This is a genomic window from Streptomyces sp. NPDC001410 (assembly GCF_042895235.1).
Classification (GTDB): Bacteria; Actinomycetota; Actinomycetes; order Streptomycetales; family Streptomycetaceae; genus Streptomyces.
The window spans coordinates 57,091-172,433 of the sequence record NZ_JBIAWE010000021.1; the positions used below are offsets into that span (position 1 = coordinate 57,091).

At 72.2% G+C, this 115,343-nt stretch carries 88 protein-coding genes and 3 pseudogenes (2 of these 91 only partly in view); 48 read left to right on the plus strand and 43 right to left on the minus strand.

Annotated elements, in window-relative coordinates:
* On the minus strand, positions 1 to 1,519 hold the 5' portion of the coding sequence (locus tag ACFY3C_RS36705; protein ID WP_390773909.1) for an N-acetylmuramoyl-L-alanine amidase. 452 nt of this gene lie to the left of the window's left edge; 1,519 of the gene's 1,971 nt are visible here — the first part of the coding sequence; it begins with the start codon at positions 1,517 to 1,519; its stop codon lies off the left edge, out of view.
* 242 nt (positions 1,520 to 1,761) lie between these two features.
* Positions 1,762 to 2,907, minus strand: coding sequence for an aminoglycoside phosphotransferase family protein (locus ACFY3C_RS36710; protein ID WP_390773910.1), 1,146 nt, complete (start codon positions 2,905 to 2,907; stop codon positions 1,762 to 1,764).
* Positions 2,908 to 3,215: 308 nt separating this feature from the next.
* Between ACFY3C_RS36710 and ACFY3C_RS36715 the strand changes: the two genes are divergently transcribed.
* Positions 3,216 to 4,709: a hypothetical protein gene (locus tag ACFY3C_RS36715; protein WP_386578551.1), complete on the plus strand. Its 1,494-nt coding sequence runs from the start codon at positions 3,216 to 3,218 to the stop codon at positions 4,707 to 4,709.
* A gap of 43 nt (positions 4,710 to 4,752) precedes the next feature.
* Here ACFY3C_RS36715 and ACFY3C_RS36720 read toward each other — a convergent pair whose 3' ends face one another.
* On the minus strand, positions 4,753 to 6,189 hold the full coding sequence (locus ACFY3C_RS36720) for a PP2C family protein-serine/threonine phosphatase (protein WP_390773911.1): 1,437 nt from the start codon (positions 6,187 to 6,189) through the stop codon (positions 4,753 to 4,755).
* Positions 6,190 to 6,538: 349 nt separating this feature from the next.
* Between ACFY3C_RS36720 and ACFY3C_RS36725 the strand changes: the two genes are divergently transcribed.
* Both ACFY3C_RS36725 and ACFY3C_RS36730 read left to right on the plus strand, forming a co-directional pair.
* Positions 6,539 to 6,952 (plus strand): SsgA family sporulation/cell division regulator, encoded by a 414-nt coding sequence (locus ACFY3C_RS36725; protein WP_386578553.1) that lies wholly within the window; start codon positions 6,539 to 6,541, stop codon positions 6,950 to 6,952.
* A 139-nt stretch (positions 6,953 to 7,091) separates the two neighbouring features.
* On the plus strand, positions 7,092 to 9,116 hold the full coding sequence (locus tag ACFY3C_RS36730; protein WP_390773912.1) for a phosphocholine-specific phospholipase C: 2,025 nt from the start codon (positions 7,092 to 7,094) through the stop codon (positions 9,114 to 9,116).
* Here ACFY3C_RS36730 and ACFY3C_RS36735 read toward each other — a convergent pair.
* Both ACFY3C_RS36735 and ACFY3C_RS36740 read right to left on the minus strand, forming a co-directional pair.
* A complete protein-coding gene (locus ACFY3C_RS36735) occupies positions 9,106 to 10,131 on the minus strand; it encodes a Gfo/Idh/MocA family protein (protein ID WP_390773913.1) in 1,026 nt (341 codons plus the stop codon). The genes ACFY3C_RS36730 and ACFY3C_RS36735 overlap by 11 nt on opposite strands.
* 146 nt (positions 10,132 to 10,277) lie before the next feature.
* A complete protein-coding gene (locus ACFY3C_RS36740) occupies positions 10,278 to 11,372 on the minus strand; it encodes a chemotaxis protein (protein ID WP_390773914.1) in 1,095 nt (364 codons plus the stop codon).
* A 422-nt stretch (positions 11,373 to 11,794) separates the two neighbouring features.
* On the opposite strand from ACFY3C_RS36740, the gene ACFY3C_RS36745 reads away from it, so the two are divergent.
* From ACFY3C_RS36745 to asnB, 6 genes are all read left to right on the plus strand, one after another.
* A complete protein-coding gene (locus ACFY3C_RS36745; protein WP_390773915.1) occupies positions 11,795 to 13,519 on the plus strand; it encodes a fatty acyl-AMP ligase in 1,725 nt (574 codons plus the stop codon).
* A 133-nt stretch (positions 13,520 to 13,652) separates the two neighbouring features.
* Entirely contained in the window at positions 13,653 to 27,398 is a 13,746-nt protein-coding gene (locus ACFY3C_RS36750; RefSeq protein ID WP_390773916.1) for an SDR family NAD(P)-dependent oxidoreductase, read from the plus strand.
* A 33-nt stretch (positions 27,399 to 27,431) separates the two neighbouring features.
* The gene (locus ACFY3C_RS36755) at positions 27,432 to 30,008 is read left to right on the plus strand and encodes a thioester reductase domain-containing protein (protein ID WP_390773917.1); all 2,577 of its coding nucleotides are present in this window, start codon (positions 27,432 to 27,434) and stop codon (positions 30,006 to 30,008) included.
* Positions 30,005 to 31,144, plus strand: coding sequence for an alpha/beta hydrolase (locus tag ACFY3C_RS36760; RefSeq protein WP_390773918.1), 1,140 nt, complete (start codon positions 30,005 to 30,007; stop codon positions 31,142 to 31,144). Before ACFY3C_RS36755 ends, ACFY3C_RS36760 begins: the two co-directional genes overlap by 4 nt.
* Positions 31,145 to 31,206: 62 nt before the next feature.
* Positions 31,207 to 31,986 carry an alpha/beta fold hydrolase gene (locus ACFY3C_RS36765; RefSeq protein WP_390773919.1) on the plus strand — a complete coding sequence of 260 codons (780 nt, stop codon included), beginning with the start codon at positions 31,207 to 31,209 and terminating at the stop codon, positions 31,984 to 31,986.
* Between the two features lie 276 nt (positions 31,987 to 32,262).
* Complete coding sequence (gene asnB / locus ACFY3C_RS36770; protein WP_390773920.1) at positions 32,263 to 34,104, plus strand: asparagine synthase (glutamine-hydrolyzing); 1,842 nt, start codon at positions 32,263 to 32,265, stop codon at positions 34,102 to 34,104.
* Between the two features lie 623 nt (positions 34,105 to 34,727).
* On the opposite strand, the gene ACFY3C_RS36775 is transcribed toward asnB, so the two are convergent.
* Positions 34,728 to 35,252, minus strand: a complete 525-nt coding sequence (locus ACFY3C_RS36775; RefSeq protein WP_390773921.1) for a DUF4232 domain-containing protein — start codon at positions 35,250 to 35,252, stop codon at positions 34,728 to 34,730.
* A 134-nt stretch (positions 35,253 to 35,386) separates the two neighbouring features.
* Positions 35,387 to 37,024, minus strand: coding sequence for an alpha/beta hydrolase (locus ACFY3C_RS36780; protein ID WP_390773922.1), 1,638 nt, complete (start codon positions 37,022 to 37,024; stop codon positions 35,387 to 35,389).
* A gap of 308 nt (positions 37,025 to 37,332) precedes the next feature.
* Between ACFY3C_RS36780 and ACFY3C_RS36785 the strand changes: the two genes are divergently transcribed.
* On the plus strand, positions 37,333 to 37,950 hold the full coding sequence (locus tag ACFY3C_RS36785; RefSeq protein WP_390773923.1) for a chaplin: 618 nt from the start codon (positions 37,333 to 37,335) through the stop codon (positions 37,948 to 37,950).
* Between the two features lie 256 nt (positions 37,951 to 38,206).
* The gene (locus ACFY3C_RS36790; RefSeq protein WP_386578566.1) at positions 38,207 to 39,061 is read left to right on the plus strand and encodes a GNAT family N-acetyltransferase; all 855 of its coding nucleotides are present in this window, start codon (positions 38,207 to 38,209) and stop codon (positions 39,059 to 39,061) included.
* Between the two features lie 42 nt (positions 39,062 to 39,103).
* Here the strand turns inward: ACFY3C_RS36790 and ACFY3C_RS36795 are convergent, their stop codons facing one another.
* Positions 39,104 to 39,586 carry a nucleoside deaminase gene (locus tag ACFY3C_RS36795; protein WP_390773924.1) on the minus strand — a complete coding sequence of 161 codons (483 nt, stop codon included), beginning with the start codon at positions 39,584 to 39,586 and terminating at the stop codon, positions 39,104 to 39,106.
* Entirely contained in the window at positions 39,580 to 39,873 is a 294-nt protein-coding gene (locus tag ACFY3C_RS36800) for a hypothetical protein (protein ID WP_390773925.1), read from the minus strand. The genes ACFY3C_RS36795 and ACFY3C_RS36800 overlap by 7 nt, the downstream gene beginning before the upstream one ends.
* A gap of 101 nt (positions 39,874 to 39,974) precedes the next feature.
* Between ACFY3C_RS36800 and ACFY3C_RS36805 the strand changes: the two genes are divergently transcribed.
* Positions 39,975 to 40,751, plus strand: coding sequence for a GNAT family N-acetyltransferase (locus ACFY3C_RS36805; RefSeq protein WP_390773926.1), 777 nt, complete (start codon positions 39,975 to 39,977; stop codon positions 40,749 to 40,751).
* 7 nt (positions 40,752 to 40,758) lie between these two features.
* On the opposite strand, the gene ACFY3C_RS36810 is transcribed toward ACFY3C_RS36805, so the two are convergent.
* The gene (locus tag ACFY3C_RS36810) at positions 40,759 to 41,022 is read right to left on the minus strand and encodes a GlsB/YeaQ/YmgE family stress response membrane protein (RefSeq protein ID WP_390773927.1); all 264 of its coding nucleotides are present in this window, start codon (positions 41,020 to 41,022) and stop codon (positions 40,759 to 40,761) included.
* Positions 41,023 to 41,238: 216 nt separating this feature from the next.
* Here ACFY3C_RS36810 and ACFY3C_RS36815 point away from each other — a divergent pair, with 216 nt between their 5' ends.
* The gene (locus ACFY3C_RS36815; protein ID WP_386578570.1) at positions 41,239 to 42,693 is read left to right on the plus strand and encodes a hydrolase; all 1,455 of its coding nucleotides are present in this window, start codon (positions 41,239 to 41,241) and stop codon (positions 42,691 to 42,693) included.
* A gap of 39 nt (positions 42,694 to 42,732) precedes the next feature.
* Here the strand turns inward: ACFY3C_RS36815 and ACFY3C_RS36820 are convergent, their stop codons facing one another.
* Positions 42,733 to 45,456, minus strand: coding sequence for an exo-beta-D-glucosaminidase (locus tag ACFY3C_RS36820; RefSeq protein ID WP_390773928.1), 2,724 nt, complete (start codon positions 45,454 to 45,456; stop codon positions 42,733 to 42,735).
* Positions 45,457 to 45,567: 111 nt separating this feature from the next.
* On the minus strand, positions 45,568 to 46,752 hold the full coding sequence (locus tag ACFY3C_RS36825; RefSeq protein WP_386578572.1) for an ROK family protein: 1,185 nt from the start codon (positions 46,750 to 46,752) through the stop codon (positions 45,568 to 45,570).
* 119 nt (positions 46,753 to 46,871) lie between these two features.
* On the opposite strand from ACFY3C_RS36825, the gene ACFY3C_RS36830 reads away from it, so the two are divergent.
* Positions 46,872 to 48,329, plus strand: a complete 1,458-nt coding sequence (locus ACFY3C_RS36830) for an APC family permease (protein ID WP_390773929.1) — start codon at positions 46,872 to 46,874, stop codon at positions 48,327 to 48,329.
* 143 nt (positions 48,330 to 48,472) lie between these two features.
* On the opposite strand, the gene ACFY3C_RS36835 is transcribed toward ACFY3C_RS36830, so the two are convergent.
* Together ACFY3C_RS36835 and ACFY3C_RS36840 are read right to left on the minus strand one after the other, a co-directional pair.
* On the minus strand, positions 48,473 to 48,910 hold the full coding sequence (locus ACFY3C_RS36835) for an SPW repeat protein (protein ID WP_390773930.1): 438 nt from the start codon (positions 48,908 to 48,910) through the stop codon (positions 48,473 to 48,475).
* Positions 48,911 to 49,135: 225 nt separating this feature from the next.
* The gene (locus tag ACFY3C_RS36840; protein ID WP_390773931.1) at positions 49,136 to 49,726 is read right to left on the minus strand and encodes a sigma-70 family RNA polymerase sigma factor; all 591 of its coding nucleotides are present in this window, start codon (positions 49,724 to 49,726) and stop codon (positions 49,136 to 49,138) included.
* Positions 49,727 to 49,820: 94 nt separating this feature from the next.
* Between ACFY3C_RS36840 and ACFY3C_RS36845 the strand changes: the two genes are divergently transcribed.
* Complete coding sequence (locus ACFY3C_RS36845) at positions 49,821 to 50,855, plus strand: MerR family transcriptional regulator (protein WP_390773932.1); 1,035 nt, start codon at positions 49,821 to 49,823, stop codon at positions 50,853 to 50,855.
* Between the two features lie 49 nt (positions 50,856 to 50,904).
* Here ACFY3C_RS36845 and ACFY3C_RS36850 read toward each other — a convergent pair whose 3' ends face one another.
* The gene (locus ACFY3C_RS36850) at positions 50,905 to 52,281 is read right to left on the minus strand and encodes a cryptochrome/photolyase family protein (protein WP_390773933.1); all 1,377 of its coding nucleotides are present in this window, start codon (positions 52,279 to 52,281) and stop codon (positions 50,905 to 50,907) included.
* 158 nt (positions 52,282 to 52,439) lie between these two features.
* Between ACFY3C_RS36850 and ACFY3C_RS36855 the strand changes: the two genes are divergently transcribed.
* The 4 genes and pseudogenes from ACFY3C_RS36855 (at position 52,440) to ACFY3C_RS36870 (ending at position 54,404) form a co-directional block, all read left to right on the plus strand.
* Positions 52,440 to 52,517, plus strand: coding sequence for a putative leader peptide (locus ACFY3C_RS36855; protein WP_386578665.1), 78 nt, complete (start codon positions 52,440 to 52,442; stop codon positions 52,515 to 52,517).
* Positions 52,518 to 52,746: 229 nt separating this feature from the next.
* Positions 52,747 to 53,304 carry an NADPH-dependent FMN reductase gene (gene ssuE, locus ACFY3C_RS36860; RefSeq protein WP_390773934.1) on the plus strand — a complete coding sequence of 186 codons (558 nt, stop codon included), beginning with the start codon at positions 52,747 to 52,749 and terminating at the stop codon, positions 53,302 to 53,304.
* Between the two features lie 156 nt (positions 53,305 to 53,460).
* A pseudogene (locus tag ACFY3C_RS36865) lies at positions 53,461 to 53,811 on the plus strand (alkanesulfonate monooxygenase); the annotation flags it as partial.
* 56 nt (positions 53,812 to 53,867) lie between these two features.
* Positions 53,868 to 54,404 carry an HXXEE domain-containing protein gene (locus ACFY3C_RS36870; protein WP_390773935.1) on the plus strand — a complete coding sequence of 179 codons (537 nt, stop codon included), beginning with the start codon at positions 53,868 to 53,870 and terminating at the stop codon, positions 54,402 to 54,404.
* A 504-nt stretch (positions 54,405 to 54,908) separates the two neighbouring features.
* Here the strand turns inward: ACFY3C_RS36870 and ACFY3C_RS36875 are convergent.
* Positions 54,909 to 55,973: an acyl-CoA dehydrogenase family protein gene (locus ACFY3C_RS36875; RefSeq protein WP_390773936.1), complete on the minus strand. Its 1,065-nt coding sequence runs from the start codon at positions 55,971 to 55,973 to the stop codon at positions 54,909 to 54,911.
* A 147-nt stretch (positions 55,974 to 56,120) separates the two neighbouring features.
* On the opposite strand from ACFY3C_RS36875, the gene ACFY3C_RS36880 reads away from it, so the two are divergent.
* From ACFY3C_RS36880 to ACFY3C_RS36915, 8 genes are all read left to right on the plus strand, one after another.
* Positions 56,121 to 56,471 carry a YciI family protein gene (locus ACFY3C_RS36880; protein WP_390773937.1) on the plus strand — a complete coding sequence of 117 codons (351 nt, stop codon included), beginning with the start codon at positions 56,121 to 56,123 and terminating at the stop codon, positions 56,469 to 56,471.
* On the plus strand, positions 56,471 to 57,673 hold the full coding sequence (locus ACFY3C_RS36885) for an RNA polymerase sigma factor (protein ID WP_390773938.1): 1,203 nt from the start codon (positions 56,471 to 56,473) through the stop codon (positions 57,671 to 57,673). Before ACFY3C_RS36880 ends, ACFY3C_RS36885 begins: the two co-directional genes overlap by 1 nt.
* 122 nt (positions 57,674 to 57,795) lie before the next feature.
* Positions 57,796 to 59,118, plus strand: a complete 1,323-nt coding sequence (locus ACFY3C_RS36890; RefSeq protein ID WP_390773939.1) for an aldehyde dehydrogenase family protein — start codon at positions 57,796 to 57,798, stop codon at positions 59,116 to 59,118.
* 37 nt (positions 59,119 to 59,155) lie between these two features.
* Positions 59,156 to 60,064: an aldo/keto reductase gene (locus ACFY3C_RS36895; RefSeq protein ID WP_386578583.1), complete on the plus strand. Its 909-nt coding sequence runs from the start codon at positions 59,156 to 59,158 to the stop codon at positions 60,062 to 60,064.
* A gap of 258 nt (positions 60,065 to 60,322) precedes the next feature.
* Positions 60,323 to 60,691, plus strand: a complete 369-nt coding sequence (locus ACFY3C_RS36900; protein ID WP_386578584.1) for a BlaI/MecI/CopY family transcriptional regulator — start codon at positions 60,323 to 60,325, stop codon at positions 60,689 to 60,691.
* Entirely contained in the window at positions 60,691 to 61,620 is a 930-nt protein-coding gene (locus ACFY3C_RS36905; RefSeq protein ID WP_390773940.1) for a M48 family metalloprotease, read from the plus strand. The genes ACFY3C_RS36900 and ACFY3C_RS36905 overlap by 1 nt, the downstream gene beginning before the upstream one ends.
* Before the next feature lie 108 nt (positions 61,621 to 61,728).
* The gene (locus tag ACFY3C_RS36910) at positions 61,729 to 62,121 is read left to right on the plus strand and encodes a VOC family protein (protein WP_390773941.1); all 393 of its coding nucleotides are present in this window, start codon (positions 61,729 to 61,731) and stop codon (positions 62,119 to 62,121) included.
* A gap of 46 nt (positions 62,122 to 62,167) precedes the next feature.
* Entirely contained in the window at positions 62,168 to 63,238 is a 1,071-nt protein-coding gene (locus ACFY3C_RS36915) for an adenosine deaminase (protein ID WP_386578587.1), read from the plus strand.
* Here ACFY3C_RS36915 and ACFY3C_RS36920 read toward each other — a convergent pair.
* Together ACFY3C_RS36920 and ACFY3C_RS36925 are read right to left on the minus strand one after the other, a co-directional pair.
* Positions 63,220 to 63,735 carry a DUF664 domain-containing protein gene (locus tag ACFY3C_RS36920; RefSeq protein ID WP_390773942.1) on the minus strand — a complete coding sequence of 172 codons (516 nt, stop codon included), beginning with the start codon at positions 63,733 to 63,735 and terminating at the stop codon, positions 63,220 to 63,222. The two genes, ACFY3C_RS36915 and ACFY3C_RS36920, sit on opposite strands and share 19 nt — an antisense overlap.
* 133 nt (positions 63,736 to 63,868) lie before the next feature.
* Positions 63,869 to 64,750 (minus strand): LysR substrate-binding domain-containing protein, encoded by an 882-nt coding sequence (locus tag ACFY3C_RS36925; RefSeq protein WP_390773943.1) that lies wholly within the window; start codon positions 64,748 to 64,750, stop codon positions 63,869 to 63,871.
* A gap of 126 nt (positions 64,751 to 64,876) precedes the next feature.
* On the opposite strand from ACFY3C_RS36925, the gene mgrA reads away from it, so the two are divergent.
* Together mgrA and ACFY3C_RS36935 are read left to right on the plus strand one after the other, a co-directional pair.
* Positions 64,877 to 65,869, plus strand: coding sequence for an L-glyceraldehyde 3-phosphate reductase (gene mgrA / locus ACFY3C_RS36930; RefSeq protein WP_386578590.1), 993 nt, complete (start codon positions 64,877 to 64,879; stop codon positions 65,867 to 65,869).
* Between the two features lie 259 nt (positions 65,870 to 66,128).
* Positions 66,129 to 66,335 (plus strand): annotated as a pseudogene (locus ACFY3C_RS36935) (helix-turn-helix transcriptional regulator); the annotation flags it as partial.
* A 21-nt stretch (positions 66,336 to 66,356) separates the two neighbouring features.
* Here the strand turns inward: ACFY3C_RS36935 and ACFY3C_RS36940 are convergent.
* Both ACFY3C_RS36940 and ACFY3C_RS36945 read right to left on the minus strand, forming a co-directional pair.
* Positions 66,357 to 66,659, minus strand: coding sequence for a DUF1905 domain-containing protein (locus tag ACFY3C_RS36940; protein WP_386578592.1), 303 nt, complete (start codon positions 66,657 to 66,659; stop codon positions 66,357 to 66,359).
* 77 nt (positions 66,660 to 66,736) lie between these two features.
* Positions 66,737 to 67,117, minus strand: a complete 381-nt coding sequence (locus tag ACFY3C_RS36945) for a nuclear transport factor 2 family protein (protein ID WP_386578593.1) — start codon at positions 67,115 to 67,117, stop codon at positions 66,737 to 66,739.
* Positions 67,118 to 67,444: 327 nt separating this feature from the next.
* Between ACFY3C_RS36945 and ACFY3C_RS36950 the strand changes: the two genes are divergently transcribed.
* From ACFY3C_RS36950 to ACFY3C_RS36965, 4 genes are all read left to right on the plus strand, one after another.
* The gene (locus ACFY3C_RS36950; protein WP_390773944.1) at positions 67,445 to 67,855 is read left to right on the plus strand and encodes a hypothetical protein; all 411 of its coding nucleotides are present in this window, start codon (positions 67,445 to 67,447) and stop codon (positions 67,853 to 67,855) included.
* A gap of 82 nt (positions 67,856 to 67,937) precedes the next feature.
* Positions 67,938 to 70,277: an FHA domain-containing protein gene (locus ACFY3C_RS36955; RefSeq protein WP_390773945.1), complete on the plus strand. Its 2,340-nt coding sequence runs from the start codon at positions 67,938 to 67,940 to the stop codon at positions 70,275 to 70,277.
* Between the two features lie 8 nt (positions 70,278 to 70,285).
* Positions 70,286 to 70,846 (plus strand): hypothetical protein, encoded by a 561-nt coding sequence (locus tag ACFY3C_RS36960; protein ID WP_390773946.1) that lies wholly within the window; start codon positions 70,286 to 70,288, stop codon positions 70,844 to 70,846.
* Positions 70,846 to 71,847, plus strand: a complete 1,002-nt coding sequence (locus ACFY3C_RS36965; protein WP_386578597.1) for a serine/threonine-protein kinase — start codon at positions 70,846 to 70,848, stop codon at positions 71,845 to 71,847. Before ACFY3C_RS36960 ends, ACFY3C_RS36965 begins: the two co-directional genes overlap by 1 nt.
* Before the next feature lie 19 nt (positions 71,848 to 71,866).
* Here ACFY3C_RS36965 and ACFY3C_RS36970 read toward each other — a convergent pair whose 3' ends face one another.
* Complete coding sequence (locus ACFY3C_RS36970) at positions 71,867 to 73,135, minus strand: streptophobe family protein (RefSeq protein ID WP_390773947.1); 1,269 nt, start codon at positions 73,133 to 73,135, stop codon at positions 71,867 to 71,869.
* A 183-nt stretch (positions 73,136 to 73,318) separates the two neighbouring features.
* Here ACFY3C_RS36970 and ACFY3C_RS36975 point away from each other — a divergent pair.
* The 3 genes and pseudogenes from ACFY3C_RS36975 to ACFY3C_RS36985 form a co-directional block, all read left to right on the plus strand.
* Positions 73,319 to 74,599, plus strand: a pseudogene (locus tag ACFY3C_RS36975) (DUF6777 domain-containing protein); the annotation flags it as partial.
* A gap of 387 nt (positions 74,600 to 74,986) precedes the next feature.
* On the plus strand, positions 74,987 to 75,439 hold the full coding sequence (locus ACFY3C_RS36980) for an ATP-binding protein (protein WP_386578599.1): 453 nt from the start codon (positions 74,987 to 74,989) through the stop codon (positions 75,437 to 75,439).
* Positions 75,440 to 75,448: 9 nt separating this feature from the next.
* Positions 75,449 to 75,850 (plus strand): helix-turn-helix domain-containing protein, encoded by a 402-nt coding sequence (locus tag ACFY3C_RS36985; RefSeq protein WP_390773948.1) that lies wholly within the window; start codon positions 75,449 to 75,451, stop codon positions 75,848 to 75,850.
* Between the two features lie 19 nt (positions 75,851 to 75,869).
* Here the strand turns inward: ACFY3C_RS36985 and ACFY3C_RS36990 are convergent, their stop codons facing one another.
* Positions 75,870 to 77,075, minus strand: coding sequence for an epoxide hydrolase family protein (locus tag ACFY3C_RS36990; protein ID WP_390773949.1), 1,206 nt, complete (start codon positions 77,073 to 77,075; stop codon positions 75,870 to 75,872).
* A gap of 123 nt (positions 77,076 to 77,198) precedes the next feature.
* On the opposite strand from ACFY3C_RS36990, the gene ACFY3C_RS36995 reads away from it, so the two are divergent.
* Positions 77,199 to 77,681, plus strand: a complete 483-nt coding sequence (locus ACFY3C_RS36995; protein ID WP_390773950.1) for a VOC family protein — start codon at positions 77,199 to 77,201, stop codon at positions 77,679 to 77,681.
* A 45-nt stretch (positions 77,682 to 77,726) separates the two neighbouring features.
* Here the strand turns inward: ACFY3C_RS36995 and ACFY3C_RS37000 are convergent, their stop codons facing one another.
* From ACFY3C_RS37000 to ACFY3C_RS37020, 5 genes are all read right to left on the minus strand, one after another.
* Positions 77,727 to 78,623 carry an aminoglycoside phosphotransferase family protein gene (locus ACFY3C_RS37000; protein ID WP_386578603.1) on the minus strand — a complete coding sequence of 299 codons (897 nt, stop codon included), beginning with the start codon at positions 78,621 to 78,623 and terminating at the stop codon, positions 77,727 to 77,729.
* Between the two features lie 97 nt (positions 78,624 to 78,720).
* The gene (locus tag ACFY3C_RS37005; RefSeq protein ID WP_386578604.1) at positions 78,721 to 79,605 is read right to left on the minus strand and encodes a geranyl diphosphate 2-C-methyltransferase; all 885 of its coding nucleotides are present in this window, start codon (positions 79,603 to 79,605) and stop codon (positions 78,721 to 78,723) included.
* 49 nt (positions 79,606 to 79,654) lie between these two features.
* On the minus strand, positions 79,655 to 80,707 hold the full coding sequence (locus ACFY3C_RS37010; RefSeq protein WP_386578605.1) for a family 2 encapsulin nanocompartment cargo protein terpene cyclase: 1,053 nt from the start codon (positions 80,705 to 80,707) through the stop codon (positions 79,655 to 79,657).
* A gap of 16 nt (positions 80,708 to 80,723) precedes the next feature.
* Entirely contained in the window at positions 80,724 to 82,166 is a 1,443-nt protein-coding gene (locus ACFY3C_RS37015; protein ID WP_389177007.1) for a family 2B encapsulin nanocompartment shell protein, read from the minus strand.
* A 231-nt stretch (positions 82,167 to 82,397) separates the two neighbouring features.
* Positions 82,398 to 83,435 carry a zinc-binding alcohol dehydrogenase family protein gene (locus ACFY3C_RS37020; RefSeq protein ID WP_390773951.1) on the minus strand — a complete coding sequence of 346 codons (1,038 nt, stop codon included), beginning with the start codon at positions 83,433 to 83,435 and terminating at the stop codon, positions 82,398 to 82,400.
* A 147-nt stretch (positions 83,436 to 83,582) separates the two neighbouring features.
* On the opposite strand from ACFY3C_RS37020, the gene ACFY3C_RS37025 reads away from it, so the two are divergent.
* Together ACFY3C_RS37025 and ACFY3C_RS37030 are read left to right on the plus strand one after the other, a co-directional pair.
* Positions 83,583 to 84,377 carry a VOC family protein gene (locus ACFY3C_RS37025; protein ID WP_390773952.1) on the plus strand — a complete coding sequence of 265 codons (795 nt, stop codon included), beginning with the start codon at positions 83,583 to 83,585 and terminating at the stop codon, positions 84,375 to 84,377.
* A 34-nt stretch (positions 84,378 to 84,411) separates the two neighbouring features.
* Complete coding sequence (locus tag ACFY3C_RS37030; RefSeq protein WP_390773953.1) at positions 84,412 to 85,104, plus strand: ribonuclease H; 693 nt, start codon at positions 84,412 to 84,414, stop codon at positions 85,102 to 85,104.
* On the opposite strand, the gene ACFY3C_RS37035 is transcribed toward ACFY3C_RS37030, so the two are convergent.
* Positions 85,105 to 85,926, minus strand: coding sequence for a tyrosinase family protein (locus ACFY3C_RS37035; protein ID WP_390773954.1), 822 nt, complete (start codon positions 85,924 to 85,926; stop codon positions 85,105 to 85,107).
* A gap of 34 nt (positions 85,927 to 85,960) precedes the next feature.
* Entirely contained in the window at positions 85,961 to 86,335 is a 375-nt protein-coding gene (locus ACFY3C_RS37040; protein WP_386578612.1) for a tyrosinase cofactor, read from the minus strand.
* Between the two features lie 431 nt (positions 86,336 to 86,766).
* Here ACFY3C_RS37040 and ACFY3C_RS37045 point away from each other — a divergent pair, with 431 nt between their 5' ends.
* Both ACFY3C_RS37045 and ACFY3C_RS37050 read left to right on the plus strand, forming a co-directional pair.
* Positions 86,767 to 88,260, plus strand: a complete 1,494-nt coding sequence (locus tag ACFY3C_RS37045) for an MDR family MFS transporter (protein ID WP_390773955.1) — start codon at positions 86,767 to 86,769, stop codon at positions 88,258 to 88,260.
* Positions 88,257 to 88,862, plus strand: a complete 606-nt coding sequence (locus ACFY3C_RS37050; RefSeq protein WP_386578614.1) for a TetR family transcriptional regulator — start codon at positions 88,257 to 88,259, stop codon at positions 88,860 to 88,862. The genes ACFY3C_RS37045 and ACFY3C_RS37050 overlap by 4 nt, the downstream gene beginning before the upstream one ends.
* Before the next feature lies 1 nt (position 88,863).
* Here the strand turns inward: ACFY3C_RS37050 and ACFY3C_RS37055 are convergent, their stop codons facing one another.
* Positions 88,864 to 89,763, minus strand: a complete 900-nt coding sequence (locus ACFY3C_RS37055) for a LysR substrate-binding domain-containing protein (RefSeq protein ID WP_390773956.1) — start codon at positions 89,761 to 89,763, stop codon at positions 88,864 to 88,866.
* A gap of 167 nt (positions 89,764 to 89,930) precedes the next feature.
* Here ACFY3C_RS37055 and ACFY3C_RS37060 point away from each other — a divergent pair, with 167 nt between their 5' ends.
* Positions 89,931 to 90,824 carry an SDR family oxidoreductase gene (locus tag ACFY3C_RS37060; RefSeq protein WP_390773957.1) on the plus strand — a complete coding sequence of 298 codons (894 nt, stop codon included), beginning with the start codon at positions 89,931 to 89,933 and terminating at the stop codon, positions 90,822 to 90,824.
* Between the two features lie 20 nt (positions 90,825 to 90,844).
* On the opposite strand, the gene ACFY3C_RS37065 is transcribed toward ACFY3C_RS37060, so the two are convergent.
* Positions 90,845 to 92,578, minus strand: coding sequence for a cholesterol oxidase substrate-binding domain-containing protein (locus tag ACFY3C_RS37065; RefSeq protein ID WP_390773958.1), 1,734 nt, complete (start codon positions 92,576 to 92,578; stop codon positions 90,845 to 90,847).
* Between the two features lie 137 nt (positions 92,579 to 92,715).
* On the opposite strand from ACFY3C_RS37065, the gene ACFY3C_RS37070 reads away from it, so the two are divergent.
* Positions 92,716 to 93,699 (plus strand): aldo/keto reductase, encoded by a 984-nt coding sequence (locus tag ACFY3C_RS37070; protein ID WP_390773959.1) that lies wholly within the window; start codon positions 92,716 to 92,718, stop codon positions 93,697 to 93,699.
* A gap of 15 nt (positions 93,700 to 93,714) precedes the next feature.
* Here the strand turns inward: ACFY3C_RS37070 and ACFY3C_RS37075 are convergent, their stop codons facing one another.
* The 9 genes from ACFY3C_RS37075 to ACFY3C_RS37115 all read right to left on the minus strand — a co-directional run bounded on the left by ACFY3C_RS37075 (position 93,715) and on the right by ACFY3C_RS37115 (position 103,058).
* The gene (locus ACFY3C_RS37075; protein ID WP_390773960.1) at positions 93,715 to 94,368 is read right to left on the minus strand and encodes a DUF2238 domain-containing protein; all 654 of its coding nucleotides are present in this window, start codon (positions 94,366 to 94,368) and stop codon (positions 93,715 to 93,717) included.
* A 109-nt stretch (positions 94,369 to 94,477) separates the two neighbouring features.
* A complete protein-coding gene (locus ACFY3C_RS37080) occupies positions 94,478 to 95,512 on the minus strand; it encodes a hypothetical protein (protein WP_390773961.1) in 1,035 nt (344 codons plus the stop codon).
* A 123-nt stretch (positions 95,513 to 95,635) separates the two neighbouring features.
* On the minus strand, positions 95,636 to 97,237 hold the full coding sequence (locus tag ACFY3C_RS37085; protein ID WP_390773962.1) for a serine/threonine protein kinase: 1,602 nt from the start codon (positions 97,235 to 97,237) through the stop codon (positions 95,636 to 95,638).
* Positions 97,238 to 97,463: 226 nt separating this feature from the next.
* A complete protein-coding gene (locus ACFY3C_RS37090; protein ID WP_390773963.1) occupies positions 97,464 to 98,489 on the minus strand; it encodes a polyprenyl synthetase family protein in 1,026 nt (341 codons plus the stop codon).
* On the minus strand, positions 98,486 to 98,608 hold the full coding sequence (locus ACFY3C_RS37095) for a hypothetical protein (RefSeq protein ID WP_390773964.1): 123 nt from the start codon (positions 98,606 to 98,608) through the stop codon (positions 98,486 to 98,488). Before ACFY3C_RS37095 ends, ACFY3C_RS37090 begins: the two co-directional genes overlap by 4 nt.
* The gene (locus tag ACFY3C_RS37100) at positions 98,605 to 99,645 is read right to left on the minus strand and encodes a tetratricopeptide repeat protein (protein WP_390773965.1); all 1,041 of its coding nucleotides are present in this window, start codon (positions 99,643 to 99,645) and stop codon (positions 98,605 to 98,607) included. The genes ACFY3C_RS37095 and ACFY3C_RS37100 overlap by 4 nt, the downstream gene beginning before the upstream one ends.
* Before the next feature lie 153 nt (positions 99,646 to 99,798).
* Positions 99,799 to 100,476, minus strand: coding sequence for an AIM24 family protein (locus ACFY3C_RS37105; protein ID WP_386578624.1), 678 nt, complete (start codon positions 100,474 to 100,476; stop codon positions 99,799 to 99,801).
* A gap of 56 nt (positions 100,477 to 100,532) precedes the next feature.
* Entirely contained in the window at positions 100,533 to 101,807 is a 1,275-nt protein-coding gene (locus tag ACFY3C_RS37110; protein WP_390773966.1) for a CAP domain-containing protein, read from the minus strand.
* 51 nt (positions 101,808 to 101,858) lie between these two features.
* Positions 101,859 to 103,058 (minus strand): serine hydrolase domain-containing protein, encoded by a 1,200-nt coding sequence (locus tag ACFY3C_RS37115; protein ID WP_390773967.1) that lies wholly within the window; start codon positions 103,056 to 103,058, stop codon positions 101,859 to 101,861.
* A 334-nt stretch (positions 103,059 to 103,392) separates the two neighbouring features.
* Between ACFY3C_RS37115 and ACFY3C_RS37120 the strand changes: the two genes are divergently transcribed.
* The 5 genes from ACFY3C_RS37120 (at position 103,393) to ACFY3C_RS37140 (ending at position 111,913) form a co-directional block, all read left to right on the plus strand.
* Positions 103,393 to 105,150, plus strand: coding sequence for a M4 family metallopeptidase (locus ACFY3C_RS37120; protein WP_390773968.1), 1,758 nt, complete (start codon positions 103,393 to 103,395; stop codon positions 105,148 to 105,150).
* Positions 105,151 to 105,305: 155 nt separating this feature from the next.
* Positions 105,306 to 106,493 (plus strand): ROK family protein, encoded by a 1,188-nt coding sequence (locus ACFY3C_RS37125; RefSeq protein WP_390773969.1) that lies wholly within the window; start codon positions 105,306 to 105,308, stop codon positions 106,491 to 106,493.
* A gap of 36 nt (positions 106,494 to 106,529) precedes the next feature.
* Positions 106,530 to 108,332 (plus strand): alpha-galactosidase D, encoded by a 1,803-nt coding sequence (locus tag ACFY3C_RS37130; protein WP_390773970.1) that lies wholly within the window; start codon positions 106,530 to 106,532, stop codon positions 108,330 to 108,332.
* Positions 108,333 to 108,344: 12 nt separating this feature from the next.
* Entirely contained in the window at positions 108,345 to 110,696 is a 2,352-nt protein-coding gene (locus tag ACFY3C_RS37135; protein WP_390773971.1) for a glycoside hydrolase N-terminal domain-containing protein, read from the plus strand.
* Entirely contained in the window at positions 110,693 to 111,913 is a 1,221-nt protein-coding gene (locus ACFY3C_RS37140) for an SGNH/GDSL hydrolase family protein (RefSeq protein WP_390773972.1), read from the plus strand. Before ACFY3C_RS37135 ends, ACFY3C_RS37140 begins: the two co-directional genes overlap by 4 nt.
* A gap of 44 nt (positions 111,914 to 111,957) precedes the next feature.
* Here the strand turns inward: ACFY3C_RS37140 and ACFY3C_RS37145 are convergent, their stop codons facing one another.
* The 3 genes in view from ACFY3C_RS37145 to ACFY3C_RS37155 are tightly spaced (each overlapping or abutting the next) and all read right to left on the minus strand, a layout consistent with a single transcriptional unit that may run on beyond the window.
* Positions 111,958 to 112,308, minus strand: a complete 351-nt coding sequence (locus ACFY3C_RS37145) for a UBP-type zinc finger domain-containing protein (RefSeq protein WP_389176961.1) — start codon at positions 112,306 to 112,308, stop codon at positions 111,958 to 111,960.
* Complete coding sequence (locus ACFY3C_RS37150; protein ID WP_386578633.1) at positions 112,305 to 113,786, minus strand: ATP-binding protein; 1,482 nt, start codon at positions 113,784 to 113,786, stop codon at positions 112,305 to 112,307. Before ACFY3C_RS37150 ends, ACFY3C_RS37145 begins: the two co-directional genes overlap by 4 nt.
* On the minus strand, positions 113,783 to 115,343 hold the 3' portion of the coding sequence (locus tag ACFY3C_RS37155; RefSeq protein ID WP_390773973.1) for an FAD-dependent oxidoreductase. 116 nt of this gene lie beyond the right edge of the window; only the last 1,561 of its 1,677 coding nucleotides appear in the window; its start codon lies beyond the right edge, outside the window; the stop codon is at positions 113,783 to 113,785. Before ACFY3C_RS37155 ends, ACFY3C_RS37150 begins: the two co-directional genes overlap by 4 nt.

The window sequence follows — 115,343 nt, forward strand, 5'->3', positions numbered from 1 at the left end:
CCCCGTTGGTCGGATCCGTCTTCAGGCCGATGTCCTTGATCAGCGGGGCGTTCTCGTCGTGGTCGGAGTACAGCCGCACCTCGCTGGAGCCGTGCGCGGTGCAGGGCTCGCCCTTGGTGGTGCAGCCCGTGTACACCGGCTCGTTGTCGGCGTAGTCCGGGCGGATCGTCACCATGTCGGAGTACTTGCCGCCGGTGGCCCTGAAGGGGTGGCCCAGCAGCTGGAAGTAGTGCCGCCAGTCCCAGTACGGGCCCGGGTCCGTGTGCATCCCGGGGATGGTGGAGGTGGTCGGGCCCGGCACGGTGTCGTGGCCCAGGATGTGCTGCCGGTCCAGCGGGATGCCGTACTTCCGGGCCAGGTACTTCACCAGGCGCGCCGAGGACCGGTACATCGCCTCCGTGTACCAGGCGTCCGGCGCCGCGAGGAAGCCCTCGTGCTCGATGCCGACCGACTTCGCGTTGATGTACCAGTTGCCCGCGTGCCAGGCCACGTCCTTCGCCTTGACGTGCTGGGCGATCAGACCGTCGGTGGAGCGGATGGTGTAGTTCCAGGACACATAGGTGGGGTCCTGGACCAGGTTCAGCACCCCGTCCCAGGTGCCCTCCGTGTCATGGATGACGATGTACTTGATGCTCTGCGAGTCCGGACGGTCGCCGAGGTCGTGGTTGCCGTAGTCGTTGTCCCCGAACTCGGAGTACGGCGCCGGGATCCACTCGCAGGACACCGAGTTCGGGCACTCGACGTCGTCCGCCGCGACCGTGCGCAGCCCCGCCCGCTTCAGCTGACCGGTGTCGGCGGAGAGGTGCGGCCGGGCGGCGAGGGCCACCTGCTGGCCGTCGTCCGTGGTGCGCTGCTCACCCGTTCGCAGTACGTCGTACACGTCGTTCGCGTACGCGCGCGCGGTCGCCGTGTCGTCCGCGCCGGAGAAGCGGGCCACCGCGCCGTACCAGTGGGCCGGGTCGGCGCTCGCCGGCTCGCCCAGCTCCTTCTGGGCGGCGGCGAGCAGGGCGGCGCCGCCCGCGATGTTGGCGGCCGGGTCGGTGCGCAGCTCGGCCGCGGGCAGCCCCGTCAGTTCGGCCGCCTTGGGCAGCGTCCTGAGGCGGGCCGGGAGTGCCGAGTTCTCGGGCACCTTGATGTCGGGGTGCAGGGCGGGGCGGGCGCTGTCGCCGCGGGCGTCCTCGGTGCCCTCGGCGAGGTGCTCGGTGGTGGCGAGCGCGGTGCGTGCGTCGGTGAGGTGCATTGGGCCGTAGCCGCCGGTCACACTGGGCGCCCCGGCGTGCGAGTCCCAGCGGGACTGGAGATAGGAGACGGCCAGCAGGACGCTCTGCGGCACGTGGTACTCGGCGGCAGCGTCGGCGAAGGCGCGTTGGAGCCGACCGGCCGAGGAGTCCGTCGCGCTCTGGGCGGGGGCCGCGCCGAGCAGGGGTAGTAGTAAGGCGGCGGAGGCGAGCGTGCCGGCGCTTCGCCTCAGGTGTCTGTGGCCGGGTGTGGGCGTGGGGTCGGTGGCGGATCCTCGCAAGTGCGGCCTCCTGTGACGGGCGGGCGGCGGGCGTGCGGCTCCGAGCTGGATCAGTGGTACCGGCTTGCCGACGATCCGTCAATGATGCCTTCAGGTCCCTGATTTCCCACGTCACGAAGGGTTTCGGCGAGTTTCGCTGCGGTGGCGCACGGGCCTGCGGGGCGTCAGTGGCGTACACCAGTCACACACGAAGGTCCGCGGTGCGCCGCCGCTCTGGGCGCACCGCGGAGCCGTCGTCCCCGTCAGCGAGTGCCGACCGCCGCGCGCACGGCCCGGCGGGCCAGCTGGCAGTCGTCGTGCAGCCGCCTGAGCAGCAGCCGCTGTTCCTCGCCGGACGGCGCAGCACCCGGGTGGGCCGTACCCGGTGCCGCCGGGGCCGTATCGTGCATCGAACGCTGCACGGCCGTCTCGTACGTACGGATCTCCCTCGTCAGCAGGAGCATCAGGTTCACCAGGAAGGCGTCCCGGGAGGCCGGGCCCCCCGACTGGGCGATCTGGCTGATCTGACGCCGCGCCACCGGCGCGTCCCCGAGGACCAGCCACAGCGTCGCCAGGTCGTACCCCGGCAGATACCAGCCCGCGTGCTCCCAGTCCACCAGCACTGGACCGGCCGGTGAGAGCAGGATGTTCGAGAGCAGGGCGTCGCCGTGGCAGAACTGGCCCATCCCCTGGCGGCCCGCCGCGTGCGCGATGCCGTGCAGCAGCTTCTGCAGGTCCCCCAGGTCCCGGTCGGTCAGCAGGCCCAGTTCGTGGTACCGGGCGATGCGGGCCGCGTAGTCCAGGGGGGCGTCGAAGGTGCCCGCCGGGGGGCGCCAGGCGTTCAGCCGGCAGATCGCGCCGAGCGCCGCCCGGATGTCCGGCCGGGGCGGAGCCTCCAACGGATGCCGCTGGAGCGCCGCCACCCGGCCCGGCATGCGCTCGATCACCAGCGTGCAGTTGTCCGGATCCGCTGCGATCAGTCTCGGCACCCGCACCGGCGGGCGGTGCCGGACGAACGAGCGGTATGCGGCTATTTCGTGGCGGATCCGCTCCGACCACGCGGGCGATTGGTCGAGGAGACACTTGGCCACGGCCGTGCTGCGTCCGGTCGTCCCGACCAGGAGGACGGAGCGTCCGCTGCGGCGCAGCACCTGCACCGGAGCGAACTCCGGACAGATCCGGTGCACCGAGGCGATCGCGGTGCGCAACTGCGCGCCCTGGGGACCGGACAGGTCGAGCCGCCCGCTGAGGGGCTGGGATCCGGGTTGCCCCGGAACGCGCCGCGGTCGGCCGGCGCCCAGCACGGGTGCTGCCGGCCGCGCCGCCGGGTCGAGGTACGGCCCGCCGCCCGCCGGGCGGGGACGCAGCGGCCGGGGCGGAGCGGACACGGAGGACGATGCTGCGTACATGGGAGATACAGATCCCTTCGTGTGCCTGCGGTGCCTGCCTGTACATCCATGCTCAAAACCCCTGTGCGAAGTGGATACGCAATGCGGGTGCTTTGAGTTCATACGCCCACCCGACCCGGTCGCCCGGGTGCACCCTGGGGAATGCACCCGTCACTGGGAGGGCGACCGGGTCGGGGTGGCGCGTTCCTACCTGACACCCGATGCCCAGTGGCACACCATCTGGCGCACCCTGGCGAACCGTGGCGAATAGTCGCCCGGCAACGTCCACGGGTCTACTGTCAACTCAGCCGAGAACCTGGGGGCTTGACGTGAGCGGACAACCCAACACCCGCCTATCGGACCTGTTCGGCCTGGCCGGCTGGTCCAAGGGCGAACTCGCGAGGCTGGTCAACAAGCAGGCGGCGGCCATGGGCCACCCCCAGCTGTCGACCGACACCTCCCGGGTGCGGCGGTGGATCGACATGGGAGAGATCCCGCGCGATCCCGTACCGCGGGTGCTGGCGGCCCTGTTCACCGAGCGTCTCGGCCGTGTCGTGACCATCGAGGACCTCGGTCTGGTGCGGCACGGGCGTACGGGGAAACGGCAGGGCGACGGGAATGCGGAACATCCCGACGGAGTGCCGTGGGCGCCCGAACGGACCGCCGCGGTCCTCACCGAATTCACGGGAATGGACCTCATGCTCAACCGACGCGGCTTGGTGGGCGCGGGTGCCGCGCTCGCCGCGGGATCCACACTCAGCAGCGCCATGTACGACTGGCTGCACGCCGACCCCACACTGAAGGCCGACGCCCCTGTCCTCGACGATCCCCTGCACGCCGACCCCGCTGGGTTCGACCGCTATGAGGCCGCCCCCATTGGGTCGCAGGAGATCGAGGAACTGGAGCGTTCGGTCGAGGTGTTCCGCGCCTGGGACGCCGCCCGAGGCGGCGGGCTCCAGCGCAAGGCGGTCGTGGGCCAGCTCAACGAGGTGGGCGGCATGCTCGCCTACCACCATCCACCCCATCTCCAGCGACGCCTGTGGGGCGTCGCCGCCAACCTCGCCGTCCTCGCGGGCTGGATGTCGCACGACGTCGGCCTGGAGCCCACGGCCCAGAAGTACTTCGTCATCGCCGCCCACGCCGCCCGCGAGGGCGGTGACCGGCCGCGCGCCGGGGAGGCCCTGTCCCGGGCGGCCCGGCAGATGGTGCACCTCGGCCGGCCCGACGACGCGCTGGACCTGATGAAGCTCGCCCAGTCCGGTTCGGGGGAGCGTCTGCAGCCACGTACGAAGGCGATGTTCCACACCATCGAGGCCTGGGCGCAGGCGTCCATGGGCAAGGGCCAGGCGATGCGCCGCACGCTCGGACAGGCGGAGGACCTCTTCGTCTCCGACCGCCGGGACCTGGAACCGCCGGACTGGATGCAGACCTTCAAGGACGAGGATCTGTACGGCATGCAGGCCCTCGCCTACCGCACCCTCGCGGAGTTCGACCCCGGTGCGGCCGCGCACGCCCAGTACTACGCGGAGAAGGCCCTGGCCCTGCGTGTCGACGGGCGGGAGCGGTCGAAGATCTTCGACCATCTCTCCATGGCCTCGGCCTGCTTCATCGCCGACGACCCGGAACAGGCCGACCGCTACGCACGGCTGGCCCTGATGTCGATGGGCTCGAACTCCTCCCGCCGCACCTGGGACCGACTGCGGCAGATGTACCGGCTCACCGCCGAGTACTCCGGCTACCCGAGGATCCACGAACTGCGGGAAGAGATCAGGCTCGCCCTGCCGACGCCGAAGGGCGGGCGTGACAACAGCGCACAGGTGTAAGGGGCCTGTGCGCTGCGTTCTTCAACAGGTGTAGTAGGTCAGCTCATGAGGTGACCTTGGCGACGAGCACACAGGCATCGTCCTCGCGCTCGGCTCCGCCGAACTCCTCCACGACCGTCCGCACACACTCCTGCGCGGTGCGCGCCGCGCCGAAGCGTGGGGCGAGGTCGAGCAGGTGGTCCACAGCGGTGTTTCCGCCGTGCCCGGACACCAGTCCGTCCGTGTGCAGCAGGAGGAGGTCGCCGGGCTCCAGGGCCACTTCGGCCTGCCCGTAGGTGGCGCCCGTGGTGGCGCCGAGCAGGACGCCGTCCGGTGCGTTCAGCACGCGCCCCGTCCCGCCGCGGTACAGCAGCGGGGCGGGGTGTCCTGCCTGCGCCCACACCAGGGTGCGGGTCTCGGGCCGGTAGTGGCAGCACACGGCGCTGCCGAGGGCGGGCTGCACGGTGGCGTCGAGTAACTGGTTGAGCATGGCCAGGAGGGGGCCGGGCTGCGTGCCGGCCATGGCCATGCCGCGCACGGCACCCAGCAGCATCGCCATGCCCGAGGTGACGGCGACGCCGTGCCCGGTGAGATCGCCGACGCTGAGCAGGGTCGCGCCGTCGGAGAGCTGCAGCGCGTCGTACCAGTCGCCGCCGATCAGGGCGCTCGTCGCGGCCGGCAGATAGTGGGCGGCGAGGTCGAGGGTCTGCGGCCCCCGGTGCGGGAGCCGCAGGGAGCCGCGCCATGGCGGCAGCACGGCCTCCTGCAGCTCGACCGCGAGCCGCTGCTCGGTCTGCGCCTGCCGCTGGTGGTGCTGGAACGAGTCACGGGTCTCGCGCACCGTCCGCTGGCTGCGGCGCAGTTCACTCACGTCGCGCAGCACGGCCCACATCGAGGTGGTGCTGCCGTCGCCGCCGAGCACGGGCTCGCCCATCATGTGCACGGTCCGCACCGAGGTGTCGGGCCGTACGACACGGAACTCGCCGTCGATCGGCCTGGCGTCGACCAGGCAGTCCGTCACCATCCGGGTCAGCTTCGCCCGGTCCTCCTCCAGGACCAGCGAAGGCAGCTCGTCCAGGGTGCGGGCGGGGCCGGCCGGGTCGAGGCCGAGGATCTGGTAGAGCTCTCCGGACCAACTCGCCTCGTCCGTGAGGAGGTTCCACTCCGCGCTGCCGACACGGCTGAGCAGCGAGGCGCGCGGTGCGCCGGCGGCCGCCGCGGGCCGGACGGCCGGGGTCTCGGCGGGCCCGTCCGCAGGAGCGGGCTCCGGGCCGTCCCGCAGCTGTGCCAAGTGGGTGTCCAGGTCCTCGAGTTGGTGCAGTGCGAGGTCGTACAGCGCCCGCTGCCAGCGTTCCTCCGGGTCCGATCCCTCGCTCTGCGCGTCGCGCCGTACGGCGTCCACATCGCCTTTGAGTCGCCGCGCCTGCGTGATCAACGACTCGACCGAGCCGCGCCCGGGCGGCTGGGCGGCTGGGTGGTCCGCGGAGACTGGGGACGGCATGACGCACTCCGAAGGGGGGATGGAACGACCAAGGGGGGTGGAGGGACCGTTACGACTGTTGCACAGCCCGCGACTCCCTGTAAGGGATTTGGCAACACACGATACGGTGGTGCTTCCGGCATATGCCAGAGTCTTCCCGGGCTGCTCCGAGGGTACGGATGGCGTACGCGCGAGTAGGTTCAAGCCGTAGGGTTTCTACGGGACTTGACGCATACCGTAGAGCTTCACAGCCGTACTCAGCTGCCTGTTCGACGCTCAGGTGTTCCATGGTGACGCCGACTGCTCGATCCGTACCAACTCTGTCTGGATTTGACGTCCTGTGAAGAGCCTTCGCGGACTCCTTAATGGCATGGACATCTTCGTCGAGCAACCCGCCCACGCCCGTCTCATCACCGCCGAGGACCGGGAGGTCCCGGTGTACGCTCTCCTGCGCTACACGGCGGACGATCCGCTGGCCGTCTTCGTGGACTTCCCGCCCGAGGCCACCCTGGCGGGCGACGAAGTCACCTGGACCTTCGCGCGCTCCCTGCTGGACCAGGGTCTGCGCGCCCCGGCCGGACGCGGGGACGTACAGATCTGGCCGTACGGACGCACCCGGACGGTCCTCGAACTCCATTCGCCGTGCGGCCTCGCCCTGCTCCAGTTTCCCACCTCGGCGCTGCGCCGCTTCCTGCTGCACACCTACACCGTGGTTCCGGCCGGGCACGAGGACGTCGCGGCGGTCGTGGAACGCGGTCTGAGCAGCCTGTTCGGCGGGGTGTGAGCCCCTGTCAGGGCCGGTGCCCCGACTTTGACTTCTATTCACGCATGCCTCACCGCACGGCTGTGGACCTCGACGATCACCGCGTGCACCCTGGCGCGCGGTGTGCCGCACGGGCACTCCGCTGACGAGGACGGGGCGAATGACACCGATCAGCCGAAGAGGCTTCGTGGGATTCGGCGCATCCGTGGCGGCAGGCGTGGCGCTGGGCGCCGGCTCCCGCACCGCGGCCGCGGCAGCGACTGCCGCGACCGGCACGATCAAGGACGTGCAGCATGTGGTCATCCTCATGCAGGAGAACCGCAGCTTCGACCACTACTTCGGGCGCCTGAAGGGTGTCCGCGGCTTCGACGACCGCAGCGGCATCACACTGAGCGGCGGCCACTCGGTCTTCGACCAGCCGAACGGAACGGGCCGCCAGTACCCCTGGAAGCTCAGCGCGACCCCGGCCGCGGGCGGCAAGGACGGCGAGACCCTCGCCCAGTGCAACGGCGACCTGCCGCACTCCTGGTCCTCGCAGCACTCCGCGTGGAACAAGGGCCGCCTCGACAACTGGGTCTCGGGCGTCGGCAACGTCCGCTCGCTGGGCTACCTGGACCGCTCCGACATCCCGTTCCACTACGCGCTCGCCGACAACTACACGATCTGCGACGCCTACTTCTGCTCCACCCTCAGCGCGACCGGCCCCAACCGCACCTACCTGTGGAGCGGCAAGGTCGACTCCGCCAGCTACGACGGCGGCGACGAGTCGGGCCTGACCTGGCAGAACTACGCCGAGGCGCTGCAGGCCGCCGGGGTGACCTGGAAGGTCTACCAGAACGCCGCGGACAACTACGGCGACAACGGCTGCGCCTACTTCAAGAACTTCACCGACGCCAAGGCGGGCGACCCGCTCCACGACCGCGGCATGTCCTCCGTCCCGAAGGTCACCGGCTCGACCCCGGACGACATCGCCGCCGCCGTCAAGGCCGACGTCCTCGCGGGCACCCTCCCGCAGGTCTCCTGGGTGGTCCCCAACCAGGCCTTCTCCGAGCACCCGTACGCCCCGCCCGGCGACGGCGCCCACTTCGTCAGCCTCGTCTACCAGGCCCTCGCCGCCGACCAGGACGTGTTCGACTCCACCGTCCTGTTCCTCAACTACGACGAGAACGACGGCTACTTCGACCACGTCCCGCCCCCGGCCCCGCCGGCCGGTACCGCGGGTGAGTTCCTCAACGGGGTGCCGTACGGCTTCGGCTTCCGCGTCCCGATGCTCGTCATCTCGCCCTGGACCCGGGGCGGCTGGGTCTCCTCCGAGGTCTTCGAGCACACCTCGGTGCTGCGGTTCCTGGAGACGTGGACGGCGGCGATCGGCAAACCCGCCAAGTGCCCCAACATCAGCGACTGGCGGCGCAAGGTGAGCGGCGACCTGACCGGTGTCTTCGACTTCGCCAACCCGGTCCACGGCACCGTCTCGCTGCCCGCGACGAGCGTCATCGGCATGGCCACCTGCGGCCCGCTGCCCAACCCGGTGCCGACGAACAACGCCCTGCCCGCCCAGGAGTCCGGCACCCGCCCGGCCCGCGCGCTGCCGTACCAGCCGGGCGGACACCTGGACCACCTGGAGTTCGGGGCGGCCGGCAAGGTCCTCGCCTGGTTCACCATGACCAACCAGGGCGGTCCGGCGGCCAGGGCGGCGCACTTCTCCATCCACCCCAACGCCTACCGCGACACCACGCCCTACCAGTACACGGTCGACGCGGGCGGCACCGCCTCCGACTCCTTCAACATCGGCACGGGTTTCGGCGGCGGCAGGTACGACCTGACCATGACCGGCCCCAACCGCTTCCTGCGCCGCTTCAAGGGCGACGCCACCAAGGCGGGGAAGTCGGCCGAGGTGAGCACCCGTTACGCCGTGGAGCCCGGCACGGGCAAGCTGGCCGTCTACTTCAAGATGGCCAACTCGGGTCCGTCCTCGGTGAAGTTCACCATCACCTCCAACCACTACCGCACCGACGGTCCCTGGACCTACACCGTCGCCGCGGGAGCCTCGGCGGAGGACTACTTCAACGCCGTCGCGTACCAGAACGGCTGGTACGACTTCACGGTGACCGTCGACTCCGACGCGACCTGGTCGCGCCGGTTCACCGGGCACCTGGAGACCGGCGCCGCGAGCGTCAGCGGCTGACCTCGGCGTACAGGTCCGGGCGCGGGGCGAGCCCGACGGCCACCCGGCCGCCGGTCTCCAGCGCCCGGACCCCCGCCTCCGCGACGACGGAGGCCGCGTAGCCGTCCCAGACGCTCGGGCCGGTGACCTCGCCGCGCCGCGTGGCGTCGACCCAGGCCTGCACCTCGCGGTCGTAGGCGTCGGCGAAGCGGACGAGGTAGTCCTGCGCCACCTCCTCGGCGGCGCTGCCCCGGCGGGTGACCAGCATGGTGTGCTCGTCGCCGATCCGGGCGCTGCCCGCCTCGCACACGGCCTCGCAGCGCACCTGGTAGCCGAAGCCGCAATTGACGAAGACCTCCACGTCGACCAGGGCGCCGTGCTCGGTCTCGAACAGCACGAACTGCGGATCGACCAGGCCCTCGGGCGCACCCGCCGAGGACGCCGGGCGCAGCACGGTGACCGCGGTCAGCTCCTGCCCGAGCAGCCAGCGGGCCGCGTCGATCTCGTGCGCGACGGAGCTGTTGATCAGCATGGCGCTGGTGAAGTCGGGCGGGGAGGAGACGTTGCGGTGGGTGCAGTGCAGCATCAGCGGCCGGCCCAGGCCGCCCCCGTCCAGCAGCGCCTTCAGCCGCCGGTACTCGGCGTCGTAGCGCCGCATGAAGCCGATCTGGGCCAGCCGGCGGCCGAGCCGCGCCTCGGCCTCCACCACTCGCAGTGCACCTGTGGAGTCGGGCACCATGGGCTTCTCGCACAGCACGGGCAGGCCGCGCTCGAAGGCCGCGAGGAGCGCCTTCTCGTGCGCGGGGCCGGGGGAGGCGATCAGCACGGCCGCCACGCCGGGCGCCCCCAGCGCGGCCACCGGGTCCGTGTGCACGGTGACGCCGTCCAGGCCGGCCACCGCCTCCTTCGCCCGCTCGAGATCGGGATCGCCCACGGCGGCCACCCTGGCGCCGCTCACCACCTCGTCGAGGCGTCGAATGTGGTCGGCTCCCATGTGTCCGGCACCCAGTACGGCCACACCCAGCAGGTCACCCATGTGTGCGCTCCCTCTTGCCGACGATCACGCCGTAGCGTACGCCGCGAGGGGTTCGCTGCCCGGGGAGTGGCTCGGCGCAGCGGCCCCGAGGGGGCCTCGGTGCCGCTGCCCGGGGAGTGCCTCAGTGCCGCTGGCGGGGGAGTGCCTCAGTACCGCAGCACCCCCGCGATGCCGTTCGCGTCGCCCAGCGTGCCGTCGGGGACGAAGCGCACGTCGGCGCCGGTCTCCAGACACTGCTCCACGATCTCGTCCACGATGTCGTCGCGGGAGTCCAGATCTCCGGGCTCGGCCGGCACGAGGTGGTCGCCCTGGTCGCGGACGGTCACGCGGTAGTTCTCCTCGACCGCGAGGAGCCGGACGCGGCCGTCCCGGGCGTTCTGCCACAGCTCGTCCACCCCGGCCGCGAAGATCTTGCGCCCGCGTGCCGAGGTCAGCTCCCTGAGGACGGACGAGGCGTCCTTGCGGGCCTCCGACTCCAGGACCGGCCTCAGGGCCTGCCACACAGCCTCCGGGCCGGCGTGGGCGAGGCCGCCGTGCGGGACCTGTACGGCGGATTTGGCGGCGCTGCCGACCTCGTCCAGCAGGGACAGGGCCGCCTGCTCGCCGGTGACGTACACCGGGCGGGGCTGGTCGCGCAGCAGCGTGCCCAGGGCGGTGTCGACCTCGCGCAGGAACTGGCGCGTGCCCTCGTCGGCGTAGATGCTCGGCACGTCACCGATCTGCTCCTGGCGCTCGGCGTCGAAGTTCTCCCGGATGTGGATCAGCGGGAAGCCGCCGGAATGCTCCTCGACCACCCGCTCGGGGCCGCCGCTCCACAGGGTCACGCGGTCGGCGGAGAGTGACAGTACCCAGAAAGGCCGCTCGGCGGCCTGCGCGGAGACCAGATTGCGGGTGAGGAAGGTGTCCGAGAACACCACCCGCTCGGGGACGGTACGGGCCAGCGACCAGACCTGGTGCTCACCCGGGGCAGCGAAGATCACCAGGCCGTCCTCGGCGTGCGCCAGGTCCACCTCCGCCAGTGCGCGGTCGAGCTGTGCCACGACGTCGGCGCGCCGCTCCCGGGTGACCGAGGGGTCGGATTCCAGCCGTTTCCTGGCCTCGGCCACCACATTGCGCAGCCGGACCGGGTCCTGGCCGCTCTCGGGTTCGCGGCGGTGTGTCGGCGTCAGTACGGACACCGCGGGGTAGGGACGCGGGCGCCGCAGTTCGGCGAGGGTTGCGGGACTCAGTGCGTGCTCCATGACAGAACGATAGGGCGGAATCACCTGTCCGGCATGCGGGGTAATAGCGTGATTTTTACTAACGTTGAGTGGCGGGTCGAACGCGGAGCGTGACGAGGGTCACGGGGTGTACGCCCGGCCGGATTTCCGCCCCCTGTTCACGCGTTCGTCACGGACCGTCAGCTTTGCCAACTAGCTTGGACACGAAGCGTTTACATGTGTTCGACATGTCGGTCATTCGGGCTGCTATGGTGCTACTCGCCGGTAGCAATCTGCTGCGGGGGGATCACGCGGCGCTGTCCGACCCACAGCGCCCAGTGCGAGGGGTCGCGTCCAACGATCCGGCAACGAGGCCGGGTTGAATCCGGCCCCGTGCGTCCGCGTGGCGCGACGCCCGAACTTCTGTTTCTACACCACCTATTCAGACAGGTGAGACTCGTCCCATGGCACGTTCCCTGGTCGATCTAGTGACCGCGCACGCCTCGAACCATCCGGAGCGCACCGCCTACCGCCACCTCGTCACCGGTGACTGCGACGGAGAGATCCAGGAACTCACCTACGGCCGGCTGGCCACCCGCTCCCGGGCCATCGCCGCCCGGCTGCAGGAGCGCGGACTGGCCGGTTCGCGCGCCATGCTGCTCTACCCGCCCGGCCTGGAGTTCATCTGCGCCTACCTGGGCTGCCTGTCGGCCGGTGTGGTCGCCGTCCCGGGCGTGCCCCCGCAGGGCCGCTCACAGAACCACCGTGCGCTGACCCGGATGAAGCGCCTGATGGCCGACGCGGACGCCAAGGTCATCCTGGGCGGCCGGGACGTGATCACCGCACTCGACGGCATGGCCGCACACCTGCCCGAACTCGACGCGATAGCCCGGCTGGCCACCGAGGACATACCCGACGACGCGGCCGCCGCCTGGCGCGAACCCGAACTCACCGCGGATTCCGTCGCGTTCCTCCAGTACACCTCGGGTTCCACCTCCGCCCCGCGCGGCGTCGTCGTCACCCACGGCAACCTGCTGGACAACGAGCGGGTCATCACCGAGCGCATGGGCCACACGCCCGAGGTGCTCGCCGCACACGACCACGAACTGTTCGTCAGCTGGCTGCCGGTCTACCACGACATGGGGCTCATCGGTCCCGTCCTGAACACGGTGTACCTCGGCGCCACCGCCACCCTGTTCTCGCCCCTGCACTTCCTCCAGCAGCCGTCCCGCTGGCTCACCGCCGTCAGCCGCTACCGCCCGCACACCAGCGGCGGACCCAACTTCGGCTACGAGCTGTGCCTGAAGCACGTCGGCCCGGACCTGCTCGACGGCCTCGACCTCAGCTCGTGGAAGGTCGCCTTCAACGGGGCCGAACCGGTGCGCGCGGCCACCTTGCGCCGCTTCGCCGACACCTTCGGCCCCTCCGGATTCCGCAGCGAGGCCCTCTACCCCTGCTACGGCCTGGCCGAGGCCACCCTGATGGTCACCGGCACCGCCGTGGACACCCCGCCGACGCTGCTCGCCGCCGCCGACGGAGCCCCGAACGCCGGCGAGGCCGACGCGGCCGCCGTCGGCTGCGGCCGGCCCGGCCCCGGCATGAGCGTGGCGATCGTCCACCCCGAGCGGCAGGAGGAGCTGCCCGAGGGTGAGATCGGCGAGATCTGGGTGGGCGGAGCGAGTGTCGCCAAGGGCTACTGGCGCAACGCCCTCGCCACCCGCGAGACGTTCCGCGCCCAACTCCCGGGCCACGACGGCCGGTTCCTGCGCACCGGCGACCTCGGCTTCCAGCGGGACGGCGAACTCTTCGTCACCGGCCGCCTGAAGGACCTCATCGTCATCGACGGCCGCAACCACTACCCGCAGGACCTGGAACTGACTGCCGAACTGTCCCACCCGGCCCTGCGCCCCGGCTGCACCGCCGCGTTCTCCGTGGACACCGCCGCCGTTGGGGAACAGCCCGTCCTCGTCGCCGAGATCGCCCCGGACGACGCCGGCGAGTCCGAGAAGATCACCGACCTGATCCGCAGCACGGTCGGCGAGGCCCACGGCCTGTCCCTGCGCGACATCGTCCTGGTCCAGCCCGGCACCATCCCCAAGACCTCCAGCGGGAAGATCCAGCGCCGCGCCACGCGCACGGCGTACCTCGACGGCACCCTCTCCGTGGTGACCGCGCCCGCCGCGGAGTGACACCGCCGCCTCCCGCGCCCCCGTCGGCGCGGGAGGCCCTTGCGGCCGTACGCCGCCCGTTCCGCCGTACCGCACACCCGTCGCCCGGTACGGAATCCAGCATGAACCCGAGTTCACGAGGACAGCTGCCCAGATGCCTGCGAACGAGTCCCCGAAGCACACCCCCGAGCCGTCCCTGACGACCTCCGGGGGCGTCCGGGCCTGGCTGGCATCGGCCGTCGCCGAGGCGGCCGGGACCGACCCGGCGGACGTCGATCCGCACCGACCGCTGGCCGAATTCGGCCTCGGATCACGCCAGTTGGTCACCCTGGCCGCCGAACTCGGTACGCTGACGGGCCGCCTCCTGGAGCCGTCCCTCGTCTTCAACCACCCCACCATCGCAGCCGTCGCGCAGGCCGTCTTCGAACCGCAGCGGGCGGAAACGCCGTTGCCGAGTGCGGCCGTGGAGCGGACCGGCCCCGGCGACGACGTGGCGATCATCTCCATGGCCTGCCGCTTCCCCGGCGGCGCCGAGGATCCCGAGGCCCTGTGGCGGCTGCTGACCACGGGCGAGGACGCCATCTCCGAGGTTCCGGCGGGCCGTTGGGACACGAGCGGCCTGTACGACCCCGACCCCGAGGCCGTCGGCAAGGCCTACACCCTGCGCGGCGGCTACCTCGACGGCGGCATCGACCGCTTCGACGCGGCCTTCTTCGGCATCTCCCCGCGCGAGGCCGCCGCCATGGACCCCCAGCAGCGGCTGCTCCTCCAGACCACCTGGGAGGCGATCGAACGCGCCGGAATCCTCCCGGAGTCCCTGAACGGCAGCTCCACCGGCGTCTATCTCGGCCTGTACGACAGCGGCTACCTCGCAGCCGCCTCGCTCACCCAGCTCGACGGACACGTCGGCACCGGCTCGGCGGCCAGCGTGGCCTCCGGACGCATCGCCTACACCCTCGGCCTGCAGGGGCCGGCGGTGACCGTCGACACCGCCTGCTCGTCCTCACTGGTCGCCCTGCACCTGGCGGCGCGCGCCCTGGCGAGCGGCGAGTGCGATCTCGCCCTGGCCGGCGGGGCCACCCTGCTGGTCACCCCGCGCGGCCACGTCGAGTTCAGCAGGCTGCGCGGGCTGTCCCCGTCCGGGCGGTGCAGCCCGTTCTCCGCCGACGCGGACGGCGTCGTATGGGGCGAGGGCTGCGGTCTCGTCGTGCTCAAGCGGCTCGCCGACGCGCGCCGGGACGGCGACCGGATCCTGGCCGTCGTCAAGGGCTCGGCGATCAACCAGGACGGCCGCAGCCAGGGCCTCAGCGCCCCCAACGGCCCGGCACAGGAACGGGTGGTGCGCGCCGCGCTGGACGCGGCCGGGCTCACCCCGCACGACCTCGACCACGTCGAGGCCCACGGCACCGGCACCCGGCTCGGCGACCCCATCGAACTCCGCGCCCTGGCCAACGTGTTCGGCCCCGACCGCCCGGCCGGCCACCCCCTCGGTGTCGGCTCCCTGAAGTCCAACATCGGCCACACCCAGGCGGCCGCGGGCATCGGCGGCGTCATCAAGACCGTCCTCGCGCTCGGCCGTGAACACATACCGGCCTCCCTGCACGCCGAGCGCCTCACCGACCAGATCGACTGGACCGGCAGCGGACTGCACGTACAGAGCGCCGGACAGGACTGGCCGCGCACCGCGGACCGGGTGCGCCGGGCGGGGGTCAGCGCCTTCGGAATCAGCGGCACCAACGCCCACGTGGTCCTGGAGGAGGCACCGGAACCCGCCACCGCCGACGCCCTCGAAGAGGAAGCACCGGAACCCGCCACCGCCGACGTCCTCGCGCACGAAGCACCGGAACCTGCCACCGCGGACACCTCCGCACAGCAACCCGCCCCCACCCTCTTCCCGCTCTCCGCCCGCAGCCTCCCCGCCCTGCACGGTCAGGCCGCCCGGCTGCTCGACGCCCTGGAGACATGCCCGGAGCTGCCGCTCCCCGCGGTCGCCGCGACCCTCGTCCACCACCGCACCCACTTCGACCACCGGGCCGTCGTCCGGGCCTGCGACCGCACCCGGCTCGTCGACGCCCTGCGCGCCCTCGCCGACGGGCACCCCGACCCCGACCACACCACCGGGCCGCAGCGGACCGCCCCTGCCGGCAAGCTGGCCTTCGTCTTCCCCGGCCAGGGCAGCCAGTGGGCCGGCATGGCCCGCGACCTGCTGGACCGGGACCCGGTGTTCGCCGACGAGCTGGACCGCTGCGACGCGGCGCTGCGCCCGTTCACCGAGTGGTCCGTGGCCGCCGTGCTGCGCGGCGACGCCGGCGCCCCGTCCCTGGACCGCGTGGACGTCGTCCAGCCCGCCCTGTTCGCCGTGATGGTGTCGCTCGCCGCTGTGTGGCGCGCCCGGGGCATCCGCCCGGACGCCGTCATCGGACACAGCCAGGGCGAGGTCGCCGCGGCCTGCGTCGCCGGCGCACTCAGCCTCAACGACGCGGCCGCCGTCGTCGCTCTGCGCAGCCAGGCCCTGACCGACCTGTCCGGCAACGGCACCATGGCCGTGATCGCGCTGCCCCACGACGAGGTCCGGGCCGAACTCGACGGACCCGTCTCGGTCGCCGCCGTCAACAGCGGCCGGGCGACCGTGGTCGCGGGCGCCGTCGAAGCGGTCGAAGCGCTGCTCGCCCGCCTCGAAGCGCGCCAGGTGTTCGTCCGCCGTCTCGACGTCGACTACGCCTCCCACAGCGCCCAGGTAGAACCGGTCCGCGAACGGATCCTCGACGAACTCGACGGCGTGACCACGTACCCGACGGACATCGCCTGGTACTCCACGGTCACCGCCGAACCGGTCACCGAGGAACTGGAGGCCGGCTACTGGTACACCAACCTCCGCGAGACCGTCCGCTTCGCGCCCACCGTCGAGCGCATGCTCGCCGACGGCTACCGCCACTTCGTGGAACTGAGCCCCCACCCGGCCCTGCTCACCGCGCTGCGCACGCTCGGCGAGGACACCGGCCACGACCTGACCGCCGTCGGCTCGCTGGGCCGCGAAGAGGACGGCCCCGCCTGCCTGGACCGGGCCGCCGCCGAACTCCACGTCCACGGACGGCGGATCGACTGGCGCCGCCTGGTCCCCGACGGCGACACCGCCGACCTGCCCACCTACGCCTGGGACGCGCAGCGCCACTGGATCGAACCGGAGACCGTCACCGGTGGCCCGGCCCTGTTCGACCAGGCCGCGCATCCGCTCCTCGGCATCCAGCTCCAGTCCGCCGACGAGACCCGCTGGACCTTCCGCAACGAGTGGTCCCCGGCCACCGCCGACTGGCTCCCCGACCACACCGTGTTCGGCCGCACCGTGGTCTCCGGCACCACCCTGATGGAGCTGTGCCGTGCCGCGCTCGCCGTGGCCCGCCCGGACGACGCGGCCGACGTCACCGACCTCCTCCTGCTCAGCCCCCTCGTCCTGCCCGGCACCGGCACGGTCGAGGTCTCCGTCGAGGTCGTCACCGCAGGTCCCGTACCCGAGATCACCGTGCACAGCCGCCCGCGCGGCCAGGACGCCCCCGGCTGGACCCTGCACGCCACCGCGTCCGCGGCCGAGTCCACCCCGCTCACCGCGGGCCGCCCGCCTCAGTGGCCCGAGACCGCCGAAGAGGCCTGGACGGAGGAGACGTACGACCGTCTGGCCGGCCACGGTCTCGGCTACGGGCCTGCCTTCCAGGGCGTACGGTCGGCGGTCACGACCGGCGACGGAGAACTCCTCGCCCGGCTCTCCCTGCCCGCCGGCGCCCGCGACGCGGCCGACCCGTACCCGGTGCACCCGGCCCTGCTGGACGCCGCTCTGCACGTCACCGCCGCCTTCGGAGCGGCCGACGGACGCGCCCTGCTCCCCGTCGCCGTGGGCCGCTGCGTCCTGCCCCACGGCGGCGCGGGCGACCTGACCGCACGGGTGCGGCGCACCGGCGACGCCGACTCGGACCTCACCCTCGACGTCACGCTGTGGGACGCCGACGGCCTGCCCGCCGGACGCCTGGAGGCCGTACGCCTGCGCGCCGCCGCCCCGGCCGACCTCGACGCAGGTTCGGAGAACGCCCGGCACCTGTACGAGGTGGCCTGGACGGCCCTCACCGAGGAGCCGCCCGCCGCCGCGCAGGACCTCACCTGGACCCTGGCAGGCGACCCGGCCGGCCCGAAGGCGGAGGCCGCTCTCCAGGGCCTCGCGCTGCGCGAGACGGGCGCCGACGTCGCCGTACGATTCTGGCCGCGCCCCGACGAACCGATGTCCGGAGCCCACGAGTTGGCGGCCACCGCGCTCGCCGAGCTGCAGCGGCTCATCGCGCTCCCCGAGGACCGGACGCCCGCCCGGACCGTGTGGGTGACCCACGGCGCGATCGCCGCCGCCGACGGCGACCCGGTCGCCGGATACGCCCAGTCGGTGCTGTGGGGGCTGGCCCGCAGCGCCCGTGCCGAGCACCCGGACCTCGGGCTGACGTTGCTGGACCTCGACGGCGGCGACCCCGCGTCCGCGCTCGGGGCGGCGGCAGGCCTGGCCGAGGAACCCGAACTCGCCCTTCGCGAAGGGGCTTTGTTCGTCCCGCGGCTGGTGCGTGCACGCCCCGACCGACACGAGCAGGGCCGGGCCGGTCGGCTCCCCACGGACGGGACCGTCCTGATCACCGGCGGTCTGGGCGCCGTCGGCCGGCACATCGCCCGTCTCTTCGCCAGGCGAGGCGTTCCCCGGCTCCTGTTGACGGCACGCAGGGGTGCCGAGGATCCCCGCGCGGCCGAGACGGTCGCCGAACTGGCCGCGCTCGGCGCCACGGCCGAGGTCGTCGCCTGCGAGGTCACCGACCCGGCCGCCGTCGCCGACGTACTCGCCCGGGCCGGCGAGGAGTTGCCGCTGCGCGGTGTCGTGCACTGCGCCGGGATCCTCGACGACGGGGTCGTCGCGGAGCTGACGCCCGAGCGGCTGGCGCGGGTACTGCGACCCAAGGTCGACGGCGCCCTCCACCTGCACCGGCTCACCGCCGACACTCCGCTGGACCTGTTCCTGCTGGTGTCCTCGGCCGCCGGCGTCGTGGGCAACGCGGGCCAGGGCAACTACGCGGCCGCCAACGCCTTCCTCGACCAACTTGCCCACCACCGGCGGGCCCTGGGCCTGGCCGGCAGCTCGATCTCCTTCGGCGCCTGGGCCGGTGAGGGCCTCGCCGCGGCCCACGCCGACCTGGAGCGCATGGCCCGGCTCGGCCACCGGGCGCTCACCCCGGAGCAGGGCCGTGATCTCGTCGCGCTGGCTCTGCCGCGCACCGCCCCGCACCTGGTGGCCTGGGCCCTCGACCTGCCCCGTCTGCGCCAGTCGGACGCGGCCGGCACCGCCCTGTGGCGCTCGCTGCTGCCCGCGCCGCGCGGCACCGGGTCAGACGCCCTCGCCGACCGCCTGGCCAGGCTGCCCGAGCCCGAGCGGGCCGAGCGCGTCCTCGCCCTGGTCCGTGACGAGGCCTCCCGCGCCCTCGGCCTGCGCTCCGCGGAGTCCGTACGCCCCGACCAGCCGCTGCGCGACCTCGGCATGGACTCCGTCACCGCGGTCGAACTGCGCAACCGCATCGGGGCCCGCCTCGGCACCCGCCTGCCCGCCACCCTCCTCTTCGACCACCCCACCGCCGACCGGCTCGCCGAGTACCTGCTCGCCACCGTGCTGGGGCGCACCTCGGGCAAGGCCCAGGTCCAGCAGGCCCGGGCGACCGCGCCCGCCGGCGACGAACCGATCGCCATCGTGGCCATGGCCTGCCGGCTGCCCGGCTCGGTGAGCGACCCGGACGGCCTGTGGCGGCTGGTCGCCGAAGGCCGGGACGCGGTCGGCCCGTTCCCGGCCGGACGCTGGGACGTGGAGGCGCTCTACGACCCCGACCCGGACGCCCTCGGCAAGTCCTACGCCCGCGAGGGCGGCTTCCTGGACGACATCGAGTCCTTCGACGCGGGCTTCTTCGGGATCACCCCGAAGGAGGCCGCTGCCATGGACCCGCAGCAGCGGCTGCTGCTGGAGACGGCCTGGGAGGCGCTGGAGCGCGCCGGAATCGTGCCCGCCCGGCTCGCCGGCAGCACCACCGGCGTGTACGTCGGCATGTTCGGCAGCGACTACCTGGCGGGCTCCCGCCTCGACCAGCTCGACGGCTACGTCGGCACCGGCTCGGCGCTCAGCGTCGCCTCCGGCCGGCTGGCGTACGCGCTCGGCCTGCACGGCCCGGCCCTGACCGTGGACACGGCCTGCTCGTCCTCCCTGGTCGCGACGCATCTGGCCGCCCAGGCCCTGCGCGCCGGGGAGTGCGACCTGGCCCTGGCCGGCGGGGTGACGCTCATGGTGACCCCGCAGACCTATGTGGAGTTCAGCCGCCTGCGCGGCTTGTCCCCGTCCGGCCGCTGCCGGTCCTTCTCCGACGACGCCGACGGCGCGATCTGGGCCGAGGGCGCGGGCATGCTCGTCCTGAAGCGGCTGAGCGACGCCGAGCGGGACGGCGACGAGGTGCTCGCCGTACTGCGCGGCACGGCCGTCAACCAGGACGGCCGCAGCCAGGGTCTGTCCGCGCCCAACGGCCCGGCCCAGGAACAGGTGCTCCGCCGCGCGCTGGAGCTGTCCGGGCTGGCACCCGCCGACCTCGACTACATCGAGGCCCACGGAACCGGGACCACCCTCGGCGACCCGATCGAGGCCAACGCCCTGGCCGAGGTCTTCGCCGGCTCCCGCCCCCAGGACCGTCCGCTGTACCTGGGGTCGCTGAAGTCCAACATCGGCCACGCGCAGGCCGCTTCGGGCGTCGCCGGGCTGATCAAGGTCGTGCAGTCGCTGCGCCACCAGACCCTGCCCCGCACCCTGCACGCCGGCACGCCGAGCCGGCACGTCGAGTGGGACGGCAGCGGGCTCCACCTGCTGCAGGAACCGGTCGCCTGGCCGGCGACGGAGGAGCGGGTGCGACGGGCCGGGGTCAGCGCCTTCGGTATCAGCGGCACCAACGCCCACGTCATCGTGGAAGAAGCTCCCGCCAGGTCGCGGCAGGAACCGGAACTCCCCGACGGGAAGCGGCTGTTCCTGCTCTCCGGACGCAGTGAGGCCGGTCTGCGCGGGCAGGCGGCCCGGCTCGCCCGCCACGTCACCCCCCACACCGCCCTGCCGGACGTCGCCCACACCCTGGCCCGGCACCGCAGCCACTTCGACTGGCGCACCGCTCTCGTCGCGCGTGACCGCGACGAACTGCTCTCCTCCCTCAAGGCGTTGGGCGGCGGACGCAAGCCCGTGCCCGCACCCCGCGAGGACCGGACCGGCAAGGTCGCCTTCGTCTTCGCCGGGCACGGGGGCCAATGGACCGGCATGGGCCTGGAGTTGCTGTCCCAGTCCGAGGCCTTCCGGACGGAGCTGACCCGCATCGACGCCGCCGTCGAACGGCAGGCCGGCTGGTCGGTGCTCAACGTGCTGCGCGCACCCGAGGAGTTCTCCCCGCTCGACCGCACCGAATACCTCCAGCCGGTCCTGTTCGCCGTCAACGCCGCACTGGCCGCCGCCTGGCGGGAACTCGGCGTCACCCCGGACGCGGTCGTCGGCCACAGCCTGGGCGAGATCGCCGCCGCGTACAGCGCGGGCGCCCTCACCCTGGACGATGCCGTCACCGCCGTCACCGGGCGGGCCGCCGCGGTCGTCCCGCTCGTCGGGCAGGGCGGCATGCTCGCCGTGGAGCTGCCGCTCGCCGACGTCGAGGAGCTGCTGGAGCCCTACGCCGGCCGGCTGTTCGTCGGAGCCGTCAACGGTCCCGGTGCCACCGCCGTATCCGGCGAGGCGGACGCGCTCACCGCACTGCGTCGCCAACTGGAGGAACGGGGCGTCTCCACGCGCGTCCTGTCGACGCCGTTCGCCTCGCACACCCCGCTCATGGAACCGCTGCGCGCGGAACTCCTCGACCGCTTCTCCGGCATCCGGGGCACCCGCACACCGACCCCGCTCTACTCGTCGGTGCTCGCCGAACCCGTCACCGGGGACGGCCTGGACGCCGCCTACTGGTTCGACAACCTGCGCCGGCCGGTCCGCTTCGCCGACACCGTCCGCCGGATGCTCGACGACGGCTACCGCTACTTCGTGGAACTCAGCCCGCACCCCTCGCTCACCGCGTCGATCGAGGCCGTCGCCGCCGAGGCCGGGATCGACGCGGTGGGCATCGGCTCACTGCGCCGCGGCCGCGACGGGCAGGACGTACTGCTCGGCAGGCTGGGGGAGTTGTACGAGGCCGGACACACGCCCGACTGGACGGCGCTCTTCCCGCACGGCCGCCGCGCCGACCTGCCCACCTACGCCTTCGCCCGCGAACGCCACTGGCTCGCCCCCGTCCAGGCCACCTCCACCGGCGGCTCACCGCTGCTCGGCACCCACGTCCAGGCCAGCGACGAACCCGGCCGGGACCTCTTCCAGAGCGAGATCGACCTGAACGACAGCCGCTTCGCCTACCTGACCGACCACCAGGTCACGGGCGAGGTGTGGCTGCCGGGCGCCGCCTTCCTGGACCTGGCGCTGGAGGCCGCGACCACGCTCGCCGACGGCGACGAGGTGCAGCTGGCCGACGTCCGGTTCGTCCAGCCGCTGCGACTGGACGCCGACCGGCCCGTGCGGCTGCAACTGGTGCTGCGACCCGCGCAGGACGGCTCCCGGGAGTTCTCCGTCGCCTCGGCTCCCGCCGGTGCGCGCCGGCCGCGGTGGGAGCGGCACGTGACCGGGCGCATCGCCCTCACTCCGGAGCCGATCGCCCTCACGGCGGAGCCGGCGGCGGACGCGGGCAAGGAACTCGCCGCGCTGCGCGAACGCTGCACCGAGCGCGTCGACCTGCCCGCCGTGTACGCCGGTCTCGCCGCCCTCGGCATCGACTACGGCCCCGCCTTCCGGGGCCTGGCCGAGGGGCACCGGGACGGCGGCACGACAGCGGTGGCCCGCCTGGCCGCCCGGCCCGCCGCCGGCCACCTCCTGCACCCGGCCACGCTCGACGCCTCCCTCCACACGGCCGCGCTGCCCGCGGCCGCCCCGCAGGGCCGGGCGTTCGTGCCCGCCGGTGCCGGACACGTACGGTTCACCGGACTGCGCACCGCACCCGCCTGGGTGAGCTGCGACCTGCGCGCGGTGGACGGCGACACCGCCCTCCTCGACCTGCGCCTGTGGGACGAGGACGGCCAACTCGTCCTCGCAGCGGACGAGTTCCGGCTCGCCGCGCTGTCCCCGCTGGACGGCGCCCTCTTCGAGGCCCGCTGGCAGCCCCGCCCCGCGGCACAGGAGCCGCCCGCCGAGGGCAACTGGCTCATCGTCGCCGACGAGACCGGAGTCGCCGACGAACTCACGGACCGGATAGGCAACTTGGCGCCGCACGTCGTCGCCCGCCGGGGCACCGCGTACGGCGTCGAAGGCCCCGGACGCTACGTCCTCGACCCGGCCGACCCGGCCCAGTGGGCCCGGCTCCTGGACGAGGCCTTCGCGGACGCGCCGCCCGAGCGGGTGGTCCAGCTGTCCGCACTCGACGCCCCACCGGTCTCCGACGACCGCGGCGCCGAAGAGGCCGCCCGGCTCTGCTGCCTGACCACCCTGCACCTGGTGCGGGCCCTCACCGAGCGCGAGCGGCCCAAGGGCCGGACACCGCGCCTGTTCGTCGTCGTACGCGCCAGCCAGGCCGCCGGTGACAGCACCGAGGTGACCCGGCCGCAGCAGGCCCTCGCCTGGGGCTTCGGACTCGCCGTGGCCCAGGAGCACCCGGAACTCGCCACCACGCTGATCGACCTGCCCGCCGAGGGCGGCGCCGAGGCGCTGTGGACCCAGCTGTGGCACGCCGACGACGAGCGTCTCGTGGCGCTGCGCGGCACCGGTCGGCTCGTCCCGCGCCTGGCCCGTACCCGCCCCGACGACGGCGACCACCCCGAGCTGCCCGACGGCGTGCACCTGATCACCGGTGGTCTGGGCGGCCTCGGCCGTGTCGTCGCCGAGCGGCTGGTGCGCCGGGGCGCCCGGCGGCTCGCCCTGCTGAGCCGCGGCACGCCCGACACGGCCGCCACCGCCTGGATACAGGGCCTCGAACAGCGGGGCGTCACCGTGCACCTCGCCCGCGCCGACGTGGCCGATCGTGCCGGACTCACCGCCGCCCTGGACGCGCTGCGCCGCGAGGCGGGCCCGGTCTCCACCGTGGTCCACGCCGCCGGTGTCCTGGACGACGCCACCCTGGCGAACCTCACCGAGGAGCGCGTCCGGCGCGTCCTCGCGCCCAAGGTGCTCGGCACCGCGCTGCTCACCGAACTGGTCCCGGAGGCCGGGAACCTGGTCCTGTTCGCCTCGGCGGCCGGTCTGCTGGGCTCGGCCGGGCAGAGCCCGTACTCGGCGGCGAACGCCTTCCTCGACGCCTGGGCGCACCACCTCTCCCGGACCGGCCGACGGGCGCTGAGCCTGGACTGGGGTGCCTGGGCGGGCGTCGGCATGGTCGCCGAGTCCGGCACCCGGGCCGCCGAGACCAGCCGCTCCGGCCTGGTCGCCTTCTCCCCGCAGGACGGCGGCGAACTCTTCGAGCGGGTGCTGACCACCACCCGCCGCCAGCTCGCCCCGATCGCCCTCGACTGGGAGCTGCTGGCCCTCGACCCGGACGCGGCACGCAGCCGCCCGCTGCTCGCCGACCTGGTGACCGCCCCGGCCGGTGGCGCGCACACCGACGACCTCGTCAACAAGGTGTTCGCGGCCGCCCCCGGGCAGGAGCGCACCGAGTGGCTCGAAACCTACGTACGGGCCCGGGTCGGGGAGGTCTCCGGCGGTGCCGTGGACGTGTTCGCCACCACGGCCCTGAAGGAGCTGGGCCTGGACTCGCTGATGCTGGTCCGGCTGCGCAACGCGTTCGCCCGCGAGCTGGGCGTCGAACTCCCGGCCGCCGACGTGTTCTCCGCCGCCGACGTCCGCGGCCTCGCCCGCACCCTCGGCGAGGCCCTGCCCGAGCGCGCCGCACCTGCCGAGCGGGCCGCCTCCGCCGAGGAGGCCAACAGCTCACCCGCGCAGGACGTGCCCGAGACCGAACTGCGGCCCGCCACCCGGGATGTCGTACGACTCCTGCGCAGCGCCCAGCCGGACATGCCCGACGCGGCCCACGGCGTCGGCCTGGCCGTACGGCTCAGGACGCCGACCACCGAGGAAGCCCTCAGCGGCATCCTGGACCGGCTCGCCGCCCGCCACGCCGCCCTGCGCACCGCCGTCGTGACCGGCGACGAGAGCGGCCGGCAGCTGCGGGTGGACCGCCGGCCGCCCACCCCGCTGCTGCGGTGGACCGAGGCCACGGAGGTGGACGCCGCCGAACGGCTGCGGCTGCTCCTGGAGCCACCGTTCGACCTGGCCGTCCCGCCGCTGTGGCGGTTCGAACTCGCCGACGGCGGCCCGCAGGGCCAGATCCTGGTGTTCGGCGCCCATCACGCGGTCAGCGATCTGCAGTCCCTGCTCCTCGTGGCCGCGGAGATCGACGCCGAACTCTCCGGCACCCCGCTGGACGGCACCGTCACCAACCGGGACATCGACCTGCTGATCGAGGCCCAGCAAGGCGGCGGCGAAGGCCCCGGCGAGGACTGGCGCGCGGCCTTCGAGGGCAGCGAACGGCTCGACCTGACCCTGGCCCGGCCGCGCCCCGAGACCCGCTCCTACCGGTCCGGCAGCGTCACCGTGACCGTCCCGGACGGTCTCATGGAGCGGGTCTCGGCCGCCGCGAGCGCTCTGGCCGTCACGCCCGCCGCGTTCTGCCTCGGCACCCTCACCGTGCTGCTGGCCAGGAAGCGGGAACGCGAGCGGTTCGCGCTCGCCGTGCCCGTGGACACCCGCATCCACGCCGACGCGTACGGCGCGGTGGGCTTCTTCGGCGTCCCCGTGCCCTTCCCCGCCGAGGCGAGGGCCGGGGAGCGGATCGCGGACGTGCTGGTCCGCACCGACCAGCGCCTGCAGCGGATCCTGGCGAAGGGCGCCATGTTCTCCGATGTCCTCGCCACGCTCGCCCGGCAGGGCCTGCACCGCGCCAACGCACCGCTCGTCGAGGTGTACTTCAACTACGTCCGCTTCTCGGGCCGGTTGACCAGTCTCGAAGTGCTGCCTGCCGGCGTCGGCCACACCGACCTCGACCTGATGATCACCATGACCCCGGACTCGGGCACCGTCCGCCTCGACCACAACCTCGACATCCTGGACGCGGACACCGTGACCGAACTCGGCGAGGAGTTCCTGGAGCTGGCCGCGCAAGCCGCCGAGGACGCGACCGTGGTCGTACGCGAGAGCGCGATGGCCGTTCAGCAGACACCGGCCGAGGGACCGCGTCTCGCCCTCGCCGCCACCTTCGCCCTCGGCAACCTGCCCCTGATGTGCGAGGCGGCGCTGGAGGACGAGCGGGCGACGGTCGCCGAGGCGCCGTACCACCAGGTGCTCGCCGCCCTCCAGGACCCCTCGGGCGTCCTAGCCGATCCGGCCACCACAGTGGGCGTCGTCCTGCTGCGGGCCGCCGACCTGGAGCGGTTCGGACCGGTGGACGACACGGTCCTCGCCGAACTGCGCGGCGCCTACCCGGCCGCGCTGAAGTCCCTCGCCGAACGCACCCGCAGGCCGCTCGTCGTCGGCGTCCTGCCGACCGCCCGAGCCGATGACCGCCTCCTCGACTGGGAGCGCGGGATCGCCGCCGACCTGGCCGAACTGCCCGGCATCGCGGTGCTCGGCCCGGACGAGTGGACCCGGCATCACACCGTCGAGGACCGCTTCGACCAGCGCACCGAGCGCCTCGCCCACCTGCCCTTCACCCCGGCCTTCCAGGCAGCCGTGGCGCTGCGTCTGGCCGAGGTGGTACGGGCCGTACGGCGCCCCGCGCCCAAGGTGATCGCCGTCGACGGCGACGAGACCCTGTGGGGCTCAGTGGCGGGCGAGGCCGGGCCCGAGGCGGTGGACCTCACCGGCCCGCGCGGTCGGCTGGCCCGCAGGCTGCTGCGGTGGCGGGAAGCGGGCGCGCTGCTGGCACTGGTCAGCAACAACGACGAGGCCACGGTCCGGGCCGTCCTGGACCGGCCCGACAGCCTGCTGAAGGCCGAGCACTTCAGCGTGGTCTCCGCCGCCTGGAACCCCAAGCCGGACCGCCTCGCCGAGGCCGCCCGCACCCTCAACCTCGGCCTGGACAGCTTCCTGTTCCTGGACGACAACCCGGTCGAGATCGCGAAGATGCGCGCGGCGCACCCGCAGGTGCTGTCCGTGACCTGCCCGCCGGCCGCCGAACTCGACACGTTCCTGGGCCGGTTGTGGCCGCTCGTCCCGGTCGCGGCGACCGCCGAGGACGCCCTGCGGGCCCGGTTCTACGCACAGGAACGCGAGCGGGACGCCGTCCGCGAGGGCGCCGGGTTCGAGGAGTTCCTCGCCCAGCTGAACCTCGAGGTCGACATCCGCGAGCTGACGGACGCGGACGTCGAGCGGGGCGAGCAACTCGTCCGCCGCACCAACCAGTTCACCCTGCGCGCCCGGTCCGCCGACGGAGGCGACCTGGCCCGGTGGCGGGAACGGGGCGAGGCGTGGACGGCGGCGGCCCGGGACCGGTTCGGCGACTACGGCCAGATCGCACTGCTCGCGGTCCATGCCGACGGGGACCAACTCGACGTGCTCGCCTGGCTGATGAGCTGTCGCGCCCTCGGCCGGGGTGTCGAGGAGCGGCTGCTCGGTTGGCTCGCCGACCGGGCCGAACAGCTGGGCTGCGCCAAGATCCGGCTCACCGCCGAGCGCACCCCGCGCAACGCCCCCGCCCGCCGGCTGCTCGCCGCGCTCGGCGGCGGCGACCCGGACGACGAACGGCTGGACGTCGTGACCACCCCCGAACACCTGCGGGCCTTCCGCTCCTGGGAGCAGCAGTGAGGAACAAGACCGAGCACAACGCGAAGGGCTCTCATGCGTGACGTGAACGAGGAGTCGGCCTACGCCGGCCGGCGGGGGATCGCCGAATCGATCGAACGGGGCGGCGGCGGACTCGGCGTGGCCGACCTGCTGGCCAAGGTGCGGGCGGCGGGCACCGAGCCCGAGCCCGCCCCGGCCCCGGCGCCCGACCTGCCGGGCCTGACGGCCATCATCACCGCCGCGGCCGGCCGCCATCTGCCCTCCGGCCGGCTGGCGCCCGACGCCGACTTCTTCGACGCGGGCGGCACGTCCGTCGGCGCGGTCGAGCTGGCCGCCGAACTGGAGGCCGAGCTGGGCATCGAGATCGACCTCGACGAGGTCTTCGCGGACGCCCGCCCGGCGAGTCTGGCCCGAAGGTGGCTCCTGCTGGTCGAAGCGGCGACGACACCGACGCCCTCCGCCGCGCCGGCACCTCTCGCCACGGCACCGGGCATCTCGGCACCGGGTGTCTCTCAGGCCGCGGGCTCCTCGGCCTCGCCGGCACCCGTCGCCGCTGCACCCGCGGCCCCCTCGACCGCGTCGGTGGCTTTCGACGCACCGGGCGTCTCCCAGGACACGGCACCCTCGGCCGCGCCAGCCGCTTTCGCCGCGCCCGGCGTCTCCCAGGACGCGCTCCCCTCAGCCACCCCCACCCCCCTCGCATCCCCGGCGCCCGCCCCCCACACCCTCCCCATCCCGTCCCCCCGCACCCCACCCGCCGTACCCACCACCCCCTACCGACCCGAGGCCCCCCACTCCCGCGCCCGCCAGGAAGACCTCGACCAGATCCTGGCCGACCTCGCCCTCGCCGACCGGCTGCCCTTCGCCGACGTACCGGAACCGCTGGCGCCGCGCCGGATCCTGCTGACCGGTGCGACCGGGTTCCTGGGCAGCCATATGCTGCTCGACCTGCTGCGGCACAGCGACGCACATGTGTACTGCCTGGTCCGCGCGGCCGACGAGGCGGCCGCGACCGAACGGCTCGGCGCTCAGCTGCGCAGCTACAAGCTGCCGTGGTCCTCGGAGATACGCCGGCGCATCACCGTGCTGCCCGGCGACATCCGCAGCCCGCGTCTCGGCCTCACCGACGAGCAGTGGCACGCCCTCGCGTACGAACTCGACAGCATCGTCGGTGTGGCGGCCGCCGTGGACTTCCTGCGCGGCTACCAGTCGTTGAGAAGCAGCAACGTCCTCGGTGCGCTCACCCTCGCCGAACTCGCCGCGACCGGCCGGCCCAAGCCGCTGCACCACATCTCGTCCATCGCCGTGTTCAACGAGGTCGGCATCACGTCCATGGGCGAGGACGACCCTCTCGCCCACGTCGACCGGCTCATCTCCGGCTACGACCAGTCCAAGTGGGCCGCCGAGGTCGCGCTGCGCCGGGCACGCGACCACGGACTCGTCGTCACCGCGCTCCGCCCGGGCGGCATCGGCGGCCACACGAAGACCGGCGCGTACAACCCGCTGGACCTGAGCAGCGGCCTGATCTCCGCCTTCGGCCGCTTCCGCACCGTACCGGCGTTCCGCTACCTCAACGCGGCCCCCGTCGACTGGGTCAGCCGGGTCGCGGTCGCCGCGATCTGCGAGCCCGACGCATGGGGCTTCGACTACAACCTCACCGGCGTGCCCAACACCCTGGACGACGTGGTACGGGACATGGCTCTGGGCGGCATGCACGTCCGCGTGAAGGACTGGGACGAGTGGCGCACCGACACGCTCGCCCGACTGCAGGCCGAACCCGTGCCCGAACTCGCCTTCCTCTCCCGGGTGTTGCAGAGCCCCACCGCGCTGAAGCTGTGCGAGGCCACGCTGCAGGGCCCCGCCGCCGACGCCGACCGTACCGACGCCCTGGTCGCCGCCCTCGGCCTCACGCCCGCCGCCCGGTACGACGCCCAGGCCCAGCTGAAGACCTTCGAGAAGCTCGCCGACGACGGCCTCGCCCGCCTCCCGCACAAGGACGACCAGCCCTACCTCTGGTTCGCCGAGACGACCGAGGGCACCGTCGGCCCGGTCGGAGCCGCCGCCGAGACCCCGTGCTCGATGGCGCTCACCCTGTCCATCGCCAGCATGTACCAGCTGGTCAAGGAGCGCCGCGTGGACGTCACGGGCGAGGTGACCTGCCCGGCGGTCCACCCGGAGCCGCTCACCGTGGAGCGCGGCGACGTCTGGGTCCGCCCCGAGGAGGGCATCCCGCTCCAGCACGGCCTCCGTCACCAACTCCTGCGCTACCGCCTGAGGTTGCGCGACGCGGACGGCGGTCTGTGGTGGCTGGAGGGCCGTAAGTACGCGCGGGCCCGCCGGGACCTGTGGCGGCAGACGCGCGCGCTCACCGTGGAGATCGGCCGCGAGGGCGAGGCCGCGAGCCTGCTGGGCGAGGTCGTCGTACCCGCCGATTCCTACGTCCGCGACCAGATCGACGGCATCAAGGTGGACCCGCGCCTGACCGGTCAGGAGAAGCGGGCCGCCAAGCTGACCTGGCTCGCCTGGTTCGGCCTGGAGATGGGCCGCGGCCTGCTCGCCCCGTTCGCCCGGGCCGCGGCGGACCTTCTCGACCTGCGCCGCACCCCCACCCTCACGGAGCACCACCGATGATCTTCAGGACCACCCCCTCCCGGACGGCCCGGCCGGCGCTCCGCAGGGTCCGCACCACCGCGGCCCTGCGCCCCCTGCGCCACCGCCTCGACCCGTCCCGCGTCGAGGAGATCCCGTTCCGCACGAGCGACGGCGTCCGCCTCGGTCTGACCCGCGTCGACACCGGGGACACCGGCCGGCCCGCCGTGCTGCTCCTGCACGGGCACACCGCCTCCGCCGACATGTTCCTGCTGCCCGAGACCCGCAACCTCGTGGACGCGCTCCTCGACGACGGCTACGAGCCCTGGCTGCTGGACTGGCGGGGCAGTTGCCGGCTGCCGTACAACGAGACCGGCCGGCGCTACACCTACGACGACGTGGCGCTGTACGACATCCCCGAGGCCGTCGCCCACATCCGCGATCGCATCGGCGAGCGCCCGCTGTTCGTGGTCGCGCACTGCATCGGCTCGCTCACCCTGTCGCTGAGCATGACGGCCGGGCTGGTGCCGGGGCTGGCCGGCGTGGTCTCGCAGGGAGTCTTCCTGACGCCCAGGCTGGCGGGGCGGACGTCGCTGCGGATGTCCGTGGCGGGGGAGTTGCTGAAGACCCGGATCGACCACATCCCGGTCGACTTCCGCAAGGTGGGCCTGTGGTCGAAGTACACCCCGCTGTTCGCCCTGGCCGCCCGCAAGGCGAGCTGCCCCGATCCGACCTGCCAGATCCTGCACCACTCGGCCTGGGGCACGGGCGCCTCGCTCTTCGTCCACGAGAACCTGGCCGAGGCCACCCACGACCGGCTCGCCGAGCTGCTCGGCCCCGCCCCGCTGTGGATCCTGCCGCACCTGCGCCGGATCGAGCTGGCCCGCAGCGTGGTCCGCTGGCACGACACCGACCACCGCTACCGGGCGCTGCCGCAGAACGCCCTCGACATGGCCGCCCGCATCGACGCCCCCGTCCTGCTGCTCTCGGGCAGCGAGAACGGGCTGTGGCTGGACTCGCAGCGGCTCTGCCACGAGGTGCTGGCCCGCCGGCAGCCGCAGCTCGACGTCTCCTACACCGAGATCCCGGGCTACGGTCACCTGGACACGTTCCTGGGCCGGGGCGCCGCCCTCGACGTCTTCGGTCACATCCTCGAATTCCTCGGGGAACGCCGGTGACGGCGGGGCGCGCGGCCGGTTACCGTACCGGGCAGTAACCGAAGCGCACCCAGGAGGCCCCCATGCCGCAGCTCGACGTCGACGGAGCCGTACTGACGTACGACGACGAGGGCCCCCGTGACGGCGCCGACGTGCCCGTGGTGTTCGTGCACGGCTGGACCGCGAACCGGCACCGCTGGGACCACCAGTTGGCGCACTTCTCGGCCGGCCGGCGGGTGATCCGGCTGGACCTGCGCGGGCACGGCGAGAGCACGGGGGCCGGGGTGCGCACGATCGCGGAGCTGGCGAAGGACGTCCTCGCCCTCCTCGACCACCTGGAGGTGGAGCGGTTCGTGCTGGTCGGCCACTCGATGGGCGGGATGATCTCCCAGACCATCGCCCTCTCCCACGCGGAGCGGGTGGAGCGGATGGTGCTGGTCAACTCGATCGGGCGGATGACCTACAACCGCGGCCGGGGCCTGCTCATGGCCGCCTCCACGCTGGTGCCGTACAAGCTGTTCGTCGCGACCAACATCCAGCGGGCCTTCGCCCCGGGGTACCCGCGCGAGGAGGTCCGGGAGTACATCCGCTCCTCCGCCGGCACCCCGCGCGAGGTCGTCATGACCCTGTACGGCGCCATGCGGGCCTTCGACCTCCTCGACCGGGCCGGTGAGATCGCCACGCCCACCCTGATGGTGCACGGCTACCACGACATCCAGCTGCCCGTGCGGCAGATGCTCCGGATGGCGAAGGCCTACCCGAACGCGGTCGTGCGCATCATCGACGCGGGTCATGAGCTGCCCGTGGAGAAGCCGGCCGAACTCACCGCGGCGCTCGACTGGTTTCTGACTGCGAAGGCCTAGCGCGGGAGCCGCTTGGCGAAGTTTTTGCCCGTGGCCGGTTCCTGCCGGGCCGGCCCGGTGCGACGGCGGTTCTTCGATTTCGCGCGGGCAAAACGCGGCCGAAACCCTGAGGGAGTGTGGGCCGTCCGTGTGACACCCGCGTTGACCGTCGCGAGCGCCTGACGGAGGCTCGTCACATAGGTGCTCGATACAACTGGTTCGGCGGTTGCCCTCTGTCCACCCGGAAAGCACAGGTGAGCGGGGGGACGGCCGCGGGCCGGAGGCAGGAGGTAGCGCATGTGCGGCATCACCGGATGGGTCTCCTTCGACCGTGACCTGACCAGCGAGTCCACCGCCTTGCATGCGATGACCGAGACGATGGCCTGCCGCGGCCCGGACGACCGGGGCACCTGGGCCGAGGGCCCCGCCGCCCTGGGCCACCGCCGCCTTGCGATCATCGACCTCCCCGGCGGCCGCCAGCCGATGTCCGTCCGCACCCCTGAGGGAGCCGTCGCCCTCGTCTACTCAGGTGAGACGTACAACTTCACCGAACTCCGCCGCGAACTCACCGACCGCGGCCACCGGTTCACCACCGACTCCGACACCGAGGTCGTCCTCCACGGCTACCTCGAATGGGGCGACGCCGTCGCCGAGCGACTGAACGGCATGTACGCCTTCGCCGTGTGGGACGCCCGCCACGATCGGCTGGTGATGATCCGTGACCGCATGGGCATCAAGCCGTTCTACTACCACCCGACCCCGGACGGCGTCCTGTTCGGCTCCGAACCCAAGGCGATCCTCGCCAACCCGCTCGCCCGGCCCCGCGTCGCCCTGGACGGCCTGCGCGAGCTGTTCACCATGGTCAAGACCCCCGGACACGCCGTGTGGGACGGCATGCACGAGGTCGAACCCGGCACCGTCGTGACCCTTGACCGCACGGGTCTGCGCACCCGCGTCTACTGGCGGCTGGAGACCCGACCGCACACCGACGACCGCGGCACCACCATCGACACCGTCCGCTCGCTCCTCGACGACATCGTGCGCCGCCAGCTGGTCGCCGACGTCCCGCGCTGCACCCTGCTCTCCGGCGGCCTCGACTCCTCGGCCATGACCGCGCTCGCCGCCCGGCAGCTCGCCGAGCACGGCGAGAAGGTCCGCAGCTTCTCCGTCGACTTCGTCGGCCAGACCGACAACTTCGTCGCCGACGAACTGCGCGGCACCCCGGACACCCCGTTCGTGCACGACGTGGCCCGGCTCGCCCGCACCGACCACCAGGACATCGTCCTGGACGCCCAGTCCCTCGCCGACCCGGGCGTGCGCGAGAAGGTGATCCGCGCCCGCGACCTGCCGGCCGGCTTCGGCGACATGGACACCTCGCTGCTGCTGCTCTTCCGTGCCATCCGCGACCAGTCCACGGTCGCCCTGTCCGGCGAGTCCGCCGACGAGGTCTTCGGCGGCTACCTGCAGTTCTTCGACGAGGAGGCCCGCCGCGCCGAGACCTTCCCGTGGCTGGTGCACTTCGGCCGCCACTTCGGCGACGACGCCGACGTGTTGCGCCCCGACCTGGCCAAGACCCTGGATCTGGAGGGATACATCGCCGACGGCTACCGCACCGCCGTCGCCGCCATCCACCGCCTGGACGGCGAGAGCGACTTCGAGTACCGGATGCGGCAGATCTGCCACCTGCACCTGACCCGCTTCGTCCGCATCCTGCTCGACCGCAAGGACCGCATGAGCATGGCCGTCGGCCTGGAGGTCCGGGTGCCGTTCTGCGACCACCGGCTCGTCGAGTACGTCTACAACACGCCCTGGTCGCTGAAGTCCTTCGACGGCCGGGAGAAGAGCCTGCTCAGGGAGGCCACCGCAGACCTCCTGCCGCGGTCGGTGTACGACAGGGTCAAGAGCCCGTACCCGTCCACCCAGGACCCGCGGTACGCCCGCGCCCTGCAGGTCCAGGTCAAGGACCTCCTCGCCCGGCCCTCCCACCCCGTCTTCGGCCTGGTCGACCGCGAGCGGGTCCGGCAGGCCGCCGAACGCGACACCCCCGTCAACACCCAGGTGGCCCGCCGCGGCCTGGAGCGCGCCCTGGACCTCGCCCAGTGGCTGGACCTCTACAACCCGGAACTGCCCCTCGGCTGAGGCCCCGACACCGGATCCTCCGCTCCCCGGACGAGGCCGGGGGCCTGGTCCGCGGCTCCCTGGAACTGGCGCTCTGGTGAGGCCGGGGTCTGGTCTGCGACTTCGTGGAGTCGGCGCTCTGGTGAGGTCGGGGTCTGGTCTGCGACTTCGTGGAATCGGCGCTCTGGTGAAGCCGAGGAGTTGGTCCGCGGCTCCCTGGAGCCGGCCCTGAGCTGAGGGCTGGGGCCCGTCCGGGGCTCCCGGAGCTGGCCCTCAGCAGAGGCCCCGTGCTCGTCCGGGTCTGCCTGGAGTTGGCTTCCGGCTGTGGGGCCGGGTGCCGGTTTGCGGCGTCTTGGAGTCGGTCCTCAGCTGTCGGGTGCGGTGCCGGTTTGCGGCTTCCTGGAGCTGGTCCTCAGTCGTGGGGTCCGGTGTCGGCCCTGGGCTCCCTGGAGCTTGGCCCTCAGGCGAGTCCAGGTGCCTGTCCGGGGCTCTCCGGAGCTGGCCTTCAGCTGTGGCTCGGCGCTGGTCTGTGGCTCCCTGAAGCCGGCCTTCAGCCGTGGCCCGGTGCCGGTCTGCGGCCGGCTCTCCGGAGCTGGTCTTCAGTCGTGGCCCGGTGCCGGTCTGCGGCTCTCCGGAGCCGGCCCTCAGCCGAGGCTCAGTGCCCGGTCCGCGGCCGTCGCCGTCGGCTGCCACCACGTGGTCACCGGCTCCCACACCCGGACCTCGCTGCCGGTGCCGAGCTGTGCGGCGGTGAAGGCGCGGCCCCACTGGGAGGCCGACGCGGCCACCGTGATCGCGTCCACCCGGCGGGCCTCGGGGTCCGCCGGGTCGGCGATGGTGCGCAGGGCCGCGTAGGCGGTCTTTCCGGCGCCGAGCCGGTACGTGCCGCTGCCGCCTTCCGGCACCGGCAGTGCGGCCCCGTCCAGGTCGCCGAAGGTGACCGTGGGCACCCGGTCGACGACACAAGCCCGGGCGGTTCGGTTGGTCACGCTGACCCGCACCACGGCGGGTTCGCCGGACGCGGCCTTCGCCCGCAGGCTCAGCGCCTTCTCGGTGCAGCGGGCGGGCTGGGCGTGCCCCGCGGCCGCCTGGCTCGGCGGCGCGGTGAGCAGCAGGGCCGCCGTGGCGGCGGAGGCGGCAGGTACGGCGATGGCGGCGCGGATGCGCATGGCGGGTTCCCCCTGTCACGGTCACGTACGGGTACGGCGGGCCGAGGCGCGCCTGCCGTACCCAGTGTGACGTCCGGGCCGGCGGGAGGTTGTGCCGGAATCGCGCCTGATACCCGTTTGCACTGCTCCTGTTGTCAATTAGTGGTGTTCGTGGTGGATCTCCAGGTGTTCCCGTCCGCGGGGCAGGAGCTGCCGCTCGGCGGCAGGGTGCCGTACAGCAGGAAGTCGTTGACCTTGCGGTGCACGCACGTGGACGACGAGTAGCCGGTGTGTCCGTCGCCCTTGTTGTCGAGCACCACGGCGGAGGAGCCGAGCCGCCCGGCCGTCTCCTCGGTCCAGCGGTACGGCGTCGCCGGGTCGCCGCGCGTGCCCACCAGCAGCATCTTGGCCGAGTCGAGGTTCTTGACCCGGTCGCGGATGAAGTTCGTGCCCTTGGGGCGGCCGTAGCACATCAGCAGCTGGGTGAGCCGGAAGCGGCCGAAGACCGGCGACGCATGGTCGTAGGCGGCCTGGAGATCCTTCAGGTCCCTGGTGATCTGCGCTTCGCTGGGCCGGTCGGGGTCGTCCGCGCAGTTGATGGCCATCAGCGCGGCCGGCAGGTTGTCCGCCGGGATGTCCTGGGTGTCCACGAGCCCGCCGTCCCGCCTCGCGCCGTCCTTGCCCTTCCCCTGGCCGCCCAGCCGGACGGGCACGGCGAAACCGCCGCCGGAGGTGAGGCTGAGCAGCCGCCGCGTGTCACCGTCCTCGACCAGCGAGACGAGCGCACGCTCCAGGGAGGGCCACATCTCCTTGCTGTACAGGGCCTGCCCGATGGCGCCCACCAGGTCCTGTCCGGAGAACGTGCCGCCGAAGTCCGTGGGCACCGGGTTCTCGTCGAGCGAGCGCACCAGCTGGACGACCTGGTCCCCGGCCATGCGCCGGTCCTGACCGAACGGGCACGCGATGTCCGTCGTGCACCAGTCCAGGAAGTCGTCGAGCGCGGTCTGCTGCCCCTCGGCGCCCGCCAGGCCCTGCTCGGACAGCGGCTCGGTCAGGGTGTCCACGCCGTCCAGGGCCATCCGGCCGAGGTTGTGCGGGAACTGCGCCGCGTACACCGCGCCGAGCCGGCTGCCGTAGGAGAAGCCCAGGTAGTTGAGCTTCTTGTCGCCGAGGGCCTGGCGGATGACGTCCATGTCCCGGGCGGAGTTCACGGTGCCTATGTGCCGCAGGACCGGGCCGGAGTTCCTGGCGCACTGGTCGGCGGCCCGCCGCAGCTTCTGCAGCAGGGCCTGGGGATGGCTGATGTCGGCGTTCTGACCCATCGCCGCCGAGGCCTCCTCGGTGCCCTGGCCGCAGCTGACGGGAGAGGAGCGGCCGACCCCGCGCGGATCGAAGGTGACCACGTCGTAGCCGTTGGTCAGCTCCATGAACTCCTTGCCGCCCCCGGAGAGTTCGGGGACGCCCGCGCCGCCGGGCCCGCCGAAGTTCAGCAGCACCGAGCCCCGCGACTTACCGGTGGCCCGGTACCGGGCCAGGGCCAGGTCGAGGGTGCCCGCGTTCGGGTGCTCGTAGTCGAGCGGGACGGTCACCTTCGCGCACTGGAGATCTTTCGGCATGTCCGGGCCCTCGCAGGCCGCCCAGGACGGCTTCTGCCGGTAGAAGCGGGACAGGTCCGGCTGCGGCTGGTCGGCGGCGGTCGCCGCGGGCAGCCCGGACCCGAGCAGCGCCAGCGTGAGGGCTCCGGCGCCCGCGCAGCGCCGCACGGCGGGCCGTGTGGACAGCTTGACCAGCATCGATCGCCTCCCGGGGCGCACCCGCCGCGGACCGGGGCCGCGCCCTCGCTCACCATAAGCGGGCCTTGTGCGGGTCGCCTCCGGGCGAGCGGGGCCATGTCCGATGATCTATTCTTCGCGGCTTCCGTAATGATCAATGATCTTTCGATTACTTTGCGTGCGGTTCGAATGATCATGTCACTCGACGGGGTGAAAGGCCGATAAGCCATAACTCGGATGGTTCGTCTGCGTTTTCTGGGGTGCGGGTGAGTGCCCGCGACGAAGTCTGGAAGGCAGGGAAAGCTATGAGACGGGCTACCCGAAACGGTGTGATCGCCGTCGTCGCCGCCTCCGGCGCGATGGCCGTGGCGATGCCGGTGTCCGCCGCCTTCGCGGCCGACGGGGCTGCCGCCGACGGTTCGGCGGTCGGCTCGCCCGGTGTGCTCTCCGGCAACACCGTCCAGCTCCCGGTGCACGTCCCGGTGAACGTGTGCGGCAACACCGTGAACGTGGTGGGGCTGCTCAACCCCGCGGCCGGCAACGCCTGCGCGAACGGTGGCGGTGGCGGCACGGGCGCGTCGACGTCCGGCGGCGCGTCGGCGCAGGGCGGCACGAAGGACTCGCCCGGTGTGCTCTCCGGCAACGGTGTCCAGCTCCCCGTCCACGTGCCGGTGAACGTCAGCGGCAACTCCGTGAACGTCGTCGGTGTGGGCAACCCGGCCACGGGCAACCATTCGGCCAACACCCACCACCCGGCACCGACCCCGAAGCCGCCGGCCCCCATCAAGTCCCACCCGCGCACTCCGCACCCCGCCGCGCAGCCGCCCGGGGCCACCCTGGCCCACACCGGAAGCGACCTCACGGCCCCCGCGGTCGCCGGCAGCGCCGCCCTCCTGCTCACCGGCGCGACCCTGTACCGCCGCTTCCGCCCCGGCCGGGACCGCTGACCCCCCACACGCACAGAGCGGCCCCGCCGGACGCCGGCCCGGTGGGGCCGTCGGCGTGGGCCGGTCCGGGATCACGTCCGTCGCGCGCTGCCAACTCGGCTCGTAGCAGCGCAGCTTGGGCTCGGTATCGGCCGAACCGTGCGTGGCGCGGCCCGCGTTGATCGGCAAGGATGCTAAGGATGCTAAGGATGCTGCGGGCGCGGTCGCCGTACCGCGCCGTCCGGCACCTCCCGACCCCACGCAATGGAGCGCACCGATGACCTCTCCGGCCCCCCAGGACCTCGTCGTCACACAGGCCACCCTCGCCGACTGGCCGGTGATCAGTGGGTGGGCGGCGGCAGAGGGGTGGAATCCCGGACTCTCGGACGGTCCGGCCTTCTTCGCCCAGGACCCCGACGGGTTCTTCCTCGGTCGGATCGACGGGGAGCCGGTGTCGGCCATTTCCGTCGTGAACTACGGCTCCGACTACGCCTTCCTCGGCTGCTACCTCGTCCGCCCGGACCTGCGCGGCCATGGCCACGGCCTCGCCACCTGGAAGACCGCCCTGGCCCATGCCGGAAACCGCACCGTCGGCCTGGACGGAGTCGTCGCCCAGCAGGACAACTATCGCCAGTCCGGCTTCGAACTCGCCTACCGCACCACCCGCTTCACCGGCACCGCCCCGCAGAGCCGGATGCCCGAGGGTGTCCGTCCCGCCGGGCCCGCCGACCTGCCCGCCGTCACCGCCTACGACAGCGCCTGCTCCCCGGCCGACCGTCCGCGCTTCCTCGCCGAGTGGCTCACCGGCCCCGGTCACCGCGCGTTCCTCCGCCACGACGGCGACCGCCTCACCGGCTACGGCGTGATCCGGCCCGGCCACGACAGCCTGCGTATCGGCCCGCTCTTCGCCGACACCGCCGACGACGCCCGGGCCCTGTTCGCCGCGCTCACCGCCGAGGCCGCAGGCCACGAGGTCGCCATCGACGTCCCCGAACCGAACACGGCCGGCGTCGCACTGGCCGAGGAGGCCGGCTTCAGCGCCTCGTTCGAGACCGCCCGGATGTACACCGGGCCGGTCCGTGAGCACGCCCGCGAGCGGATCTTCGGTGTCGCCACGCTCGAACTCGGCTGAGGCGGCCGGCGCCGGTCGACAGCTGTGGCCGTGAAGCGCCGGTCAGCGACGGTCCGCGTGGCAGCGGCGGTGCAGGTCCCGTACCTCCTCGACCAGCTCGGGCACCGGCCCCTCGACGGCCACACCGGGGGCCACCTCACGCACGGGCAGCACCCGCACCGGTGCCGCTGGCACGCCCAACTCGGCCAGCCAGGCTGCGAGTTGTTCGGACGAGGCGACGTACACGATGCGGCCCAGCCCGACCCAGGCGTGCGCGGCCGCGCACATCGGGCAGTGCTCGCCCGAGGTGTAGACGGTGGCGGCGGCGCGCTCCGCGGGCGTGAGGTGGGCGGTTGCCCAGCGGGCCAGCTCGAACTCCGGATGCCGGGTGCGGTCCCCGGCGGCCACCCGGTTGCGGTCCTCGGCGAGGACCGTGCCGTCCGCCGCCACGAGCACCGACCCGAAGGGCTCGTCGCCCGCCTCCAGCGCCTCCCGCGCCAGCTCGACGCACCGGCGCAGATGACCCAGCTCGCTGTCCTTCACCATGGGGCACGGACCTCCTCGCAGCATGATCCCCTGCGCCGCAGGCCAAGGGCACCGAGGGTGACACAGCCACCCGGCTCCCGTGCGGCGGCGCACCGCGCCGTACGGCCGGAAGGCGTGCCGGCGCACCGCTGCGACCGTCGCCCCCGCACCGCATGGCCGACGAGCATCGCCCACAGCGTGCCGCCCATGGCGTCGGCCAGCAGCCGGGCGGCGAAGGTGAGCGCGTACGACGACAGGGCTACGAGCGCGTCGCTGACCGCGAACCCCAGCAGCGCGCCGCACAGCACCGGCCGCCGCGACAGCCCGCGCAGCGCCGTCGTACCTGTCCGTGGTGCGCCCGGAGGGTAATTCCGTTGCCCCGCCGGGGCGCTGATGCTGGAGTGATCCCATGGATCACGCCGCGGTGCTAGCCCTGTACGACCGGGACATACGTGAGGGCGCACGCCCCGACGGGCCCGGAGCCCGGATCGAGCGGACCGGTCAGGTCGTCCGCCAGGTCGCGGACGCGCAGGGCTGGAACGGCGTGGTGTGGTCCGCCCTGGACGAGGGGAGCGTGGACCGGGCGATCGGCGAACAGATCGCGTACTTCACCGGCCTCGTCCGCGACTTCGAGTGGAAACTCTACGGCCACGACCGGCCGGTGGACCTCGGCCCCCGGCTCACCGCGGCCGGATTCCTCGCGGAGCCCGAGGAGACGCTCCTGATCGGCGAGGTCGCCCGGCTCGCCCTGGACGCCGAGCCGCCCGAAGGGATCCGCTTCGTCCAGGCCACCGACCCAGCCGGCATCGACCTCGTCGTGGACGTGCACGAGAAGGCCTTCGGCACCGACGGCACCAGGCTGCGGCACCGGCTGCTCGCCCGGCTGGCCGCCGAGCCCGGCACGGTCGTCGCCGTGGTCGCGCTCGCCGGGGACGAGCCGGTCAGCGCCGCCCGCATGGAGCTGGTGCCCGGCACCCGCTTCGCCGGACTGTGGGGCGGCGGGACCGTCGAGGCCTGGCGGGGCCGGGGCATCTACCGTGCCCTGGTCGGCCACCGTGCCCGCGTCGCCGCCGCCCACGGCTACCGCTACCTCCAGGTCGACGCCTCGGCCATGAGCCGCCCGATCCTGGAACGCCTCGGCTTCCACGCAGTGAGCACCACGACCCCTTATTTGTACGGGAGTTGACGCCCCATCAGTGTCGGGCCCGCGCCCGGTCCAGCGCGGCCACTCCCGCGGCCGCGAGGGCGATCTGGATGAACCACTCGATCCAGTCGGGCCCCTTGGTGTCCGCGACCCCGAACCCGGCGGCGATCGCCGAGCCCAGCAGTGCCGCCACGATGCCGACCAGAATGGTCCACAGGATGCCGATGTGCTGCCGCCCGGGCACGACCAGCCGGCCCAGCACGCCGATGACGAGCCCGATGACGATGGCGCTGATGAGGCCTGAGATCTCCATGTCCACCCCTCTTCGTCGCGTTCCCCGCTGACGTTCCATGTGCCCGCTCCGGCGGCGGGCACTCCGCCGCGCTTATTGCCGGGACTTTCTGTTCACCGAGCCGTCATGCCATGTACCTTTCAACCAATCGACGCGTGTAGAACCCTCAAGCGGGTTCTACGCGCGCAGACTTGGCGCCCCCACCGCCTCTCCCCACCCCTCATGGAGGTTCGCCGGATGCTCGGATCGAGGAGATCCCGCCGCAGATTCACCACCGCCCTGGCCGGACTCGGGCTGCTCGTCACGTCCGCAGCCCTGCAGATCGGCACGAGCGCCACCCCCGCCCACGCGGCCACCACGCACCGGATCCTGTTCGACAACGCCCACGCCGAGACGGCCGGCAACGCGGACTGGATCATCTCCACCAGCCAGCCCGACCCGCTCGGCCAGGACTCCACCCCGTCGGCCGAGACGGACTGGACCGGCGCCCTGTCCTCCTGGGGCGTCGACCTGCAGAAGACCGGCAGCTACAGCCTGAAGACGCTGCCCTCGGGCTCCAGCCTCAGCTACGGCGGCTCGTCGACCACCGACCTGTCGAACTTCGACACGCTGGTCCTGCCCGAGCCCAACACGATGTTCACGACCGCCGAGAAGACGGCGATCATGAACTTCGTGAAGAACGGCGGCGGTCTCTTCATGATCTCCGACCACACCGGAGCCGACCGCAACAACGACGGCTACGACGCGGTCGAGATCCTCAACGACCTGATGACGAACAACAGCGTCGACTCCACCGACCCGTTCGGCTTCTCCATCGACTCGCTGAGCATCAGCTCCGACTACCCGTCGGCGATCAGCGACAGCACCGATCCGGTCCTGCACGGCTCCTTCGGCACCGTCACCAAGAGCCTGATCGCCAGCGGCACCACCGCCACGCTCAAGCCCGCCGACAACTCCAGCGTCAAGGGCCTGCTCTACCGCACCGGTTACTCCGGCAACACCGGCGCCTTCTTCGCGACGTCCACCTTCGGCAGCGGCCGCGTCGCCTTCTGGGGCGACAGCTCGCCGATCGACGACGGCACCGGCCAGTCCGGCAACACCCTGTACGACGGCTGGAACGACTCCGGCGCCACCAACGCGGCCCTCGCCCTCAACGCGACCGCCTGGCTGGCCGGTGACGGCACGACCGGCGGAGGCGGTGGCGGTGGTGGGGGTACCTGCACGGCCGCCCAGCTGCTGGCCAACCCCGGCTTCGAGTCCGGCGCCACCTCCTGGACCGCTTCCAGCGGCGTCATCACCAACGACACCGGCGAGGCCGCCCGCACCGGCTCCTACAAGGCCTGGCTGAACGGTTACGGCTCCGCCCACACCGACACCCTCGCGCAGTCGGTGACCATCCCTGCCGGGTGCACGAGCGCCACCCTGAGTTTCTACCTCCACGTCGACACCGCCGAGACGACCACCTCGACGGCCTACGACACCCTGAAGGCGCAGGTCCTGGGCAGCAGCGGCACGGTGCTGTCGACTCTCGCGACCTACTCGAACCTGAACGCGGCGAGTGGCTACACCCAGCGCAGCTTCAACCTCGCGAGCTACGCGGGCCAGACGGTGACGATCAGGTTCACCGGCACCGAGGGCTCCACCCTCCAGACGTCGTTCGTCGTGGACGACACCGCGCTCAACGTCAGCTGAACCGTGCGGGGGTGGGCCACCGGGCCCACCCCCGGCACGTCAGGCGGCCGGGACCGTCTGCTCCGGCGTGTTCCAGCCGGAGACCCGCACGCCCGGCGCCGAGCCGTGCAGGTCGGCGGTCCGGTAGGTGGCCGTCAGCGTCACCGACTCGCCCGGCCACAGGCCGACCTCGTTGTCCGACCACCGCACCGGCAGCACCGGTTTGCCCTGGGCGTCGACCAGGTGGACGTCCGTGAACAGCGACGGGGTACGGCCGCTGCCCGTGTTGCGCAGGGTCACCGTCGTGGTCGACGTACCGCCGGACGACTCGGTCGAAGCCGTGGCCGACACCGGTGCCTGCGCCATCGAGGCAAGCCCCTTGAGATCGGCGTAGCCGGTCGTCGGCGTGTGGTACCAGTCGGTCTTCGCCCAGTCGAGCTTGTCGGCCTTGGTGGAGAGCCAGTACACGTTCCGGCTCACCTCCTTGCCGTCCGCGCCGGTCAGGGTCAGCCGCAGCAGGTAGGTGGACGACAGGCCGCTCACCGACGCGGGCAGGGTGAGCGCGGTGCCGTGCGCACCGTCGCCGTTCACCGTCACCCCGGTCACGGTCTTGTCGTACTTCTGTGTGCCGTCGGGGTTGAACAGCGTGGCCCGCGCGGTGAGTCCGCCGGCCGCGGCGTGCCGGTTGTTCACCACGACGACCGAGCGGTCGTCGTAGGAGTACTGGACGTGCAGCGGCTCGTTCGCCTTCTTGGCGCCGAAGTAGGCACCGCCCTGGTCCAGGTAACGGTCCATCAGCTGCCAGTGCAGCGAGGTCCAGCCGCTGTTGAACATCCAGTAGATCATTCCGGTGGAGGGCTTGCTCGCGTCCGTCGCGTTGCGTGCGTAGGCCTCGTACTGGGCGCGGACGTTCTCGTACTGGGCGAGCTGCGCCTTGCGCACATAGTCGGTGAGGCCGGTCGGGGCGCCGTAGCGGCCGGTGAGGGCGGCATCGTAGATCTTGAGCGTGCCGAACACGGGCGAGGGCGAGCGGTGGTACTGCCTGGTGCCCGGGTTCTTCCAGAGCGTGTCCAGCTCGGCGGGTGTCATCATCCGGCGCAGGGTGTCGAGCGTGGGGATGTCGGGGCCCGCGCTGGTCTCGGAGTTGAAGCCGGTGGCCCCGCCCTCGCGCTTGGCGTACCAGTAGTTCGGCGGGATCCAGTCGTAGGGCCCGGTCATCTTCATGCCCGAACTGCCCAGCTGGGGCGAGGACCTGTCGGAGGCCGAGGAGACCACCGGGTTCGGCCAGTCGGCTGCCTTCAGGGCGTCCAGGTAGTTCTTCTCGATGGTCGCGTCGGGCGCGTAGTCGCTGCCGATCAGGAACGAGATCACGCTCGGGTGGTCGCGCAGCCGGGCGGCCTCGGCGGCCATGGAGGCCTTGGCGATCGGGTAGTCGGCGGTGGTCCACTCGTCGCCGGACTCGCCGTTGCCGTTGACCTGGCCCTCCCACTTGTCGCAGCACTCCCATCCCGGCAGCGTGAGCACGCCGTACCGGTCGGCGAGGTCGAAGAACTCGTCCGGCTCGATGTGGCCTTCCAGGCGGATGGTGTTCAGCCCGAGGTCGACGGCGTACTTCAGCCGGTCCTCCACATAGGTGGAGTCCCAGCGCAGGAACTCGTCCGGCGACCAGCCGCCGCCCTTGATCAGCAGCTTGCGGCCGTTGATCCGGTACTGGCGGGCGCCGTCGGAGTTCAGGGGCGCCTGCACGTCGCGGATGCCGAAGCTCTTGTGGGCGGTGTCCGAGGCCGTGCCGGACACGGACGCGGTGAGGTCCAGGTCGTACAGCGACTGCCCGCCCATGCCGGCCGGCCACCACACCTTCGGGGAGGTGAGGTGGAGTCCGGGGACGTCGGCGGGGGAGAAGGTGACGGTCTTCGTCTCGTGCGCGGCGAGCGGCACGGACCTGGTGAAGGCCGCCCCGGCGACGGTGCCGGAGATCTCGGCCGTGACCGCCGTCGCGGAGTCGTTGCGGGCCTGCGCCTTGACGGTCAGGTCGGCGGTGGCGAGCGACGGCACGGCGAGCTTGGTCACCACGTGTGCGTCGCGCAGCGCGACCGGGCCGCCCCGGCGGACCAGGACGTCACGGACGATGCCCATGTTCCGGTCGGGCGGCGGCTGGAGCCAGTCGATCCAGCCCATGGTGAGGTTCTTGTTGGGCTCGTTGGGCCGGATGCGGAAGGCGACTGTGTTCGTGCCGGACTTCACCAGCGAGGAGATGTCCAGCTCGTGGTGGGTGTAGGCGCCGGTGACATCGGCGGCCCGGGCCACCTGACGGCCGTTCACATAGACGTCCGCCGCTGAGATCACGCCGCTGAAGTCGAGGTGGGTGCGCTCGGTGGTGTCGGCGACCGTGAAGTCGGCCCGGTACCACCACGGGACCTGGAAGTCGGCCCGGGGGATCTTGTCCTGGTTGGTGGAGTGGAACGGGTCCGCGTACCGGCCGTTCGCGAGCAGCGCCGCGAGGACCGTCGAGCGCGGGCCCGCCGGATACCAGTCGGCCGCCGGGTAGCCGGGGGAGGAGACGGCCTCCGCCGAGTCGTCGACCTTCGCCGTCGACTGGATCGCGAAGGCGGACAGCGGGGTGCTGCTTCCGGCTGCGGAGGGGACGTGGGTGACCCGGGCGTGCCGGTGTGCCGGGGCTGGATGCCGGGACCCGGCCCAGGCACTGGTGGACAGCGAGCAGAGCAGACCCAGGGCCACGGTGGCCGTGGCGAGGCGGCGTCTGGGGGCGGGGCGAGGGAACACGGCGGTCTCCAGGCTTGTAAAGTTAGGAAACTTTACTAACCTGCCTCAAGCTAGGGCGCAGGGTGTGTGGTGTCAATCACCGTCAATCACCGTGGCCGCGGCGGCAGATGCTCAGGGCGCGGCCGTCCTGTGCTCGAACACCATCTCCCGTGCCGTGCCCAGAGCCGTCGCCACCGCGCCCAACAGGACCGCGTCCTCACCCAGTCGGCTGGGTGCGAGCTTCGGCCGCAGCGGAGTCAGTGTGCGCAGATGCTCCCGTACCGGTCGCAGCAGCAGGTCCACGCTGTGGCCCACGCCGCCGCCGAGCACGACGAGGTCCGGGTCGAGCACCGCGGCCGCGGCCGCCACGGTGTGCGCTATCCGCTCGCCCTCCAGCTCCACCGCCTGCACCGCGGCCGTGTTGCCCTGCCGGGCCGCGTCGAACACGGCCTTCGCCGTGAGCTGCCCGCGCATCCCGAAGTGCCGCGCCGCCTCCACGACGGCCACCCCCGACACCGCGTCCTCCAGTCGCTCCGGCTTCTGCCGGCCGGGCCACGGCAGGAACCCGATCTCCCCGGCCAGCCCGTGCGCCCCCGTGAACAGCCGTCCCTCGCTGACGACTCCCATCCCGAGACCGGTGCCGATCAGGATGTACGCGAACAACCGGCTGCCCGCGCCGACCCCGTAGGTGTACTCGCCGAGGGCGGCCAGGTTGGCGTCGTTGTGCACCTCGAGCGGTATGCCCAGCTCCCCGCGCAGACGGTCGAGCAGCCCCGCGCGGCCCCAGCCGGGCAGATGCATCGCGTACCGCACCCGCCGCTGCTTCTCGTCGTAGACCCCGGGCGTGCCCACCACGCCGTGCACCACCTCCGCCGGGTCCACCCCGGAGTTGGCGACGACCTGGCGGGCGGTGCCCACGACCAGGTCGGCGAGGGCGTCCGCGCCGCGGGCGGGGTTGCGCACATCGGACCGGGCGACCACCGTGCCGTCCAGGTCGGCCAGCGCGACCCGCAGCCAGCTGCGGCCTATGTCGACGCCGAGCGCGTAACCGGCGGCCGGGTCGGGTGCGTACAGCACGGCGACGCGCCCGCGCTCGGGGGCATGGGTGCCGACCTCGTGCACGAGTCCTGCCGCCTCCAGCGAGGCGAGCGCGCTGGAGACCGTCGGCTTGGACAGGCCGGTCTCCCGGGCCAGCTGGGCACGCGAGGCGGCGCCGACATGGCGCAGCCGGTCGAGGAGCAGCCGCTCGTTGGCGCTGCGCAGCCGTCGACGGCTCCAGGGCTGTTCGTGCTGCTCTACGGCGTCGCTGGCGGCCATCGCACCATTCTCACGTATTACTGACGCATGCTTGACGTATCTAGTAAGGCTCCTTAACTTTATCGGCCATCCCGTCTCCTCCGGCAGACCCCTCTCCGTGCCTCGCGTCAGGAGCCCCCATGTCCGGTAGCCCGCCACCCTCGGGTGGCTTCGTCCGCCGTGTCGGCCTGTTCCAGGCCACGGCCATCAACATGAGCCAGATGTGCGGCATCGGCCCGTTCGTGACGATCCCGCTGATGGTCGCCGCGTTCGGCGGCCCCCAGGCGGTCATCGGATTCGTCGCGGGCGCCGTGCTGGCCCTCTGCGACGGGCTGGTGTGGGCCGAGCTGGGCGCCGCCATGCCCGGCTCCGGCGGCAGTTACGTCTACCTCCGTCAGGCCTTCCAGTACCGCACCGGCCGACTGATGCCGTTCCTGTTCGTGTGGACGGCGATGCTCTTCATCCCGCTGATCATGTCCACCGGCGTGGTCGGCTTCGTCCAGTACCTGGGCTACCTCGCCCCCGACCTCGGCCGGACCTCGGGCGACCTGATCGGCCTCGGCGTCATCGCCCTCGTCGTACTGCTGCTCTGGCGCGGCATCGAGCACATCGCCCGCATCACCGCCGTGATGTGGACCGTGATGATCGCCTCGGTCCTCCTGGTGATCGTCGCCGCGGCCACGGACTTCAGCCCGCACCGGGCCTTCACCTACCCGGCGCACGCCTTCGACCTCACCTCGAACCACTTCTGGCTCGGCTTCGCCGCGGGCCTGACCATCGGCATCTACGACTACCTCGGCTACAACACCACCGCCTACATGGGCGCCGAGATCAAGGACCCCGGCCGCATCCTGCCGCGCTCCATCCTCTTCTCGATCCTCGGCATCATGGCGATCTACCTGCTCCTGCAGATCGGCACGCTCGGCGTCCTCGACTGGCAGCGCATGACCGACCCGAAGGACATCGCCTCCACCTCCGTGGCCTCCGCGGTACTGGAGGAGACCTGGGGCAAGGGCGCCGCCGACACGGTGACCGTCCTCATCCTGATCACGGCCTTCGCCTCGGTCTTCACCGGCCTGCTCGGCGGCTCCCGCGTCCCCTACGACGCGGCCCGCGACCGGGTCTTCTTCCGCCCCTACGAGAAGCTGCACCCCAAGCACCGCTTCCCGATGCTGGGCCTTGCGACCATGGGCGTGATCACCGCCGTCGGCTTCCTGATCGGCCGCCACACCGACCTCGCCACGCTCATCCAACTGCTCACCACAGTGATGGTGATCGTCCAGGCACTGGCCCAGATCATCGGCCTCTCCGTCCTGCGCAAGCGGCAGCCGACCCTGCGCCGCCCGTACCGCATGTGGCTCTACCCGCTCCCCAGCGTCATCGCCTTCGCCGGCTGGTGCGTGATCTACGCCTACGCCGACAAGAACTCCCCGGGCCGTCATCCCATCGAGTGGTCGCTGGCCTGGCTGGTCCTCGGCTGCGTCGCCTTCCTGATCTGGGCACGGCTGGAGAAGGTGTGGCCGTTCGGGGAGCGGGAGATCAGCGAGGAGTACCTGGCCGCCGCACCGGTGCCGGACGGTCAGCCGGCGGGGGCCTGACTCCAACAGCCGTGCGCCGCACCGACGTCACCACCATGAGGTGCGGGCAGACGGAAGCCGGTCCGCCCGGGCGGACCGGCCCCGTCTTCCTTTTGTGGCCTTCACTTCCTTCGACGTGGTCCTCCCTTCCTCGTGTCTTGTCCTTATGGCTTGGGGACGCTCTTCGCAGCCGTACCGGCACACATCAGGCCGAGAACGAAGGCCAGGGCGCCGATGATGATGTTGTTGAGGATCACGCCGGTGTCCGGGCTGCTGCCCACGATCCACGGCGCGATGATCATCCAGACACCCAAGGCGCACATGGCCCAGCTGAGGCCGTACATCCGCTCGGGGGCCGTGGTGAACCCCAGGGCCAGCAGGCCTATGGCGATGCCCACGATCAGGTTGTGGGTGGCGAGCGCCGGCTGGCTTGTCGTGTAGTGAAGGATCCACGGAGATGCCGCGCAGTACAGACCGAGCAGGAACACCGGCCCGTCCACCAGCGCCACATCACGACCGCCGAGCATGCGGGCGTACCGGGCCCGCATTTCGGAGATATCGGGGTGGGTTGTCATGTCACCCCTGTGCGAGACGTTGGCCATGACTCGTCTCCTTCTTGACTTGCGGGCCCGACCGCCTCTGGTGCGGTGTGCGGTAAGCGCCGCGTACCTAGTTTCCTCTTATTCGCCCTTTATGTGTAGAGGTTGGTGCGCAGCTTTGGCCGTGCGGTCCGGGGCGAAGGAGAGCCCCCGAAGAGCGCCGACTCTCTCCGGGGGCCGACCGAGTGGAGTGGCGCCTCAGCGGCGATCTCCTGCACACCGCACCGTTTACGCATCGAAAACTCCGGCGTCCGCTCCGACCCGGACCGGCCCGAGCAGACGCCGTAGCCGGTCCAGGCCGCGCCGGGCGTGGCTCTTCACGGTGCCGAGGGGCCACCCCGTGCGCGCGGCGATCTGGGTCTGCGTGAGGTCCTCGTAGAAGGCCAGGCGCAGGACCTCCCGCTGTGGCGCGGGCAGTTGGGCCAGTGCATGCCGGACGAGGAGGCGGTCCAGCGCCGCCTCGGGGCCCGGCTCGGCAGTGCCGGTGAGTGCGAGGGCCGAGCCCGCGGCCGCGACCAGCGACGCCCGCCGGGTCCGCGCGGACAGGGCGTCGGCGATCCTGCGCCGGGTGATGCAGACGATCCAGCCGGCCGCCGGACCGTGCTCGGGCCGGTATCCGTGCCGCCCCCGCCACACCCCGAGGAACACCTGCTGGGCTACGTCCTCCGCCTCCCAGGCATCGCCCAGCGAACTCCGCGCCAGGCCGTACACGAGGGCGGACCAGCGTCGGTGGATCGCGGCCAGGCAGGCGTCGTCGCCCGTCGGCAGGCTCCGGGCCGGTTCCTCGTCGCTGCGGCGCTCCTCGACGTGGTGCTGCATGATCACGGCTCCTCGGGCGAGACGGTGCCGTCATCCTCGGAGCGCGGGATCCATGGCCTCAACCCGCATCGATTCTGCATCGTATAGTCGCGGTGTGGACGGAAAGTACGTCGGTGCCGGCCCGTCCGCCCCGGACGCAGCGGCGGCCGAGGCGGTGCTGACCACAGGTGCCCTCGCCCGCCGGCTCGGAGTCTCACCCACCACCCTGCGCTCCTGGGAACGCCGCTACGGCATCGGCCCCGCCGAGCGCGTGGCGGGCCGGCACCGGCGCTGGTCGCCCCGGGACGTCGCCGTGCTGGAGGCGATGTGCCGGCTGACCTCGGCCGGTGTGCCCCCTGCCGAGGCGGCCCGGGCCGCGCGGGACGAGGCCTCCGCGGGCGGGCCCCGGCCCCCCGCCGCCCAGGACGAGGAGACCACCGGCGGACCTGCGACCGCGCGCTCCCTCACGGCCGCCGCGCCGCCCTTGGGCGAGGTGCGCCAGGAGCGCCGTGGCCTGGCCCGCGCGGCGGTACGGCTGGACGCGCCGACCGTGGAGGAGCGGCTGGCCGCCGCCGTGGCCGGGTTCGGCCTCATCCACGCCTGGCAGGAGGTCATGGTGCCCACCCTGCATGCCGTGGGCCGCAAGTGGGCCACGTCCGGAGACCGCTATGTGGAGGTGGAGCACCTGCTGTCCTGGCACGTCTCCACCACCCTGCGCCGGCACACCCGGCCGCCCGTAGCGTCCGCCGGTCCCACGCCGGCGGGCCCGGTCCTGCTGGCCTGCGTGCCCGGCGAACAGCACACCCTGCCCCTGGAGGCGCTCAACGCCGGACTGAGCCAACTCGGCATCGCCACAAGGATGTTCGGCGCCGCCGTCCCCGCGGAGGCGCTCGCGGCTGCGGTACGGCGCCTGGGCCCGGCCGCCGTGGTGCTGTGGGCGCAGGCCCGCTCCACGGCAAGCCTGCCGCTGGCGCAGCACATCGCGGCCACGGAGTGGGGGGTGAAGGGGGCCAGGTCGCGGCCGCTGGTCCTGCTCGGCGGCCCCGGCTGGGCGGGCCGGCCCAGCCGCGGCATGCTCCGCCCGACGAGCCTGCCCCAAGCTCTTGACGCGCTGGCGGTGGCCTGCGGCCGACCGGGCCGGGAACGGTAGAACGCTGGCAGGGAACGGTAGAACGCTCCGCAGAGCGGACGGACCGTCCTCAGTCACGTCCGCGAGCCCGCTTGAAGCGGGCCAGCCCGTCGGCCAGTTCGATGATCGGGTCCGGATACGCACCGGCGGCCGCCCGCTCCGGGCCCCGGAGCTTCCACGGCTCGTGCACCGTGCGCCCCTCGACGCCCCTCAGCTCCTCCACCCAACGGCGGACGTACGTACCGTGCGGGTCGTACCGCTTGCCCTGCATGACCGGATTGAGGACGCGGTGGGGGCGGGTGTCCGTGCCCGTCCCGGCCACCCACTGCCAGTTCAGCTGGTTGTTGGCCACGTCGCCGTCGACCAGCAGCTCCAGGAAGTACCGGGCGCCCACCCGCCAGTCGACGTACAGCGTCTTGGTGAGGAAGCTCGCCGTCAGCAGACGGCCGCGGTTGTGCATCCAGCCCTCGTGCCGCAGCTGGCGCATCGCCGCGTCGACCACCGGATATCCGGTACGGCCCTCCCGCCAGGCCTCGACGTCCTCCCGCGCGGTCTCCAGCGTCCGCCAACGGTCGTGCCGCGTACGGTAGTCGGCGCCGGCCGCGGCGGGCCGTGCCGCCAGCACCTGGCGGTGGAAGTCGCGCCACGCGAGCTGCCGCACGAACGCCTCCGCACCCGGGCCGCCCAGCCCGCGCACCCGGTGGACCAGCTCGACGGGGGACAGGGTGCCGAAGTGCAGGTGCGGGGAGAGACGGGAGGTCGCGTCGCCGGCCAGGTCGTCGTGCCGGTCCGCGTAGCCGGCGATGTCGGTCCGCAGCCAGGAGGCGAGGCGCTTGCGGGCCTCCTGCTCCCCGCCCGCGGCCAGTCCCCGTGACACACCCGGCAGCGCGGCACGGGACGGCAGCCCCTCCGACGCGATGCCCTCCGGTACCCGGACCGAGCGGGGCGCGCCGAGGACGCCCCGCAGCCCCTGCGCCGACCACCTGCGGAAGTACGGCGTGAACACGGCGAAGTGGTCCGAGGCGGCCGGGGTCACCGTGCCGGGGGCCACCGCACAGGTCACCGTGTCGTGGACGTGCAGCCGCCGGCCGTCCGCCTCCAGAGCCCGCCGCAGCCGCTGCTCCCGGGCCTGCGCGTAGGCGCTGACGTCGGCCGCCAGGTGCACCTCGTCGGCCTCGGCCTCCGCCGCCACCCTGCACACCTGCGTGACGACGTCACCGGAGCGCACCACGAGCCGGCCGCCGCGCTCGCGCAGCCCGGCGTCCAGATCCCCCAGACAGTCCGCGAGGAACGCCAGCCGGTTGGACGCAGCGAACCCCGTCTCCGTCACGCCCCGGTCATGGACGAACAGCGGGACGACCTCACGGGCGCCGTCCAGCGCGGCGCGCAGGGGCGGATGGTCGTGCAGGCGCAGATCGGCGGTGAACAGGACGACCGAGACGTACATGGTGCGGCTCCGGAACACGGGGGTGCGGTCACTTGGAGATTCCGGCCTGGGGCGGCCGACGGATGCACCCTCGTGAAATTCAATGTTTCGCGATACGAGACCGGTCGGGATTACCTTGACGGCTTTCGCGGGCGGCTGCCACGATCGGCGGCATGACGATGCGACTGGACCTCACGCGGCGACGCCACGTCGATCTCGCGCGTGTCACCAGCGCCTCCTGTCGCAACGCGGCCTGATCGCCCGACTTTTCGATCCGCCGCCATTCGTTTCCCCCTTCTGCTTTCGCCTGAATTCCCTTGCGTTCGGCGCGCATTGAATTCGGCGTGCCCGGAGCGGAACGCGGAGCGCATCGCCGCCTGCGAGGTCGAGTACGTCGACAGGCGAGTACCGCCCTCCCACGCCTGACCTCCCCCCTTCTCGGGCCCGTCCCCGTACCGGCGCCCCGCACCCAGAATGAGGCACCTCATGGCCACCGTCCTGTCCGTCTCCGGCAGCCCCTCCGCCTCCTCGCGCACCGGTCGCCTGCTGCGCCACCTGGACCAGCGGCTGATCGCCCAGGGCCACCAGGTGATCCCGCTCGACGTCCGCACCATCCCTGCCGACGCGCTGTTCGGCGCGGACTTCCGGCACCCGGCCATCGCCGAGGTGACCGGGCTGTTCGCCCGTGCCGACGGCGTCGTGGTCGGCACCCCCGTCTACAAGGCGTCGTACTCCGGAGTCCTCAAGGCGCTCCTCGACCTGCTGCCGCAGTACGCGCTCACCGGCAAGACCGTGCTGCCGCTCGCCACCGGCGGCTCCACCGCGCACGTCCTCGCCATCGACTACGCGCTGCGCCCGGTGTTGAACTCCATGGGCGCCGCCCACATAGTCCAGGGCTGGTTCACCCTCGACAAGGACATAGCGGTACGGGAGGACGGCTCGCTCACCGTGGCCCCGGCCGCCGCCGAGGCCCTGGGACAGATCGTGGACCAGTTCTCGGCGGCCCTGGAGCGGACGACTCCCGTACTGGCGGCGGCGGGCTGAGCAGCACGACTGCGCAGGTCCGGTGGTAACTCCCTGACGCCGAACTCGAGTTGCTCTACCCAGCCGTCGATACCGGCCCTGCTGAACGATGCCGCCGAGGGACCGGCGGGTGGCTGTTGCTCAACATGGTCACCGGCGGCGAGAGCCAGGAGCAGCGGGCCGGCCGCGCGGCACGGCCGTACCCTGCGCTTCGGTATCCGGCTGCACGTCATCACGCGGGACACCTCCGAGCAGGCCTGGGCCGAGGCGGACCGGCTGCTCGACGGTTTCGACGCGGAGGCCGTACGGTCTGTCCAGGCGGGTCTGGGCCGCAGCGAGTTTGAGGGGCAGCGGCGCATGCTCGCCCTGCACGGCGGCAGCCGCGACGCTCTGGGCATCGAGGAGTTCGTGCTCTCCGCCTACCCGCTCCTGGAGGAGGCGTACTGGTTCGGCGAGGGCGTGCTGCCCCGGCTCGCCGCACAGGGGCTGTGGCGGCTCCCGACAGTGGGCCGACGGATCCCCCGGTGAAGGTGCCGTCGGGGCGCTGACCAGGTGAGCAACTCCGCCTGGCAGACTGCGGGTTCATGACACGAGAACCGCTGGATGTGGGGGCGTCCGTCACCTTCGGGCTGCTGGCGGCCTGGGCCGTGCACGACACCGAGGAACTGGTCATGGTGCCGAGGTGGGTGCGGACAGCGGTCCCGGAGCTGCGGAAGCGGTATCCCCGGGTGCCGGAGACGGTGTGGCGGCAACTGGAGTCGGTGGACGGCCGCGAGTTCACGACCGCCGTGGCCGCGATGGCGGTGGTGGTCGCGGCGGCAGCCGCCGACGGGCACCGCACCAGCGGCCGCTCCGCCGTCTACCAGACGGCGCTCAACGCTTTCGGCCTGCACGGCGTGGTGCACCTGGCTCAGGCAGCCGCGTTCCGGGGCTACACCCCGGGCTCGGTGACCACCCCGCTGATCGTCCTCCCGTTCACCCTGTGGGCCCGCGGCCGCCTGCGCCGCTCCGGGGTCCTCCGCCCCACCCGCCCGCGCGACGCACTCCAGGGCCTCGCCTTCGCCGCGGCCGCCACGGTGGGCACCCACGCCGTGGCGCGCCGGGTACTGCGCCACCGCTGACTACCCTGGCTCGCGCACGCGAGTCGGGTGGTTGTGGCGTGCGGCGTCTGTCGGTGTGCTTGGGCGTTCGGCTTGGGTGTGGCCGGGTGGCTGCTGCTGGCTCGTGCGCGTGTGGCGCGTTCAGGCGAGCCGGCTCGCTGTTGCGCACCGCCTCCGCCGCTGTGCCCGCGCGTTCACCTCGGGTGTGGCCGGGCGGCCGCCGCCGGCCCGTCCGCGTGTGGCGCGTACATGCGAGCCGACTGGCTGTGGCGTACGGCATCCGCCGGTGTGCCTGGGCGCCCACCTCGGGTGTGCCCGGGCACCGAACCCCATCTCGCACCGTCGCCGTGCAAGCCCCCGGCAGCGCCCCCGGTCGGCGCTCGGCGCCCACCCGCAAGCCGCGCCCGGTTCACGCCCTGCCCGGCTTACGCCCTGCCCGGCTTACGCGCCGCTCGCTTCACGCGCCGCTCGGCAACACGCGCGGCACGGCAACACGCCCCGCTCGGCTTCACGCCCGGCCCGGCCTCACGCCCCACCCCCGGCCCACCCCCCGCCCGACCCCCCGGCCAGCGCCCGCAAATGCGCCTGCCGAGTCTCCGCCGTCTGCCCCTGCACCAGCAGGAACAGCCCCTCGCGGGCCAGTCGTTGGGCGCGGCTGGTCAGGGACATGGTGCGGCCGCCGCCGGCCACCACTGCCGCCGTGGTCGCCGTACCCAGGACGTCGTACGCCTCGGCCCGTACGGCCAGCCGTTCCGCGGCCCGCTCAAGCGGCGCCGGGTGGTCGGCCAGGGCGTAGGCGTGGCGGCGGACGGCGGCGAGGCGGGCGCGCAGCGGGCGGGCGGACTCCTCGTCCAGCAAGGACAGGGCCGCCTCCGCGATGCCGAAGACCGCCGGATTGGCGTTCAGTGTTCTGGCCCGGTCGCCGGGCGCCCACGACTCGTACGGCGTCCGCAGGGCCACCGCCTCCTCGGGCACTCGCAGGCCGTCCAGCTCCAGCGACACCGTGCGGGCGGCGGTGAGCGCCGCGAGGCGCAGCGGCGGCGAGGCCCGCAGGCCCGGCTGGTCGCGTGCCTCGACGAAGGCGAAAAGGGCTTCGTCCGCCTCGGTCACCCCGGCGAGCAGCATGACGTCGTTCAGGCCCCATCCGGTGTACCAGGGAACGGTCCCGTCGAACCGCCAGCCGCCGCCCTCCCGCCGCGCCCGCACCGGGACGCGCGGATACGCCCGCAGATGCGCGTACGCCACCCCGGACAGCAGCTCGCCGCGAGCCAGAGGGCCCAGCAGGCGCTCGCGTACCGGCAGTTCGCTCTTCGCCAGGGTCTGCACCGGCGTGTGGTGCTGCGTCTGCACGAACCACGTCGAGCAGCACGCCCCGGCCAGGATCTCCGCGGTCTCCCGGAGCACGGACGGCGGTGCCCCCGCGCCGCCGTAGGCGACGGGTGCGACCACGCCGAGCAGCCCGGACTCCTTCACCGCCTCGATGTGGCTCGCGGGGACGCCCTCCTGGTCCACCCGTTCGGCCTCGGGGAGGAGCAGGCCGACGGCGAGCCGCCGGGCGCGGAAGACAAGCGGATGCGCGATGTCGGTCATGCGGAGGATTCTTCCGAAGACCGCTGCCGGTTTTTTCTTCCGGATCCGTGGCGCGCGGTGTCGATCCGGGCTCCGCCCGTTCGTGTAGGAGGTGACAGACACCCCCGGCAGCGGGAAGACGCCGGGGAAGAACCGCAGGAGGACATCATGAAGCACTACCTGCTCAGCGTGGTCCAGCCGGCCGGCGGACAGCCGCCCGCCCCGGAGGCGCTCGCCGAGATCATGCGCGACGTCGAGGCCTTCAACGACGAACTCCGCGCGGCCGGAGCCTGGGTCTTCGCCGGTGGCCTGCACGGCCCGGAGACCGCCACCGTGCTGCGCCCCAAGGACGGCGACGTGCTCATCACCGACGGGCCCTACACAGAGGGCAAGGAGTACCTGGGCGGGCTCTGCCTGATCCGGGCCGCCGACCTGGACGAGGCTCTGGAGTGGGGACGCAAGGCCGCCCTGGCGACCACCCTGCCCATCGAGGTACGGCCCTTCGTGGACCAGCACTGATGGCCGAGGCGCCCGGCATCGAGGCCGTCTTCCGCGCGGAGTACGGGCGCGCGGTCGCCGTCCTCGTCCGCTTCCTCGGCGACATCGACCTCGCCGAGGAAGCGGTGCAGGACGCCTTCGCCACCGCCGTGCGCAAGTGGCCGGAGACCGGTGTGCCGCCGAGCCCGGCCGGCTGGATCATCACCACCGCCCGCAACCGGGCCGTCGACCGGCTGCGCCGCGAGTCCTCCCGGGACGCCCGACACGCCGAGGCCGTCCGGCTGTACGCGCCCGACGCACCGCCCGAGGAGGGCCCCGTGCGCGACGACCGGCTCCGTCTGATCTTCACCTGCTGCCATCCCGCACTCGCCCTGCAGTCCCGGGTCGCCCTCACCCTGCGCCTGCTCGGCGGCCTGAGCGCCGCCCAGATCGCCCGCGCCTTCCTGGTCCCCGAGCCGACCCTCGCCCAGCGGCTGGTGCGGGCCAAGGCCAAGATCCGCGACGCGGGCATCCCGTACCGCGTGCCCCGCGACGCCGACCTGCCCGACCGGCTCGGCGGAGTCCTCGCCGTCGTCTACCTGATCTTCAACGAGGGCTACACCGGCGATCCCGCCCTGTGCACGGAAGCCGTACGGCTCGGCCGGCTGCTGGCCGAGCTGATGCCGGACGAACCCGAGGTCACCGGACTGCTCGCCCTGATGCTGCTGATCGAGGCGCGCCGGCCGGCCCGGCAGGACGCGGACGGCGCCCTGGTGCCGCTGCCCGAGCAGGACCGCGCCCGGTGGGACCGCGCCCTGATCGCCGAGGGCCAGGACCTGGTCCGGCGCTGCCTGCGCCGCGACCGGCCGGGGCCGTACCAGATCCAGGCCGCGATCAACGCCGTGCACAGCGACGCACCGATCGCCGCCGCCACCGACTGGGGCCAGATCCTCAGCCTGTACGACCAGTTGACGGCCGTCGCCCCGTCACCGGTCGTCGCGCTGAACCGGGCGGTCGCGGTGGCGCAGGTCGAGGGCCCGGCCGAGGCCCTGGCGCTGGTCGACTCCCTCGACCTCACCGGCTACCACGTCCTGCACGCCGTCCGCGCCGACCTGCTGCGCCGCCTGGACCGGCCCGCCGAGGCCGCGGCGGAGTACGCGAAAGCCGTCGAGCTGGCCGCGAGCGAGGCCGAGCGGGCCCATCTGGAGCGGCGCCGACGGGACCTCGACCACCGGACGACGTGACCCTCGTCACCCACGACAGCAGGTGGAATTTACTTGGGCACCTGAAAGGTTGGTATTTACATCTGACCTTCCGAGACCCTACGCTCGGGCCGACCCGCCCGTGCACCACCAGCGAGGCATCCGTGAACCACTCCACCTCCGAGCAGCCCGCCGACGTCGTGGCCCGGCTGCGCGCCACCTTCCGCACCGGCCGCACCAAGCCCGTCGAGTGGCGCACCGGCCAGCTCCGGCGCCTGCGCGCGATGCTCACGGAGAACGGCGCGGACCTCGCCGCCGCCCTCCACGCCGACCTGGGCAAGAGCAGCACCGAGGCCTATCGCACCGAGATCGACTTCACGATCCGGGAGATCGACCACACCCTCGAGCACCTGGACGAGTGGCTGCGCCCGGAGTCCGCGCCCGTCCCGGCGCACCTCGGTGGCGACGCGACGGCCTGGACGCAGTACGACCCGCTCGGCGTCGTCCTCGTCATCGCCCCCTGGAACTACCCGGCCCAGCTCCTGCTCGCCCCCATGGTCGGCGCGCTGGCCTCCGGCAACGCGGTCGTGGCCAAGCCGAGCGAACTGGCCCCGGCCACCTCGGCCGCGCTGGCCGAGCTGATCCCCGCCCATCTCGACACCGACGCCGTCGCCGTGGTCGAGGGCGGCATCCCGGAGACCACGGCCCTGCTCGCCGAGCGCTTCGACCACATCTTCTACACCGGCAACGGCGCCGTCGGCCGCATCGTGATGCGCGCCGCCGCCGAGCACCTCACCCCGGTCACCCTCGAACTGGGCGGCAAGTCCCCGGTGTTCGTCGACCGCGGCACCGACCTCGACGTGGTCGCCGACCGGCTGGCGCGCGGCAAGTTCCTGAACGCGGGCCAGACCTGCGTCGCCCCCGACTACGTCCTCACCGACCCGGAGACCGCCGCAGCCCTGGAGACCGCGCTGGTCCGCGCCGTCGATGCCCTCTTCGGCACCGACCCGCAGGCCTCGCCCGAGTACGGCCGGATCGTCAACGAGCGCCACTTCGACCGGCTTTCCGCGCTGCTCGCCTCGGGCCGGGTGGCGGTCGGCGGCGGCAGCGACCGTACGGACAAGTACATCGCGCCGACCGTGCTCGCGGACGTCGACCCGAAGTCCCCGGTGATGCAGGAGGAGATCTTCGGCCCGGTCCTGCCGATCGTCACCGTGTCCAGCCTGGACGCGGCGATCGACTTCATCAACGACCGCGACAAGCCGCTCGCGCTCTACGTCTTCACCGAGTCCGAGCAGACGCGCGGGCGCATCGCCGCCGAGACCTCCTCGGGCGGCCTCGGCCACGGCCTGCCGCTCGCCCACCTGACCGTCTCCGACCTGCCGTTCGGCGGTGTGGGCGAGAGCGGCATGGGCAGCTACCACGGGCGCTACTCGATCGAGACGTTCAGCCACCGCAAGGCGGTGCTGGCCAAGCCGCTCGGCTGAAGGGACCGTTCCGGGGCGCGTGTGCGAGACTCCGCCGATGACCGCTGAAACGATCACCGCGGACGCCTCCGGTACCTTCAAGCTCGGCGACCTGCCCGTCCACCGCATCGGCTTCGGTGCCATGCGGCTGACGGGCAGTGCCGCCTTCCATCTCGGCACCGTCAGCGACCGCGCACGCTCGATCGCCGTCCTGCGCAGGGCCGTGGAACTCGGCGTGAACCACATCGACACGGCCGCGTTCTACTTCTCCTCCCTGCGCTCCGCCAACGAACTCATCAACACCGCCCTCGCGCCGTACTCCGACGACCTGGTCATCGCGACCAAGGTCGGCCCGTTCCGCGACTATTGCGGGGAGTGGGGCACCTCGGCCCGGCCCGACCAGCTGCGCGGTCACGTCGAGGAGAACCTGCGTCAGCTCGGCCGGGACCACCTCGACCTCGTCTATCTGCGCCGGATGAACCAGGACTCCATCGCCGAACACTTCGGTGCCCTCGCCGAACTGCGCGAGGCCGGCCTGGTCCGGCACCTCGGCATCTCCGCGATCCAACCCCGGCACCTGACCGAGGCGTTGGAGATCGCCCCCGTCGTCTCCGTGCAGAACCGGTACGCGCTGGACGTCCCGGACCCGCGGGACGACGAACTCCTGCGGATGTGCGGCGAACGCGGCATCGCCTTCGTGCCCTACTTCGCCGTCGCGGGCGAGGGCGCCGAGCGCGGCGCGGCCGGGACGCGCAACGACGACGAGGTCCTCGCCGTCGCCCGCGCGCACGGCGTGAGCCCCGCGCAGATCCGCACCGCCTGGACCCTGCACCAGGGCCCGCACGTCCTCGCCATCCCCGGCACCGGCAACCCGGACCACCTGACGGAGAACGTCGCCGCGGGCGCCCTGCGGCTCAGCCACGAGGAGCTGGAGCGGCTGAACGCTCTGCACACCCAGGCCGTCTGACACCCGGCGCGACCGCCCCGGGCCATCGGTCCGGGGCGGCCGGCTCACCACCTGCCCCGCCGCCACCCGCTGCAGCAGGCCATGGGCGGCATCGGCAGCAGGATCTGAGGGCGGCCGGGCACGCAGCCGTACGGAGATCGTCGGCGCCCCCTCCCATCATGGGCGTGCGGGCGCTCGGCCCAGGAGGGCACCCGGCTGACTACAATGGCGTAGACGGTCTTCCGAACAGCAGACGAAGACGGGGTGAGGAACGTTCCCATGACCGACGCCAAGGACGAACGCCGGCCGGCCGGTGAGCTCGAAGCGAGCGTCATGGCCGCCCTCTGGGCCGCCGCCGCGCCCCAGACGCCCGGCCAGGTCCAGCTGAGCCTCGGCGCGGCCCTCGCGCGTACGACGGTGACGACCATCCTCACCCGCCTGCACGACAAGGGCATGGTGGAGCGGCGGCGCCAGGGCCGCGGTTACGCCTACTTCCCGCTCCAGGACGCCCAGGGCCTCACCGCCCGCCGGATGCACACCGAACTCGACCGGGACAGCGACCGCGAAACCGTCCTCGCCCGCTTCGTCGCCCAGCTCAGCCCCGACGACGAACGCATCCTGCGGGACCTGCTCGAGTCCGACGACTGATGACCGCACTGCTCCTGCTGCCGCTGCTGCTGCCGTTCGCCCTGCCGGCACTGGCCCGGCGGGCCCTGGACCGGCTCGTCCCGGCCGTCGCGCTGTGGGCGATCACCGCCTGTGCGGTGGTCCTCGCGGGCAGCTCGCTGGCCGCGCTCGGCGCGTTCGTCCTGACGGGCCTGCTCAAGGTGCCGCTGTTCGCCGCGCTCGGCGAGCTGGTCCACCCGCTGCGCACGGCCTCGGACCTCGTCGTCCTGCCCGCCGCCGCGACCTCCGTCGGCGCCCTCGCCGTGTGCGGCTGGACCCTCGTCCGCTCGGTGCTGCGCCAGACCCGCGCCTTCCGGGCCGCCCGCACGGAGGCCGGCCGCGGACCCGCCGCGGGCGACCTGTGCGTGGTCGACTCGCCCCGCCCGGACGCGTACGCCCTGCCCGGACGCCCGCACCGCATCGTCGTCACCACCGCCATGCTGCGCAGCCTCGACGGCCGCGAGCGCGAGGCGCTGTTCGCGCACGAGCGGGCGCACAACGACGGCGGCCACCACTACTTCCTCGCCGCCGCCGAACTCGCGGCGCACTGCCATCCCGCCCTGCGCCCGGTGCGCGAGACCATCCGGCTCGCCGCCGAGCGCGCCGCCGACGAGGCCGCCGCGGCCTCGGTGGGCGACCGGCGTCTGACCGCCCGCGCCGTCGCCCGCGCCGCCCTCGCCGGCCAGGCCGCCCGCTCGGAGCGCCCCGACTTCGCCGCGGCAGCCACGACGGGCCCCGTCCCCCGGCGCGTCCAGGCCCTGCTGGCCGCCCCCCGGTCCGCGCACCGCACCGGTCGGCGCATCGCCGCGCTCCTGCTCGTCTGCGCCTCCGTCTCCTGTGTGGCCGCGGTGACCGGAATGGCCGACTTCCACCACCGGGTCGAGGTCGCCCAGGGCGACGAAAAGCCCTGATCCACCGCTCCTCGCGAACCGCCGGACCCACCCGTGCGGCGGGTGACTGGCGTCCGCGAAGTTTTACGTATAACCTCACCCGCTAACCACCCTCACCGGAAGGCCCCGATGCGACGCGTTGCCCTGGTCACCCTCGTCGTGGACGACTACGACGAGGCCATCCGCTTCTACACCGAGGCGCTCGGATTCCGACTGGTCGAGGACACGCCGCGGCCGGACGGCTCCCGCTGGGTCGTGGTCGAGCCCGGCACGGACGACCACGGCACCGGCCTGCTGCTCGCCCGCGCCAAGGGCGAGGACCAGCGCGCCCGGATCGGGGACCAGACCGGTGGGCGGGTCGGGTTCTTCCTGTACACCGACGACTTCGCCCGCGACCACGCCCGCATGACCGCGGCCGGCGTGACCTTCCTGGAGGAGTCGCGCCACGAGCCGTACGGCTCGGTCGCCGTCTTCCAGGACCTCTACGGCAACCGCTGGGACCTGCTCCAGCCCGCCGCCTGACTCTCCTCCCGCTGCTTTGAACCCCCTGCTCAAGGAAAGACCCGCCATGACTGCTACGCGCGTAGACGCCGACGTGATCCGCCGCCTGCCCAAGGCCGTCCTGCACGACCACCTCGACGGCGGCCTGCGCCCCGCCACCGTCGTCGAGCTCGCGGCCGCGGTCGGCCACACCCTGCCGACCACCGACCCCGACGAGCTGGCCGCCTGGTACTACGAGGCCGCCAACTCCGGCGACCTGGTCCGCTACATAGCCACCTTCGAGCACACCCTCGCCGTCATGCAGAACCGTGAGGGCCTGCTGCGCGTCGCCGAGGAGTACGTCCTCGACCTCGCCGCCGACGGTGTCGTCTACGCCGAGGTGCGCTACGCGCCCGAGCTGAACACCAAGGGCGGGCTCACGCTGAACGAGGTCGTGGAGACCGTCCAGGAGGGCCTCGCCGCCGGTATGGCCAAGGCGGCCGCCGCCGGTACGCCCGTCCGTGTCGGCACCCTGCTGTGCGGCATGCGCATGTTCGACCGCGTCGGCGAGGCCGCCGAGCTGGCCGTCGCCTACCGCGATGCCGGTGTCGTCGGCTTCGACATAGCCGGCGCCGAGGACGGCTTCCCGCCCGCCGACCATCTGGCCGCCTTCGAGCACCTGCGCCGCGAGAGCGTGCCCTTCACCATCCACGCCGGCGAGGCGCACGGCCTGCCCAGCATCCACCAGGCCCTCCAGGTGTGCGGCGCCCAGCGCATCGGCCACGGCGTGCGCCTCACCGAGGACATCGTCGACGGCAAGCTCGGCCGCCTGGCCGGCTGGGTGCGCGACCGCCGCATCGCCCTGGAGATGTGCCCGACCTCCAACCTGCAGACGGGCTGCGCCACCTCCATCGCCGAGCACCCCATCACCGCGCTGAAGGACCTGGGCTTCCGGGTCACCCTCAACACCGACAACCGGCTGGTCTCCGGCACGACGATGACCCGGGAGATGTCCCTGCTGGTCGAGGAGGCCGGCTGGACCGTCGAGGACCTGCGCACGGTGACCGTGAACGCCCTCAAGAGCGCGTTCATCCCGTTCGACGAGCGAGGCGCCCTCATCGAGGACGTGGTCCTGCCGGGTTACGCCGCCGCGCTCTGAAGCAGCCCCCGCAGGTAGGCGGCCTGTCCGATGTGCTGAAGGTCGTCGGACAGGACGCTCACCAGGCGGACCCCCAGGGTGACCGGGGGATCCCAGCGCTCGTCCACGACGCGTTCGAGATCCTTGGCGGCCAGCTCGCGCAGGGCGCCGAGGGTCTGCCCGTGCACGGCGTCGTAGTACCCGGTGAGCAGGCCGGCCGACTCGACCCGCACCTTCGCGACCTTCGCGGGCGTGTGCCCGTAGCCGGTGTCGTGGCGGGGCAGGTCGAGGCCGAGGCGCTTCTGCCAGTCCTGGGTCAGCCACACCTGGTCGAGGTCGAAGGCGTCGGCGATGTGGTCGTCCTGCACCCGGGTGAGGTGCCAGACGAGCCAAGCGATGGAGTTGGCGTCGGGGGCCGGGCGGGAGTGCAGTTCGTCCGGGCCGAGGCCGTCGAGGGCGGCATGGACTTCTTCCTGGATGCGGCCGTAGCCGTCGATGAGGATGTCCTTCGCATGCATGCGTCCACCATCGCGCATTGCGCGCGGTCATGCGTGCGGAATCCGGCCCCTCGTGCCCGAACCCGGTGCGGGCGGTGAGGGGCGGGTGCTCGGCCGCCCGATCAGGAGGCCGGGGGCCCGTCCTGGGACGGTGTCAGGCGCCGGTCTCCAGGAGGGTGACCAGGGCGCGGGCCGCGGGGCTTGTCGCCCGCTCGGGCGGCAGCAGGGCCACGGTCTCGTACTCCGCCTCGCCCGTGCCCTTCACCGGGAGTGCCGTCAGCGAGGGCTGCTTGTGCCGGAAGTGCCTCGGTACGACCGCGATGCCGAGGTTCTCGTCGACCAGGTCCAGCAGGCTGTGCACGTCGTTGACCTCCAGCGCGACCGTGCGCCGGACACCGGCCGCGGCGAAGGCGGAGTCCGTGGTGCGGCGCGGCCCCCAGTCCGGGTGGAAGTCCACGAAGACCTCACCGGCCAGATCGTCCGGTGTCAGCACCGCGCCGGCTGCGGCGAGCCGGTGATCGGGATGGCACAGGACCGTCATCGGCTCGCTGGTCAGCGACACCGAGCGCAGCTGGTCGTCGTCCGCCTGGGTCCGGTAGGCGAAGGCCAGGTCCAGCCGTCCGGCCGCGACCTCCTCGGCCAGCGCGCCCGAGCCCGCCTGCCGCAGCCGGATCTCCACGTCGGGATGCCGCCGCCGGAAACCCGCCAGCAGTTGCGCCACATGCACCCCGGCGATGCACTGCTCGGTGCCCAGCGCCAGCGTGCCGCGCAGCACGCCCTGCACCGCCGCCACCGCCTCGTGCGCCGAGCGCACCTGCGCCAGGATCCGCTCGGCCTCCACCAGCAGCGCACGCCCCGCCTCGGTGAGCGTCACCCGGCGGGTGGTGCGCACGAACAGCGGTGCCCGCAGCTCCCGTTCCAGCGCCCGGATGGACGCCGACAGGCCGGACTGCGACACCATGAGGCGTTCGGCGGCCCGGGTGAAGTGCTGGTCCTCGGCGACCGCGACGAAGTGCTGGAGATGGCGCAGTTCCATGACTCAGAAGCGTATCCGCTGAATTCCATCGGATTCTCCTGTTGGACCACTGCCCGCGGGCCGCGACAGAGTGGACACCGGTTCCCCGGAACCGGACTCACCTGTGCCAACCCCTCTGGAGTCGCGTTGTACACCGCACACCCCGACCGTTACGCCGACATGCCCTACCGGCGCACCGGACGCAGCGGCCTGAAGCTCCCGGCGCTGTCCCTCGGCCTGTGGCACAACTTCGGGCCCGACCGGCCCGTCGAGACCCAGCGCGCCATCCTGCGCCGCGCCTTCGACCTCGGCGTCACCCACTTCGACCTCGCCAACAACTACGGCCCGCCGCCCGGCGCGGCCGAGTCCGCGCTCGGCGAGGCCCTGAAGGCCGACTTCACGCAGTACCGCGACGAGCTGGTGATCTCCACCAAGGCCGGCTACCTCATGTGGCCCGGCCCGTACGGTGAATGGGGCTCGCGCAAGTACCTGCTGTCCTCGCTGGACCAGAGCCTCACGCGGATGGGCCTGGACCACGTCGACATCTTCTACTCGCACCGTTTCGACCCGGACACTCCGCTGGAGGAGACGATGGGCGCCCTGCACTCCGCGGTGCAGCAGGGCAAGGCGCTCTATGTCGGCGTCTCCAACTACTCGGCGGAGCAGACCCGCGAGGCCGCCCGCATCCTCGGTGAACTCGGCACCCCGCTCCTCATCCACCAGCCGCGCTACTCGATGCTCGACCGGCGCCCCGAGGACGAGGGCCTGCTGGACGCCCTGGACGAGCTGCAGGTCGGCTCCATCGTGTACTCCCCGCTGGAGCAGGGCCTGCTCACCGGCCGCTACCTCGACGGCATCCCCGAGGACTCCCGGGCCGCGAGCGACAGCCCCTTCCTGAACTCGGACGCGGTCACCGAGGACCTGGTCGGCCGGCTGCGCGCCCTGGACGAGATCGCCAAGTCCCGCGGCCAGACCCTGGCCCAGCTGGCCCTGGCCTGGGTGCTCCGGGGCGGCAGGGTGACCTCCGCCCTGGTCGGCGCGAGCAGCCCGCGGCAGATCGAGGACAGCGTCGGCACGATCCGCAACCTGGACTTCGAGGACGAGGAACTGGCGCGGATCGACGCGATCGTGAAGGGCTGAGCACGCGGGGCGGTGAGTGACCGTCAGGCCGTGAGCCGCTCGCTGACCTCCCAGAGGCGGGCCGCCGCCTCCGGGTCGACGGCGTACGGCAGCACGCCGGGCTGTCCCGACTCCGCCCCCCCACCCGGCCTCGTTCTCGGCGGCCACCAGGGGGCTGATGTCGCAGTTCTCGCCGTAGACACCACCCAGTCCGTCGAGCTGCGGGCTGGTGGCGCACCACATGCCGGTCACCGCTCCCTTCGGGACGGTCTTCTGTTGCCGGGAAGCCGCCGGCGTGCCGCCCCTCACCTACCTGCGGAACCGGCGGATGAGCCTGGCCGCCCGCGCGCTCAGGCAGGACTCCACCCCGGTCGCGACGCTCGCCCGCTCGGTCGGCTACACGTCCGAGAGCGCCTTCAGCAACGCCTTCAAACGCACCGTCGGCGTGGCGCCCCGCCGCTACCGGGAGGTGGTGGCCAGGAGCTGAGCCGCTCCACGAGGCCTGCGGTCACAGTCGCTCCTGGAGGCGTACGGTCACCGTGTCGCCCTCGCCCTTGCCGATCGCCTTGCGTACGTCGGCCTTCACGGGGAGCTTGTGGGTGCCGTCGCCCAGGGCCATGAAGGAGCTCTGGAAGGGGTGGCCGTCGACCGTCCCGCGGACCTTGACCAGTCCGCGGGTGCCGAAGAATTCGACGGACCGCGGCCAGACCACATAGGTCCAGCCGCCTTTCTCCGGGCTTTTGCGCAGGACGGCGGTGAATTCCTCGTCGACTTTCCCCGCCGTGCCCGTGTTCCTGCCGTCGGTGTTCATGATGGTCTCCGCTCGCGGTGATCTTTTCCTCCCTTACCGGACCGCCGCGAGCGGGAAAACTCATCGCCGTCTCTGCCTCAGGCCCCCGGCAGCCGGTCCAGGAAGCCCAGCACCTGGCGGATCCGGCCCTCGCCGTCCAGCGTGATCACGTCGAACCCGGCCACCGGCGCCGAGCCGTCCGCCTGGTTCACCAGCTCCCAGCCGAACCGCGCGGTGTCGTGGTGCCCGTCCACCGCGCCGAGCGGGCGGAAGGCGAACCCGGGGAACTGCTGGTGGGCCGCGGCGATCACGGCGGCGATCTGGTCGTGCCCGCGGACGTCGGCGAGCGGGTCGGTGTAGCTGCCGTCCGCGGTCCAGGCCGCCGCGACCGCCTTCTGCAGGGCCTCCGGCTCGGTGGCGTTCCAGGCCTCGAAGTAACGGGCGACGGCGCTGTCGTAACTGTTGGTGTTCACGGTCATGGCGAATCAGCCTCCATCGAGGTCGTATCTGCTGGTCAGAAGCCGGATCCGGGGTTCCGCCGATCCGGTGTGACCACCATGCCCGAGCGGTGGGGGCGGGTCGATTACCTCCCGGGTAATGACGGAGGTGCCGTACAGCCGGCGCATAGCCGGTGCATTTTCGGCCAGAACGGGCGGTGAATATGCCAAGAGACTGGCCGGAAAGTCATGGTGACAGTGTTTCGGGAGTGGCGATACTCGAACTTCAGGGGCACTTTCACCGCACGGGAGCCGTACGGAAAGCGAGGGTTCGGCCGGCACCGCAGCTATGCGTTCGGGGGAGTGATCGTGCACGACGAGTTCCTGTGCCATGTCACCGCGTACGGCGTGTGCGGCGGACAGCGGATCGGCGTACCGCTCGGCACCTATCGCGCGCCGACCCTGGCGCTGGCCCTGTGGTGGCTGCGGGACCGGGCGTCCTGGATCGCCGAGCGGCTCGACCCCAGGCCGGAGGGCCCTGCCTACCCTTCGGGGGCGCTCGTGCCGGTCGCGGACACGGTGGCCGATGTCCCCGCGCTGCTGCGTGCCTGGTGCGCCGACGACGTGCAGCAGGAGCTGGCCGCCGACGAGTTGGCCGGTGGACGGCTGGTGCGGATCGCCGCCAGTGACGACACCACCGAGTACGAGCTGCTCGCCGAGTCCGTGGACGCGCTGCGCATGCAACGCACCCTCCCGGCGCTCGTCGTACCCGTCGCCTGACACGTGCCACGGCGGTTCCGCGCGCAGTGAGACCCCGGAGCCACAGGGGCGCATATGTGAACGAATCGGTACAATTCTGGCCATGGCGGAGCAGCCGGTCGCCCCGACGTCACTCGAACTCGTTCTGGAGACCGACACGGGCTCCACGGTGATGAGCCCGGGCCACGACTACCACGTCGGACGTGATCCGTTGAGCGACATCGTGTTCGACGATGCCCGGGTCTCATGGCACCACGCCGTGCTGAGCTGCGGCCACGACGGCTGGACGCTCAGGGACGAGCAGAGCACCAACGGCACCTTCGCCGACGGCCTGCGCATCCGGGAGTGGGACGTCCGCCCCGGCAGCGTGATCCGCTTCGGCAACCCCGACGACGGCCCCCGAGCCGTACCGCTCGGCCCGCGCGCACCCGCCACCGACCGCCCGTCGGGGATCTCGCGTCCCGAGCTGACCGGAACCTTCCGCGCCCCGAGCAGCGTACGGCCCCTGCCCGCGTACACGATCCGCATCGGCCGCTCCGACGGCAACGACCTCGTCGTCGACGACCTGACCGTCTCCCGCCACCACGCCGAACTGCGCGCCCTCCTCGGCGGCGGCCACGAGATCGTCGACCTCGGCAGCCACAACGGCACCTACCTCAACGGCCGGCCCGTCACCCGCGCCCCGGTCGGCCCCGGCGACATCATCGGCGTCGGGCATGTGGCGTACTGCCTGGTCGGCGACGAACTCCAGGAGTACGTCGACCGTGGCGAGATCTCCCTCGACGTGCAGGACCTCACGGTCGCCGTCGACCACGGCAGCAAGGTCCTGCTCGACCACGTCTCCTTCCCGGTGGGGGAGAAGTGCCTGCTCGCGGTGGTCGGACCGAGCGGCGCCGGAAAGACCATGCTGCTGCACGCCCTGACCGGCCAGCGGCCCGCCGACCACGGCACCGTCCTGTACGACGGCCGCGACCTCTACCACGACTACGCCGAGCTGCGCGGGCGCGTCGGCCTGGTCCCGCAGGACGACATCCTGCACCCCCAGCTCACCGTGCGCGCCGCCCTGTCCTACGCCGCCGAGCTGCGCTTCCCCGAGGACACGGCGAGGTCGGAACGCCTGGCCCGGGTGGACGAGGTGATCCGGGAACTCGGCCTCGAACAGCGCGCGGAGCAGCCCGTGCACAGCCTCTCCGGCGGGCAGCGCAAGCGGGTAAGCGTGGCCCTGGAACTGCTGACCAAGCCGTCGCTGCTGTTCCTGGACGAGCCGACCTCCGGCCTCGACCCCGGCATGGACCGGTCGGTGATGCACATGCTGCGCACTCTCGCCGACGACGGCCGCACCGTCATCGTGGTCACGCACAGCGTCCTCAGCCTGGACGTCTGCGACCGCCTCCTGGTCCTCGCCCCCGGCGGCCGGATCGCGTACTACGGCATGCCCGACGACGCCCTCGCCTTCTTCGGCTTCGAGCAGTGGCCGGAGGCCTTCGAGGCCTTCGACCGCGACCAGGACCGGGACTGGGCCGGGGAGTACCGCGACTCGCCCTTCCACCGGCACTACGTCTCCGAGGCCACCACCCAGCCCCGCCGCCCGGACTCCGCGCCCCTCGCCCCCGCACCACCGCCCCGCCCCCGCAGCCGGGGCGCCCAGCTCGGCACGCTCGTCCGCCGCTACACCGCCGTCCTCGCCGCCGACCGCACCTTCCTCGCCGTCATGATCGCCCTGCCGTTCGTGATGGGCGCCATGGACCGCGCCCTCGCGGGCGGGAAGCTGACCCAGGACACCGCGATGAACGCGCTGCTCATCCTGTGCGTCGGCGGCGTGCTCATCGGCGCCGCCAACGCGGTGCGCGAACTCGTCAAGGAACGCGTGGTCTACCGGCGCGAACGCGCCGTCGGCCTGCCCAGATCGGCGTACCTGATGTCCAAGGTCGTGGTGCTCGGCACCATCACGGTCGTCCAGGCCGTCGTCCTCACCCTGGTCGCCCTGCTCGGCGTCGACCTGGGCGCCCCCGGCGGCCACGGCGTCCTGCTGCCACCCCTGGCCGAGATCACCCTCGCCGTCGCCCTGCTGGCCTTCACCGCGATGATGCTCGGCCTGCTGGTGTCCGCGCTGGTGCGCAAGGAGGAGGTGACGATGCCGCTGCTGGTGCTGCTGGCCATCGTCCAGGTCGTCTTCTGCGGCGCCCTGCTCCCGCTGCACGGCGTACCCGTCCTTGAGCAACTGTCCTGGCTGGTGCCCTCCCGCTGGGCGCTCGGCGCCATGGCCGGCACGGTCGACCTCGCCCGGATCGTGCCCGGCGACCTCACCGCCGACCCCCTGTTCCGGCACTCGGCCGGAGTCTGGCTGCTGGACCTCGCCATGCTGCTGGTGCTGTCCGTCGGCTACGGCCTCCTGGTCGCCTGGCTGCTGCGCCGGCACGAACCCGCCGTGATGCGGAAGTAGGCGGTCCGATGACGAAACAGCCGAAACAGCAGCCCCCCGGATTCCGGCCCAGCCACGTCGTCCCGCCGAACGGCATGCCCGCCTGGGAGGCCCCGGACCCCTCCCGGCCCACCGTGCCCCTCGACCCGCTGCTGCCCGTGGTGCTGGTGGAGCGGCTCGGCGACTGGGGACACATCCGCTGCGCCAACGGCTGGGCCGCCTGGGTCGACGGCCGCCACCTGATCGCCGTACCCCAGGACCCGCCCGCCGGCGACGGCCCACCCACCGGCACCTCCGACCCGCGCCCGCTGCTGGCCCGCGCCGAGCAGGCCCTGGCCGACTACCGGTCGGCGGTGGAGGAACTCGCGGCCGGAGACCTGGACGGGCAGTCCTTCGGGGACCGCACCAGCGGACTGCGCATCGGGGTCGTGCTGGACGGCGAGTCCATGTGGGTGTACGACTCCGAGGAGGAACGGTGGCTGTACGCCGACGGACGGCGGCTGCACACCTACGCCACCGACCGGACGCCGTCGGACGAGGACACCGGGCACGCCCCCACCCGCTTCACGGCCCCCAAGGGTGAGCCGTGATGGCCCGCCAGACCAGCCTGTCCTCCCGCCGGCCCTCGCAACTGATCGGGTGCCAGGTGGCCGGCTACCTGGTGCAGAGCGAGATCGGCCGCGGCGGCATGGCCGTCGTCTACCGCGCCCGCGACCTGCGTCTGGACCGGACGGTCGCGCTCAAGCTGCTCGCCCCGGAACTCGCCCGCAACGACACCTTCCGGCAGCGCTTCACCCATGAGTCCCGGGTGGCCGCCGCGATCGACCATCCGCACATCGTGCCCGTGTTCGAAGCGGGCGAGACGGACGGCGTGCTCTACATCGCCATGCGGTACGTCCCCGGCAGCGATCTGCGCCATCTCCTCGACGAACGCGGGCCGTTGCCGTTCGAGGTCGCCGTACGCATCGCCGCGCAGGTGGCCTCGGCGCTCGACGCCGCCCACGAACACGGACTCGTCCACCGGGACGTGAAGCCCGGCAACATCCTGGTCGCCCGGGGCACCGACAGCGAGCACCCCGAGCACGTCTACCTCACCGACTTCGGACTGACCAAGAAGTCACTGTCCCTGACCGGGTTCACCAGCGTCGGCCAGTTCGTCGGCACCCTCGACTACGTGGCCCCCGAGCAGATCTCCGGCCGGCCCGTCGACGGGCGCTGCGACGTCTACGGCCTCGCCTGCGTCGTCTACGAGACCCTGGCCGGACACCCGCCCTTCGTGCGCGAGGACGACATGGCGCTGCTGTGGGCCCACCAGTACGACGAGCCGCCCCCGCCGAGCGAGTCCCGCTCCGACCTCGCCCCGGCCGTCGACGCCGTCTTCGCCAGGGCCCTCGCCAAGAGCCCGGACGCCCGCTACGACACCTGCCTCGACTTCGTCGCCGCCCTGCGCACGGCCCCGGCCGGCGACGTCGGCCATGACGACGGCGACGGTGATGGTGAGGGTGAGGGTGATCCGGACACCGAGACGGACCTGCGGAAACCGGCCGAACCCCCGCAGCCACCGCAGTGGGCTCAGCCCTTCTTCCGCTAGAGGGGCGCCAAGAGGGTCGCTAAGGCGTCTCGACCTTGCCCCTCCGGTGCACCGGCCGGGCCAGCAGCGCGCCCAGGAAGCCGGCGGCCAGCCCCCACAGCGCACCGATGCCCACCGCCTGCCACAGCTCGGGTTCGAGGAACAGCTCCCCGGACAGACCGCCGCCCAGGTCGCCGATGCCGAGCAGGGACAAGCCGTAGTGCGCCGAGACCCGGCACAGCAGACAGATCATCAGCACCGTCAGGGCCAGGGCGACGGCCAGTCGCAGGGCGTGCTGCCAGGCCCGGACCCGGGCCGGGGACCGCGCCGCCATCAGGAAGGCGACCCCCGACAGCACCACCACCTGCGTGACCAGCAGCCACCACATCCCGCGGTCGTACTCGGTGAGCGTGCGCAGATTCAGCGTGGCGACATCGGGGGTGCGCAGGATCTGGTCCAGGACATGCGGCATCGGCAGGCCGAACGGACCTTCGACCCGGCCGTGCCAGGTGGCGCCCTGACCGAGGGTGAGAGCGAGCCAGGCCAGGTTGGGCAGGCCGAGCAGGATCACCGCGAACGTCTCGGTGACGTGCCCGCGCGTCACCGCCGACACCAGCGCGACGACGAGGCCCAGCACGACATAGGCCAGCAGCAGGACGACCATGGCGTGCGCGGCGGGGCGCACCGACTCCTGGCAGCGCAGCAGGCGCCCCGGCAGCGGCGCGCCGGGCACGACCAGCACGGTCAGCACCAGCACCCCGGCCAGCCACAGCAGCCCGAACAGCACGGTCAGCGGCACGTTCGTGGTGAACCCGACCTTCGGCGTCGCGTCGAACAGGTCGGTGAGATCGCTGAGGGCGCCGTTGCCCACGTCCACGGCGAAGGTCTGCCGGGCGGCGAAGGAGAGGCCGAGCAGCGCGATCAGCCACAGCACCGCGATCCGGGCGGCCCAGCCCACCAGTTCCCGGGCCGAGGCGACCGCCCGGTGCCGCAACGGCCGCAGAAAACCCGCGCCGATCACCAGCGCACCGGCGAGGGTCACCGACAGCGGGATCACCGTGAGGCCGGCTCGGGTCTGCGCCAGCACACCCGCGTTGCCGGAGAGTTCGAGCGTGCCGCCCACCGCCGCCACCACGGTCGCCATCACCACCCGGGCGAAGGCGCCGTCCGGCAGATCCGCCGCTCCGGCCGCCCACAGGCCCAGCGCGGCGAGTACGACCATGACGGCCAGCCCGGCCAGCACCGCGGCCGCGGCCTGCACCCAGCCGTGGCGGGCGACGGGCGGCTCGGGGACGGTCTCAGGGCTCACCTTTGCCACGCTAGGCAGCGCGCGGGCACCCCGCCCGCCGGGTGGCCCGTCCGCGTCGGCTTGCGAGTCACCTGGGGCAGGAGCACACAATAGGAGGAATTGTGCAGCAAATGCACAGCAAACGGGTCTTTCTCGGATAAGAGCCGCGCATCACGACGGGAAGCGCGACGGGAAGAAGTGCTCGTGGGCGTCGAACCTCCGTCATCAGGCCGCCCGACCGGGCCCCCCTCCGGCCCGCTGTCGGGACCCTCCCAGCCCCCCTCCGGACCGCCCGAACCACCACCGGGCTCAGGCGCCGGGGCAGGGGCCGGTGGACCGCACCGGCCGTGGTGGAGGTCCGCCCCGCGTGTGGCCGCCCTCACCGGCGTCGTGGTCGCCGCGGTCGTGGTGGCGCTGGTCCTGACCCGCCCCGGCGGCGGAGGTACCGCGCAGGGTGGCGAGGTCTTCCTGCAGGCCGCGAGCAAGGCCGGCCCGGACCCCTTCATGGAGTCGACCGCGACGGAGAGTTCCGCCCCGCCCAAGACCTCCGCCCCGGCGACGACCGCCTCACCGGGGAAGACCTCCGCCCCGACCGGCACCTCGCAGGCGACCACGTCCGCGCCCGCCGGCCAGGTGCGCACGGTCGACGGCGGCGCGCCCGGCCTCTACAGCGGTGTCAAGAACCGCCCCAGCTGTGACGTCGAGAAGCAGATCAGGACCCTCCAGGCCAACCCGGCCAAGAACCGCGCGTACGCGGCGGAAGCCGGCATCCAGCCCTCCGCCGTCCCCGCCTACCTGCGCTCGCTCACCCCCGTGACGCTGCGTGCCGACACCCGCGTCACCAACCACGGCTACCGCGGCGGCTCCGGCACCTCCTACCAGGCCGTCCTCCAGTCCGGCACCGCCGTCCTGGTCGACGGGCACGGCGTTCCCCGGGCGCGCTGCGCCTGCGGCAACCCGCTGACCCCGCCGGTCGCCCAGCGCGCCACGCCACGGCACACGGGCGACCAGTGGGCGTCGTACCAGCCCGCGAACGTCGTCGTGGTGCGGCCCACCACGGTGATCGTCAACGTCTTCGTGATCTACGACTTCCACCGCGACGACTGGTTCGACCGGCACCGTGGCGACGACAGCGGCCGGCACGACCAGCACACCAAGCCGCCGCGGGACACCCACCCCTGGACCCAGCCCCCCGTCGCCTGCGCGTCCACCCCGGGCACGACCGGGGCACCGGGCACCGGGCCGAAGCCCTGCCCGTCGACACCTTCGCCGACGTCCACTTCGACCGGCCCGTCCAAGTCGTCCCCTTCGTCGTCGTCCCCGACTTCGACTTCGACTTCGCCCAGCTCCGAGTCGCCATCGTCTGAATCGCCGTCGTCCGAGTCGCCGAAGTCCGAGTCGCCGTCCTCGGAGTCGCCATCGTCGGAGTCGCCGTCCTCGGAGTCGCCGTCGTCGGAGTCGCCGTCGTCGGAGTCGCCGTCGTCGGAGTCGCCGTCGTCCGAGTCGCCGTCGGTCGAGTCCCCTTCTTCGGAGTCCGCGTCCACGGAGGGCTCCACCTCGGGGTCGCCGTCCTCGGAGTCCCCCAAGTCGGAGCCCCCGTCCAGTCAGGGCGAATCCCCGCAGACCGGACAGTCGGAGGAGAAGTCCAGCGCCGCGGAGCCCTCCAGCGCTCAGGAGCAGCCGCCGGCCGAGAACTCGCCCGCCGAGAACTCCCCGGCGACGTGAGCGGCCCCACAGTCCCGCCCCGGCGGCTGTGACAAAGCTCGCTGTGCGCGGTCGGCGAACGCACCAGGGGGACTGCCGGGCCCGGCTCGGGGTACGAGGACTGGTGCAACACTGAACGGCCGGATCGGGCTTCCGAGAGAGACACGCATGACCGAATACCTGGGCGGGGCAGTGATACCGACTGGTTTCGACGTACCCGTGGAGCCGCTGCGACGCGCGGCGCACTACACCGGCGAACCCGGATGCATCGGCGACGCACGGGCTTTCGCGGCCCAGTTTTTGCAGCAGCTGAGGACCGAGTGGTGCGCCGCCATCGACAGCCGGGCCGACGACGAGCTGCTCCTCGTCGTGAGCGAGCTGGTCACCAACGCGGACCGGCACAGCAGCGGCCCGTACATCCTGGAGCTGGAGGGCACGGACACCGCCGTCACGGTGGTGGTGTACGACAGCAGCTCGGCCCTGCCCCGCCGGTTCCCGAAGGACCCCGAGCGCGTCGGCCGGCACGGTCTGGAGATCGTGCACGCCCTGGCCGCGCAGGTGACCGTGGAGCGCGTGCCGGTCGGCAAGCGCGTGTGCGCGCGGGTGGAACTCGGCGCCTAGGGTGAGGGGGTGAGCAACCAGGTGAGCAACGAAGCCCGTGTGATCCCGCTCCGCCCGGAGCCGAACCGGACCGAGCCGATCCAGACCGAGCCCGCGCCCAGGGAGCCCCTGTGGCGCGATCTGGTCGGTGAGGTGCTGCGCCGTGAGCGGCTGGCGCAGGAGCGCACGCTCCGGGACGTGGCCGACGAGGCCCGGATCTCCCTGCCCTATCTCTCCGAGATCGAGCGCGGCCGCAAGGAAGCCTCCTCCGAGGTCCTCGCGGCGGCCGCCCGCGCGCTCGGCCTGGGCCTCGGCGACCTGCTGTCGCTCGCGCAGGGCGAGCTGACCCGGCACACCGCCGCGGGCCGCCGTACGGCCGCGGTGCCGCAGCGCCCGTACCAGCCGTACAACGGCTTGTGCCTGGTGGCCTGAGGTACGGCCCCCGGTCCGCTCAGCCGGTGCCCTTCTCGCGCAGCTCCCGGAAGAAGGCCCGGAGGTCGGCGGCCAGCAGATCCGGTTCCTCCAGGGCCGCGAAGTGCCCGCCCCGGTCGAACTCCGTCCAGCGCACGATGTTCTCGGTCCGGTCCGCCTTGTGGCGCAGCGGGATCTGGGGCTCGGCCGGGAACAGGGCGAGGGCCGTCGGCACCGTGGACGGCTCGGCGGGCCGGGTGGTCCGGCCGTGCGCGTGGGCCCGCTCGTAGTAGATGCGCGCGGACGAACCGGCCGTGCCGGTCAGCCAGTACAGTATGACGTTCGTCAGCAGCCGGTCCCGGTCGACGGCCTCCTCCGGGACCTCCTCGGAGTCGGTCCACTCCCGGAACTTCTCGACGATCCAGGCGAGTTGACCGACCGGCGAGTCCGTCAGCGCGTACCCGAGAGTGTGCGGCCGGGTGGACTGCAGGACGGCGTAGCCCGTGCCCTCGCGCGACCACTGCGCCCACCGCCGCCACGAGGCGAGGGCGTTCTCCCGTTCCTGTGTGCCGAGCCCGCTCAGTTCCTCCGGGCCGGGCTCGGTGGCGGCCTGGGCGCCCGGCAGCAGGGTGAGGTGAACGCCGATCACCCGGTCGGGACGGGCGCGGCCCAGCTCGCGGGAGACCACCGCGCCCCAGTCGCCGCCGTGCGCGCCGAAGCGCTCGTAGCCGAGCCGCCGCATCAGCTCCGCCCAGGCGTCGGCGATCCGGGCCGCCTCCCAGCCGGGCTGCGTGGTGGGCCCGGAGAGACCGAAGCCGGGGAGGCCCGGCACCACGACATGGAACGCGTCGGCGGCCTCGCCGCCGTGCGCCACGGGGTCGGTGAGCGGCCCGACGACGTCCAGGAACTCGACGATCGACCCCGGCCAGCCGTGGGTCAGGATCAGCGGGGTCGCGTCCGGCTCGGGGGAGCGCACATGGGCGAAGTGGACGTTCGCCCCGTCCACGGTGGTGGTGAACTGCGGCCACTCGTTCAGCCGCGCCTCGGCGGCCCGCCAGTCGTACTCGTCCCGCCAGTACCGGGCCAGATCCCGCAGGTAGCCGCCGGGAACGCCGTACTCCCAGCCCGCCCCCGGCAGCTCGGCCGGCCAGCGGGTGCGGTCGAGGCGGTCGTACAGGTCGTCCAGATCGCTCTGCGGTACCGACAGTCGAAACGGCCGGATGGTCTCGGCGGACGCAGACGTCATGGCCCGGATGCTAGTGCCCCGGCGGGCTCCGTCCCCGGGAAGCCGGTCGGTGGCCGGCCGATGAGTTTCGGGGCGTGGGCCGGTCGATACACATGACCGTGTTCCACGCTCCAGGAGGTGCGCATGACCACCGACGGATTCACCACGTGTCTCTGGTTCGACGGCCAGGCCGAGGAGGCCGCCGACTACTACGTGTCGATCTTCAAGAACTCCAGCGTCGGCCGTGTCGGCCGCTTCACCGAGGCCGGGCCCGGGCCGGCCGGTTCGGTGGTGGCCGTGGAGTTCACGGCCAACGGCCACCAGTTCGTCGCGCTCAACGGCGGCCCCCAGTTCAAGTTCACCGAGGCGATCTCGTTCCAGATCTTCTGTTCCGACCAGCAGGAGATCGACTACTACTGGAACCGGCTCACCGAGAACGGCGGCGAGGCCGGCCCCTGCGGCTGGCTCAAGGACCGGTACGGCGTCTCCTGGCAGGTCGTCCCCGACCGCCTGATCGACATGATCGGCGACCCGGACCCGGAGAAGGCGACCCGCACCAGCCGCGCCATGCTGAGCATGGGCAAGCTCGACATCGCCGAGCTGGACAAGGCGTACGCGGGCGAGTAGGCCGTCCCACGGCGGGCGGAGCAGGCCGCTGTCCGTCCTCGGTGATCACGTGCCGGGATCCTCGGCGAGGATCTCGGCGATCACATGCCGGGAGTTCTCCGCGAGCGCCGGGTTGGTGTGCCAGTAGTACGGCAGCTGGATCAGCGAGATCGACAGCGCCCAGCCCCGCCCGCGTGCCCACTCGGCGTCGTCGGCTCCCACGGTCTTGCGGAAGGTGTCGCGGGCGGTCGCGGGCAGCAGGTTCCAGGCCACGATCAGGTCCACGGCGGGGTCGCCGACCCCGGCACAGCCGAAGTCGATCACCGCGCTCAGCCGCCCGTCGGCCACCAGGACGTTCCCGGGGGACAGATCGCCGTGCATCCAGGCCGGCGACCCGCCGTGCTCCGGGGCGCGCAGCGCACGCTCCCACAGAGCTGTCACCGGGTCCGTGTCGATCCTGCCGGTGAGCTGCTCCAGGGCCGCACGGGTCGGCTCGTCGCGGGTCGCGAGCGGGACGCCCCGGCCGGCGGACGGCCCGTCCCCGAGGTCGGTCCGGCGTAGCGCGGCCACGAACGCCCCCAGCTCCTCGGCCAGCCGCTCCGGCGCCTCGACGGCGCCCGCGACCGGGTTGCGCCCGTCCAGCCAGCGGTACACCGACCAGGGCCACGGAAAGTCCTCGTCCGGCTCGCCGAGCCCCACCGGCTCGGGCGTGGCCACCGGAACGCGCGACCCGAGGAGGGGCAGCCAGCGCTGCTCGTGCACCACGTCGCCCACGGCGCCGGGACGCCGGGGCAGCCGCACCACCAGCTCCGTCCCCAGACGGAACATCGCGTTCTCGGTACCGGACGACTCCAGACGCCGGACGGGCAGCGACCCCCAGTCGGGGAACTGCCGTGCGATCATCCGCCGGACCAGCGCAGCGTCGGTCTCGACCTCGTCCTCGTGCATCTTCACCGCACACATGGGGCCCCATCCAAGAGCCCGGCGCGCCCCCTGTCGAGCGAAATACCGAGGGGGGCGGCGTCGTTGGACACCGCCCCCGCTCGTCGGCCTGTTGGGATCAGACCCGGTCGGCCACGATCAGCAGGTACTGGAAGCTGCCATTGCGGTACGCGGACAGGAAGGTGTCCTCGATGCCGGTGACCAGGTGGTCCGCCTCCTTGCGCAGTTCCCAGTACGGGATGGTGGCCTGCGTCAGGTCCTCGACGTGCACCGGCACCAGCCGGTTGCGGGCCATCGCGCGGAAGTACTCCGACCTCGGGTGGATGTCGCAGATGTAGTGCGCGTTGATCAGGGACACCTCGCGCGAGGCCTGCCCGTAGGTGTCGTTGTAGCAGCCGGTGATCACCACGTACCGTCCGCCGCGGCGCAGCAGCCGGGCGTGCTCGGCGAACAGCAGGTCCAGCTCGACGTACATGGTGGACTCGTTGTTCCACGACGCGGCGTACGCGCCCGACTCGAAGCCGGTGTCGAGCATGTTGCGGTGGTGGTAGCGCACCTTGCCGTCGATGCCCCGCTTGCGGGCCATCTCGTTGGCGAACTCGGCCTGCTTGGCGGAGATCGTGACACCGTCGCAGTGGCAGCCGTGGCGCAGGTTCGCCACCACGCTGCCGCCGCCCCGGCCGCAGCCGGCGTCGAAGACGCGGTCGGCGGGGGTGAGCGGGCCGAGGTGGGTGGCCAGCAGCTCGGCCTGGGCGTGCTCCAGACGGTGCAGTTCGCCGGTGACCCGCTTCTTGCGCAGGTCCGGGTCGGGTTCGTCGAGTACCGACCAGTCGGCGTCCCCGATGCCGTAGTGGTGGTGGTACAGGTCGTCGATCTTTCCGAGTTCGAGGTTGACCGGGTTCTCTTCGGCGTTCCAGTAGTCCGCGACACGGGTCTGGTACGTGGACTGGGTCGGCACCGGAGCTGACGTGGGGGTCTTCCGGGCGACAGGGGCGGTGGTCAACAGTGACTCCTCGAAGTGCGTCTGACGGTGTTTCGGAGAACTGGTGGGATCACCAGTAGTCGGGAAGGTGGTAGCGGCTGGTGTTGGTGGAGTGCCACTCGTGGTTGCCGGCGACCCAGGCGGACAGCCCCTGGGCGTAGCGCTCGACGAGGGGCGAGGTGGCGGACAGGAGGGCGGACTCCTCCTCGAAGGCCTCCATGATCCGGTTGTGGATCTCGACGGACTTCAGATATGCCGCCTTCAGGCCGCGCCGGTCGTTGGCGGCGACCACCTGGGGCAGATTGAGGTGGTCCGGATCGCTCGCCAGCTCCTTGGTGAAGGAGTACAGGTCGTTGACGATCGTGGTGGCGTTGCATGCGAGGGCGGTGATCCGCTGGATCTCCGGCCGGGCGTAGACCTGCTCGGGCAGTTCGTAGCCGTCCACCGCGTCGACGAGCGACAGACAGGGGCGGAAGTTGTTGAACTGCCGCATCACCAGGTACTCCCAGACCCGCGGCACGTACTTGGTCTCCATCCAGGCGGCCTCGCCCAGGTAGCCCATGTGCAGCCGGGCCATGTCGTGCACGAACCGGTCGGTCTGGCTGGGCGTGGCGATGGCCGCGTAGTCCGCGAGGGCGAAGTGGTACGAGCGCAGCGGACCGTCGGCCCGGATGCCCTCGCGCCACTCCTCCTCCAGCTCCGGGATGCCGTGGAAGGGGTCGAGCGCCGACTGGGCGATGATCAGCGGGCCGCCCAGACCGCGCCGCGATCCGCCCCGGCCCTCGTCCTCCTCGCAGTAGCAGGAGTCGACGATGTTCTCGGCGAGCAGCAGCTTGCCCGCGGCGGTGAGGCGGTCCAGGTCGAGAGCGCCCGGATGCTGGAGTACGACGGCCCGGCCGAACTGGAAGTCCGAGAAGTCCCCGGTCCAGGCCGCGGGAAACAGATCCAGGTCGCGGGCCCAGGTCTCGAGCCGGCTGTCGATCTCGGCGGCCTTCTCCGGGTCGGCGGGAACGGCCGGCTGGTAGTGCAGTCCGGGGATGACCCCGGTGCGCCGCGGCCGGCGCATGCTCTGGGCGATGTTGTGCGGCCCGGGGAGTGTGTAGGCGTTGGTGGGTGTGGTCATGGTGTGCTCCAGGCCGTCAGTCGGCAGTCCGGCCCAGCTGGACGTTCTCCAGGATCCCCGCGGCGTCGGGGACCAGGATGGCCAGCGAGTAGTAGGCGGTGACGAGGTAGTTGATGATCGCGGCGGTGTCGATACCCATGAAGCGGACGTTCAGACCCGGCTGGAACTCCTCCGGGATACCGGTCTGGTAGAGGCCGATGACGCCCTGGTCGGCCTCGCCGGTGCGCAGCGCGATGATGCTGGTGGTGTGGTCGTCGCTGATCGGGATCTTGCTGCACGGATAGATCGGGACCCCGCGCCAGGCCGGGATCTCGTGCCCGTCGATGTTCGCGGAGGCGGGCACCAGACCGCGCCGGTTGCACTGCCGGAAGAAGGCCGCGATCGCCTTCGGGTGCGCCAGGAACACCTTGGTCTTGCGGCGCATGGAGAGCAGCTCGTCCATGTCGTCGGGCGTCGGCGGCCCGGTGAAGGAGCTGATCCGCTGGCCGTAGTCGATGTTGTGCAGCAGTCCGAACTCCCGGTTGTTGACCAGTTCCCACTCCTGGCGCTCACGGATCTCCTCGACCGTGAGGCGCAGCTGCTGCTGGGTCTGGTCCATCGGGCTGTTGTAGAGGTCGGCGACCCTGGTGTGCACCCGCAGCACGGTCTGGGTGAGCGACAACTCGTACTCGCGGGGGGCGAGTTCGTAGTCCACGAAGCCGCCGGGCAGCGTCTGCTCGCCGACGTGGCCGGCCTGCACCGGGACCTCCGCCTCCCCCTTGCGGTTCATCGGCTTGCGCTGCTGCTCGACGTACGCGTGGAGATGGGCGGCGAGGGACGGCACCCGCTCGGTGAACTCCTGGACGGCGTCCCAGGGCAGCGCCAGCACCACTCCCGCCGTCTCCGCCCGCACCGAGGTGAGCCACAGCGGGTCGGACTGGCCGACCGCCTCGTCGCCCATCTGGTCGCCGTCCCTGACGACCCCGACGATCTCCTCCTCGCCGTACTTGCCGGCCGCGAACCGGGTGAACCGGCCGTGCACCACCAGGTACGCCTCCGTGACCGGCTGCCCGGCCTCGAACAGCACCTGGCCCGGGCGCACCTCCCGGGGCTGGAAGCGGGTGGCCATCTCCCGCAGCACGTCCAGGTCGGGGTAGCCGCGCAGGATCGGCAGCTCGGTCAGCGTCTCGGGAATGACCCGGATGTCGTCGGCGCCGTTCTGCTCGAAGTGCACGCGGCCGCGCCCCGTGCGCAGTTGCAGACGGCGGTTGACCCGGTACGTGCCGCCCTTGACGTCCACCCACGGCAGGGTCTTCAGCAGCCATCGCGAGGTGATGGCCTGCATCTGCGGTTCGGACTTGGTCGTGGTGGCGAGGTTGCGGGCCGCCCGGGTGCTCAGGCTGGTGAGCTGCCCGTCGGTCGGGGGCCCGGGATCGGGTTCGTCGACTGCGGAACCGGTGGCGATGTCCGGAGTGGACACATTCCCTCCTGCGGAGAGGCGAACGGGGGTGATGGGGATCGGTCGGTGGTGCACGGGGTGCCGGTGCGCTCCGACCAGCCAAACAGGACGCGTGATCTTCGGGTACAGCGCGCAGGGGGCGCCTTTGATCAACAAGTGGTGCGAACCCGCCGGTGAGAGCGTTGCGAGGCGGTGTTCGTGATCACGCGCCGCAACTCTGCCTCCGCACGCGGTGAATTCTCATGTTTGCGATCAGGAAAGATCGTTCACCAGCACCGCCGCCCCGTCGAAGCGCCCGGCCTTGAGGTCTTTCAGGGCCTGTGGTGCCTGCGACAGGGGATACGTGTGCGTCGTCGCGTGGACTTTGTGCAGCGCGGCCTTCTCCAGGAACTCGCGGCCGTCCGCGCGCGTGTTGGAGGTGACGCTGCGCAGTTCCTTCTCGTAGAAGAGGTCGGTCTCGTAGTGCAGGGGCGGTACGTCGCTCAGGTGGATGCCCGCCACGGACAGGACCCCGCCGCGGTCCAGCGCCCGCAGCGCGACCGGGACCAGGTCGCCGACCGGGGCGAACAGGATCGCGCTGTCCAGGGGTTCCGGTGGCAGGTCGTACGCGTCGCGGGCCGAGGCGGCGCCCAGTTCGAGGGCCAGCTGCCGGGCGGCCGCGCCGCGCGTGAGGACGTGCACGGTGGCGCCCTCGGCGATGGCCACCTGCGCGCACAGGTGGGCGCTGCCCCCGAAGCCGTACAGCCCGAGCCGGCCGCGCGGCGGCAGCGCGGCGCGTCGCAGCGCGCGGTAGCCGATGATCCCGGCGCACAGCAGCGGCGCCAGTGGCACGTCGTCCAGTGCGCTCGGCAGCCGGTAGGCGAAGTCCGCCGGTACGGTCGTGTACTCGGCGTAACCGCCGTCGGCGTCCCAGCCGGTGTACCGGGACCGCGGGCACAGGTTCTCGGCGCCCCGCAGGCAGTACGCGCACGCGCCGTCGGTGTGCCGCAGCCAGGCCACGCCCACCCGGTCGCCCACGGCGAAGCCCTCGACACCCGCCCCGAACCCGGCGACCACGCCCACCACCTCGTGCCCGGGGGTCACCCCCTGCCGGTGCACCGGCAGGTCCCCCTCGGTGACGTGGAGGTCGGTGCGGCACACTCCGCAGACGCGCACGTGGACCAGCAGCTCGTCGTCCCCGGGAACGGGCACCGGCCGCTCGACGAACCGGAGGGGATCCTCCTCCACCGGCCCGGGCCGGGTCACCGACCATGCCCGTGTCGTCCCTGCCGTCGCCATCAACTCCGACATTCCGCGCCCCGTCTCGTCGAAGCCCGCCGTCTCCCTCGTCTCCCTCGTCCAGTGTCGGGCAGTTTCACCCGTTCGGCGCGCGGGCCGACCGAGGGATGGCTAGCGTGAGAATCGGGACAATCCGCCTCACCGGAGGGGGCCGTGACCATGGCCGTGCAACCTGAAGGAACGCCCTGTTGGGCCGACGCGATGTTCACCGACGTCGAGGGCGCCAAGAGCTTCTACGGCGAGGTCCTGGGCTGGACCTTCGGCGAGGCGGCGTCGGAGCACGGCAATTACACACAGGCCTATGCGAACGGCAAGGCGGTGGCCGCCGTCGTACCGCCGGTGCCCGGCCAGGAGGGGCAGTCGCAGTGGTGCCTGTACTTCGCGTCGCCGGACGCCGCCGCCACCGCGGCCAGGATCCGGGACAACGGTGGCGAGGTGCTGATGGAGCCTATGCAGGTCGGCGACTTCGGCACGATGTGCCTCGCTCTTGAGCCCAGCGGTGCCGTGTTCGGCGTGTGGCAGGCGGGTGCCCACGAGGGCTTCGAGGCGACGGCGGTGCCCGGCGCCTACACCTGGGCCGAGGTCTTCACCCGCGACCCCGATAAAACGGACACGTTCCTCACGGCTGTCTTCCCGTACGCGGCGAAGCAGCTCGAGGACGACGGGGTCGACTTCCGTGTCTTCAACCTCGGCGACGACACGGTCCTGGGCCGGATGCGGATGACCGACGAGTTCCCGCCCGAGGTTCCGTCGTACATCAACGTGTACTTCGGCGTCGACGACTGCGACGCGGCCGTGGCCCGGGCGACCAAGCTGGGCGGCATTCTGCGCTTCGGGCCCATGGGCAGCCCCTTCGGCCGGTTCGCGGCGCTCAGCGACCCGCAGGGCGCGAACTTCTCCGTGATCGACACCACGACCACCGAGGGCGACAGGCCCAGCTTCCAGGACGTCTGACCGGGCCCGGAGCGGTGGCGGGCGCGGCCATGGCATGATCGAGCGCATGCGTGAACGTGTGGTGGCCGCGTGCGACGGGGCTTCGAAGGGAAACCCCGGACCGGCCGGATGGGCATGGGTGGTCTCCGACGACGAGCGGACCCCCGCCCGGTGGGAGGCGGGCCCGCTCGGCCGGGCCACCAACAACGTCGCCGAACTGACCGCGCTGGAGCGCCTGCTGGCGGCCGTCGACCCGGACGTGCCGCTGGAGATCCGCATGGACTCGCAGTACGCGATGAAGGCGGTCACCACCTGGCTGCCCGGCTGGAAGCGCAACGGCTGGAAGACGGCCGCCGGCAAGCCGGTCGCCAACCAGGAGCTGGTGGTCCGCATCGACGAGCTGCTCGACGGCCGCTCCGTGGAGTTCCGCTACGTCCCCGCCCACCAGGTCGACGGCGACCCGCTCAACGACTTCGCCGACCGCGCCGCCAGCCAGGCCGCCTCGGTCCAGGAGGAGGCCGGCAGCGCCCTCGGCTCCGCGGAGCCGCCACCGTCGCCCGACACGCCCAATGCAGCCGCCCCGCGCCGCAAGGCGCCCCGCCGGACCGGCGGCGGAGCGTCCTCGCGCACCATCAAGGCGAAGTTCCCCGGCCGCTGCCTGTGCGGCCGCAGCTACGCGGCCGGCGAGTCCATCGCCAAGAACGCGCAGGGCTGGGGCCACCCGGAGTGCCGTACCGCCGAGGCCTGATCAGCTGTCGAAGGTGTAGAACTTCGTGTGGTCCAGCAGGTCCGACGGGCGCACGTCGTTCCACGGCTTCATCGTGTCGTTCAGGTCGACGACGTCGGGCGTCCCGCCGGTCGGCAGGTAACCGGCGTCCGGGTGCCGGCGCTGCCACTCGGCCCACAGCTTGTCGACGTAGGCGTGGTGCAGCCAGAACACCGGGTCGTTGGGGGAGACCCCGGTGGCCATCTGCCCGCCGACCCAGACGTGGACCCGGTTGTGCAGATTGGCCCCGCGCCAGCCCTCGAGGTTGTTGCGGAAGCCGTCGGAGGAGCTGTTGTACGGCGCCATGTCGTACGTCGATATGGCCAGCACGGACTCCACCTCCGCGCGCGTCGGCAGCTCGCGCACGGCCGTGCCGAGCGAGCGGCGCAGGAATGAACGGCCGTCCACGCGGACGCTCATCGGCCAGTTGCCGGTGGACCCGGCGAACGGGCCGTCCATCACCCGGCCGTCGCTGCTGCGCCCGGTGCCGCCGAGGAAGTCCGGCGCCCACAGCGAGGCGCGCACCGTGCGGTCGGTGCTCCAGTCCCAGTACGGCAGGGCGACCGAGGAGTCGACCGCCTGCAGGGCCTGCTCGAAGTCGAGCAGGAATCTGCGGTGCCAGGGCAGGAAGGACGGGGAGCGGTGGCCGGTCCGTTCACCGCTGTCGGTGTCGGCCATGATGAAGCCGTTGTGCGTGCGGACGAACTCGTCGTAGCGCCCGTTGCGCTTGAGTTCGAGGACGGCGCCCACGAAACGGCGCTTCTCGTCGGCGGTCAGGGCGGCCTGGTTCTTGCGAACGGTCATGTGCGTGGTGCTCCGGATGTCCTTGCGGGGGCGGTCAGTTGGCGGGGAACGGCAGCAGCGGGGCACCCTGCAGCTCGTCCACCGCGGCACGGGCGGCGGCGCGCGGCGTGGGCACCGGGTCGTAGTGGCTGACGACGCTGATCCAGCTGCCGTCCGCGTTCCGCATCACGTGCAGCTCGACCCCGTCGACGAACACGGAGTAGCCGCCGCCGTGTTCGTGGTGGTGACCGCCCATGCTCGACGGACGGCCCTGTATTCGGCGGCCCTTGTAGACCTCGTCGAAGGAGTCCGGTGCGCCGTGCTGGTGTTCGGCGGCCGAGGCGCCGGGTGCGACGAGTGTGGCGGCCGAGGCCGTGGCGGCCAGGGCGGCCGCCGCGGTGAGCGCGCGGCGCCGGGTGATTTCGGGCATGCGTGTCCTCCTGTGGGGGAGTTCGAGTGGTGACTCCGCATGCCTACCGGGCCGTCCAGGAGGGGAAGAAATCGCCCGGAACCGGTTGGCTGTGATCCGGACAATTGGCCACATGTCGTAGAAGATTGAAGCAAGATGATCTTGCTGTGAAGATGGGCGCTTCTGCTGCGGAACGGGGAATTCCTTGCCGGGGTGTCCGGTGATCCGGTGATCTTTCTCGTTCACGCTGCGCCCGAGTGGCGGGGGTCACCGCGCCAGACTGACGCGATCCGGCTGGAACCAGGGCGTGGCTCACCTCCGCGACCAGGTGTGAGGAGAACCTGGCCCGGCGGGCGGCCGGAGTGCGGGGCGATATCTTGGGTGAATGGCCATTCACCGGATAACGTGAATTCGTATTCACCTGGCAGTCCGAGCCGTTCACAGGAGCGCCCATGGGCCACCCCGCCCCGATATCCCAGCCGCCCGGCACGTCCACCGCGGCGCCCCGGCTGCGGGACCGCCTCACCATCCCGGTGCTCGCGTCGGGCGGCATCCTCATGGCCGTCATGCAGACCGTGGTCGTACCGCTGCTGCCCGACCTGCCAAGGCTGACCCACGCATCGGCGGCCACCGTCTCCTGGATGGTCACCGCGACCCTGCTGTCCGGGGCGGTGCTCACCCCCGTGCTCGGCCGGGCCGGCGACATGTATGGCAAGCGCCGGGTGCTCACCGCCGCGCTCGGCCTGATGACCGTCGGCTCGGTGATGTGTGCCCTGTCCTGCGACATCGGCGTGCTCATCGTGGCTCGCGCCCTCCAGGGCGCCGCCGCCTCCGTCGTCCCGCTCTCGATCAGCATCCTGCGCGACGAACTCCCGCCGGAGCGCCGGGGCTCGGCGGTGGCCCTGATGAGTTCCACGGTCGGCATCGGCGCCGCCCTCGGCCTGCCGCTCGCCGCGCTGGTGATCCAGTACGCCGACTGGCACACCATGTTCTGGCTGACCAGCGCCCTGGGCGCACTCGGTGTGGCGGCCACCTGGTGGGCGGTCAGGGAGTCGCCGGTGCGCGAGCCCGGCCGCTTCGACGTCCTCGGCACGCTGGGCCTGGCCGCCGGCCTTGTGTGCCTGCTGCTGGGCGTCTCCCAGGGCGGCCAGTGGGGCTGGGGCAGCCCCCGGATCCTCGCGCTGTTCCTCGCGGCCGTCGCCGTCCTCGCCCTGTGGTGGTGGCAGCAGCTGCGCGCCGAGCGGCCGCTGGTCGACCTGCGCCTGGTCACCCGGCCGCGGGTGGGCCTGTCCCACGTGGCGGCCCTGCTGACCGGCTTCGCCTTCTACGCCAACTCGCTCGTGACCGCCCAGCTGGTGCAGGCCCCGAAGGCCACCGGCTACGGCCTCGGGCTGTCCATCGTCGCCACCGGCCTGTGCCTGCTGCCCGGCGGCGTCACCATGCTGCTCTTCTCGCCCGTGTCCGCCCGTATCTCCGCCGCGCGCGGCCCGCGCGTCACCCTCGCCCTCGGCGCCGCCGTCATCGCCTGCGGCTACGCGGTCCGCATCGCCGACAGCCGCGACCTGTGGATGATCATCCTCGGTGCCACGGTGGTGGCGACCGGCACCACCCTCGCCTACTCCGCGCTCCCGACCCTGATCCTGCGGGCCGTCCCGGCCGCCCAGACCGCCTCCGCCAACGGCGTCAACGTCCTCATGCGCACCATCGGCCAGGCCGTCTCCAGCGCCGCCGTCGCAGCCGTCCTCGTCCACCACAGCAGCCTCGTCGGCGGCGTTCCGGTGCCCACACTGCACGGCTATCTGCTGGCGTTCGCGATGGCCGGGGCCATCGCCCTGGTCGCCTGCGCCGCGGCCCTGTCCATCCCGGGCGACAGGCCCTCCGGCGACACCAGGCGCGCCGGGGGAGCCACCCGGGGCGCGCGCGACGAGGCGATGGAGGGAGCATGAGTGCCGTGAGCACTCCATCCGGCCCCCGAGCGCACCTCCCGGAAGCCCCCGCACGTCGCGACGCCGAGGCCACCAAGGCGGTCATCCTCAAGGCCGCCCGCTACCTGCTGGCCCGGCACGCGCACGCCGACATCACCCTGAAGGCCGTCGCCGAACGGGCCGGTGTCAGCCCGCCGTTGATCCTGAAGTACTTCGGCAACAAGGACGCCCTCTTCGCCCGCGTGATGTCCTTCGACACCGACGCGGACGACCTGCTCGACGCGCCGCTTCAGCAGCTGGGCCGCCACATGGTCCGCCATGTGCTGGCCAGCCAGCGGGAGCGCGGCGTCGACCCGCTGGTGCGTATCGCCTTCGCGTCCCTGCACGGCGACCACGGCGAGATCCTGCGTGCCAACTTCCGCGCCCAGGTGATCGAACGCCTCGCCGCCCGGCTCACCGGCCCCGACGCGGGCCTGCGCGCCGAACTCGCCGTCGCCGGCCTCCTCGGGCTCGGGGCGATGTACGGCATCGCGCGCGGCCCGCATCTGCGCGAGACCGACATCGACGTCATCGCAGACCGCTACGGCCCCCTCGTACAGGAACAGCTGACGCCCGGCACCTGAGTCACCCGACGGTCTGGTGGCCGGTCAGCAGCGCCTCCGCGCACCTGCGGAACGCCGTGAGCAGCCGGCCGTTGTCGCCCGCGCGGGTCGCCAGCGCGACATGGCTGGGTTCGACGCCGTGCAGCGGGATCGAGGTGAGTCCGGGACGGATGCCGATGCCGGGGATGCCCGGCGCGATCGCCACCGCCTGCCCGGAGGCGACGAGTTCGAACTTGTCCTCGATGCCGTCGATGTACGGGCCGTCCGGGGCCGGGCTGCCGTCGGGCCGGGGATCGATGCGCCAGAACGCGTCCCAGAGCCGGTCCGGCACCCGGGGGAGCGGCTCGTCGGCGATGTCGTCCACGGTGACCGACTCCTTGCCCGCCAGCCGGTGGTCGAGCGGGACGACCAGGACGCGCGGTTCGTCGTAGAGGACCGTCACCCGCAGGCCCTCGGTGACGAACGGCAGCCGGGTCACGAGCGCGTCCACGCGGTGGTCGAGCAGCGCGTCCCGCGCCTCGTTCCAGCGCAGATGTGCGGTCCGCACGTCGGCGTCCGGGAACCTGCGCCGCAGGTCGCGCACCGCCGGGGTGACGAAGATGCCGGAGGTGAAGCCGACGGTGATCCGGCTGGGCTCGGCGGCGGCCCGGGCGACGGCGGTGGCCTGGGCCGCGGCGCGCAACAGCGCCTTCGCACGCGGCAGGAAGGCCTCTCCGGCCTCGGTGAGCCGGGTGCCCCGCGGGGTGCGGTCGAACAGCCGGGCGCCCACCTGCTGCTCCAGGCGCCGCACTTGACGGCTCAGGGACGGCTGGGCGATGTGCAGGGCGGTCGCGGCGCGGCCGAAGTGCCGGTGCTCGGCCACGTCCGTGAAGTACCGCACCAGCCGAAGGTCGAGGTCCACGTGGGCGGCCGCGTCTGTCATGCCTCAAGCGTACTGCCATGCGCGCTCTTCCTGCCCGCTCACAATTGCGCTGACCTGCGGTGATGCCTGATCTGTATTGCGTCATTCGAAACAGGCTTTGGACCTGGAGGCGGCCTCGGACCAACGATGAAGTCATTCCCGCCCAGTATCCGAGGAGCAGATCAACCATGCGTGTTTTCGTCACCGGTGCCACGGGGTTCGTCGGATCCGCCGTCGTTCCCGAACTCATCGCCGCCGGGCACGAGGTCGTCGGCCTCGCCCGCTCGGACGAGGCGGAGGCCTCGCTGAAGTCGGCGGGGGCCGAGGCGTACCGCGGCAGCCTGGACGACCCCGAGGGGCTGGCCCGCGCCGCGGCCGCGGCCGACGGCGTGATCCACCTGGCCTTCATACACGACTTCACCGACATCTACGCCGCGGGCACCACCGACCTGCGGGCCATCGAGGCGATGGGCGTCGCTCTGACCGGCTCCGGCAAGCCCTTCCTGGTCACCTCCGGCACGGGGATCGTCCGGGCGGACGGGGACGGTGCGGTCACCGAGGAGGACGGGCCCGCGCCGGGCGGGCACCGGACCGCGTCGGAGGAGGCCACCCTCGCACTGGCCGAGCGCGGGGTGCGTGCCTGCCTGGTCCGGCTCGCCCCCTCCGTGCACGGCCGGGGCGATCAGGGCTTCGTGCCGCGCCTGATCGGGATCGCCCGGGCGAAGGGCGCGTCGGCCTACCTCGGCGACGGCGCCAACCGCTGGACGGGCGTGCACCGTTCGGACGCGGCCCGGCTGTACCGGCTGGCCCTGGAGTCCGCACCGGCCGGCACCCGGCTGCACGCGACCGACGAGGAAGGGGTGCCCTTCCGGGACATCGCCGCGGTCATCGGCCGGCACCTGGACGTGCCCGTCGTCAGCATGCCCGTCGAAGGGGCCCAGGACCACTTCGGCTGGCTCGGCCGGTTCGCCGGCGCCGACTGCCCGTCGTCGAGCGCGCGGACCCGCGGACTCCTCGGCTGGGAGCCGCAGGGGCCCGGCCTCCTCGCCGACCTCGACGAGGGCCACTACTTCGAGGCGTAGTCAGCCGCGTCCAGGCGAAGTCAGCGCAGCAGACGGTCGAGGAAGCCGTTCCCGAACACCCGGTGCGGGTCCAGACGGTCGAGGATCCCGACCGCCTGCTCCCACACGCCCGCCTCGAACGAGCCGGGCACGGCCGAGCCCAGCACCTCCGGGTCGCTCCATGCGGCGTCCTCGGTGTACGCCCAGCCCTTGGACCACTCCACGCGCGCGAGGGCGTACCCGCCGTCGTACGTGTCCAGCAGGAACCCCTCCAGCTCGCGCAGGAACGCCTCCGCGTACGGCGTCCCCGGCAGGGTCAGCACGTCCAGCCACACCGCGGTGTCCCACTCGGGGCGGGCCCCGCTCGGCCGCAGCGCGGACAGCAGCGGGGCGCGGGCGCCCTCGACGCCCGTGTCGGCGGGGTCGTCCAGGCCGGTCACCCGGATCTCCACCGAGCCGTTCACCGGGAACCGGCCCAGCGCCGCGTACGCCTCGAGCCGCTCCCGGTAGCGGCTGGTGAACTCGTGCACCACCCGCTGAACCCCGGCCCGCGTGGTGAGGATCGTGTACCCGTTCGCGGTCACCCGCAGCGTGGTGGGCCGCACGTACAGCAGGGTGTTCTTCGACGGCCCCCACAGATCGGCGGACAGCGTGGTCGCCAGCCCCAGGTCGGCCACGCCGAGCTGTGCGTTGCCGAGCACCGGCGCCAGGTACCAGGCCGCGTCCGTGAACATGCGTCCCACCAGGTCGGCCACAACGGTCGGCACGCTGTCGGAGAACGGGTAGTTGTACGGCGAGGTGACGTGCCGTGAGGTGAGCGGTTTGACCGGCGTGACGCTCCACTCCTTCAGCCACGGGAACTCGGTGAAGGCGAACCAGATCGTCTCGACCCGGCCCGAGCGCCGCAGGAACGTCTCCATCGTGCGCCCGCGGGAGCCGGGCGCCGCGAACAGTTCGGAGGCCGGGATGTCGGTACGGCTGACACAGCGCAGGCTGCTGTCGGAGCCGACCCGCAGGACCACCTCCGTGACGAAGGACCGTCCGAGATGGGTCAGGAGCGCGGCGCAGTCCGCCTCCGCGCGGTGGAACGTCCGCAGGACATAGGCCCCCGCGCCCTCGTCCCACACCACCGCGGTCAGCTCCAGGACCCGGTTGCTCAGGGAGCCGTACGTCGCGCCGGCCAGCGGGTGCTCACCGTCGGCAGGCACGGCCGTGCCGTGCGCGTCGATCGCCAGGGCGCCGCCGAGGGTGAGGTCGCCGGGCGCGGGTGTGGCGGTGAGGCCGAGGCCCTGCCCCTCCAGGAAGGTGAGCAGGGCTTCGAGGCTCACTCCCGTGCCGGCGCGCACCGCCGACGCGCCCTCCAGCGCCACGCCGGTCAGATGGGGTGCGGTGTCGACCAGCAGGACGCGGGTGTCCGTCGTGGTGCCCTCGGTGATCGTCAGCGGCGACCAGCTGTGCGAGCTGCCCCGCGCGCGCACCCGCCACCCGTTGCGCCACGCCCAGTTGACGACGGAGAGCACCTGCTCCGGGGTGATGGGAGCGCAGGCCCACAGCCCGTCCGCGGTGATCTCGCCCACCCAGTTGCGGTACGCCGAGCGGTGGAGCGCCACCTCGGCCGGAAACCCCGGGAGTTCGGCCGCGGCGAGGGCCGGATCGGCCGCCACCAGCACGGGCACGGCAGCCAGCGCGGCGGCCGTGCGCAGGAAGCCGCGGCGGCTCACGGGAGCCGAACCACCGCTCCAGGAAGGGGAGTTGCTCACTGAATGATCGATCACGGACTCACGCTAGGGTCCGCTTTACGGCAACCGACGTTCCGTCGAGTCCTCAATCACTCATGTGGGTGAAACACGCACAGACTCCCGCCGGAGCGACGTGTTCCGCGGGATGCGAGACCTGGTGACACACTGACGCCATGGACGAACGCGTAATCGGCAGGTCGGGTCAGCGGGCATCGGTCGTCGGACTCGGCACATGGCAGCTGGGCGCCGACTGGGGCGAGGTGGACGACAAGGAGGCCCTGTCCGTCCTGGAGGCGGCGGCCGAGTCCGGGGTCACCTTCTTCGACACGGCCGACGTGTACGGCGACGGACGCAGCGAGTCGACCATCGCCGCCTTCCTGGGCGGCCGGCCCGATCTGCACGTGCTCGTGGCCACCAAGATGGGCCGCCGGGTCGAGCAGATCCCCGAGAACTACGTCCTGGACAACTTCCGCGCCTGGAACGACCGCTCCCGCCGCTACCTCGGCGTCGACCGCCTCGACCTGGTGCAGCTGCACTGCCCGCCCACCCCCGTCTACTCCTCCGACGAGGTGTTCGACGCCCTCGACACCCTGGTGGCCGAGGAGCGGATCGCCGCGTACGGCGTGAGCGTGGAGACCTGTGCCGAGGCGCTGACCGCGATCGCCCGGCCGAACGTGGCCAGCGTGCAGATCATCCTCAACGCGTTCCGCATGAAGCCCCTGTACGAGGTGCTCCCGGCGGCACGGGAGGCGGGCGTCGGCATCATCGCGCGCGTGCCGCTCGCCTCCGGGCTGCTGTCCGGCAAGTACACCAAGGACACGGTCTTCGCGGCCGACGACCACCGCACCTACAACCGGCACGGCGAGGCCTTCGACCAGGGCGAGACCTTCTCCGGCGTCGACTACGCGACCGGCGTCGAGGCGGCCGCCGAGTTCGCCGCGCTCGCCCCCGAGGGGTACACCCCGGCCCAGCTGGCCCTGCGCTGGATCGCCGAGCAGCCCGGCGTGACCACGGTCATCCCCGGCGCCCGCAACCCGGAGCAGGCCCGGGCCAACGCGGCCGCCGCCAAGCTGCCGCCGCTGCCCGAGGAGACGTTCACCGCGATCCGCGACCTGTACGAGCGCCGGATCAAGGACCAGGTGGAGCAGCGCTGGTAGGTGCCGTCCGGGCGGTCAGCCGGCCGTACGGGCTTCCAGTGCGGCCAGCTGACGGTCGTGCACCCTGCTGAGCAGCAGCAGCGACAGCACGGCGCCGATCAGGGCGCAGAACATGTCCCACTGGGTGTCCCACACATCGCCCTGGGCGGCGAGGAAGGCGTCCGCGCTGTGCCCGCCGGTCACGGCGGCCGCCCACTCCAGCAGTTCGAAGCAGGCGCTGAAGGCGAGGCAGGCGCACACGGTGAGCGGGGCCAGCCAGCGGCTGCCGCGCAGCGGCGAGGTGCGGCTGAGCAGTTCGCGGACGAGGACGGCCGGGACGAAGCCCTGCATCAGGTGCCCGAACCGGTCGTACGGGTTGCGGGACAGACCGAAGGCGTCCCGCACCCAGTCGCCCGCGGGCACCTGCGCGTAGGTGTAGTGGCCGCCGACCGCGAGGACCAGCGCGTGCACGGCCAGCAGCCCGCACAGCAGCCCGGTCAGCGGGAAGCGCCGCCAGACCAGCACCACCAGGGGCAGCCCGACCAGCGCCCAGACCGTCTCCAGGAACCAGGTCGTGCGGTCGTGCACGTCCCACGCCGACACGGCGAGGCCCACGGCCACCACGCCCGCGAACAGGGCGGGCGGCACGCGGCGCGGTGCGGGCAGCGGGGCGGGGTGCACTGCGGTCATGGCGGGGCTCCTTGCAGGAGGAGAGGAAGGAGCCCCCATCGTGGCGGCGGCCGACGGGCCCGGGCATGAGTACCGCTACTCAGCCCGGGCTGGGGATGTCCGCCGCGCCCTACGACTGGCTTCCGACGGCCCCGCGCAGCGCGGTCAGGCAGGTGCCGATGGCCTGCTGAAGCTCCTCCAGGCGCTGGACCATGTCGTCCTCGTAGAAGTCCTGGGCGTCGTCGAAGGTCAGCTCCTCGAACGCCCGGGTCGCCTTCTGCAGGCTGCTGTAGAACTTCGTCCGCCGCTCCTGGACCCGCAGCTCGGGGTCGGCCTCGACCGTCTCGGCGACGAGGGACTTCAGGGTGTCGTAGGCCTCGGTGGCCCACTCGCCGGTGTCCTCGCCGTCGTCCAGCTCGTCGATCAGCGACAGATGGCGCTCGGCCTCCTCGCGCAGCCCGACGGGCGCGTCCACGGTCTGTCCGGCCGGCGTCCTGATCTGTCCGGACTCGGCGATCTGCCGGACGTAGCCGATCCGGTCGGCCGAGCGGCTCTCGCTCGCCACGGCCTTCTTCAGGTCGTCGGTGCGTACGACGTCCCGGGCCAGCTCGGCCTGCAGGTCCGGGTCCTCCTTGAGCCGGTCCAGCAGGGCGGAGCGGGCGGCCCGGGCGGTGGAGGGGTCGGCGAGGATCGCGGCGCGCAGCGCGGTGGGGTTCTCGGCGACCTCCAGGGCCTTGGTGGGACGGATGCCCTCGGCCTCGGCGGCCTGGGCGATGGCGGTGCCGCGCTCGGATGTGGCGCTGTTGCGGGAGACGTAGTAGCTCAGCCACACGTCGGCGTCCGGCAGCTCGACGTCCTGGCCCGGCCGGAGCGCCTCGAAGTGCGGGACGAGCCCGTCGTCGGCCGCGCGGTCCCAGGCCTTGTAGTAGCGCATGACCCGCTCGGGCGAGCAGCCGGCCAGCTCAGCGAACTCCTTCGCCGACACCTTCGGTGTCTCACCGGCGGCCTGTCCGCCCGGCCGCACGCTGCGCGCCACCATCAGCGCGAAGGCCCAGCCGCCGGTGCGCGCGTAGACGCCGAACTCGCGTGCGTCCCGCGCCACGAGGTCGGACAGGGGCGCCGCGGCCGGCACGGACGTCTCGGACGGGTCGATCGCAAGGGTCACGGATGACTCTCCTGGAGGCATGTCTGGGCGGGACCGCACTCGGTGCGCGAGTGCGACTGGACAGCCTATATCCACCCATTGGCAACGCTTTGACGGCCCCGCCTGTCCGCCGCCGGGTGCCGGTCAGCCCTTGGTCTCGCGGAAGGTCTGCAGGAAGGTCCTGAGAGCGAGCTGGTTACCGGCATCGTCCCAGGCCTTGTCCGCAGTGGTGAAACGCAGGGAGAAGCTGCGCCCGCCGCCGAGCAGGAATCCGCGCCCGAAGGTGTGCACCCGTGCGTCGCCGGATCCGGACAGCCATTCCAGGTCGGCTGCCTGATGACCCTGGTAGGCCGTGGCCCGGATGCCGCCGACCCGGTGGTAGCCGGGGAGCCGCTCCAGCACCGGTTCGACTTCGTCCCGCCACACGGCGACCGGGTCCGGGCCGGCCTGCTCGCTGTAGGTGACGGCGAGGGTCGGGGAGTCGGCGTCGGTGCCGAAGGTGATGCGGTAGGCGTGGTCGGCCCCGCGTGAGGTGGTCAGCCGCTTCCAGAAGTCCGGCAGGGCCACGGAGAAGCCCTCCGGGGCGGTGTAGCGGTGGAAGCCGGCAGGCAGGGCCGGGGACGGGGAACTGCTGGGACTCGGTCTGATGCTCGTGCTCGCACTGGGGCTGGCGCTCGGGCCGGGGGAGTTGTTCTCGGTGCGGTCGGCCGGTGGGGCGGCCGTGGCGGTGGGCCGTGGCGGCTCGGCCGCGGTGGAGGTGCCGGGCAGTTGGTGGGTCGCTGCCAGGACGGCCGCCGTGACGGTGACGACGGCCAGCGCGGTCCCGGCCACCATCATCCCTCTGCCGCGTACCGGGCCCACGTGCCGGACGGCCGCGTAGGCGCTGCGCAGCCGGGGCGCGGGCGCGGGGTCGCGGTCCGCGTCGGCGTCCTCGTCGAGGGCCCGGATCAGCGCCTCGCGGACCACCGGCCGGGTCAGCCGCTCCCGGGAGTTCTTGCGCAGCAGCCCCTGGACGGACTGGGTGAGCGGGCCGGTGCGCAGCGGGGTGCGCAGGGGCAGCCGGTCCACGGCCTTCAGCGTGGCGTCGGGGCGGCCCCGGTCGCGGAAGGGCGGGCGTCCCTCGACCGTCGTGTACAGGATCGCGCCCAGCGCCCACAGGTCGGCTGCCGGTCCGATGCGTTCGTCACGGGCCTGTTCCGGCGAGGCGTACGACGGTGCCGTGAGCCTCGGGGCCAGCGTCGCGCCCGCCAGCCCGAACCCGGCGACCACGACCGGGCCCGCGTCCCGGACGAAGACCTGGCCGGGGCTCAGCTCGCCGTGGGTGATGCCCTCGTCGTGCGCGGCCTGGAGCACGTCGAGAATTTCGAGGCCGATGCGCGCCGCCCGAACCGGGTTGAACGGGCCTTCGCGGTCGAGGAGTTCGTTGAGGGGGATGCCGTCGATCCAGTCCGTGACCGTCCACAGGGTGCCCGTCTCCACGACGGCGTCGACGACCGTGGCGACCTGGCCGGGGCACAGGAGCCGCATGGTCGCGGAGGTCCGGACGACCCGGGCCGTGGCGCGGCGCAGGGTGTCCGCGTCGCAGGTCTCCGGGAGGCCGGTCTGTGCCACCAGGCGGGGCTGGTTCGCCGCCACGTCCTCCGCGTACCACCACAGCCGGTTCGTCTCCCGGGCGAAGACCTCGAGGAGCCGGTACCGGCCGGCGACCAACTCGTGTGCGGAGACGTGCGCCTTGACCATGGTCATCCCTCGCTGAAACCCCTGACTCGTCCTTTCTCAGAGATACGCGGGGTGTGCGGGGGAGTGTTCAAAGAATCCGAAACTCCGGCCCCGTTCCTGCCTTTTATTCAACTCGTCGAAAGCGCTTGCGAGTTTGGGATAACGGCACATGGCCGGGCATCGACCTGCGGGTAACCGACGGTAAATGCCCGGGTGCGCCGCCGCGCTCGCAGTGTCCGGAATCAACGTAATTTCAGAGGTCGCGGGCCACCAGGAAGTCCAGCAGCCGGAGCATCTCCTCGGCGGCGGGCGGCGGGACTTGCGTGAGCAGGGAGCGCGCGGTGGTGGTGTGTCTGCGCGCCTCGGTCAGTGCCGCCGTGCGCCCGCCCGCCCGCTCGATCAGCGCGGCCGCCTCCTCGGTCCGGCCGGGGTGGTCCAGCAGGGCGGGCAGGTGGCGGGCGGCGGGGGAGTCGAGCGCGGCCAGGACCGGGAAGGTCTTCTTGCGCTCGCGCAGATCGCCGCCGGCCGGCTTGCCGGTGACGGCCGGGTCGCCCCAGAGGCCCAGCACGTCGTCCACCAGCTGGAAGGCGACGCCCAGATGCCGCCCGGCGCGGTCCAGCGCGGTGACGACCGGCTCGGGCGCCCCGCCCAGTGTGGCCCCGAGCGCCGCGGCGCAGCCGAGCAGCGCGCCCGTCTTGTGCTCTGCCATCGCCCGGTACTCCTCGGGCGTGACCCGCTCCGGCCCGCCGAAGGGCCGTTCGGCGAACAGCAGGTCGTCGGCCTGCCCGCGCACCAGATCGGCGAGGGCCGTGGACAGGAGCCGTACGGCACCGGGACCGCTCGGCTCGGCGGCCAGGGTCTCCACGGCGAGCGCGAACAGGGCGTCGCCGGCGAGGACCGCGGGACCCGTGCCGTACGCCTTCCACACCGCGGGGCGCCGGCGCCGGGTGGCGTCGCCGTCCATGATGTCGTCGTGGAGCAGGGAGAAGGCGTGCACCAGTTCCACCGCGACCGCCGCCGGGACCCCGGCGCGCCCGTCGGCGCCGGCCGCCCGGGCGCCGAGCACCGCCAGCGCCTGTCGTACGCCCTTGCCGCCCGGCGCGGCGGCGGGAGCGCCGCCGACCTCGCACCAGCCGAAGGAGTACGCGGCCATCTCGGCCACCCAGGGGTGCAGCCGTCCCACCGCCTCCGTCAGCGCGGGGCGCACCAACTCCCGGCAGTGGCGGAGGATTTCCGGAGCCGAGGCCGGTGCCTGCACCGTCGAGGGGAGCGCGGTCATCGTACGGCCTCCGCGTCCGAGCCGAACTCTGTCAGCGCGGGGCGCGTCAACTTCCGGCAGTGGTCGAGGATTTCCGGAGCCGTGGCCGGCGTGTGCAGGGCTGAGGGGAGCGTGGTCATCGTACGGCCTCCGCGTCCAGGCCGAACTCCGCCTGTGCCCGGGCCACCATCTCCCGTGCGTGCCTGAGTCCGCTGCGTTCCAGCACCCGGGCCAGGTCGGCGAGTTCGGCCGCCGTCTCGGCGCGGTCGTGGCCCAGGTGGGCCTGCGACTTGGCCAGGCCCAGCCGGGCCAGCGCCTCGCCGCGCGGCTCGCTCATCGCCCGGAACTCCTCCAGGGCCAGTTCGTACAGGTCCCGCGCCTCGGCGTACCGCCCCGCGCGGTAGAAGACGTTGCCGCGCATCTTGTGGTTGTAGGCGAGCGCGCTGGACAGGTTCATCGCCCGGCAGGTGACCTCGGCCCGCGCCAGCAGCTCCAGCGCCCGCTCGGTGTCCTTGTCGCGGACCGAGAGGACGTCGGCGAGTCCGCGCAGCGCCCAGGCGTGACCGCGCCGGTCCTCGGCCCGCTCGGCTATCTCCGCCGCCTCCTCGAAGAGCGTGTACGCCTTGTCGTACTCCCCGGTGTTGCGGTGCATCTGCGCGATGCCCTCCAGCGCCCACACCGTGTGCCGGGCCTCCCCGCGCCTGCGGGCCTCGGCCAGCAACTGCTCGTGCAGCCGGCCGACCGCCTCGTAGTCGCCCTGGATGCGGCCGGTCTCCGCGAGGCCCGCCAGCGAGTAGCCGCGGACAACGATGTCGCCGCCCTGCTCGCCGAGTTCGGCCGCGAGCCCGAGCAGCCGCCAAGCCAGCGGGAACGCGCCGCGCTGCCGGGCGAGGGTGCCGCCGCTCCACAGCGCCCACGCCATCGCGGCCGTGTCCCCGGCCTCCCGGGCGGACCGGTAACTCGCCTTCCAGGCCCGGTCGGCGTCCCGCACCTGGCCGAGCCGCCGGTGCGCCTCGGCGACGGCGAGCCCGCAGCGGGCGGCCTCGTCGGGGCGGCCCGACCGCTCGGCCTCGCGCAGCCGCTCGGTGCCCTCGCTCAGTACGTCGACCAGCGAGGAGTTCACGGACAGGGTGGTCAGGGTGCCCTGGTACTCCGGGGCGAAAGCCTTGCCGTACATGCATGCCTTTCTATACACGGTGTGTATACATGATGTGTATAGCGTGCCGAAAACATGCCCTGACCCTGGGGGTCAGGGCATGGTCTGTTGTCGGTCAAGACGCCGGTACGGCAAAGGGGGTTGCCCGTGAGGCGTAGATCACGTCACGGGGCGTCAGTGCTGCTGAACCTTCTGCGGGGTCTCCTCGCTCGGTCGTACGACGACGTATCCCTCGCCCTGGAGCATCAGCTGGACGGCCTCCCCGGAGCCGCCGCGCAGCATCGAGCCGAACGACTGGGAGCGGTGCAGGGACGTCTGCAGATGAGCGGTCCAGCCGACCACCGCGTCCGTGTCGACGTACACCGGGTACTGGGCCGAGACCGGTATGACCAGCGGGTTGCCCTCGCACACCAGGCCGAGCCGGCCCTGTCCGCTGAACACGCTGTTGAACAGGCCGCCGCCGGCGATGCCCGAGCCCTTCACGGTCTTGATCTCGTACGACAACGACGGGTCGAAACACAGGACGTTGCGGCCGTTGACGGTGAACTGGTCGCCCTGCTCCACCTCGACGATGAAACAGTTCTGGGCCTCGTGCGCGAACCACACCTCGCCCTGCCCGCGCACCGCCATCAGCGGCAGCCCCTCACCGGTGACCGCGCGCTTGAGCATGCCGCCCACGCCCTGGCCCTTGCGCTCGAACTGGAGACCGCCGCGGTGGGCGATCATCGCGCCCTGGCGGGCGAACATCTCACCGTCGACCGCGTACTTGATGCACTTGGCGTTCTCGACGGTCATGCCCGGCTCTACGGCCGGACGCACCATGTGCTGACTGGAAAACAGATCACCCTTCATGCGGGGCATGGTGTCCCGGAAGGTGCCGCTCCGCCAAGATCACGGCACGTGCCCGGTCAGCCACCGAACAGCTGGGCCCAGTAGGTGCCCGCCCGGCCGCCGCCGGTGAAGCCGACACCGATGTGCGTGAAGTCCGGTTTGAGGATGTTCGCGCGGTGGCCCGGGCTGTTCATCCAGCCGTCCACCACCTCGGCGGGGGAGCGCTGACCGCAGGCGATGTTCTCGCCGATGGTGCGCCGGCGGGAGCCCGCCCTGGCGGCCCGGTCCCAGGGCCGGCTGCCGTCGGGGCAGGTGTGCGCGTAGAAGTCGCGGGCCACCATGTCCGCGCAGTGCGCCTGCGCGGCCCGCGCGAGCGGCGGATCCGCCGCCAGCGGAGCCAGCCCGGCCCTCGCCCGCTCGGCGTTGGTGAGCGCGACGACCTCGGCGACCGTCCGGGACAACTCGCCCGGCGTCAGGGGCCTGGCCCACAGCGCGGTCCAGTACCGGTCGCCCGCGTCGGAGTGGGCCAGGCCGAGATGGGTGAAGCCCGGGTCGAGCAGGGTGTGCCGGGCCTGGCCGGTGTCCAGGCAGTAGGCGACGAACTCGGCCGGGGTGCGGGGCCCGGACACGAGGTGCTCGCCGACGGTGACGTACGCGTATCCGGTGGCCGTGATCCGCTGGTGAACCGAGACGCCGTCCAGGCCCTCGGCGGTGAGCCGACCGGCGGCGGCCATCGCGTCGGCGTGCGCCCGGGCGGCGGAGCCGAGGCATGCGTCGAGCGCCACCGGAGGGGAGCCGGCCCGGGCCCGGGCGGAGTTGACCAGCCCGAGGAAGCCGTCGGCATCCGGACCGGAACCCGCCTGCGGGCCGTCGTCCACGACGTCCACCCCGAAGTCCCGGGCGAGCCCTGCCAGCCCGTCGGCATACCCCTGCCCGATCGCCCGCAGTTTCCACCCGGGACCCCGCTGATACAGCTCGGCGAGCAGCAGCACGGTCTCCGGCCCGAGCCGCGGCGGGACAAAGCGGGTCAAAGTGTGTCCGGAACCGTCGGTGACGTCCAGCCGGGGCGCAGGCAACCGCCCGAGAGGCATGCCCGGCTCGGCCGCGCTGACGGCGACGGTGACCCGGGTGGCCCCGGCCCGCAGCCGTGCCGGATCGACGTGGAGCGTGTCACCACGCAGTCGCACCCCAGGCGCACCCGGCTGGTTGTAGAACACGAAGTCCCCGTCCCCACCGACCTTCCCGCCCCCGTCCGTGACGAGGGCGGACACATCGAAGGGCCCGGCAACCCGCAACACCAGCGCGCCGCCCGGCAGAGCCAGATTCCCTCCGGGAACCAACTCGCTCGTCACATCACAAGGAACGCACGGCGGGCCCGGGCAGGTTCCGGCGACGACGAATCCCTACTCCTTCAGATCCCTCTCCATCACGGCCGAGCTGTCCAGCGTCTTCGCCGGTTTGCCGCAGAACGCCGACTCCAGCACCCCCGCCATCGTGTTCAACACCTTCGAGTTGTTGGACGTGTTGGCCACGGCGGCAACACTCCGCTTCCCGTCCTTGGAGGCGAACGCGTACGTGTAGTACCCCTGCACCGCCCCCGTGTGCCCGTACACCGACACCCCGCACGTCAGATCCCGCCGCCGCAGCCCGAGACCGTACGCCGTGGTGCTGTTGACCTGGGTGAACCGCTCCATCTCAGCGAGCCGCGCGGCGGACATCAGCTTCCCTCGCAGCAGCGCCGAGTAGAACGTGTTCAGGTCGCGCGCGCTGGAGATCATCGCGCCCGCGCTCTGCGCCCACGACACCGTCTGCGCGGTCGCGTCGACGAGCTGGGCGCCGGCCGCGTCCGGGGTGAGGTACCCGCGCGTGTACCGGCCCGGGATCTTCGTGTCGGGGTGGACGTAGAAGGTGTCGGTCAGCTTCAGCGGCTTGAGGATGCGGTTCTGGTACTCGGTCTTCACGGAGTGCCCGGTGAGCTTCTCGATGAGCATGCCCGCCACGACGAAGTTCGTGTTGGAGTACGAGTACGCGGCGCCGGGCGCGTTGGTGCGGGGTTCCTTGAGGGAGAGCGTGACCAGCTGCTGGTAGGTGTAGACCTTGTTCCGTACCGCCTCGAAGCCGGACACGCTCTTGGCGAACATGTCGTTGCTGTAGTCGTACAGACCGCTGCGGTGGCTCAGGATGTGCCGGACCGTGATGCGGTCGTCCGGCAGCAGCTTGGGCAGGTAGCGGTTGACGGGGGCGTCCAGATCCAGCTTGTGCGCATCGGCCAGCTGCAGCAGGACCACGGCCGAGAAGGACTTGGTGACGCTGCCGATGCGGAAGCGGTCGTCGGTGCTGATGACCCGCTGTGTGCCGCGGTCGGCGACGCCCCGACTCAGCCGGTAGGTGCTGCCGTTGTCGTCGATCCGGGCCAGCACACCGGGGGCGCCCTGTGTCACCGCCGAGCGCAGCACCGCGTCCAGGCCCGTGGTGTCGGGCGCCGGAAGCGCCGCCGGCGTGGGTGCGTCCGCCTGCGAGGTCGCGGCCCGCGCCGGGACCGCGACGAGCGACAGCACGACCGCTCCGAGTACCGCACCGCTGCTCACCCTTGCTGAGACCATTCGGCCCTCACTCCATCCATGCGGATTCTGATGCGACATCGGTCACATTCCGGCCTGGGAACCTAGGGGATTCGGGCAACGTCTCCCCAGCCGACACACAGTTGGCCGTATCGTGATCACCCCCGCGGCAGGCATTCGTAAAGGATTGTCATAGAAAACCGCGAAATGGATCATTCCGGCTTTACGTGCGCATGACTCATCCGTAAGGGTTACTCCTCGGAGCCCGACCAGCTCCCATGGCGCCCAACAGTGCCATGTCTCAAGGCAGTTGGTGATTCCGGCTGTCTCGAACGAAGGAACCCTGATCAGATTGCGTAGACCGCACATACGCAGCGTGGCGGTCGCCGTCGCGGTGACGACGGCTGCTACGGGCCTGGCCGGTACGGCCTTCGCGGGTCCCTCCACGGGGGTGGAGCGGTCCTCCGCGTCCGCCGCTTCGACGGCCACGCTGGTGGTGGAGGCGGCGCGCACCGCGGCCTTCGCCCACAACACGGCGACCGGCGTCTCGCAGGGCGACGAACTCCACGTCCAGGACGTGATGATCGACCCCGAGGGTGCGCGCCACGTCCGCTTCGTCCGCACTCACAACGGAATGCCCGTTCTCGGTGGCGACCTCATCGTCCACCTGAACCGGCAGCTGGCCTACACGGGTGTCACCCGCGCGGCCGGCAAGTCCGTCAAGCCCGCCACCATCAAGGCCAAGCTGACCGCGGGTCAGGCCGCGGCGAAGGCCGCCCAGGTCGCCAAGGGCGACGCGGGTGACGCCGAGCTGGTCCTGGACGCCCGTGGCGGGGCCTCCGCCCTCGCCTACCAGGTGACCGTCACCGACAAGGGTGCCTCCAGCACCGTCGTCATCGACGCCGTCACCGGCAAGGTGCGCAGCAACACGCCCGACGCGGACCAGTTCCTGTCGCCGAAGCTGGTGGACACGCTGCGCAAGCGCGGCGAGACCATCGACCCGGCCACCGGCATCGGCTCCGACGCCTCCGCCGGTCTGCTCGGCTCGGGCGCCTCCGGCGCGACGAGCTACCCCTCGACCGCGCACGGCACCGGCAAGACCCTCTTCGTGGGCAACGTCGGTCTGACCACCACGGCGACCTCGCGCGGCCACTACTTGCTCAAGGACCCGACCCGGTACGGCACCGAGACCCGGGACGCCAAGAACAAGTACACGGAGAGCTTCGGCGCGGGCACGAAGTTCACCAGCACCACCAACGTGTGGGGCAACAACAAGACCAGCAGCCGTGCCAGCGCGGCCGCGGACGCCCAGTACGGCGTGACCAAGACCCTGGACTTCTACAAGAAGACCTTCAACCGCAAGGGCATCGCCAACAACAGCAAGGCCGCCCGCGCGATGGTCCACTGGGGCAACAAGGTCGCCAACGCGTTCTGGGACCCGACCTGCAACTGCATGCTGTACGGCGACGGCGACGGCACGATGTTCAAGAAGCCGCTCGTCGTCCTCGACGTCACCGGTCACGAGCTGACCCACGGTGTCGTGGAGGCCACGGCCAAGCTCGAGCCGACCTACGTCGACAACGACGGCAACCAGTACGGTGAGCCCGGCTCGCTGAACGAGTCCCTCGCGGACATCTTCGGTTCCAACGTGGAGTTCTACGCCAACAACACGAAGGACACGCCGGACTACCTGGTCGGCGAGAAGCTGGGCCTGGACCAGAAGTTCCTGCGCCGCCTCGACCACCCGTCGCTCGACAAGCTCGAGGGCACGATCGACTACTGGTCGCCGGACACGTACTACACCGAGGTGCACGCCGGTTCCGGTGTCTCCTCGCACGCCTACTACCTCCTCGCGGAGGGCAGCGGCAAGAAGACGATCAATGGCGTGAACTACAACTCGCCGACGTACAACGGCTCCACGGTCAAGGGCATCGGCCGCACCAAGGCCACGGCCATCTTCTACCGTGCGCTGACCCGCTACATGGTCTCCACCACCGACTTCCACCAGGCGCGCGTCGCGACGCTGAAGGCGGCCAAGGACCTGTACGGCTCGACCAGCACCGAGTACAAGACGGTGAACAAGGCGTGGGCCGCGGTGAACGTCACCGCCGCCAACACGCCGGCCGCCCACTGACGGACGGCAGCAGCACACCAGCACCACCGGATGCCCCGCCTCGCGCGGGGCATCCGCATGTCCACAGCCGTGGGCCGGTGCCGGGTCAACTGCCCCCGCAACAACCGCTGTTTCTTTTATTGACAGCGGAAAATAATGGCCATAGGTTCCCGGCCATGCGCCCGACCCCCGCCGCCGAGTCGTTCCCGGCCCACACGCCGGCCGCCTCGCAGGTCTTCACGACGGTCCTGTCCCACGGCCCGCTGACCCGCCTGGAGGCGGGCCGCCGCGCGGGGCTGTCCCCGGCCGCCGTCACCAAGGCCGTCCGTCCCCTGCTGGAGGCCGGCTATCTGGTGGAGGGCGCCGACGAGGAGGCCCGCCCCACCCTCGGCCGGCCCGCCGGCCAGGTCCGGGTCAACGGCGAACGGGCCCTGTTCATCGGCGTCAAGATGACTGGCGACGAGCTGATCGCCGTACTGACCGACCTGTGCTGCCGCATCCGCCTCGCCCGGCGCGTCCCCCTGCCTGACCGGGCGACCCGCAAGGTGCTGGCCTCGATCGCGGACCTCGTCCAGGAACTCCTCGGCCACGCCGCCGAGTCGGGCGCCCCCGTCCGCGGGCTCGGCATCGCCGTCTCCGGCGACGTCGACCGCGCCGAGGGAGTGGTGCGCTACTCGCCCTTCCTGGACTGGCGGGACGTACCCCTCGCCGAACTCGCCGGAATGACCAGCGGGTTGCCGGTCACCGTCGACAACGACGTGCGCGCGCTGACCGTCGCCGAGCAGTGGTTCGGCGCCGGAGCGGGCCTCAGCGACTTCGCCGTGGTCACCGTCGGCGCGGGCATCGGCTGCGGACTCGTGGTCCACGGACAGGTGGTCGCGGGCGCGCACGGCGTGGCGGGGGAGATCGGGCACATCGTCATCGACCCGGCGGGAACGCCCTGCCACTGCGGCAACCGCGGCTGTGTCGAGGCGATCGCCGGGGACGCCGCCATCGTCGCCCGAATCCGCGAGGTGACCGGCCGTCAAGTGACGGACAGCGCCGAGGCGGTGGCCCTCGCCCACCAAGGCGTTCCCGGGGCCCGCGAGGTCTACGCACGGGCCGGAGAGGCCATCGGCCGGGGCATCGCCACCGTGGCCAACCTGCTCGGACCCGAGCGCGTGATCATCTCCGGCGAGGGCCTGGCCGCCTACGACCTCTTCGCCGAGCAGATCCGCGAGGCGTTCACCGCGGCCGCCTTCGGCTCGGCCGCCCAGTGCGACGTTCAGACCCGCCCGCTCCCCTTCGAGGAGTGGGCGCGCGGCGCCGCGGCCGCCGCGATCCAGTCCTTCATCACCTCGACCCCCAGCAGCGGAAAGGGCTGAGCGCCCCGACCCGAACCCAACCAGGAGGTACGGCCCATGTGGTCACCCTCGTATTCCGTCCTGCCCGCACGCGGGCTCGGAGCGGCCGTCGTCCTCGCCCTCACCGCGGGTCTCGCCAGCACCGCACCGGCCGCCGCGCACGCCGACACCCAGCCGGCCCCGGCCGCCGAGCCCTACATGGGCTGGTCCAGTTGGAGCATGCAGTCGTCCAAGTACCCCGGTCTCAACCCGGACGGCGACTACAGCTACCTCACCGAGGCGAACGTCCTGAAGCAGGCCGACGCCCTCGCCGCCAAGCTGAAGAAGTACGGCTACACCTACGTCAACATCGACGCCGGCTGGTGGCGGGACAAGACCTGGAAGCCCGAGTTCGACCAGTACGCCCGTCAGACGCCCGACTCCGTCCGCTTCCCGCACGGCATGAAGGCGGTCGCCGACCACATCCACGCCAAGGGCCTCAAGGCCGGCATCTACCTGCCGGTCGGCCTGGAGAAGGAGGCGTACGGCGACGGCAAGGTGCCGATATGGCACGCCGACGGCTGCACCACCGCCGACATCGTCTACGGCGACCTGCGCACCACCAACGGCTGGGACAGCGCCTACAAGCTGGACTTCGCCAAGCCCTGCACCCAGAAGTACGTCGATTCCCAGGCCCAGGCGCTCGCCGACTGGGGTTACGACTTCCTCAAGCTCGACGGCGTCGGCCCCGGTTCCTTCAAGAGCGGCGACAACTACGACAACGTTGCCGACGTGGCCGCCTGGCAGAAGGCGATAGCCGCCACCGGCCGGCCCGTCCACCTGGAGATCTCCTGGTCCCTGGACATCGGGCACGCCGCCGACTGGAAGAAGTACTCGGGCGGCTGGCGCATCGACACCGACGTCGAGTGCTACTGCAACACCCTCGTCAGCTGGGAGAACTCCGTCGACGACCGCTTCGACGACACCCCCGGCTGGACCCGGCACGCCGGACCCGGCGGCTGGAACGACCTCGACTCCCTCGACGTCGGCAACGGCGCCATGGACGGCCTGACCAAGGCCGAACGGCAGACCTACGCCACCCTGTGGGCCGTCGCCAAGTCCCCGCTCTACACCGGCGACGACCTGACCAAGCTCGACAGCTACGGCCTCTCGCTGCTGACCAACAAGGAGGTCATCGCCGTCGACCAGGGCGACACACCGCCCGCCCGGCCGGTCACACCCTCCGACCCGCAGCAGGTGTGGGCCGCGAAGAACCCCGACGGCAGTTTCACCGTCGCCCTGTTCAACCTCGCCGACTCGCCGGCCGCCGTCACCGCCGACTGGTCCTCCCTCGGCTTCACCGGCAAGGCGGGCGTGCGGGACCTGTGGAACCACGAGAACCTGGGCACGTACAAGAACAAGATCACCGAGGCCCTGCCCGCCCACGGCTCCCGCCTGTTCACCGTCTCCCCGCACGGCGGCGCCCTGCACACCACCGGCTACGAGGCCGAGTCCGCGGGCAACATCCTCAGCGGCAACGCGTCGGTCGCCGACTGCTCCGCCTGCTCCGGTGGCAAGAAGGTCGGCAACCTGTACCTCGGCGGCAAGCTCCGCTTCGACAACGTCGTCGTCGACAAGCCCGGCACCTATCTGATCAAGGTCGCCTACGTCAGCGGCGACGCCCGCCCGGTGAACATGTCCGCCAACTCGGGCGGCGCCACCCGCCACAAGTTCCCCTCCACCGGCGACTGGGGCAGCGTCGAGACGGTGAGCGTGCCCGTCACCCTGAAGGCGGGCGCCAACACCCTCACCTTCGACAGCGGTTCGGACTACGCACCCGACATCGACCGCATCGACGTCCCCGCCTCCCCCCGCCTGTGATCGGAGCCCGTCATGGAGAATCCGCCCAGCAGACGCGGCTTCCTCGCCCTCGCCGCGGCCACCGGAGCCCTCACCTCACTGCCCTCCTTCACCGCGACCGCCGCCCCGCAGCGGCCCACCGCGGCTCCCGCGCCCGACCCCCGTCACCAGCTGTGGTGGCGGGCCCCCGCCGACGAGCACTCGCTGATCGAGCAGGGACTGCCCGTCGGCAACGGCCGGCTGGGCGCCCTCGCCACCAACGATCCCGGCCGGGACGTCCTGCTCGTCACCGACGCCACCCTGTGGACCGGCGGGCTCAACGACACCCTCGACTCCGACGGTCAGTTCCCCTACGGCCGCGACGACTTCGGCTCGCTCACCCTGCTCGCCCGCCTCACCGTCGACCTCCCGGACCACTACCTCGGCGCCGTCACCGGTTACCGCCGCACCCTCGACCTCGCCCAGGGCGTGGTGACGACGTCGTACGTCCGCTCCGGAGTGACGTACCAGAGGCAGCTGTTCGCGAGCCGCCCCGACGACGTGGTGGTCCTGCACCTCACCCAGAAGGGCGGCGGACGCTACACGGGCAGCGTGACCCTTGAGGGCACGCACGGCGAGGAGTCGTCGAGCGCCACGTCCTTCGCCGGCTCCTTCCGCAACGGACTGCGGTACGCGGCAGCGGTCACCGCGTACGGCAGCGGCGGCACCGTCCGAGTCGACGGCACCCGCGTGACCTTCTCCGGATGCACGGACGTGACCGTGGTGCTCAGCGGCGGCACCGACTACGCGCCCGACGCCGCCGCCCACTACCGCGACCCCTCCCTCGACCCCGAGGCCCTCGCCCGCACCAAGGTCCATGCAGCCGCCGGCCACCCGGCGGACACGCTGCTGCGCACCCACGTCGCCGACCACCAGGCGCTGTACGGGCGGTTCGACATCCGGCTCGGCACCTCGTCGGACCGGCAGCGCGCCCTGGACACCTGGGAGCGGATCAACGCCCGCGCCCTGGACGACACACCGGACCCCGAACTGGAAGCCGCCTACCTGCAGTTCGGCCGCTACCTGATGATCTCCGGCTCCCGCGGCAGCCTGCCGATGGGACTGCAGGGACTGTGGCTGGACGGCAACGACCCGGACTGGATGGGCGACTACCACACCGACATCAACATCCAGATGAACTACTGGATGGCCGACCGGGCGGGCCTTACGCGCTGCTTCGAGGCGTTCACCGACTACTGCGTGGCCCAGCTCCCCTCCTGGACCGACCTCACCAGGAGACTCTTCGACGACTCCCGCAACCGCTACCGCAACTCCAGCGGCAGGAACGCCGGCTGGACGGTCGCCATCTCCACCAACCCGTACGGCGGAGGCGGCTGGTGGTGGCATCCGGCGGGCAACGCCTGGCTGTGCAACTCCCTGTGGGAGCACTACGAGTTCACGGCATCGCGCGCCCATCTGAAGAAGATCTACCCGCTGCTCAAGGGCGCCTGCCAGTTCTGGGAGGCACGGCTGCTCCCCCACACCCTGCCGGACACCGGCCGGGAAGTCCTCATCGCCGACAGCGACTGGTCACCGGAACAGGGCCCGCTCGACGCCAAGGGCATCACCTACGCCCAGGAACTCGTGTGGGCGCTCTTCGGCAACTTCCGCACCGCCGCGGCCGAGCTGGGCCGGGACGCCGAGTACGCCCGTACCGTCGGCGCACTCCGCGACCGCCTCTACCTACCGGTGGTCAGCCCGAAGACGGGCTGGCTTCAGGAGTGGATGTCCCCCGACAACTTCGGCGAGACCACCCACCGGCACCTGTCCCCGCTCATCGGCCTCTTCCCCGGCGACCGCATCCGTCCCGACGGCTCCACCCCCGCCGACATCGTTGCCGGCGCCACCGCCCTGCTCACCGCCCGCGGCATGGACAGCTTCGGCTGGGCCAATGCCTGGCGCGCGCTGTGCTGGGCCCGGCTGAAGAACCCCGGCAAGGCCTACCAGCTGATCGTCAACAACCTCCGCCCCTCCAGCGGCGGCGGCAACGGCACCGCTCCCAACCTCTTCGACATCTACCAGGTCGAGCAGGGCCGGGGCATCTTCCAGATCGACGCCAACTTCGGCACCCCGGCCGCCGCGCTGGAGATGCTGCTGTACTCCCGCCCCGGGCATCTGGAACTCCTGCCCGCCCTGCCGGACGCCTGGGCCGCCTGCGGCTCGCTGACCGGCGCCGGGGCCCGCGGCGGCTTCGTCGTCGACCTGCGCTGGCGGGACGGGAAACCCACCGAGGTGCGGATCCGCAGCATCGGCGGCACCATGACCTCCGTGGGATACGCAGGCACGTCCCGGACGGTCCGCCTCAAGCCCGGCGAGTCCGTCACGTTGAAGGACTTCGCGCGATGACCGGCCGGTTCGGGCGCGTCTGCCGGATCGCCGCCGTCCTGCTGGTGGCCGTCGCCTGCCAGTCCGTACCCGCCAGGGCCTCCGGCCCGCCGGCCGAGGCCACCACCCGGGGCTCCGGAGTGGTCACCTGGGCGGCCAGCGCCGACCGGCTGGGCGAGGGCACGGCCGACAGCGCATACCGGCTGGTCGTGCACACCAGCGTCGGCGGCAGCGACCTGCGCGTCCGCCTGTCCAACGCCTTCGGCGACCGCCCGCTGACCCTGGACAGCGTCTACGCCGGGCTGCAGAGCGAGGGCGCCGCACTCCGGCCGGGCAGCAACCGGCGGCTGACCTTCGGCGGTGCCCGCACGGTCACCGTCCCGGCCGGTGCCGTCGCGTGGAGCGACCCGCTGCCCGGAAAGGTCCCCGCCGCCGTCAACCTGGTCGTCAGCCTGCACAGCCCGGAGGCGGCGGGGCCGGCCACCGGCCACGGCATGGCGATGCAGACGTCGTACGTCGCACAGGGCGACCACACCGCCGAGGCCGGCGCGGCCAACTGGACCGGGACGACCGGATCCTGGTGGTACCTCGACGCCGTCTCCGTACGCCCGCAGAACGCCGCCACCGGTGCCGTGGCGGTGCTCGGCGACTCCATCACCGACGGCTGGCAGTCCACCACCGACCTCAACCGGCGCTGGCCCGACTACCTGGCCCGGCGCCTGAGCGGGGCCGGTACAGCCGTGCAGGGCGTGGCCGACGAGGGCGTCTCCGGCAACAAGGTGCTCGCGGACGGCGCCGGGCAGAGCGCCCTCCACCGGCTGGACCGGGACGTCCTCGCCCTGCCCGGCGTGCGCACCGTCTTCCTCTTCGAGGGGGTGAACGACCTCAAGGCCCACACCGGCGTCACCGCGGCCGACCTCATCGCCGGATACCGGGAGATCGCCCGGCGGGCGCACGCGGCCGGGAAGTGCGTGGTGGGCGCGACCGTCGGCCCGTTCGAGGGCTGGTCCGAATGGGACCCGGCCGCCGAGGCCGTACGCGACGACGTCAACCGGTTCATCCGCACCAGTGGGGAGTTCGACGCGGTCACCGACTTCGACCGCACCCTGCGCAGCCCCTACGTCCGCGAACGGATCCTGCCCTTCTTCGACAACGGCGACCATCTGCACCCCAACGACAAGGGCATGCAGGCCCTGGCCGACTCCGTCGACCTGGGCAGCCTCGACTGCACCCGCTGACAGCCGGGGCCGGCCGGGTCACTCCGACCCGGCCGGCCGCCGGTTCAGCGCAGCGTCTCGGCCCAGTTGGCCGGCACCCGGCCCGCCGGTCCGGGCGTCGGCTGATCGGCCGGATGGCTGACCGGGGGCGCGAGTTCGGGACCGGACTCGTACAGCTCGTTCTTGTCGTAGTTCCAGAACCAGCCCTCGCCCGGCTCGAAGCTGCGGATCACCGGATGCCCGGTCTCCCGGTAGTGGCCGGTGGCGTGCTTGGCGGGGGAGTCGTCGCAGCAGCCGATGTGCCCGCAGGTCGCGCACCGGCGCAGGTGGAACCACCAGCCGCCGGCCTCGTCGCACTCCACGCACCCGGTGCCGCTCGGCGGGGCGCTCGGGTCTATCGCGGCCTCGTCGCTCATGCTGCCTCCTCGGAGGTGGTGGTCAGGGCGGACGTCTCGCCGTCCGGCGTCTCGGCGGTCAGCGGCAGCAGCACCTGGAAACGGGTGTCGCCGGGCACCGACTCGACCTGCAGGGTGCCGTGGTGCTTGTTCACGACGATCCGCCAGGAGATGTCGAGGCCGAGACCGGTGCCCTCACCGACCGGCTTGGTCGTGAAGAACGGGTCGAAGATACGGCTCTTGATCTCCGGCGGGATTCCCGGTCCGGTGTCCCGGAACTCCACCAGCAACCGCTCGTGGTCCAGCGCGGTCCGCACGGTCAACGTGCCTTCCCCGCCCGCGCCGTTGATGGCGCACACCGCGTTGTCTATGAGGTTCGTCCACACCTGGTTCAGCTCCGCCGGATAGCCGGGGACCGGCGGGAGCGTGCGGTCGTACTCCTTGACCACCTGGATGCGCGAGCCGATCTTTCCCGACAGCATCAGCAGCGTGCTGTCGAGGAGTTCATGCACGTCCACCACCCGGTAGGGCGCCCGGTCCAGCTGCGAGTACTGCTTGGCCGCGTCGACCAGGTGCGAGATACGCGTGGTGGAGTCCTCGATCTCGGTCATCAACAGCTCGGTCTCGATGGTGTAGTTGAGCCAGCCGATCGCCCCGGGCAGGATCTCCTCGTCCACGGCCGCCGCGACCTGCTCCAGCCAGTCGATGTCGAGCCCGGCCTGCACGAAGGTCGGCGCCAGCTGCCAGCCGTAGTCGAGGCCGTGGTCCTCCAGCCACTCCGTGAGCATGTCCTCCCGGTCGGCGGCCTCCAGCGGGCTGAGCGCCGGAGCCTTGGCGACCCGCTCGGCGGTGCGCTCCTGGATCTCGATCAGGCCCGCCAACGCGTCCCGGGAGAACGGGCCTTCGGCGATGACCGCGAGCTTGTGCCGCATCTTCGCGACCCGCTCCCGCAGGGTCGACGTGGCCCGGACGGCCGCCGCTGCCGGGTTGTTCAGCTCGTGCGTGAGACCGGCCGACAGCGAGCCGAGCGCCAGCAGCCGCTCCCGCTGCCCGACGGTGGCCTGGAGGTTCTTCGAACCGAAGAAGAGACCCTCCAGCAGGTGCACGGCCATCGGGAACCACTCGCTCATGATGGCCGCGAAGGTGTCCGCCGGCAGCACGAAGAACCGCGTCGGCTCCGTCACCCGCATCGAGTTGTTGTACGCCTGCCGCACCCGGTCACCCAGGTACGCCTGCATGGCACCCGCGTACACCCCGCGCTGCGAGGTGCGGGTGACCTCCACGTCGTCGCCGCCGACGCGCCGCGAGAGCACGACCGTGCCCTCGATCATCACGAAGAAGCAGGTGGCGAGGTCACCCTCGGTGTACACCGGGCCCGGCTGGAACAGCTCCACCCGGCCCTCGCTGCACAGCCGGCCCAACTGCTCCGGTGTCAGCTTCTCGAAGAGGAACAGGGAGCCGATCTCCCTCGGGCTGCACGGCATCACCTGCCCGCTCATGACTGCTCCAGATACCGGTGGACGAGCATCACGGCCATGGCTCCCTCTCCGACGGCGGACGCGACACGCTTGGCGGACTCGGAGCGTGCGTCGCCCGCCACGAACACGCCGGGAATGCTGGTCTCCAGGTGGTACGGCGGCCGGTCCAGCTCCCAGCCGGCCGGCGGCCGCCCGTCGGCGGTCAGATCGGGCCCGGCGAGGATGAAACCGCGCTCGTCGCGCAGCACCGTGTCGCCCAGCCAGTCGGTCAGCGGAGCCGCGCCGATGAACACGAACATCCACTGGGCGTCGACCTGTTCGCTCTCACCGCTCGCCACATGACGCAGCGTCAGCCGCTCCAGACGGTCCGAGCCGTGCGCGGCGTCGACCACCGTGTGACTGCGCACCGAGATGTTCGGGGCCTCGTTGATCTGCTGGATCAGGTAGTACGACATCGACGCCGACAGGTCGGGGCCGCGCACCAGCAGCGTCACCGACTTGGCGAACCTGGACAGGTACATCGCCGCCTGGCCCGCCGAGTTGGCGCCGCCGACGATGTACACGTCGTGCCCCTGGCAGGCGGCCGCCTCGGTCAGCGCGGAGCCGTAGAACACCCCGCAGCCGGTCAGGTCGATGCAGCCCTGGGCCTCCAGCTGCCGGTACTGCACGCCGGTCGCCAGGATGATGCTGTGCGCCGCGATCGCCGAGCCGTCCGCGAACCGTACGATCCGGGCCGCGCCGTTGACCTCCAGACCCGTCACCTCGCGCGCGGTCAGGATCTCGGCGCCGAACTTGGCCGCCTGCCGCCGCGCCCGGTCGGTGAGCTGGGCTCCGGAGACGCCGTCCGGGAAGCCGAGGTAGTTCTCGATCCGGGAGCTCTGCCCGGCTTGCCCGCCGGTCGCCGACCGCTCCACCAGCACGGTCCTGAGCCCCTCCGAGGCGCCGTACACGGCAGCGCCGAGCCCGGCCGGACCGCCGCCGATGACCACGAGGTCGTAGAAGTCGGCCGTGGGCGTCGTCGCCAGGCCCACCTGTGCGGCCAGCTCCGGCGCCTCCGGTTCGACCAGCACCGAGCCGTCCGGGGTGATCACCAGCGGCAGCCGCTGCCCGTCCTGCCCGGCCGCCGCCAGCAGCCGCTGCCCCTCCGGCTCCTCCACCGAGTACCAGCGGTACGGCACCTGGTTGCGGGCCAGGAACTCACGCACGTCCGACGACCGCGCCGACCACCGGTGCCCCACGACCTTGGTGGTGGCCACGGACCGGTAGTCGCTGTGGCGCCACGCCTCCAGCAGGTCGTCCAGCACCGGATAGAGCTTCTCCTCCGGTGGGTCCCACGGCTTGAGCAGATAGTGATCGAGATCGACGACGTTGATCGCGTCGATCGCCGCGTTGGTGTCCGCGTACGCCGTGAGCAGCACGCGCCGCGCCCCCGGATACACGTCCAGGGCCTGTTCCAGGAACTCGATGCCGTTCATCTGCGGCATCCGGTAGTCGGCGAGGATCACGGCCACCAGGTCGCCGCGCAGCTTCAGCTCCCGCAGCGCCTCCAGGGCGGACTCGCCCGACTCGGCACGCACG

Bases quoted from the DNA above. Each gene is read 5' to 3' on its own strand.
- ACFY3C_RS37115 (WP_390773967.1), bottom strand. From the start codon at position 103,058: ATGGTCTCAGCAAGGGTGAGCAGCGGTGCGGTACTCGGAGCGGTCGTG.
- ACFY3C_RS36815 (WP_386578570.1), top strand. From the start codon at position 41,239: ATGCTCGGATCGAGGAGATCCCGCCGCAGATTCACCACCGCCCTGGCC.
- ACFY3C_RS37030 (WP_390773953.1), top strand. From the start codon at position 84,412: ATGATCGAGCGCATGCGTGAACGTGTGGTGGCCGCGTGCGACGGGGCT.
- ACFY3C_RS36780 (WP_390773922.1), bottom strand. From the start codon at position 37,024: ATGCTGGTCAAGCTGTCCACACGGCCCGCCGTGCGGCGCTGCGCGGGC.
- ACFY3C_RS37100 (WP_390773965.1), bottom strand. From the start codon at position 99,645: ATGTACGGCAAGGCTTTCGCCCCGGAGTACCAGGGCACCCTGACCACC.
- ACFY3C_RS37020 (WP_390773951.1), bottom strand. From the start codon at position 83,435: ATGTCGGAGTTGATGGCGACGGCAGGGACGACACGGGCATGGTCGGTG.
- ACFY3C_RS36905 (WP_390773940.1), top strand. From the start codon at position 60,691: ATGACCGCACTGCTCCTGCTGCCGCTGCTGCTGCCGTTCGCCCTGCCG.
- ACFY3C_RS36960 (WP_390773946.1), top strand. From the start codon at position 70,286: ATGACGAAACAGCCGAAACAGCAGCCCCCCGGATTCCGGCCCAGCCAC.
- ACFY3C_RS36885 (WP_390773938.1), top strand. From the start codon at position 56,471: ATGGCCGAGGCGCCCGGCATCGAGGCCGTCTTCCGCGCGGAGTACGGG.
- ssuE (WP_390773934.1), top strand. From the start codon at position 52,747: ATGGCCACCGTCCTGTCCGTCTCCGGCAGCCCCTCCGCCTCCTCGCGC.
- ACFY3C_RS36835 (WP_390773930.1), bottom strand. From the start codon at position 48,910: ATGGCCAACGTCTCGCACAGGGGTGACATGACAACCCACCCCGATATC.
- ACFY3C_RS36775 (WP_390773921.1), bottom strand. From the start codon at position 35,252: ATGCGCATCCGCGCCGCCATCGCCGTACCTGCCGCCTCCGCCGCCACG.
- ACFY3C_RS36920 (WP_390773942.1), bottom strand. From the start codon at position 63,735: ATGCATGCGAAGGACATCCTCATCGACGGCTACGGCCGCATCCAGGAA.
- ACFY3C_RS36740 (WP_390773914.1), bottom strand. From the start codon at position 11,372: ATGGAGCACGCACTGAGTCCCGCAACCCTCGCCGAACTGCGGCGCCCG.
- ACFY3C_RS37140 (WP_390773972.1), top strand. From the start codon at position 110,693: ATGACCGGCCGGTTCGGGCGCGTCTGCCGGATCGCCGCCGTCCTGCTG.
- ACFY3C_RS36895 (WP_386578583.1), top strand. From the start codon at position 59,156: ATGACCGCTGAAACGATCACCGCGGACGCCTCCGGTACCTTCAAGCTC.
- ACFY3C_RS36755 (WP_390773917.1), top strand. From the start codon at position 27,432: ATGCGTGACGTGAACGAGGAGTCGGCCTACGCCGGCCGGCGGGGGATC.
- ACFY3C_RS36945 (WP_386578593.1), bottom strand. From the start codon at position 67,117: ATGACCGTGAACACCAACAGTTACGACAGCGCCGTCGCCCGTTACTTC.
- ACFY3C_RS36720 (WP_390773911.1), bottom strand. From the start codon at position 6,189: ATGCCGTCCCCAGTCTCCGCGGACCACCCAGCCGCCCAGCCGCCCGGG.
- ACFY3C_RS36925 (WP_390773943.1), bottom strand. From the start codon at position 64,750: ATGGAACTGCGCCATCTCCAGCACTTCGTCGCGGTCGCCGAGGACCAG.
- ACFY3C_RS36995 (WP_390773950.1), top strand. From the start codon at position 77,199: ATGACCACCGACGGATTCACCACGTGTCTCTGGTTCGACGGCCAGGCC.
- ACFY3C_RS36850 (WP_390773933.1), bottom strand. From the start codon at position 52,281: ATGTACGTCTCGGTCGTCCTGTTCACCGCCGATCTGCGCCTGCACGAC.
- ACFY3C_RS36760 (WP_390773918.1), top strand. From the start codon at position 30,005: ATGATCTTCAGGACCACCCCCTCCCGGACGGCCCGGCCGGCGCTCCGC.
- ACFY3C_RS36730 (WP_390773912.1), top strand. From the start codon at position 7,092: ATGACACCGATCAGCCGAAGAGGCTTCGTGGGATTCGGCGCATCCGTG.
- ACFY3C_RS36940 (WP_386578592.1), bottom strand. From the start codon at position 66,659: ATGAACACCGACGGCAGGAACACGGGCACGGCGGGGAAAGTCGACGAG.
- ACFY3C_RS36870 (WP_390773935.1), top strand. From the start codon at position 53,868: ATGACACGAGAACCGCTGGATGTGGGGGCGTCCGTCACCTTCGGGCTG.
- ACFY3C_RS37090 (WP_390773963.1), bottom strand. From the start codon at position 98,489: ATGACCGCGCTCCCCTCGACGGTGCAGGCACCGGCCTCGGCTCCGGAA.
- ACFY3C_RS37145 (WP_389176961.1), bottom strand. From the start codon at position 112,308: ATGAGCGACGAGGCCGCGATAGACCCGAGCGCCCCGCCGAGCGGCACC.
- ACFY3C_RS36990 (WP_390773949.1), bottom strand. From the start codon at position 77,075: ATGACGTCTGCGTCCGCCGAGACCATCCGGCCGTTTCGACTGTCGGTA.
- ACFY3C_RS36955 (WP_390773945.1), top strand. From the start codon at position 67,938: ATGGCGGAGCAGCCGGTCGCCCCGACGTCACTCGAACTCGTTCTGGAG.
- ACFY3C_RS36825 (WP_386578572.1), bottom strand. From the start codon at position 46,752: ATGGCCGCCAGCGACGCCGTAGAGCAGCACGAACAGCCCTGGAGCCGT.
- ACFY3C_RS36910 (WP_390773941.1), top strand. From the start codon at position 61,729: ATGCGACGCGTTGCCCTGGTCACCCTCGTCGTGGACGACTACGACGAG.
- ACFY3C_RS36830 (WP_390773929.1), top strand. From the start codon at position 46,872: ATGTCCGGTAGCCCGCCACCCTCGGGTGGCTTCGTCCGCCGTGTCGGC.
- ACFY3C_RS37125 (WP_390773969.1), top strand. From the start codon at position 105,306: ATGCGCCCGACCCCCGCCGCCGAGTCGTTCCCGGCCCACACGCCGGCC.
- ACFY3C_RS37070 (WP_390773959.1), top strand. From the start codon at position 92,716: ATGGACGAACGCGTAATCGGCAGGTCGGGTCAGCGGGCATCGGTCGTC.
- ACFY3C_RS36735 (WP_390773913.1), bottom strand. From the start codon at position 10,131: ATGGGTGACCTGCTGGGTGTGGCCGTACTGGGTGCCGGACACATGGGA.
- ACFY3C_RS36805 (WP_390773926.1), top strand. From the start codon at position 39,975: ATGGATCACGCCGCGGTGCTAGCCCTGTACGACCGGGACATACGTGAG.
- ACFY3C_RS36795 (WP_390773924.1), bottom strand. From the start codon at position 39,586: ATGGTGAAGGACAGCGAGCTGGGTCATCTGCGCCGGTGCGTCGAGCTG.
- ACFY3C_RS36725 (WP_386578553.1), top strand. From the start codon at position 6,539: ATGGACATCTTCGTCGAGCAACCCGCCCACGCCCGTCTCATCACCGCC.
- ACFY3C_RS36745 (WP_390773915.1), top strand. From the start codon at position 11,795: ATGGCACGTTCCCTGGTCGATCTAGTGACCGCGCACGCCTCGAACCAT.
- ACFY3C_RS37000 (WP_386578603.1), bottom strand. From the start codon at position 78,623: ATGTGTGCGGTGAAGATGCACGAGGACGAGGTCGAGACCGACGCTGCG.
- ACFY3C_RS37150 (WP_386578633.1), bottom strand. From the start codon at position 113,786: ATGAGCGGGCAGGTGATGCCGTGCAGCCCGAGGGAGATCGGCTCCCTG.
- ACFY3C_RS37075 (WP_390773960.1), bottom strand. From the start codon at position 94,368: ATGACCGCAGTGCACCCCGCCCCGCTGCCCGCACCGCGCCGCGTGCCG.
- ACFY3C_RS36855 (WP_386578665.1), top strand. From the start codon at position 52,440: ATGCGACTGGACCTCACGCGGCGACGCCACGTCGATCTCGCGCGTGTC.
- ACFY3C_RS36880 (WP_390773937.1), top strand. From the start codon at position 56,121: ATGAAGCACTACCTGCTCAGCGTGGTCCAGCCGGCCGGCGGACAGCCG.
- ACFY3C_RS37010 (WP_386578605.1), bottom strand. From the start codon at position 80,707: ATGACCACACCCACCAACGCCTACACACTCCCCGGGCCGCACAACATC.
- ACFY3C_RS36765 (WP_390773919.1), top strand. From the start codon at position 31,207: ATGCCGCAGCTCGACGTCGACGGAGCCGTACTGACGTACGACGACGAG.
- ACFY3C_RS36810 (WP_390773927.1), bottom strand. From the start codon at position 41,022: ATGGAGATCTCAGGCCTCATCAGCGCCATCGTCATCGGGCTCGTCATC.
- ACFY3C_RS37105 (WP_386578624.1), bottom strand. From the start codon at position 100,476: ATGAAGGGTGATCTGTTTTCCAGTCAGCACATGGTGCGTCCGGCCGTA.
- ACFY3C_RS36790 (WP_386578566.1), top strand. From the start codon at position 38,207: ATGACCTCTCCGGCCCCCCAGGACCTCGTCGTCACACAGGCCACCCTC.
- ACFY3C_RS37085 (WP_390773962.1), bottom strand. From the start codon at position 97,237: ATGACCATGGTCAAGGCGCACGTCTCCGCACACGAGTTGGTCGCCGGC.
- ACFY3C_RS37025 (WP_390773952.1), top strand. From the start codon at position 83,583: ATGGCCGTGCAACCTGAAGGAACGCCCTGTTGGGCCGACGCGATGTTC.
- ACFY3C_RS37045 (WP_390773955.1), top strand. From the start codon at position 86,767: ATGGGCCACCCCGCCCCGATATCCCAGCCGCCCGGCACGTCCACCGCG.
- ACFY3C_RS37060 (WP_390773957.1), top strand. From the start codon at position 89,931: ATGCGTGTTTTCGTCACCGGTGCCACGGGGTTCGTCGGATCCGCCGTC.
- ACFY3C_RS37050 (WP_386578614.1), top strand. From the start codon at position 88,257: ATGAGTGCCGTGAGCACTCCATCCGGCCCCCGAGCGCACCTCCCGGAA.
- ACFY3C_RS37095 (WP_390773964.1), bottom strand. From the start codon at position 98,608: ATGACCACGCTCCCCTCAGCCCTGCACACGCCGGCCACGGCTCCGGAA.
- ACFY3C_RS37055 (WP_390773956.1), bottom strand. From the start codon at position 89,763: ATGACAGACGCGGCCGCCCACGTGGACCTCGACCTTCGGCTGGTGCGG.
- ACFY3C_RS37035 (WP_390773954.1), bottom strand. From the start codon at position 85,926: ATGACCGTTCGCAAGAACCAGGCCGCCCTGACCGCCGACGAGAAGCGC.
- ACFY3C_RS36875 (WP_390773936.1), bottom strand. From the start codon at position 55,973: ATGACCGACATCGCGCATCCGCTTGTCTTCCGCGCCCGGCGGCTCGCC.
- ACFY3C_RS37135 (WP_390773971.1), top strand. From the start codon at position 108,345: ATGGAGAATCCGCCCAGCAGACGCGGCTTCCTCGCCCTCGCCGCGGCC.
- ACFY3C_RS37040 (WP_386578612.1), bottom strand. From the start codon at position 86,335: ATGCCCGAAATCACCCGGCGCCGCGCGCTCACCGCGGCGGCCGCCCTG.
- ACFY3C_RS36965 (WP_386578597.1), top strand. From the start codon at position 70,846: ATGGCCCGCCAGACCAGCCTGTCCTCCCGCCGGCCCTCGCAACTGATC.
- ACFY3C_RS36750 (WP_390773916.1), top strand. From the start codon at position 13,653: ATGCCTGCGAACGAGTCCCCGAAGCACACCCCCGAGCCGTCCCTGACG.
- ACFY3C_RS36840 (WP_390773931.1), bottom strand. From the start codon at position 49,726: ATGCAGCACCACGTCGAGGAGCGCCGCAGCGACGAGGAACCGGCCCGG.
- ACFY3C_RS37130 (WP_390773970.1), top strand. From the start codon at position 106,530: ATGTGGTCACCCTCGTATTCCGTCCTGCCCGCACGCGGGCTCGGAGCG.
- ACFY3C_RS36980 (WP_386578599.1), top strand. From the start codon at position 74,987: ATGACCGAATACCTGGGCGGGGCAGTGATACCGACTGGTTTCGACGTA.
- ACFY3C_RS36900 (WP_386578584.1), top strand. From the start codon at position 60,323: ATGACCGACGCCAAGGACGAACGCCGGCCGGCCGGTGAGCTCGAAGCG.
- ACFY3C_RS36915 (WP_386578587.1), top strand. From the start codon at position 62,168: ATGACTGCTACGCGCGTAGACGCCGACGTGATCCGCCGCCTGCCCAAG.
- asnB (WP_390773920.1), top strand. From the start codon at position 32,263: ATGTGCGGCATCACCGGATGGGTCTCCTTCGACCGTGACCTGACCAGC.
- ACFY3C_RS36710 (WP_390773910.1), bottom strand. From the start codon at position 2,907: ATGTACGCAGCATCGTCCTCCGTGTCCGCTCCGCCCCGGCCGCTGCGT.